At 63.7% G+C, this 113,929-nt stretch carries 106 protein-coding genes, 1 other RNA gene and 1 pseudogene (1 of these 108 cut by a window edge); 61 read left to right on the forward strand and 47 right to left on the reverse strand.

Going from position 1 to position 113,929, the window contains the following annotated elements; all coding sequences use genetic code 11:
* Positions 1–1,282, forward strand: a 1,282-nt coding sequence (locus tag ASF84_RS22675) for a YifB family Mg chelatase-like AAA ATPase (protein ID WP_056841119.1), incomplete at its 5' end; no start/stop codon positions are given.
* A gap of 198 nt (positions 1,283–1,480) precedes the next feature.
* On the opposite strand, the gene ASF84_RS30325 is transcribed toward ASF84_RS22675, so the two are convergent.
* On the reverse strand, positions 1,481–2,341 hold the full coding sequence (locus ASF84_RS30325; RefSeq protein ID WP_442963086.1) for a methyl-accepting chemotaxis protein: 861 nt from the start codon (positions 2,339–2,341) through the stop codon (positions 1,481–1,483).
* Positions 2,336–3,457, reverse strand: a pseudogene (locus ASF84_RS30330) (Cache 3/Cache 2 fusion domain-containing protein); the annotation flags it as partial. The pseudogene ASF84_RS30330 and the gene ASF84_RS30325, both read right to left, overlap by 6 nt.
* Before the next feature lie 263 nt (positions 3,458–3,720).
* Between ASF84_RS30330 and ASF84_RS22685 the strand changes: the two are divergent.
* The gene (locus tag ASF84_RS22685; RefSeq protein WP_056841121.1) at positions 3,721–5,103 is read left to right on the forward strand and encodes a NorM family multidrug efflux MATE transporter; all 1,383 of its coding nucleotides are present in this window, start codon (positions 3,721–3,723) and stop codon (positions 5,101–5,103) included.
* On the opposite strand, the gene ASF84_RS22690 is transcribed toward ASF84_RS22685, so the two are convergent.
* Positions 5,104–6,777, reverse strand: a complete 1,674-nt coding sequence (locus ASF84_RS22690; protein ID WP_056841122.1) for a putative bifunctional diguanylate cyclase/phosphodiesterase — start codon at positions 6,775–6,777, stop codon at positions 5,104–5,106.
* 206 nt (positions 6,778–6,983) lie between these two features.
* On the opposite strand from ASF84_RS22690, the gene rep reads away from it, so the two are divergent.
* A complete protein-coding gene (gene rep, locus ASF84_RS22695) occupies positions 6,984–8,993 on the forward strand; it encodes a DNA helicase Rep (protein WP_056841123.1) in 2,010 nt (669 codons plus the stop codon).
* Positions 8,994–9,422: 429 nt separating this feature from the next.
* Here rep and ASF84_RS22700 read toward each other — a convergent pair whose 3' ends face one another.
* The 5 genes from ASF84_RS22700 to dadA all read right to left on the reverse strand — a co-directional run bounded on the left by ASF84_RS22700 (position 9,423) and on the right by dadA (position 15,434).
* The gene (locus tag ASF84_RS22700; RefSeq protein ID WP_056841124.1) at positions 9,423–11,363 is read right to left on the reverse strand and encodes an acetyl-CoA hydrolase/transferase C-terminal domain-containing protein; all 1,941 of its coding nucleotides are present in this window, start codon (positions 11,361–11,363) and stop codon (positions 9,423–9,425) included.
* 224 nt (positions 11,364–11,587) lie between these two features.
* On the reverse strand, positions 11,588–11,992 hold the full coding sequence (locus ASF84_RS22705) for a c-type cytochrome (protein WP_056841125.1): 405 nt from the start codon (positions 11,990–11,992) through the stop codon (positions 11,588–11,590).
* A 99-nt stretch (positions 11,993–12,091) separates the two neighbouring features.
* Positions 12,092–12,640: a cupin domain-containing protein gene (locus ASF84_RS22710; protein ID WP_056841126.1), complete on the reverse strand. Its 549-nt coding sequence runs from the start codon at positions 12,638–12,640 to the stop codon at positions 12,092–12,094.
* 281 nt (positions 12,641–12,921) lie between these two features.
* On the reverse strand, positions 12,922–13,995 hold the full coding sequence (gene alr / locus ASF84_RS22715) for an alanine racemase (RefSeq protein ID WP_056841127.1): 1,074 nt from the start codon (positions 13,993–13,995) through the stop codon (positions 12,922–12,924).
* A gap of 137 nt (positions 13,996–14,132) precedes the next feature.
* On the reverse strand, positions 14,133–15,434 hold the full coding sequence (gene dadA, locus ASF84_RS22720; protein ID WP_056841128.1) for a D-amino acid dehydrogenase: 1,302 nt from the start codon (positions 15,432–15,434) through the stop codon (positions 14,133–14,135).
* Between the two features lie 155 nt (positions 15,435–15,589).
* Between dadA and ASF84_RS22725 the strand changes: the two genes are divergently transcribed.
* A complete protein-coding gene (locus tag ASF84_RS22725) occupies positions 15,590–16,078 on the forward strand; it encodes an Lrp/AsnC ligand binding domain-containing protein (protein ID WP_056841129.1) in 489 nt (162 codons plus the stop codon).
* Positions 16,079–16,134: 56 nt separating this feature from the next.
* Here ASF84_RS22725 and ASF84_RS22730 read toward each other — a convergent pair whose 3' ends face one another.
* On the reverse strand, positions 16,135–16,488 hold the full coding sequence (locus ASF84_RS22730) for a YkgJ family cysteine cluster protein (protein WP_056841130.1): 354 nt from the start codon (positions 16,486–16,488) through the stop codon (positions 16,135–16,137).
* A gap of 102 nt (positions 16,489–16,590) precedes the next feature.
* On the opposite strand from ASF84_RS22730, the gene ASF84_RS22735 reads away from it, so the two are divergent.
* Positions 16,591–17,874, forward strand: coding sequence for an NAD(P)/FAD-dependent oxidoreductase (locus ASF84_RS22735; protein ID WP_056841131.1), 1,284 nt, complete (start codon positions 16,591–16,593; stop codon positions 17,872–17,874).
* A gap of 145 nt (positions 17,875–18,019) precedes the next feature.
* On the opposite strand, the gene ASF84_RS22740 is transcribed toward ASF84_RS22735, so the two are convergent.
* On the reverse strand, positions 18,020–18,274 hold the full coding sequence (locus ASF84_RS22740; protein ID WP_056841132.1) for a DUF1127 domain-containing protein: 255 nt from the start codon (positions 18,272–18,274) through the stop codon (positions 18,020–18,022).
* 174 nt (positions 18,275–18,448) lie between these two features.
* On the opposite strand from ASF84_RS22740, the gene ASF84_RS22745 reads away from it, so the two are divergent.
* Both ASF84_RS22745 and ASF84_RS22750 read left to right on the forward strand, forming a co-directional pair.
* Entirely contained in the window at positions 18,449–19,870 is a 1,422-nt protein-coding gene (locus ASF84_RS22745; protein WP_056841133.1) for an aminotransferase-like domain-containing protein, read from the forward strand.
* 227 nt (positions 19,871–20,097) lie between these two features.
* Positions 20,098–21,681: a phospholipase D family protein gene (locus ASF84_RS22750; RefSeq protein ID WP_056841134.1), complete on the forward strand. Its 1,584-nt coding sequence runs from the start codon at positions 20,098–20,100 to the stop codon at positions 21,679–21,681.
* A gap of 106 nt (positions 21,682–21,787) precedes the next feature.
* Here the strand turns inward: ASF84_RS22750 and ASF84_RS22755 are convergent, their stop codons facing one another.
* Both ASF84_RS22755 and ASF84_RS22760 read right to left on the reverse strand, forming a co-directional pair.
* A complete protein-coding gene (locus ASF84_RS22755; protein WP_056841135.1) occupies positions 21,788–22,933 on the reverse strand; it encodes an MFS transporter in 1,146 nt (381 codons plus the stop codon).
* A gap of 80 nt (positions 22,934–23,013) precedes the next feature.
* Positions 23,014–24,507: an aldehyde dehydrogenase gene (locus ASF84_RS22760; protein WP_056841136.1), complete on the reverse strand. Its 1,494-nt coding sequence runs from the start codon at positions 24,505–24,507 to the stop codon at positions 23,014–23,016.
* Between the two features lie 230 nt (positions 24,508–24,737).
* Between ASF84_RS22760 and ASF84_RS22765 the strand changes: the two genes are divergently transcribed.
* The 4 genes from ASF84_RS22765 (at position 24,738) to ASF84_RS22780 (ending at position 26,632) form a co-directional block, all read left to right on the forward strand.
* On the forward strand, positions 24,738–25,109 hold the full coding sequence (locus ASF84_RS22765; RefSeq protein WP_056841137.1) for a cupin domain-containing protein: 372 nt from the start codon (positions 24,738–24,740) through the stop codon (positions 25,107–25,109).
* Positions 25,110–25,187: 78 nt separating this feature from the next.
* Positions 25,188–25,409 carry a hypothetical protein gene (locus tag ASF84_RS22770; RefSeq protein ID WP_056841138.1) on the forward strand — a complete coding sequence of 74 codons (222 nt, stop codon included), beginning with the start codon at positions 25,188–25,190 and terminating at the stop codon, positions 25,407–25,409.
* Between the two features lie 208 nt (positions 25,410–25,617).
* Entirely contained in the window at positions 25,618–26,211 is a 594-nt protein-coding gene (locus ASF84_RS22775) for a hypothetical protein (RefSeq protein ID WP_056841139.1), read from the forward strand.
* Positions 26,212–26,428: 217 nt separating this feature from the next.
* A complete protein-coding gene (locus ASF84_RS22780) occupies positions 26,429–26,632 on the forward strand; it encodes a hypothetical protein (protein ID WP_056841140.1) in 204 nt (67 codons plus the stop codon).
* A gap of 72 nt (positions 26,633–26,704) precedes the next feature.
* Here ASF84_RS22780 and rpmG read toward each other — a convergent pair whose 3' ends face one another.
* Positions 26,705–26,860 (reverse strand): 50S ribosomal protein L33, encoded by a 156-nt coding sequence (gene rpmG, locus ASF84_RS22785; protein WP_007894709.1) that lies wholly within the window; start codon positions 26,858–26,860, stop codon positions 26,705–26,707.
* 11 nt (positions 26,861–26,871) lie between these two features.
* Positions 26,872–27,105: a 50S ribosomal protein L28 gene (rpmB, locus tag ASF84_RS22790; protein WP_056841141.1), complete on the reverse strand. Its 234-nt coding sequence runs from the start codon at positions 27,103–27,105 to the stop codon at positions 26,872–26,874.
* Positions 27,106–27,461: 356 nt separating this feature from the next.
* Here rpmB and ASF84_RS22795 point away from each other — a divergent pair, with 356 nt between their 5' ends.
* On the forward strand, positions 27,462–29,048 hold the full coding sequence (locus ASF84_RS22795; protein ID WP_056841142.1) for an ABC transporter substrate-binding protein: 1,587 nt from the start codon (positions 27,462–27,464) through the stop codon (positions 29,046–29,048).
* Between the two features lie 72 nt (positions 29,049–29,120).
* Here ASF84_RS22795 and radC read toward each other — a convergent pair whose 3' ends face one another.
* The gene (gene radC, locus ASF84_RS22800; protein WP_056841143.1) at positions 29,121–29,795 is read right to left on the reverse strand and encodes a RadC family protein; all 675 of its coding nucleotides are present in this window, start codon (positions 29,793–29,795) and stop codon (positions 29,121–29,123) included.
* Positions 29,796–29,943: 148 nt separating this feature from the next.
* Here radC and coaBC point away from each other — a divergent pair, with 148 nt between their 5' ends.
* Genes coaBC through argB form a run of 4 tightly spaced genes read left to right on the forward strand, consistent with a single transcriptional unit; the run spans position 29,944 to position 35,205 of the window.
* On the forward strand, positions 29,944–31,152 hold the full coding sequence (gene coaBC, locus ASF84_RS22805) for a bifunctional phosphopantothenoylcysteine decarboxylase/phosphopantothenate--cysteine ligase CoaBC (protein WP_056841144.1): 1,209 nt from the start codon (positions 29,944–29,946) through the stop codon (positions 31,150–31,152).
* 6 nt (positions 31,153–31,158) lie between these two features.
* A complete protein-coding gene (gene dut, locus ASF84_RS22810; RefSeq protein WP_056841145.1) occupies positions 31,159–31,614 on the forward strand; it encodes a dUTP diphosphatase in 456 nt (151 codons plus the stop codon).
* A 56-nt stretch (positions 31,615–31,670) separates the two neighbouring features.
* Positions 31,671–34,268 carry a phosphomannomutase/phosphoglucomutase gene (locus ASF84_RS30015; RefSeq protein ID WP_056841146.1) on the forward strand — a complete coding sequence of 866 codons (2,598 nt, stop codon included), beginning with the start codon at positions 31,671–31,673 and terminating at the stop codon, positions 34,266–34,268.
* 28 nt (positions 34,269–34,296) lie between these two features.
* On the forward strand, positions 34,297–35,205 hold the full coding sequence (gene argB, locus ASF84_RS22820; protein ID WP_056841147.1) for an acetylglutamate kinase: 909 nt from the start codon (positions 34,297–34,299) through the stop codon (positions 35,203–35,205).
* 207 nt (positions 35,206–35,412) lie between these two features.
* Here the strand turns inward: argB and ASF84_RS22825 are convergent, their stop codons facing one another.
* Together ASF84_RS22825 and pyrE are read right to left on the reverse strand one after the other, a co-directional pair.
* Complete coding sequence (locus tag ASF84_RS22825) at positions 35,413–36,018, reverse strand: hypothetical protein (RefSeq protein ID WP_056841506.1); 606 nt, start codon at positions 36,016–36,018, stop codon at positions 35,413–35,415.
* A 41-nt stretch (positions 36,019–36,059) separates the two neighbouring features.
* Positions 36,060–36,701 (reverse strand): orotate phosphoribosyltransferase, encoded by a 642-nt coding sequence (gene pyrE / locus ASF84_RS22830; RefSeq protein WP_056841148.1) that lies wholly within the window; start codon positions 36,699–36,701, stop codon positions 36,060–36,062.
* An 80-nt stretch (positions 36,702–36,781) separates the two neighbouring features.
* Between pyrE and ASF84_RS22835 the strand changes: the two genes are divergently transcribed.
* Complete coding sequence (locus ASF84_RS22835) at positions 36,782–37,561, forward strand: exodeoxyribonuclease III (RefSeq protein ID WP_056841149.1); 780 nt, start codon at positions 36,782–36,784, stop codon at positions 37,559–37,561.
* An 83-nt stretch (positions 37,562–37,644) separates the two neighbouring features.
* On the opposite strand, the gene rph is transcribed toward ASF84_RS22835, so the two are convergent.
* Positions 37,645–38,367 carry a ribonuclease PH gene (gene rph, locus ASF84_RS22840; RefSeq protein ID WP_056841150.1) on the reverse strand — a complete coding sequence of 241 codons (723 nt, stop codon included), beginning with the start codon at positions 38,365–38,367 and terminating at the stop codon, positions 37,645–37,647.
* 276 nt (positions 38,368–38,643) lie between these two features.
* Between rph and ASF84_RS22845 the strand changes: the two genes are divergently transcribed.
* The 6 genes from ASF84_RS22845 to ASF84_RS22870 all read left to right on the forward strand — a co-directional run bounded on the left by ASF84_RS22845 (position 38,644) and on the right by ASF84_RS22870 (position 43,896).
* Entirely contained in the window at positions 38,644–39,507 is an 864-nt protein-coding gene (locus ASF84_RS22845; RefSeq protein ID WP_056841151.1) for a YicC/YloC family endoribonuclease, read from the forward strand.
* A gap of 13 nt (positions 39,508–39,520) precedes the next feature.
* Positions 39,521–40,141, forward strand: a complete 621-nt coding sequence (gmk, locus tag ASF84_RS22850) for a guanylate kinase (RefSeq protein ID WP_056841152.1) — start codon at positions 39,521–39,523, stop codon at positions 40,139–40,141.
* Positions 40,142–40,266: 125 nt separating this feature from the next.
* Complete coding sequence (rpoZ, locus tag ASF84_RS22855) at positions 40,267–40,530, forward strand: DNA-directed RNA polymerase subunit omega (protein ID WP_045485028.1); 264 nt, start codon at positions 40,267–40,269, stop codon at positions 40,528–40,530.
* A gap of 60 nt (positions 40,531–40,590) precedes the next feature.
* Entirely contained in the window at positions 40,591–42,696 is a 2,106-nt protein-coding gene (spoT, locus tag ASF84_RS22860; protein WP_056841153.1) for a bifunctional GTP diphosphokinase/guanosine-3',5'-bis pyrophosphate 3'-pyrophosphohydrolase, read from the forward strand.
* A 24-nt stretch (positions 42,697–42,720) separates the two neighbouring features.
* The gene (locus tag ASF84_RS22865; protein WP_056841154.1) at positions 42,721–43,101 is read left to right on the forward strand and encodes a RidA family protein; all 381 of its coding nucleotides are present in this window, start codon (positions 42,721–42,723) and stop codon (positions 43,099–43,101) included.
* Positions 43,102–43,158: 57 nt separating this feature from the next.
* Positions 43,159–43,896 (forward strand): hypothetical protein, encoded by a 738-nt coding sequence (locus tag ASF84_RS22870; RefSeq protein ID WP_056841155.1) that lies wholly within the window; start codon positions 43,159–43,161, stop codon positions 43,894–43,896.
* A 133-nt stretch (positions 43,897–44,029) separates the two neighbouring features.
* Here ASF84_RS22870 and ASF84_RS22875 read toward each other — a convergent pair whose 3' ends face one another.
* Entirely contained in the window at positions 44,030–44,881 is an 852-nt protein-coding gene (locus tag ASF84_RS22875; RefSeq protein ID WP_056841156.1) for an SDR family oxidoreductase, read from the reverse strand.
* 208 nt (positions 44,882–45,089) lie between these two features.
* On the opposite strand from ASF84_RS22875, the gene exbB reads away from it, so the two are divergent.
* From exbB to ASF84_RS22905, 6 genes are all read left to right on the forward strand, one after another.
* Complete coding sequence (exbB, locus tag ASF84_RS22880) at positions 45,090–46,076, forward strand: tonB-system energizer ExbB (RefSeq protein WP_056841507.1); 987 nt, start codon at positions 45,090–45,092, stop codon at positions 46,074–46,076.
* Between the two features lie 3 nt (positions 46,077–46,079).
* Entirely contained in the window at positions 46,080–46,505 is a 426-nt protein-coding gene (exbD, locus tag ASF84_RS22885) for a TonB system transport protein ExbD (protein ID WP_056841157.1), read from the forward strand.
* Positions 46,502–47,248 carry an energy transducer TonB gene (locus tag ASF84_RS22890; RefSeq protein WP_056841158.1) on the forward strand — a complete coding sequence of 249 codons (747 nt, stop codon included), beginning with the start codon at positions 46,502–46,504 and terminating at the stop codon, positions 47,246–47,248. Before exbD ends, ASF84_RS22890 begins: the two co-directional genes overlap by 4 nt.
* 91 nt (positions 47,249–47,339) lie before the next feature.
* Positions 47,340–48,263, forward strand: a complete 924-nt coding sequence (locus ASF84_RS22895) for a hydrogen peroxide-inducible genes activator (RefSeq protein WP_056841159.1) — start codon at positions 47,340–47,342, stop codon at positions 48,261–48,263.
* Positions 48,264–48,283: 20 nt separating this feature from the next.
* Positions 48,284–50,359 (forward strand): ATP-dependent DNA helicase RecG, encoded by a 2,076-nt coding sequence (gene recG / locus ASF84_RS22900; RefSeq protein ID WP_056841160.1) that lies wholly within the window; start codon positions 48,284–48,286, stop codon positions 50,357–50,359.
* 85 nt (positions 50,360–50,444) lie between these two features.
* Entirely contained in the window at positions 50,445–51,842 is a 1,398-nt protein-coding gene (locus tag ASF84_RS22905; protein ID WP_056841161.1) for an aminoacyl-tRNA deacylase and HDOD domain-containing protein, read from the forward strand.
* Between the two features lie 159 nt (positions 51,843–52,001).
* Here ASF84_RS22905 and mhpT read toward each other — a convergent pair whose 3' ends face one another.
* Positions 52,002–53,198, reverse strand: coding sequence for a 3-(3-hydroxy-phenyl)propionate transporter MhpT (gene mhpT, locus ASF84_RS22910; RefSeq protein WP_056841162.1), 1,197 nt, complete (start codon positions 53,196–53,198; stop codon positions 52,002–52,004).
* Positions 53,199–53,525: 327 nt separating this feature from the next.
* On the opposite strand from mhpT, the gene ASF84_RS22915 reads away from it, so the two are divergent.
* On the forward strand, positions 53,526–54,833 hold the full coding sequence (locus ASF84_RS22915) for an OprD family porin (protein WP_056841163.1): 1,308 nt from the start codon (positions 53,526–53,528) through the stop codon (positions 54,831–54,833).
* A gap of 202 nt (positions 54,834–55,035) precedes the next feature.
* On the opposite strand, the gene ASF84_RS22920 is transcribed toward ASF84_RS22915, so the two are convergent.
* A complete protein-coding gene (locus ASF84_RS22920) occupies positions 55,036–55,527 on the reverse strand; it encodes a MarR family winged helix-turn-helix transcriptional regulator (protein ID WP_056841164.1) in 492 nt (163 codons plus the stop codon).
* 228 nt (positions 55,528–55,755) lie between these two features.
* Between ASF84_RS22920 and ASF84_RS22925 the strand changes: the two genes are divergently transcribed.
* From ASF84_RS22925 to ASF84_RS22950, 6 genes are all read left to right on the forward strand, one after another.
* Complete coding sequence (locus tag ASF84_RS22925; RefSeq protein ID WP_056841165.1) at positions 55,756–56,586, forward strand: p-hydroxycinnamoyl CoA hydratase/lyase; 831 nt, start codon at positions 55,756–55,758, stop codon at positions 56,584–56,586.
* Positions 56,587–56,674: 88 nt separating this feature from the next.
* Entirely contained in the window at positions 56,675–58,123 is a 1,449-nt protein-coding gene (locus ASF84_RS22930) for an aldehyde dehydrogenase (protein WP_056841166.1), read from the forward strand.
* A gap of 106 nt (positions 58,124–58,229) precedes the next feature.
* The gene (locus ASF84_RS22935; RefSeq protein ID WP_236709467.1) at positions 58,230–60,116 is read left to right on the forward strand and encodes a feruloyl-CoA synthase; all 1,887 of its coding nucleotides are present in this window, start codon (positions 58,230–58,232) and stop codon (positions 60,114–60,116) included.
* Complete coding sequence (locus ASF84_RS22940) at positions 60,113–61,354, forward strand: thiolase family protein (protein WP_056841168.1); 1,242 nt, start codon at positions 60,113–60,115, stop codon at positions 61,352–61,354. The genes ASF84_RS22935 and ASF84_RS22940 overlap by 4 nt, the downstream gene beginning before the upstream one ends.
* A 201-nt stretch (positions 61,355–61,555) precedes the next feature.
* Positions 61,556–63,313: an acyl-CoA dehydrogenase family protein gene (locus ASF84_RS22945; protein WP_056841169.1), complete on the forward strand. Its 1,758-nt coding sequence runs from the start codon at positions 61,556–61,558 to the stop codon at positions 63,311–63,313.
* A 67-nt stretch (positions 63,314–63,380) separates the two neighbouring features.
* Positions 63,381–64,085 (forward strand): GntR family transcriptional regulator, encoded by a 705-nt coding sequence (locus ASF84_RS22950; RefSeq protein ID WP_056841170.1) that lies wholly within the window; start codon positions 63,381–63,383, stop codon positions 64,083–64,085.
* A 281-nt stretch (positions 64,086–64,366) separates the two neighbouring features.
* On the opposite strand, the gene ASF84_RS22955 is transcribed toward ASF84_RS22950, so the two are convergent.
* From ASF84_RS22955 to ASF84_RS22980, 6 genes are all read right to left on the reverse strand, one after another.
* On the reverse strand, positions 64,367–65,119 hold the full coding sequence (locus ASF84_RS22955; RefSeq protein ID WP_056841171.1) for a hypothetical protein: 753 nt from the start codon (positions 65,117–65,119) through the stop codon (positions 64,367–64,369).
* Between the two features lie 3 nt (positions 65,120–65,122).
* A complete protein-coding gene (gene lpoB / locus ASF84_RS22960) occupies positions 65,123–65,713 on the reverse strand; it encodes a penicillin-binding protein activator LpoB (protein WP_056841172.1) in 591 nt (196 codons plus the stop codon).
* A gap of 38 nt (positions 65,714–65,751) precedes the next feature.
* The gene (locus ASF84_RS22965; RefSeq protein ID WP_056841173.1) at positions 65,752–66,123 is read right to left on the reverse strand and encodes a YcfL family protein; all 372 of its coding nucleotides are present in this window, start codon (positions 66,121–66,123) and stop codon (positions 65,752–65,754) included.
* Between the two features lie 18 nt (positions 66,124–66,141).
* A complete protein-coding gene (locus ASF84_RS22970; RefSeq protein WP_056841174.1) occupies positions 66,142–67,539 on the reverse strand; it encodes a COG3014 family protein in 1,398 nt (465 codons plus the stop codon).
* A 302-nt stretch (positions 67,540–67,841) separates the two neighbouring features.
* On the reverse strand, positions 67,842–68,513 hold the full coding sequence (gene elbB, locus ASF84_RS22975) for an isoprenoid biosynthesis glyoxalase ElbB (protein ID WP_056841175.1): 672 nt from the start codon (positions 68,511–68,513) through the stop codon (positions 67,842–67,844).
* Positions 68,514–68,632: 119 nt separating this feature from the next.
* On the reverse strand, positions 68,633–69,289 hold the full coding sequence (locus ASF84_RS22980) for a DedA family protein (protein ID WP_056841176.1): 657 nt from the start codon (positions 69,287–69,289) through the stop codon (positions 68,633–68,635).
* A gap of 281 nt (positions 69,290–69,570) precedes the next feature.
* On the opposite strand from ASF84_RS22980, the gene hemB reads away from it, so the two are divergent.
* Both hemB and ppk1 read left to right on the forward strand, forming a co-directional pair.
* Positions 69,571–70,581, forward strand: coding sequence for a porphobilinogen synthase (gene hemB, locus ASF84_RS22985; protein ID WP_056841177.1), 1,011 nt, complete (start codon positions 69,571–69,573; stop codon positions 70,579–70,581).
* A 19-nt stretch (positions 70,582–70,600) separates the two neighbouring features.
* Positions 70,601–72,856, forward strand: a complete 2,256-nt coding sequence (gene ppk1, locus ASF84_RS22990) for a polyphosphate kinase 1 (RefSeq protein WP_056841178.1) — start codon at positions 70,601–70,603, stop codon at positions 72,854–72,856.
* Here the strand turns inward: ppk1 and ppx are convergent.
* The 5 genes from ppx to ASF84_RS23015 all read right to left on the reverse strand — a co-directional run bounded on the left by ppx (position 72,843) and on the right by ASF84_RS23015 (position 77,280).
* On the reverse strand, positions 72,843–74,345 hold the full coding sequence (gene ppx / locus ASF84_RS22995; RefSeq protein ID WP_056841508.1) for an exopolyphosphatase: 1,503 nt from the start codon (positions 74,343–74,345) through the stop codon (positions 72,843–72,845). The genes ppk1 and ppx overlap by 14 nt on opposite strands.
* A gap of 82 nt (positions 74,346–74,427) precedes the next feature.
* The gene (locus ASF84_RS23000) at positions 74,428–75,165 is read right to left on the reverse strand and encodes an amino acid ABC transporter ATP-binding protein (protein ID WP_056841179.1); all 738 of its coding nucleotides are present in this window, start codon (positions 75,163–75,165) and stop codon (positions 74,428–74,430) included.
* Positions 75,149–75,802 carry an amino acid ABC transporter permease gene (locus ASF84_RS23005; RefSeq protein ID WP_082481818.1) on the reverse strand — a complete coding sequence of 218 codons (654 nt, stop codon included), beginning with the start codon at positions 75,800–75,802 and terminating at the stop codon, positions 75,149–75,151. The genes ASF84_RS23000 and ASF84_RS23005 overlap by 17 nt, the downstream gene beginning before the upstream one ends.
* A complete protein-coding gene (locus ASF84_RS23010) occupies positions 75,799–76,464 on the reverse strand; it encodes an amino acid ABC transporter permease (RefSeq protein WP_056841181.1) in 666 nt (221 codons plus the stop codon). Before ASF84_RS23010 ends, ASF84_RS23005 begins: the two co-directional genes overlap by 4 nt.
* Positions 76,465–76,494: 30 nt before the next feature.
* Positions 76,495–77,280 (reverse strand): transporter substrate-binding domain-containing protein, encoded by a 786-nt coding sequence (locus tag ASF84_RS23015; protein ID WP_056841182.1) that lies wholly within the window; start codon positions 77,278–77,280, stop codon positions 76,495–76,497.
* A gap of 256 nt (positions 77,281–77,536) precedes the next feature.
* On the opposite strand from ASF84_RS23015, the gene ASF84_RS23020 reads away from it, so the two are divergent.
* The 9 genes from ASF84_RS23020 to ASF84_RS23060 all read left to right on the forward strand — a co-directional run bounded on the left by ASF84_RS23020 (position 77,537) and on the right by ASF84_RS23060 (position 85,390).
* On the forward strand, positions 77,537–78,241 hold the full coding sequence (locus tag ASF84_RS23020) for a FadR/GntR family transcriptional regulator (protein WP_056841183.1): 705 nt from the start codon (positions 77,537–77,539) through the stop codon (positions 78,239–78,241).
* A gap of 123 nt (positions 78,242–78,364) precedes the next feature.
* Positions 78,365–78,694, forward strand: a complete 330-nt coding sequence (gene trxA, locus ASF84_RS23025) for a thioredoxin TrxA (RefSeq protein ID WP_056841184.1) — start codon at positions 78,365–78,367, stop codon at positions 78,692–78,694.
* A 237-nt stretch (positions 78,695–78,931) separates the two neighbouring features.
* Entirely contained in the window at positions 78,932–80,191 is a 1,260-nt protein-coding gene (rho, locus tag ASF84_RS23030; protein WP_056841185.1) for a transcription termination factor Rho, read from the forward strand.
* Positions 80,192–80,502: 311 nt separating this feature from the next.
* Positions 80,503–81,969 carry a 4-hydroxy-3-polyprenylbenzoate decarboxylase gene (ubiD, locus tag ASF84_RS23035; protein ID WP_056841186.1) on the forward strand — a complete coding sequence of 489 codons (1,467 nt, stop codon included), beginning with the start codon at positions 80,503–80,505 and terminating at the stop codon, positions 81,967–81,969.
* Entirely contained in the window at positions 81,969–82,934 is a 966-nt protein-coding gene (locus tag ASF84_RS23040) for a CDP-6-deoxy-delta-3,4-glucoseen reductase (RefSeq protein WP_056841187.1), read from the forward strand. The genes ubiD and ASF84_RS23040 overlap by 1 nt, the downstream gene beginning before the upstream one ends.
* 245 nt (positions 82,935–83,179) lie before the next feature.
* Entirely contained in the window at positions 83,180–83,845 is a 666-nt protein-coding gene (locus ASF84_RS23045) for a gamma-glutamylcyclotransferase (protein ID WP_056841188.1), read from the forward strand.
* Between the two features lie 159 nt (positions 83,846–84,004).
* Complete coding sequence (locus ASF84_RS29290) at positions 84,005–84,151, forward strand: hypothetical protein (protein WP_156684349.1); 147 nt, start codon at positions 84,005–84,007, stop codon at positions 84,149–84,151.
* A gap of 208 nt (positions 84,152–84,359) precedes the next feature.
* Positions 84,360–84,836, forward strand: a complete 477-nt coding sequence (locus tag ASF84_RS23055) for a hypothetical protein (protein WP_056841190.1) — start codon at positions 84,360–84,362, stop codon at positions 84,834–84,836.
* 143 nt (positions 84,837–84,979) lie between these two features.
* Complete coding sequence (locus tag ASF84_RS23060) at positions 84,980–85,390, forward strand: flagellar basal body-associated protein FliL (protein WP_056841191.1); 411 nt, start codon at positions 84,980–84,982, stop codon at positions 85,388–85,390.
* On the opposite strand, the gene ASF84_RS23065 is transcribed toward ASF84_RS23060, so the two are convergent.
* Positions 85,368–85,844, reverse strand: coding sequence for an EVE domain-containing protein (locus ASF84_RS23065; protein WP_056841192.1), 477 nt, complete (start codon positions 85,842–85,844; stop codon positions 85,368–85,370). The genes ASF84_RS23060 and ASF84_RS23065 overlap by 23 nt on opposite strands.
* Positions 85,845–86,031: 187 nt before the next feature.
* Here ASF84_RS23065 and ASF84_RS29505 point away from each other — a divergent pair, with 187 nt between their 5' ends.
* Entirely contained in the window at positions 86,032–86,184 is a 153-nt protein-coding gene (locus ASF84_RS29505) for a hypothetical protein (protein ID WP_109512186.1), read from the forward strand.
* A gap of 28 nt (positions 86,185–86,212) precedes the next feature.
* On the opposite strand, the gene ASF84_RS23070 is transcribed toward ASF84_RS29505, so the two are convergent.
* The 4 genes from ASF84_RS23070 to ASF84_RS23080 form a co-directional block, all read right to left on the reverse strand.
* Entirely contained in the window at positions 86,213–86,815 is a 603-nt protein-coding gene (locus tag ASF84_RS23070; protein ID WP_056841193.1) for a 5-formyltetrahydrofolate cyclo-ligase, read from the reverse strand.
* Positions 86,816–86,900: 85 nt separating this feature from the next.
* Positions 86,901–87,078, reverse strand: a non-coding RNA gene (gene ssrS, locus ASF84_RS28730) — 6S RNA.
* Between the two features lie 30 nt (positions 87,079–87,108).
* Positions 87,109–87,438 carry a cell division protein ZapA gene (locus ASF84_RS23075; RefSeq protein WP_056841194.1) on the reverse strand — a complete coding sequence of 110 codons (330 nt, stop codon included), beginning with the start codon at positions 87,436–87,438 and terminating at the stop codon, positions 87,109–87,111.
* On the reverse strand, positions 87,435–87,644 hold the full coding sequence (locus ASF84_RS23080; protein WP_056841195.1) for a TIGR02449 family protein: 210 nt from the start codon (positions 87,642–87,644) through the stop codon (positions 87,435–87,437). Before ASF84_RS23080 ends, ASF84_RS23075 begins: the two co-directional genes overlap by 4 nt.
* 187 nt (positions 87,645–87,831) lie before the next feature.
* Here ASF84_RS23080 and ASF84_RS23085 point away from each other — a divergent pair, with 187 nt between their 5' ends.
* From ASF84_RS23085 to gcvH, 8 genes are all read left to right on the forward strand, one after another.
* On the forward strand, positions 87,832–88,392 hold the full coding sequence (locus ASF84_RS23085; RefSeq protein WP_056841196.1) for a YecA/YgfB family protein: 561 nt from the start codon (positions 87,832–87,834) through the stop codon (positions 88,390–88,392).
* Between the two features lie 155 nt (positions 88,393–88,547).
* Complete coding sequence (gene pepP / locus ASF84_RS23090) at positions 88,548–89,882, forward strand: Xaa-Pro aminopeptidase (protein WP_056841197.1); 1,335 nt, start codon at positions 88,548–88,550, stop codon at positions 89,880–89,882.
* A complete protein-coding gene (gene ubiH / locus ASF84_RS23095; RefSeq protein ID WP_056841198.1) occupies positions 89,879–91,066 on the forward strand; it encodes a 2-octaprenyl-6-methoxyphenyl hydroxylase in 1,188 nt (395 codons plus the stop codon). Before pepP ends, ubiH begins: the two co-directional genes overlap by 4 nt.
* Positions 91,067–91,114: 48 nt before the next feature.
* On the forward strand, positions 91,115–92,371 hold the full coding sequence (locus ASF84_RS23100) for a 2-octaprenyl-3-methyl-6-methoxy-1,4-benzoquinol hydroxylase (RefSeq protein ID WP_056841199.1): 1,257 nt from the start codon (positions 91,115–91,117) through the stop codon (positions 92,369–92,371).
* Between the two features lie 255 nt (positions 92,372–92,626).
* Complete coding sequence (locus tag ASF84_RS23105) at positions 92,627–93,628, forward strand: extracellular solute-binding protein (RefSeq protein ID WP_056841200.1); 1,002 nt, start codon at positions 92,627–92,629, stop codon at positions 93,626–93,628.
* Between the two features lie 77 nt (positions 93,629–93,705).
* Positions 93,706–95,322, forward strand: coding sequence for an ABC transporter permease (locus tag ASF84_RS23110; protein WP_056841201.1), 1,617 nt, complete (start codon positions 93,706–93,708; stop codon positions 95,320–95,322).
* Positions 95,323–95,525: 203 nt separating this feature from the next.
* The gene (gene gcvT / locus ASF84_RS23115) at positions 95,526–96,608 is read left to right on the forward strand and encodes a glycine cleavage system aminomethyltransferase GcvT (protein WP_056841202.1); all 1,083 of its coding nucleotides are present in this window, start codon (positions 95,526–95,528) and stop codon (positions 96,606–96,608) included.
* A 42-nt stretch (positions 96,609–96,650) separates the two neighbouring features.
* On the forward strand, positions 96,651–97,037 hold the full coding sequence (gene gcvH / locus ASF84_RS23120) for a glycine cleavage system protein GcvH (RefSeq protein WP_056841203.1): 387 nt from the start codon (positions 96,651–96,653) through the stop codon (positions 97,035–97,037).
* Positions 97,038–97,273: 236 nt separating this feature from the next.
* Here gcvH and ASF84_RS23125 read toward each other — a convergent pair whose 3' ends face one another.
* The 5 genes from ASF84_RS23125 to ASF84_RS23145 form a co-directional block, all read right to left on the reverse strand.
* Positions 97,274–97,585 carry a DUF2388 domain-containing protein gene (locus tag ASF84_RS23125; RefSeq protein ID WP_056841509.1) on the reverse strand — a complete coding sequence of 104 codons (312 nt, stop codon included), beginning with the start codon at positions 97,583–97,585 and terminating at the stop codon, positions 97,274–97,276.
* Positions 97,586–97,663: 78 nt separating this feature from the next.
* Complete coding sequence (locus tag ASF84_RS23130) at positions 97,664–98,107, reverse strand: NfeD family protein (protein ID WP_056841204.1); 444 nt, start codon at positions 98,105–98,107, stop codon at positions 97,664–97,666.
* Between the two features lie 10 nt (positions 98,108–98,117).
* Positions 98,118–99,038 (reverse strand): SPFH domain-containing protein, encoded by a 921-nt coding sequence (locus tag ASF84_RS23135; RefSeq protein ID WP_056841205.1) that lies wholly within the window; start codon positions 99,036–99,038, stop codon positions 98,118–98,120.
* A 75-nt stretch (positions 99,039–99,113) separates the two neighbouring features.
* Positions 99,114–100,898 carry a GspE/PulE family protein gene (locus ASF84_RS23140; RefSeq protein ID WP_056841206.1) on the reverse strand — a complete coding sequence of 595 codons (1,785 nt, stop codon included), beginning with the start codon at positions 100,896–100,898 and terminating at the stop codon, positions 99,114–99,116.
* A 112-nt stretch (positions 100,899–101,010) separates the two neighbouring features.
* Positions 101,011–101,358: a hypothetical protein gene (locus ASF84_RS23145; protein ID WP_056841207.1), complete on the reverse strand. Its 348-nt coding sequence runs from the start codon at positions 101,356–101,358 to the stop codon at positions 101,011–101,013.
* A gap of 126 nt (positions 101,359–101,484) precedes the next feature.
* Between ASF84_RS23145 and ASF84_RS23150 the strand changes: the two genes are divergently transcribed.
* On the forward strand, positions 101,485–101,955 hold the full coding sequence (locus ASF84_RS23150) for an Lrp/AsnC family transcriptional regulator (RefSeq protein WP_056841208.1): 471 nt from the start codon (positions 101,485–101,487) through the stop codon (positions 101,953–101,955).
* A gap of 84 nt (positions 101,956–102,039) precedes the next feature.
* On the opposite strand, the gene ASF84_RS23155 is transcribed toward ASF84_RS23150, so the two are convergent.
* A complete protein-coding gene (locus ASF84_RS23155) occupies positions 102,040–103,407 on the reverse strand; it encodes a CYTH domain-containing protein (RefSeq protein ID WP_056841209.1) in 1,368 nt (455 codons plus the stop codon).
* 131 nt (positions 103,408–103,538) lie between these two features.
* Between ASF84_RS23155 and argE the strand changes: the two genes are divergently transcribed.
* Positions 103,539–104,687, forward strand: a complete 1,149-nt coding sequence (argE, locus tag ASF84_RS23160) for an acetylornithine deacetylase (RefSeq protein ID WP_056841210.1) — start codon at positions 103,539–103,541, stop codon at positions 104,685–104,687.
* A 136-nt stretch (positions 104,688–104,823) separates the two neighbouring features.
* Positions 104,824–106,122, forward strand: coding sequence for an amino-acid N-acetyltransferase (argA, locus tag ASF84_RS23165; protein ID WP_056841211.1), 1,299 nt, complete (start codon positions 104,824–104,826; stop codon positions 106,120–106,122).
* Between the two features lie 200 nt (positions 106,123–106,322).
* Here the strand turns inward: argA and gshA are convergent, their stop codons facing one another.
* From gshA to ASF84_RS23180, 3 genes are all read right to left on the reverse strand, one after another.
* Positions 106,323–107,912 (reverse strand): glutamate--cysteine ligase, encoded by a 1,590-nt coding sequence (gene gshA / locus ASF84_RS23170; protein ID WP_056841212.1) that lies wholly within the window; start codon positions 107,910–107,912, stop codon positions 106,323–106,325.
* Positions 107,913–108,228: 316 nt separating this feature from the next.
* On the reverse strand, positions 108,229–108,612 hold the full coding sequence (locus ASF84_RS23175) for a PaaI family thioesterase (protein ID WP_056841213.1): 384 nt from the start codon (positions 108,610–108,612) through the stop codon (positions 108,229–108,231).
* A complete protein-coding gene (locus tag ASF84_RS23180; protein ID WP_056841214.1) occupies positions 108,612–110,933 on the reverse strand; it encodes a Tex family protein in 2,322 nt (773 codons plus the stop codon). Before ASF84_RS23180 ends, ASF84_RS23175 begins: the two co-directional genes overlap by 1 nt.
* A 427-nt stretch (positions 110,934–111,360) precedes the next feature.
* On the opposite strand from ASF84_RS23180, the gene ompR reads away from it, so the two are divergent.
* Both ompR and ASF84_RS23190 read left to right on the forward strand, forming a co-directional pair.
* Positions 111,361–112,101, forward strand: a complete 741-nt coding sequence (gene ompR / locus ASF84_RS23185; RefSeq protein WP_056841215.1) for an osmolarity response regulator transcription factor OmpR — start codon at positions 111,361–111,363, stop codon at positions 112,099–112,101.
* Between the two features lie 169 nt (positions 112,102–112,270).
* On the forward strand, positions 112,271–113,584 hold the full coding sequence (locus ASF84_RS23190; protein WP_056841216.1) for an ATP-binding protein: 1,314 nt from the start codon (positions 112,271–112,273) through the stop codon (positions 113,582–113,584).
* Between the two features lie 87 nt (positions 113,585–113,671).
* Here ASF84_RS23190 and rimK read toward each other — a convergent pair whose 3' ends face one another.
* Positions 113,672–113,929, reverse strand: the 3' end of a protein-coding gene (rimK, locus tag ASF84_RS23195; protein WP_056841217.1) for a 30S ribosomal protein S6--L-glutamate ligase. Its footprint extends 648 nt past the window's final position; only the last 258 of its 906 coding nucleotides appear in the window; the start codon falls outside the window, past its right edge; it ends in the stop codon at positions 113,672–113,674.

Below are 113,929 nucleotides of genomic sequence, written 5' to 3' on the forward strand. Positions count from 1 at the left end.
CCCGGCCGACCTGCCCAAGGACGGCGGGCGCTTCGACCTGGCCATTGCGCTGGGCCTGCTGGGGGCCAACGGACAGATTCCGCTGGCCGCGCTGCAAGACATCGAATGCCTGGGCGAACTGGCGTTGTCCGGGGCGCTGCGGCCGGTGCAGGGGGTGTTGCCGGCGGCGCTGGAGGCGCGCAAGGCGCAGCGCACGCTGATCGTGCCGGCCGCCAATGCCGAAGAAGCCTGCCTGGCCGCCGGCCTGACGGTGATCGCGGCCCATCATCTGCGCGAGCTGGTGGCGCATTTCAACGGCCAGACACCGATGACGGCGTACCGCGCCAACGGCTTGCTGCCCCAGGCCCAGCCTTATCCCGACCTCAGCGAGGTGCAAGGCCAGAGCGCGGCCAAGCGCGCGTTGATCGTGGCGGCGGCCGGTGGTCATAACCTGTTGTTCAGCGGCCCGCCGGGCACGGGCAAGACCTTGCTCGCCAGTCGTCTGCCCGGGCTGTTGCCGCCGCTGGACGAGTACGAGGCGCTGGAAGTGGCGGCCATCCAGTCGGTGGCCAGCCAGGTGCCGTTGAACCACTGGCCGCAACGGCCGTTTCGCCAGCCGCACCATTCGGCGTCGGGGCCGGCGCTGGTGGGCGGTGGCAGCCGTCCGCAACCAGGCGAGATTACCCTGGCCCATCATGGTGTTTTGTTTCTGGATGAGTTGCCGGAATTTGACCGGCGTGTGCTGGAGGTGCTGCGCGAGCCGATGGAGTCAGGGCATATCGTCATCGCCCGGGCCCGCGACCGGGTACGTTTTCCGGCGCGCTTCCAGCTGGTAGCGGCCATGAACCCGTGCCCGTGCGGCTATCTGGGTGAGCCCAGCGGGCGTTGCCGCTGTTCCACCGACCAGATCCAGCGCTACCGCAACAAACTGTCCGGTCCGCTGCTGGACCGCATTGACCTGCACCTGACCGTGGCGCGTGAGGCCACCTCGCTCATGGTGCCGGCTTCGGTGGGGGAAACCACCGCCAGTGCCGCCGCCAAGGTCGCCCAGGCCCGGGAGCGCCAGCAACGGCGCCAGGGGTGTGCCAATGCCGTGCTCGACCTGCCGGGCCTGCGCGCCCACTGCCCGTTATCGACCGCCGACGAACAATGGCTGGAAACCGCTTGCGAGCGCCTGACCCTGTCGCTGCGCGCCGCCCACCGGTTATTGAAAGTGGCGCGCACCCTGGCGGACCTGGAAGACAAGGACCGGATCGAGCGCGGCCATGTGGCGGAGGCATTGCAGTATCGGCCGGCGACGTAGCACGGGCACGGCGCAACCCTCGTAGGAGCGCGCTCTGCCCGCGACCGGCTGCGTAGCAGTCGTAAATTTGCAGCGTTTCATAGATTTTGAATACGTTCACAATCATAAATTTGTGGCGTTTCGCAGATTTTGCGAGCGCTACGCACTCGGTCGCGGGCAAGCGCGCTCCTACCACATCCGCAGGCGCGCGGCAGCGGCTTACCTGAACCGGTCCACCTCGGCCAGCAACTCGGCCGCCAGGGCATTCAACTCGCGGGCGGTGACGGCGAGGTTGGCCACCACTTCGCGCTGCTCGCTATTGGTCATGGCGATGCTTTGCAGGTTGCCGCTCAGGGTCGTGGCGGTGCTGCTCTGTTCCTGGGCGGCGGTGGTGATGACGGTGAACTGCTGGCCGGCCTCACGGCTTTGTTCGTCGATCTGGGCCAGGGCCTGGGCCACCTTGCTGTTGAGCGACAGGCCTTCCTGCATCAGGGTGTTGCCCTGCTGCATGGTGTTGATGGCATTGCCGGTTTCCTGCTGGATGCTGGCAATCATCGTCGAGATTTCATCGGTGGCCTGGCGGGTGCGCGAAGCCAGGCTGCGCACTTCATCGGCGACCACGGCAAAGCCGCGGCCCTGCTCGCCGGCGCGGGCCGCTTCGATGGCGGCGTTGAGGGCCAGCAGGTTGGTCTGGTCGGCAATCGAGGTGATGACGCCGACGATGCTGCCGATTTCCTGCGAGCGCTGCCCCAGCGTGTCGACCACCGTGGCGGTGCTGCTCAGCGACGCGGCGATCTGCTGCAGCGAGCCGGACGCTTCGTCCATCGAGGTGCGGCCAATGCGGGTCTGGCGCGCGTTTTCCTGGGCCAGACGCTCGGTGTCCTGCATGTTGTCGGCGATGTTCATCGAGGTGGCGCTGAACTCTTCTACCGCACCGGCCATGCTGGTGATTTCGCCGGACTGCTGCTCCATGCCGGCATGCGCGCCGCTGGACAACCCCGACAAGGCATGGGCGCGGTCGCTGACCTGGCGCGAGGCGGTGCGGATATGCTCGACCATGGTCGACAAGGCTTCGCTCATGGCGTTGAAGCTGCCGGCCAGTTGGCCGATTTCGTCGTGACTGGTGACCGGCAGGCGCACGCTGAGGTTGCCGGCGCCCAAGGCCTCGGCCTGTTGCACCAGTTCCGACAGGGGCCGCAGCTTGGTGCGCAACAGCCAGATCGACCCGCCGACCGCGATCAGCATGGCCAGCAGGCTGCCGATCGCCAGTTGTGTACCGACGCTCCAGGTCACTGAACCGATTTCCTGCTGCGGCATGCTCGCCACGACGTTCCATGGGCCGCCTTCGAACGGCATGCTTACGCTGTAGAAGGTCTCGTCGCCATCCTGCCAGAACTGCCCCTTGCCCGACTGTGCGACGGCGGCGGTCACCGCCGTGGCGGCCTGGTCGGCATTCTTGACCCCGGCCGGTGCCACCAGCCATTTGTTCTGCTCATCAAGCAGTGCCAGCGAACCGGTCTTGCCGATGCGGAAGCTCTTCAGGTTTTCGAACTGGGCATTCTGCGCATCGGTGTAGTCGAACCCCACGAACAGAGCGGCGATGATCTGGCCACTGGCATTGCGCACCGGGCTGTACTGGGTCATGTAGTTGCGCTCGAACAACAGCGCCTTGCCGACGTAGGGCTGGCCCGCCATCAGCTTTGCATAGGCTTGGCCCTTGCGGTCCAGCACGGTGCCGATGGCCCGCGTTCCGTCCTGCTTGGTCAGCGATGTGCTGATCCGAATGAAATCGTCGCCACTGCGCACGAAGACCGTAGCGACCCCGGCGGTGAGCTTGCGAAATTCATCCACCTCGCTGAACTCGTTGTTCAGCGCCTGGCCTTCCAGGAACAGGCCCGGCGTCACGGTGCCGGCCACCGTATAGGTGGTGCCGGACTGGACGCTCAGGCCCGTGGCAAAGCGCTGTTCGAACAGGTTGGCCAGGCGCTGGGTGCTGTCGCGCAGCGTGGTATGGAAAGTATTGAGCTGATCGGCCAGCAGGCGTGCCTCGCTGGCCATGTGTTCTTCGCGGATGACCAGGTTGGCCGCATCGAGCGAGCGCAAGGCAAAGAGGGTACTGCTGCCAATGACGACCGCCAGAATGACGGCCAGGGCAATACCAAGCTGGGAAGCAATCCGGGCACGGGGCTTGGACATGACGGCTCCAGGCTGGGTGGTTCGAAGCCCCGCAAAAGGGACTCGCCAGCCAGCAACATTAATAGTGAAGGTTCGAAGCGCAGCGCGGCGCACCCCATGGGTCGGCACAGGCGGCTCATACTTGAGCGTCTTGCAAGGATATTAATGGCTCATTACCTGGAAACTGCCACTACGCCCACTGTCTTATTTATAGCTTTGTATCCAGCCTTGTGAATCGCCAGAATAGGCAGTTCCATTTCTTTCTTTCATCGAGCCCCACGAACATGCAGCCCGCCGCCCTCAAGGAACTCTGGATCATCCTGCGCCTGGCAGGGCCGCTGATCGCCTCGCAACTGGCGCACATGCTGATGGTCTTCACCGATACGGTGATGATGGGCCGGCTGGGCCCCGAGTCACTGGCCGGCGGCGGGCTGGGCGCCGCCACTTATGGCTTTGTGTCGTTCTTCTGCATCGGGGTGATGGCGGCGGTCGGTACGCTGGTGTCGATTCGTCAGGGCGCGGGCGATATCGAAGGCGCCACCCGTCTGACCCAGGCCGGGTTATGGCTGGCCTGGGGCATGGCCATCCTGGCTGCCACATTGCTCTGGAGCCTGGAGCCTTTGCTGCTGCACCTGGGCCAGGACCCGCGCAATGTGCACATGGCCATGCAGTTTCTCACCACCCTGCCGCTGGCCCTGCCGGGCCTGCTGACCTTCATGGCGCTGCGGGGCTTTACCAGCGCCCTGGGGCGGGCGGGCCCGGTGATGGTCATCAGCCTGGTGGGGGCGCTGGCCAACTTCATCCTCAACTACGCCTTGATCGAAGGCTGGCTGGGCCTGCCTGCGCTGGGCCTGTACGGCATCGGTCTGGTCACTGCGGTGGTCACCAACTGCATGGCCCTGGCCCTGGCCCTGCACATTCGTCGTCATCCGGCGTATGCGGCCTACCCGATCCGCGAGGGGCTGGGGCAACTGTCGCGCAGTCATCTGGGTGAGCTGTGGCGCCTGGGCCTGCCCATTGGTGGCACCTACGCTGTGGAGGTCGGGCTGTTCACCTTTGCCGCGTTCTGCATGGGCGCGCTGGGCACCGCGCAAATGGCCGCGCACCAGATCTCGCTGCAGACGGTGTCGATGGCCTTCATGATTCCGGTGGGCATTTCCTATGCGGTGACCATGCGCATCGGCCAGCACTACGGGGCCGGCAACCTGCACATGGCGCGTTTGGCCGGACGGCTGGGCATTGGCTTCGGGGGCGCGCTGATGCTGCTGTTTGCCCTGTTGTTCTGGCTGGCGCCACGGCAGATCATCAACCTGTTCCTGGACATCGACGACCCGGCGCTCAACGACATCGTGGTGCTGGCGGTCAAGCTGCTGGCCATCGCCGCCTGGTTCGAACTGTTCGACGGCGTGCAGACCATCGCCATGGGTGCGATTCGCGGACTCAAGGATGCCAAGATCACCTTTCTGATCGGCCTGGCCTGCTACTGGCTGGTGGCGGCACCCGCCGCCTGGTTGCTGGCCTTCCAGACGCCCGCTGCCGCGCAAGGTGTCTGGTGGGGGCTGGCGCTGGGGCTGTTGTGCGCGGCAGTGACCCTGACCTGGGCGTTCGAGCGGCGCATGGCGCGCCTGCTGCGCAAGGCCGCCCGGCCGGTAACCCTGCAGGCCTGATCAGCCGTCCTGGTTCGACGACTGCACGGGCACGCCGCCCTGGGTCAGGTACTCGACCAGCTCGGCCATCGGCAGCGGGCGGCGAATCAGGTAACCCTGGGCCTGGTCGCAGCCGTACTCTTGCAGCAAGGCCAACTGGCCTTCGGTCTCGATGCCTTCGGCCACCACTTCCAGGCCCAGGTTATGGGCCAGGTTGATCATCGCGTGGACCAGTTGGCGGTTCTCCGGGCGCTGTTCCATTTCACCGACGAAACTCTTGTCGATTTTCAGCAGGGCAATCGGCAGGCTGTTGAGGTGCACGAACGATGAGAAACCGGTGCCGAAGTCGTCCAGCGAGAAGCGCACGCCCAAGGCACGCAAGGCATCCATGGTCTTGCTCACCAGGTCGCTGCGGCGCATCACCGCGGTTTCGGTCAGCTCGAATTCCAGCCAGTGGGCATCCACGCCCTGCTCGTTGATCAGGCGGCTCAGGGTGGTGAGCAACTGATTGTCCTGGAACTGGCGGAACGACAGGTTGATCGCCATGTGCAACGGCGCGATACCCTGTTCGCGCAAGGCGCGCATGTCACGCAGTGCCCGGAAGATGACCCAGTAGCCCAGGGGCACGATCAGACCGCTCTGTTCGGCCAGCGGTACGAACTCGCTGGGCGGTAACAGGCCGCGCTCCTGATGACGCCAGCGCACCAGGGCTTCAAGCCCGACAATGGTGCCGCTGTTCATGCACAGGCGTGGCTGGTAGTGCAGTTCCAGTTCATCACGGCGCAAGGCCCGGCGCAGTTCACCTTCAAGGTCGGCCAGGCTGCGGGCATTGCGGTTGATGCGCTCGTCGAACAGGTGCCAGGTGCAGCCCTGGATGCTCTTGGCCTGGCGCATGGCAATGTGCGCGTGCCACATCAGCGGGTCGGCCCCGGCCCGTGCGCGGGCATGGGCCACGCCCAGGCTGCAGCCGAGCAGCAGGCTCTCGCCGTCGATCCAGTAGGCTTCGGACAGCGCCTCGATGATGCGTTCGGCCACCAGGGCGGCCCGCTGCGGTGCGTCGCGGGTGTCGATCAACAGCGCAAATTCATCGCTGCCCAGGCGGGCGATCTGGTCGTTGACATCCAGCTGGCGCTTGAGCCGCGCCACTACTTGCAGGATCAGCCGGTCGCCGCCCTGGTGGCCCAGCGCATCGTTGGCCCGGCGAAAGTTGTCCAGGTCCAGATGCCCCAGCGCCAGGCCCGTACCGTCGTGCTCGGCCAGGCGCGCCGCCAGCAGGGTCTGGAACCCCTGGCGGTTGGCGATGCCCGTCAACGGGTCTTGCTCGGCCAGGCCTTGCAGGGTGCGCTCCAGATGCCCGCGTTCGCGCACATGGCGCAGGCAGCGGCGCAGGGTGTCGCCGGTGAGGCTGCCACGTACCAGCCAGTCGCTGACACCGGCAAGGCCCGCCTCGGGTTCGGCCTCCAGCAGCATCACGATCGGCAGGCTGCAGCTGCCGGCCGGTGGCTGCAGCTCGGGGCTTACCAGCAGTACCGTGTCGCGCTCGCCAGCGTAGCGCCTGCCGTCGGCGTTCCAGTCCTGGATCCAATCCAGCGTGATTGACGCAGAGAGGGTGGCCAGGCAGCTTTGCAGTTGCTCCAGCCATTCAGGCTCACAGGCCAGCAGCAATAACCGCGAGGGTTCGACACGCGTTGGCAAGCTGACTCCCTAAATCCAGAGGAAAAATGCAAGGGGGCGGAAACCTCAAAACGAGGTATCGAAAAAAATGTAAATGAGTACGGTGTGCAAATGTAACAAAATCAAGAAATTTAGATAGCGGTTACTGAGAAAGGGACGAAGGTCACTGCACAGCGCCATGACCCTGTTAAAATGCCTGCCCTTTCGTACACGACGCCTAATCTCCCATGTCCCGACTCAATCCCCGGCAGCAGGAAGCCGTGAACTACGTCGGCGGCCCGCTGCTGGTGCTCGCCGGCGCCGGCTCCGGCAAGACCAGTGTGATCACCCGCAAGATCGCGCACCTGATCCAGAACTGCGGCATCCGCGCCCAGCACATCGTGGCCATGACCTTCACCAACAAGGCCGCCCGGGAGATGAAGGAGCGTGTCGGCACCCTGTTGCGTGGCGCCGAAGGTCGCGGCCTGACCGTCTCGACCTTCCACAACCTGGGCCTGAACATCATCCGCAAGGAACATGTGCGCCTGGGCTACAAGCCGGGGTTCTCGATCTTCGACGAAGGCGACATCAAGTCCCTGCTGACCGACATCATGCAGAAGGAGTACGCCGGCGACGATGGCGTCGACGAGATCAAAGGTATCATCGGCTCCTGGAAGAATGACCTGATCCTCCCCGAAGAGGCGCTGGCCAATGCCCGCGGCCCCAAGGAGCAGACCGCCGCCATCGTCTACATGCACTACCAGCGCACGCTCAAGGCCTACAACGCGCTGGACTTCGACGACCTGATCCTGCTGCCGGTCAAGCTGTTCCTGGAACACGCCGACATCCTGGAAAAGTGGCAGAACCGCGTGCGCTACCTGCTCGTGGACGAATACCAGGACACCAACGCCAGCCAGTACCTGCTGGTCAAGCTGCTGATCGGCAGCCGCAACCAGTTCACGGTGGTGGGCGACGACGATCAGTCGATCTACGCCTGGCGCGGGGCGCGGCCGGAAAACCTGATGCTGCTCAAGGATGACTACCCGTCGCTGAAGATCGTGATGCTGGAGCAGAACTACCGCTCCACCAGCCGCATCCTGCGCTGCGCCAACGTGCTGATCGCCAATAACCCGCATGATTTCGAAAAGCAGCTGTGGTCGGAAATGGGCCACGGTGATGAAATCCGCGTGATCCGCTGCCGCAACGAAGAAGCCGAGGCCGAGCGGGTGGCGATGGAAATCCTCACCCTGCACCTGCGCACCGACCGGCCCTACAGCGACTTTGCCATCCTGTACCGTGGCAACTACCAGGCCAAGCTGATCGAGCTCAAGCTGCAGCACCACCAGATTCCGTATCGGCTCTCGGGCGGCACCAGCTTCTTCAGCCGCCAGGAAGTGAAGGACCTGATGTCCTACTTCCGCCTGCTGGTCAACCCGGACGACGACAACGCCTTCTTGCGGGTGATCAACGTGCCGCGCCGCGAGATCGGCTCCACGACCCTGGAAAAGCTCGGCAACTACGCCTCCGAGCGCAAGGTGTCGATGTACGCCGCCAGCGAGGAACTCGGCCTGGGCGAGCACCTCGACAGCCGCTACACCGACCGCTTGCAGCGTTTCAAGCGCTGGATGGACGGCGTGCGCCAGCAATGTGCGCAGAGCGACCCGATCGCCGCCTTGCGCAGCATGGTCATGGACATCGACTACGAGAACTGGATCCGCACCAACAGCTCCAGCGACAAGGCTGCCGACTACCGCATGAGCAACGTGTGGTTTCTGATCGAGGCCTTGAAGAACACCCTCGAAAAAGATGAAGAAGGCGGCATGACCATCGAGGAGGCGATCGGCAAGCTGGTCCTGCGCGACATGCTCGAACGCCAGCAGGAAGAGGAAGAGGGTGCCGAAGGCGTGCAGATGATGACCCTGCATGCCTCCAAGGGCCTGGAGTTTCCGTACGTGTTCATCATGGGCATGGAAGAGGAAATCCTCCCGCACCGCTCCAGCATCGAGGCCGACACCATCGAGGAAGAGCGACGCCTGGCCTACGTTGGCATCACCCGTGCGCGCCAGACCCTGGCCTTCACCTTTGCCGCCAAGCGCAAGCAGTACGGCGAGATCATCGACTGCGCACCCAGCCGCTTTCTCGATGAACTGCCGCCCGGCGACCTGGCCTGGGAAGGCAACGACGACGCCCCGGTCGAGGTCAAGGCCGCCCGCGGCAACAACGCCCTGGCCGATATCCGGGCGATGCTCAAGCGCTAGGCCGCAGGACTGGCGGTGTTGAGCGCCTCACACTGTGGGAGGCAGCAACTGTCTGGCAATGACGGGTTTACAAGCGCTGCCTGTCTGCCGGCTGGCCTGGCCTCATCGTCGGATCGCCGCCCGCAGCAAGCCGCCTCCCACCCGTTGGATGTGACCCTGAATGTCGTGTCTGGCACCGGACTGTGGGAGGTGGCTTGCCGGCGATGGCGATGGGACAGGCGCAGCAGGTGCATGGGCCTTGCTGGCCTCATCGCCGGATCGCCGCCCGCAGCAAGCCGCCTCCCACAGGTTTGATGTGACCCTGAATTTCGTGTCTGGCACCAGACTGTGGGAGGCGGCTTGCCGGCGATAGCGGTCGTGAACCTGACGTACTTTCAGCGTCTGTTACGGCCAGTCGCGAGCAGAGCTGGTCAGGATTGGGCTAACCCGTCATTCGGCGCGACCTGTTGTGGGCGCTGTCGCCTGCAGTCCGGCCAGCAGCAGGCGTTGGTACAGTTCTTCACGCAGGCCATCGGGTCTGTCCAGGCCCATCCGCGCAAGGTGCGCCGGATAGGCCGCGGGGTCCGGCGCATCGAAGGTGGCCTTGCCCAGTTCCAGCATTTCGGTGAGTTTGAGCTTGCTCTTGAGCCAGTTCAGTGCACGCAGCAGGTCACGCTCTTCACTGCTGAAATCCGAGCCCAGCGGGTATTCGGCAAACAGTTGCGGATAACGTGCCGCCAGCGCCTTCAGGCGTTCGGGCGTATTGTCGGTAAAGCGCGGGTCGAGCTGGAAGTCGCGTGACAGCTTGCCGGCCTTTTGCGCCTGCTCGATCAGGCCGGGCTGGAAGCGTGAGTCGCTGATATTGAGCAGGCGCTCGATCACCGTGGCGTCGGTCTGGCCGCGCAGGTCGGCGATGCCGTACTCGGTGACCACGATGTCGCGCAAATGCCGCGGGATGGTGGTGTGCGCGTAGGACCAGACGATGTTGGAGCTGACCTCGCCACCGGACTCGCGCCAGCTGCGCAGGATCAGAATCGACCGGGCATCCTCCAGCGCATGGGCCTGGGCCACGAAGTTGTACTGACCGCCCACGCCGCTGACCACCCGTCCATCGGCCAACTGATCGGAGACCGCCGCACCCAGCAGGGTGACGGTGAACGCACTGTTGATAAAGCGCGCATCGCGACGCTGCAAGCGCTTGAGTGCTTCGTCGCCGTACAGCTCGTTGATGAAGCTGATGGCGGTCATGTTGAACTGCGCCAAACGTTCGGCCGGCAGCTCACGCAGGCGTTCATAGAAGCTGCGCGGTCCCAGGAAAAAGCCGCCGTGCACCACCACGCCGCCGCCCTGCTGGCTTTCGTCCAGCGCACCCTGGTTGGCCAGCAACTGCAACCCGGCGTCGGCGTACACCTTGCGCCGTACGATACCGGCGTCGGCCAGCGCCAGCAGGCCATTGACGAACATTTCGCTGCAACCGTACAGGCCGCTGCCGAAGGGCTCGGTGCCGCCTTCGCGGTCGATCAATGTCTGCCAGTTGCTCATGTTCAACTCACCGAGCAGGCCAAGGTAGGTGGCGTTGTCGGCCTGGCGCGCCAGCAGGGCAGCGGTCAGAGCGTCGCCCATCGAGCCGATGCCGATCTGCAGGGTGCCGCCATCGCGCACCAGGGTGCTGGCGTGCAGCCCGATCAGATGATCCTGCAAGCCCACTGGCATGTTGGGGGTCGAAAACAGGGTGGTGTGCTCGGGCTCATCGATCAGCAGGTCGAAGGCCACGGCATCGAGTTCGGCGTCGCCGGGCATATACGGCAGTCCGGCATGCACCTGCCCCAATACCAGAATGGTCTCGCCGGCCGTACGGCGTTTGGCAATCATTGGCAGCAGGTCGAGGGTGACGTCCGGGTTGCAGCTCAGGCTCAGCCGGCCAGGATATTGCGGGTCGCTGGCCACCAGTTGCGCGACCAGGTTCAGGCCCTTGGCATTGATGTCGCGGGCGGCATGGCTGTAGTTGCTGCTGACGTAGTCCTGCTGGGCCGGGGCGCTGTCGAGCAGGCTGCCGGGCTGCATGAAGAACTGCTCGACACGGATATTGGCCGGCAAGCGGTTGCGGCGCAGGTCGCCCAGGTAATCCAGCTCCTGATAGTCGCCGAACACCCGCTCCAGGAACGGTTCCAGAAACCGCGCCTGCAAGCCCTCGCCCGGCGTTGGACGACCCAGGCTCAGCGCGGTGTAGATCGTCAGCCGGCGCTCGGGCAGCTCGCGAATACGGGCATACAGCGCGTTGACGAAGCGGTTGGGCTTGCCCAGCCCCAGCGGCATGCCCAGATGGATATGCGCGGGCAACTGCGCCAGCACCTGGTCGACGGCGTGTTCGATGGAGCAGGTCTGCGGCATCCGGGCGTTCCTGAAACAGGCTTGAGATGCAGCTTGGACCGTTATCGCACAACAATTGCTGCACAAGCCGGTACGTGGGCATGGCACTCGACATTCGCGACCGCTGGTCGCTCCAACAGATCGGTTTGGCATACATTCCGTAGGAGCGACCAACGGTCGCGAAAGAATTGGTCCAGGTGCCGCCTTTCCAGCGTCTGGCACTCGGCATTCGCGACCGCTGGTCGCTACAGGCCGGACATTTTCTGGATGGCGGCTTTCAGCTCGGCGTCGCTGCAGTCGGCGCAGGTGCCCTTGGCTGGCATGGCCTCTATCCCGGTAATGGCCTTGGCCAGCAGGCCGTCGAGGCCGCCTTCCTTGTCGGCGCGGGTTTTCCAGGCGGCCTTGTCGCCGCTCTTGGGCGCATTCAGCAGGCCGGGACCGTGGCAGGCATTACAGTGCTTATTGATGATGTCATCGGCACTGCGGGCGGCTCCGCCTCCAGCCGCAATGGTCACCATGACACCCGGACACGCCTGCCCCTGGATGCACACCTTGCCGACCGGTTCGAGCCTTCGGGCGATTTCTTCGCTGGAGGCGGCCATCAGGCTCATGGGGGGCAGCAGTGCCAGCACCGCCACGCACAGGGTCATCGGATTCACAGGTTCGCCCTCATGAAGGCTGCGCCTGTTACCTTGCCATGGATCGATACACCGGCCAGCCCCCGGTGGTCGGGGGGCTGGCGCATTCCATCAGAAATTGGCCGGGGTGGCGGCGCTGATCAACCGGGCCGGCGCATCGAACGGGTTGCGAAAGCGATGCGGGCGGGTGCTTTCGAAATAATAGCTGTCGCCGGCTTCGAGCAGGTAAGTGTCGGGACCGACGATCAGTTCGAGCCGGCCTTCGATCAGGATGCCGGTTTCCTCGCCTTCATGAACCAGCATTTCTTCGCCGGTGTCGGCGCCTGGCGGGTAGGTCTCGGTCAGGAAGGCAATGGCCCGGCCCGGGTGCGACTTGCCCACCAGCTTCATGGTCATCGCGCCGTCGGAGATGTCCAGCAGCTCGTTGGCCTTGTACACCACCTGGGTGGTGTTGACCGGCTCCAGCTCTTCGGAAAAGAACTCGACCATGGACATGGGAATGCCACCCAGCACCTTGCGCAGCGAGCTGATCGACGGGCTGACGCTGTTTTTCTCGATCATGGAGATGGTGCTGTTGGTCACGCCGGCCCGCTTGGCCAGTTCGCGCTGGGACAGCCCCTTGAACTTACGGATGTATTGCAGTCGCTCACCGACGTCCAATGCGGCAGTCCTCCAGGTTCGGCGACCTTGTACGCACGCGCGTTGTAAGGCAGGACAAGGCACAGGCAGGCCTGTCACTGCCGGGCATCGGGCAGGTTGGGCCGGATGCCTGCCGGCGGCACGATCTCTTCGGATCGTCTTCAATCGCCGCACGATCAACGCGCAGGCATGCATGTACAAGGCCTGGGGTTAAAGTCGAGACCGGGGCATGATGGCAACAGTGTTCGATATTTACAACAGCTGCACCGACAGAGGCCCGACCATGCGGCGGGCCGTCAACGTCAGCTGTCGCGATACAGGCGTGGCACGCGCTTGAGGTTGCAGAACAACTGGTAAGGGATGGTGCCGGCCTGGGCGGCAATTTCGCTGGCGGCAACCTGTTGTCCCCAGAATTCGACCCGGCTGCCGAGCCCGGCCTGGGGCAGGTCGGTCAAATCGATACAAAGCATGTCCATCGACACCCGCCCGACCAGGCGGCCCGGCTGGCCGTCGACGCTGACCGGCGTGCCGGTAGGGGCATGGCGCGGGTAGCCGTCGGCGTAGCCCATGGCGACGACCCCGATGCGGCTGGGCCGCTCGGTGATGAAAGTCGCGCCATAGCCCACCGGTTCGCCGGCCGGCAGCTCGCGCACGCTGATGACCTTGGACTCCAGGGTCATCACCGCTTGCAGGCGGTCTGCCAGTGGATGCGCCTGTTCAAACGGCGTGGCGCCGTAGAGCATGATCCCCGGGCGTACCCAGTCGCTGGTGATCTGCGGCCAGCCCAGCAGGGCGGGCGAATTGTTCAGGCTGGTCTGGGCCACCAGCCCTTCGCGGGCGGCATTGAACACCGCCAGTTGCTCCTCGCTGCGCGGGCAGTCCAGCTCGTCGGCGCGGGCGAAGTGGGTCATCAGTACGATGTCGGCGACCTTGCCGCTGGCCTTGAGGCGTTGGTAAGCCGCGGCGTAGTCGGCGGGAAACAGCCCGACCCGGTGCATGCCACTGTCGAGCTTGAGCCAGACCGTCAGTGGCTTGCCGACGGCGGTGCGTTCGATAGCCTCCAGTTGCCAGAATGAATGGACCACTACCCACAGATCATGCTCGACGATCAGGTCCAGTTCCCGGGCTTCGAAAAAGCCTTCCAGCAACAGGATCGGACCCTTGATGCCGGCGGCCCGCAGCTCCAGCGCCTCTTCGATGCAGGCCACGGCAAAACCGTCGGCCTCGGGTTGCAACGCCTGTGCTACCCGCACCGCACCGTGACCGTAGGCATCGGCCTTGACCACGGCCAGCGCCCTGGCACCGGCGTGTTCGCGGGCCAGGCGGTAGTTGTGGCGCAAGGCTTGAAGGTCAATCAGGGCACGGGCTGGGCGCATGGTCAGTCATTCTTTTTCATGGGTACGGGTTGTGGGTTTGTAGAGGCCGGACAGTGATCCGCTACGTGGTGACCCTTTTCCCGGCTGAAGCGGATCGCCGTCCGACGGATCGCCGCGCGGCCGTCCTTCTGCCGGTCCTACGAGTGAGCGGGCGCCGGATTGTTGTGGCCGGCGGCCTCACGGCTGTTGCCGTAACGGGATATATCCAGGCCGGCGGCGCTGATCTGCGGGGTCTTGCGCGCGATCAGGTCAGCCAGCAGGCGGCCCGAGCCACACGCCATCGTCCAGCCCAGCGTGCCGTGGCCGGTGTTCAGAAACAGGTTGTTGTACGCCGTGGCGCCCACGATCGGCGTACCGTCCGGGGTGGTCGGGCGCAGGCCGGTCCAGAAACCGGCCTGGCTCAGGTCGCCGCCATGAGGATAGAGATCGTTGACGATCATCTCCAGCGTTTCGCGTCGACGCGGGTTGAGCGACAGGTCAAAACCGGCAATCTCGGCCATACCCCCGACCCGGATACGGTTGTCGAAGCGGGTGATGGCAACCTTGTAGGTCTCGTCGAGGATGGTCGAGGTCGGTGCCATGTCGCCACGGGTAATCGGCACGGTCAGCGAGTAGCCCTTGAGCGGGTAGACCGGGGCCTTGATGCCCAGCGGCTTGAGCAGTTGCGGCGAATAGCTGCCCAGCGCCAGCACGTAGCGGTCGGCGGTTTCCAGCTTGCCGTCGATCCAGACACCGTCGATGCGGTCACCGGCGAAGTCGAGGCGCTCGATGTTTTGCCCATGGCGAAACTCGACCCCCAGGTCGACGGCCATCTGCGCCAGGCGCGTGGTGAACAGTTGGCAGTCGCCGGTCTGGTCGTTGGGCAAGCGCAGCGCGCCGCTGAGGATACCGGTGACGCCGGCCAGGGCAGGTTCGACGCGGGCGATGCCGGCGCGGTCGAGCAACTCATAAGGCACGCCGGATTGCTCCAGCACCGAGATGTCCTTGGCGGCGTTGTCCAGTTGTTCCTGGGTGCGGAACAACTGGGTGGTGCCCAGTTGCCGCGCTTCGTAGGCAATGCCGGTTTCGGCGCGCAGTTCGTCGAGGCAGTCGCGGCTGTACTCGGACAGGCGCACCATGCGTTCCTTGTTCACCGCATAGCGGCTGGCAGTGCAATTGCGCAGCATCTGCGCCATCCACAGGTACTGGTCCAGGCTGGTGGTGGCCTTGATCGCCAGCGGGGCATGGCGCTGCAGCAGCCATTTCATGGCCTTGAGCGGCACGCCAGGCGCGGCCCACGGCGAGGCATAGCCGGGCGAGACCTGGCCGGCGTTGGCGAAACTGGTTTCCATGGCCACGGCTGGCTGACGGTCGACCACCGTGACCTGAAAGCCTTCACGCGCCAGATAGTAGGCCGTCGTCGTACCGATGACACCACTGCCGAGAACCAGAACGCGCATCTTGAGCACCTCATCGCGGAGATCCGCTGACGTTTGCAGAATGAGTAAGGAATGAGCGCAGTATAAAAAGGTTTAAGCAGTGCTTTTCACTATATAAAAAGCTATATTCGAGGCGTTTTCTCGGTAAACAGCGCTTAGACAGAGGGAGATTACCCATGCGTACCCAGCATCAGTCCCGGCGTGAACTGGACAAGATCGATCGCAATATCCTGCGCATCCTGCAGACTGACGGGCGCATCTCGTTCACCGAGCTGGGCGAGCGCGTCGGTTTGTCGACCACGCCCTGCACCGAGCGGGTCCGGCGCCTGGAGCGCGAAGGCATCATCATGGGCTACAACGCCCGGCTCAACCCGCAGAACCTCAAGGCCAGCCTGCTGGTGTTCGTCGAGATCAGCCTGGACTACAAGTCCGGCGACACCTTCGACGAATTCCGCCGCGCCATTCTCAAGCTGCCGCATGTGCTGGAATGCCACCTGGTGTCGGGCGACTTCGATTACCTGGTCAAGGCGCGCATCTCGGAGATGGCTTCATACCGCAAGTTGCTGGGCGACATCCTGCTCAAGCTGCCGCACGTGCGCGAGTCGAAGAGCTACATCGTGATGGAAGAGGTCAAGGAAAGCCTGAGCCTGCCGATTGCGGATTGAGCGGCTGCCCTTGAGGCCTCTTCCCGGCTGAAGCCGATCCTGCACGAGAGCCGGTCCTATACGAGCACCTGTCGGGTGCTTGCCATGTAGTCGTGAATCTGCTTTTCGACCCGAGGATGGATCAGCTGCTCGGGACGCCGGCCGTTGGGGCATGGCAGGGTCGCGGTGGTGCCGAACAACCGGCAGATCAGCGGGCGCTCTTCATACACCGTGCAGCCCTGGGGGCCCAGGTGCACGCAGTTGAGCGCCTCGAGCGCAGCCTCTTGCTCGGCCACGCTCTTGCGCGGCAGGCGTGACATTTCTTCGGTTGACGTGGTCACCGGCCCACAACAGTCATGACAACCCGGTACACATTCGAACGAAGGAATCTGGCGCCGCAGGGTGCGGACTTTTTCTCGGTTGCAACTCATCGACCTTTCCATCTTGGACAACGCGGCGATTGTGCCGCAGTTGGCAGGCCTGCGACAGCGGCTTATCCTCGCCTGCTGTTTGCGAATGACCAAGGACACCCCATGACCGCCCATGCCGCTTCCTATTACGCCGCCACCCGCCATCCGCAGCCTGATCATCCGCAGCTGCAAGGCGAGCTGAAGGTCGATGTGTGCGTGGTGGGCGGTGGCTTTTCCGGGCTGAACACCGCCATCGAACTGGCCGAGCGCGGCCTGAGCGTGGCGCTGCTGGAAGCGCGGCGCATCGGCTGGGGCGCCAGTGGGCGCAATGGCGGGCAACTGATTCGCGGCGTCGGCCATGGTGTGGAGCAGTTTGCTCCGGTAATCGGCGAGGATGGGGTGCGCCAGCTCAAGCTGATGGGCTTCGAGGCGGTGGACATCGTGCGCCAGCGTATCGAGCGCCACGGCATTGCCTGCGACCTGAAGTGGGGCTATTGCGACCTGGCCAACAAGCCCGCCGACCTGCAGGGCTTTGCCGAAGACCTCGAAGAGCTGCGCAGCCTGGGTTATGGTCATGAACTGCGCTTGCTGCAGCCAGGGCAGATGCACGAAGTGGTGGGTTCGGACCGTTATGTGGGTGGCCTGATCGACATGGGCTCCGGGCACCTGCACCCGCTCAACCTGGCCCTGGGCGAAGCGGCCGTGGCCCGCACGCTGGGTGTGCAGGTGTTCGAGCAATCGGCAGTCACGCGCATCGAATACGGCCCGCAGGTCAAGGTGCACACCGCCCAGGGCAGCGTGCAGGCCGGCTTCCTGGTGCTGGGCTGCAATGCCTACCTGAACGACCTGAATCCGGAGCTGGGCGGCAAGGTACTGCCGGCCGGCAGCTACGTCATCGCCACCGAGCCGCTGAGCGCCGAGCAGGCCAGCCAGTTGCTGCCGCGTGACATGGCGGTGTGTGACCAGCGCGTGGCCCTGGATTACTACCGGTTGTCCGCCGACCGCCGCCTGCTGTTCGGCGGCGCCTGCCATTACTCGGGCCGCGACCCGCAGGACATTGCGGCCTACATGCAGCCCAAGATGCTCAAGGTGTTCCCGCAGCTGGCCGGGGTGCGCATCGATTACCAGTGGGGCGGCATGATCGGCATCGGCGCCAACCGCCTGCCGCAGATCGGCCGGCTCAAGCAGCACCCCAATGTGTTCTACGCCCAGGCCTATTCGGGGCACGGCCTCAACGCCACGCACCTGGCCGGCAAGCTGCTGGGCGAAGCCATCGCCGGCCAGCACAGCGCCGGTTTCGAGCTGTTCGCCAAGGTGCCGCACATGACCTTCCCCGGCGGCAAGCACCTGCGCTCACCGCTGCTGGCGCTGGGCATGCTCTGGCACCGCCTCAAGGAACTGGCCTAGCTCTTTGCATCGACCGGTTGTAGGAGCCCGCTTGCCGGCGACTGGGCGCGAAGCGGCCACAAAAATTGATGAAACGCCACAAATTTACGACTGCTGACGCAGCCGGTCGCGGGTAAACGCGCTCCTACCAGCCAGCAGCGATGTATCACTCACGCCAGAACGGCTTGGTAGCCTCGGCCCGTGCCTGGCTGTAGTCCAGGCCGATGTCGCGCAGTTCGTCATCGGTCAGGTTGAGCAAGGCGCGGCGTGATACCCAGCGATGACGATACAGTGCCCAGCGGCCCGTGGCGGGCAGGCATACAGTTGGCGCCGGCTGTGTACGTTTCTGGCGGGCAACCGGTTGGTGTGTATCCCGTTCACTGCCTTGCAGCACCGATTGCACATCAATAACCCCGTTCATGATCGTCTCCTGCGTATGGCGTGGTGTTGGAACGATGATGAAGAAAACGGCAAGCGCAATACAGATTCAAAAAGGTTTTATATTTTTCGTACAGATAGCGTGTTCAAAAGGCTGAATGCTATATTTTCGCGACATCTGTATTGCAACGTGCGCGCAAGCCGCCGGGAGTATGCTGTGACCCTGTACGTCAATCTGGCCGAACTGTTGGGTTCGCGTATCGAGAACGGCTTCTACCGGCCGGGTGACCGGTTGCCATCGGTGCGTGCCCTGAGCCTGGAGCACGGCGTGAGCCTGAGCACCGTGCAGCAGGCGTATCGAGTGCTGGAAGACAATGGCCTGGCGACTCCACGGCCCAAGTCGGGCTATTTCGTGCCGGCCAGTCGCAAGGCGCCGGCATTGCCAGGGGTCGGGCGCCCGGTGCAGCGGCCCGTGGAGATTTCCCAGTGGGAGCAGGTGCTGGACCTGATCCGCTTCTCGCCGGCCAAAGACTTCACCCAGCTGGGGCGTGGCATGCCGGATGTCAGCAGCCCGACGCTCAGGCCGCTGCTGCGCTCGCTGAGCCAGCTCAGTCGCCATCAGGACATGCCCGGCCTGTATTACGGCGACATCCATGGCGTGGATGCGCTGCGTGAACAGATTGCTCGCTTGCTGCTGGACTCCGGCTGCAACCTCAGTGCTGGCGATGTGATCATCACCACCGGCTGCCATGAAGCGATGTCGGCGAGCATTCGGGCGCTGTGCTCGCCTGGCGATGTAGTTGCGGTCGACTCGCCAAGCTTTTTCGGTGCCATGCAGACCCTCAAGGGGCTGGGCATGAAAGCCCTGGAAATTCCCACCGACCCGCTGACCGGCATCAGCCTGGAAGCCTTGGAGCTGGCGCTGGAACAATGGCCGATCAAGGTCATCCAGCTGACGCCGAGCTGCAACAACCCGCTGGGCTACATCATGCCCGAGGAGCGCAAACGCGCCCTGCTGCGCCTGGCACAGCGTTTCGACGTGGCGATCATTGAAGATGATGTGTATGGCGACCTGGCCTACAGTTACCCGCGCCCGCGCACCATCAAGTCGTTCGACGAGGATGGCCGCGTATTGCTGTGCAGTTCGTTTTCCAAGTCCCTGGCACCGGGCTTGCGCGTCGGCTGGGTGGCACCGGGACGCTATCTGGAACAGGTGCTGCACATGAAGTACATCAGCACCGGCTCCACCGCGCCGCAGCCGCAGCTGGCTGCCGCCGAGTTCTTGCAGGGCGGGCATTACGAGCCGCACCTGCGGCGCATGCGCAGCCAGTACCAGCGCGGCCGTGACCAGATGATCGACTGGGTGATGCGCTACTTTCCCGAAGGCACCCGCGCCAGCCGGCCGCAAGGCGGCTTCATGCTGTGGGTCGAGCTGGACGAGAATTTCGACACCCTGCGCCTGAACCGCGCCCTGCTCGAGCACAAGGTGCAGGTGGCGGTGGGCAGCATCTTTTCCGCCTCCGGCAAATACCGTAACTGCCTGCGCATGAACTACTCGGGCCGCCCGACCCCCGAGATCGAAGCGGCCGTGCGCACCGTGGGCGAGACCATCAAGCACCTGCTGGCCCAGCCCCTGTAGGAGCGCGCTTGCCCGCGACCGGCTGCGTTAGCAGTCGTAAATTTTCAGCGTTTCATAGATTTTGAATGCGTCCACAGTTCAGTATTTGTGGCGTCTGGCAAATTTTGCGAGCGCTACGCACTCGGTCGCGGGCAAGCGCGCTCCTACGTGCCGTGTCGGTAGCTGTCGCGTAACTTTTACACCCCTGTGACTGTCATATCGCCAAATCAAGCATGCAGGGACACCCCTTGAACAGACGATGGCTGGTGCCGTTCTACCTGTGGGCCACGCTGGGCCTGGCCGGCTGTGCACAGCGCAGTGTGCACGACGAGCCCAGCCAGGCCCTGCCGGCGGCGCAGTCGAGCTTCGGCCGTTCGATCCAGGCGTTGGCGCAGGCCCATGAGGGGCGTTCGGGCTTTCGTCTGCTGGCCAACAGCGGCGAGGCGTTCAGCGCCCGCGCCGAGCTGATCCGCATGGCCCGCACCAGCCTGGACCTGCAGTACTACATCGTGCATGACGGTCTGAGCACCCGCACCCTGGTGGAAGAACTGCTCAAGGCCGCCGACCGTGGCGTGCGCGTGCGCATTCTGCTGGATGACACCACCACCGATGGCCAGGACCAGACCATTGCCACTCTGGCGGCGCATCCACAGATCCAGATCCGCCTGTTCAACCCACAGGAGCTGGGTCGCGAAACCGGTGTGACGCGCAGTGTCGGGCGCTTGCTGAACCTGTCGCGCCAACACCGGCGCATGCACAACAAGCTGTGGCTGGCCGACAACAGTGTCGGCATCGTCGGTGGGCGCAACCTGGGCGATGAGTATTTCGACGCCGAGCCCAATCTCAACTTCACCGATGTCGACCTGCTCGGCGCGGGCCCGGTGGCCGAGCAGCTCGGACACAGTTTCGATCAGTACTGGAACAGCCGGCTGAGCAAGCCCATCGACGGCTTCATGTATTTCTTGCCCAGCCACCACGATTTGAGCAAGGCGCGCCGCAAGCTGGCCAGGTCACTGGAGCAGTCGCACAAGCAGCACAGGCAGCTGTACGAGCGGCTGATGACCTACCAGACCGAACCGCGCCTGCAGACCTGGCTGCAGCAATTGACCTGGGCGCACAGCCAGGTGCTGTGGGATGCACCGACCAAAGTGTTGTCGCAGGGCGAACCGGACCCGCACTTGCTGTTGACCACCCAGCTCGGCCCGGAACTGGCCAGTGTCAAACAGGAACTGATGCTGGTCTCGGCCTATTTTGTGCCGGGCGAGCAAGGCCAGGCCTACCTGACCGGGCGCGCCGATGCCGGCGTGGCGGTCAGCCTGCTGACCAACTCGTTGGAGGCCACCGATGTGCCGGCCGTGCATGGCGGCTATGCGCCCTATCGCCAGGGCCTGCTGGAGCATGGCGTGAAACTGTTCGAAATGCGCCGCCAGCCCGGTGACCCGTCGGCCATGGGGCGTCGCCAGTCATCGTTGTTCGCCAGCCCGTCGCTGGTCAGCAGCGGCTCGGACTCCAGCCTGCACAGCAAGGCGATGATTTTCGACCGACAGAAAATGTTTGTCGGCTCGTTCAATTTCGACCCGCGCTCGGTGCTGTGGAACACCGAGATCGGCATTCTGGTCGACAGTCCGCCGCTGGCCGAGCAACTGCGGGGCCTGACCCTGGAAGGCATGTCGCCGGAGCGCAGTTACCAGGTGCGTCTGGAAAACGGCCAGCTTGTCTGGGTCACCGAAGACAATGGCCACCTGCACACCTTGCGCAAGGAGCCGGGCGACTGGTGGCGGCGTTTCAATGCCTGGATGAGCCAGGCCATCGGCCTGGAGCGCATGCTGTAGCCGCGGTAGGCTTTAGCCGCGAAGGGCTTCCCGGCTAAAGCCGGTCCTACAGGCTAAAGCCGGTTCACAGGCTAAAGCGGATCGCCGTCCGACCGGTCCTGCGGGCTCAAACCGGCGCCGGCTTGTCGCCAAACGCCCCCTGGCGCAGCAACAGCACCACCAGGCCAAAAGCGCCGGCGGCCATCAGCCACGGCAGGGTGTGGCCGCTGACCCACTGGCTGCCCGCGCCGGCCACCAAGGGGCCGAGCAGACAACCGATGCCCCATAGCTGCGCGACATGGGCGTTGGCACGCACCAGCGCATCATCGCGGAAACGCTCGCCGATCAGGATCAGCGACAGGGTGAACAGCCCGCCGGCGCTGGCGCCGAACAGCACCCACACCGGCCAGATCAATACCGTGTGCATGAACACCGGCACCAGCAGGCTGGAGATCAACAGCATCACTGCACAGCCAGTAAACAGGGTGCGCCGCGACATGCGGTCGGCCAGCAGGCCGATGGGCAACTGCAACAGCGCATCGCCCACCACCACCGTACTGACCATCAGTAGCGCGATGTCGGCCGTGAACCCCTGGCGCAGGCAGTACACCGGCAACAGGGTCAGAATCATCGCTTCGAAGGCTGCGAACAGCGACACGGCCCAGGCGATTGCCGGAATGTTGCGGCAGAAGGCGAACAGGTCATTGAAGCTCACATGGCAAGCTTCGGTGCTGGGTGCGCCGCTGCGGCCCAGGAGCAGAAACGGTGAAACGATCAACAGCCCCACGCCGATCCAGAAGCCGTAGTCGGCTTCGGTGCCGATCCAGCCCAGAAACAACGGGCCGCTGAGCTGGCTCAGGGCATAGGTGCTGCCATACAGGGCCACCAGGCGTCCGCGCAAACGCTCGATCACCAACTGGTTGATCCAGCTTTCGCCCAGTACAAAGACGATGGTCAGGATCAGCCCGAGCATCAGGCGCAGCACCAGCCACACCGGGTAATACGGCAGCAGTGCCAGCAGCCCGACCGACAGCGCGCCGCTCCACAGGCACAGGCGCATCAGGTGTGCCGTGCCGAAGCGCGCCGCCAGCCGGCTGGCCAGCCCGGCGCCCAGCAGTACACCAATGGCCGGCATGGCCGCCATGACACCGATGGCAAAGCTGCCATAGCCCCAGCCTTCAAGGCGCAGCGACACCAGCGGCATGCTCACGCCAATCGCCAGACCGACGCTCAGGACCGAGGCCAGTACGGCAAAATAGGTACCCCACGGCATTGACCGCTCCAACAGATAAAAAGGATGCCCAAAAAAATCGCCCGGCCCGTGCACGATGCACAGGCCGGGCGACAGGGGGATTACAACTTGATCCAGGTCGCTTTCAGCTCGGTGTACTTGTCGAAGGCGTGCAGCGACTTGTCGCGGCCGTTGCCCGACTGCTTGAAGCCACCGAACGGCGCGGTCATGTCGCCGCCGTCGTACTGGTTGACCCACACGCTGCCGGCGCGCAGGGCCTTGGCGGTCAGGTGCGCCTTGGACAGGTCCGAGGTCCAGACCGCAGCCGCCAGCCCGTACTGGGTGTCGTTGGCGATGCGGATGGCTTCTTCGGCGCTGTCGAAGGTGATGACCGAGAGCACCGGGCCGAAGATTTCTTCCTGGGCGATCTTCATGGCGTTGTTGACGCCGTCGAAGATGGTCGGCTCGACATACGTGCCGCCACTCTCTTCCAGGATACGCTTGCCACCGGCGACCAGTTTGGCGCCATCGGCGTGCCCGGCCTCGATGTAGCCCAGCACGGTGTTCATCTGCTGGGTGTCGACCAGTGCGCCGACCGTGGTCGCAGGGTCCAGCGGATTGCCCGGCTTCCAGGCCTTGAGGGCCTCGATCACCAGCGGCAGGAACTGGTCCTTGATCGAGCGCTCGACCAGCAGGCGCGAGCCTGCGGTGCACACCTCGCCCTGGTTGAAGGCGATGGCGCTGGCGGCGGCTTCGGCGGCGGCCTGCAGGTCCGGGGCATCGGCGAACACGATGTTGGGGCTCTTGCCGCCGGCTTCCAGCCAGACGCGCTTCATGTTCGACTCGCCGGCGTAGACCATCAGTTGCTTGGCGATCCTGGTCGAGCCGGTGAACACCACGGTGTCGACGTCATTGTGCAGGGCCAGCGCCTTGCCCACGGTGTGGCCATGACCCGGCAGCACGTTGAGCACGCCGGCCGGAATGCCGGCCTCGATGGCCAGTTGCGCGATGCGAAGGGCGGTCAGCGGCGACTTCTCCGAAGGCTTGAGGATCACCGAGTTACCGGTCGACAGCGCAGGGCCCAGTTTCCAGCACGCCATCAGCAGCGGGAAGTTCCACGGCACGATGGCGGCGACGACACCGACCGGCTCGCGGGTCACCAGGCCCAACTGGTTGTGTGGGGTGGCGGCGACTTCGTCATACAGCTTGTCAATGGCCTCGCCGCACCAGCTCAGGGCCTGGGCAGCGCCTGGAATGTCGATGCCGGACGAGTCGCCGATCGGCTTGCCCATGTCGAGGGTTTCCAGCAGGGCGAGCTCTTCGACATGCTGGCGGATCAGGCCGGCAAAGCGGATCATGGTCGACTTGCGCTTGGTCGGCGCCAGTCGCGACCAACTGCCGGCGTCGAACACCTTGCGGGCACTTTCGACCGCCTGTTGGGCGTCGGCGCTGTCGCAACTGGCCACCTTGGCCAGCAGCCGGCCGTCGACCGGGCTGATGCAGTCGAAGGTGGCACCGGAGGCGGCATCGGTGTACTGGCCCTGGATGAAGGCGCGGCCTTCGATCTTCAGGTCGCGGGCGCGTTGTTCCCAGTCAGCAAGCGTCAAGGTGGTCATACGCATGTCCTCTTAGTGTTCGATGATGGTCTGGCTGCAGGAGTCTAAAACAGCCATGAGCGTTCGCCACCCTAAACCAGCGACCGGCAAAAAATCCAATATATTTGACAGAAATGGTTACAAAAGCAGCCTTTGTTTAATTTATTGAACGGCCGATCAGAGGCATCATCGGCCTTTCGCCTGACTCAATTACAACCACCGCGCACCACACGCTTGCCAAGGGGATCTGCATGACCATTCAAACCATCGTCGATTTCAGCGAAGCCGGCACGCCTGCCGAACGTTATCGTCCCGCCCCGGAAAAAATCCTCAAGGGCGACCCGCAGCAGACCGTCTACAACCACTACAACAGCCCGTGCGAGCAATTCAATGCCGGGGTGTGGGAAGGCGAGCCCGGCCAGTGGCAGGTCAGCTACACCGAGCACGAATACTGCGAGATCGTCCACGGTGTCTCGGTGCTGCGCGATGAAAACGGCCAGGCCAAGACCTTGCGCGCCGGTGACCGCTTCGTGATTCCGGCGGGTTTCAAGGGCACTTGGGAGGTGCTGGAAACATGCCGCAAGATCTACGTGATTTTTGAAACAATGGATATAAATAAGTAACGCATACCCGGTGCTGCACAGAAGGATGATGCTCACGTATCCGAATCAACGGACCCTCCCTCAACAAGGAAGATGAGCATGAGCGACGAATTCACCGAAGCCAATGAAAAGGTCAACCAGCAGCTGCAATATCTGGTTGGCAGCTGGTACGTCACTTCTGTCAAAGCCTATGTCATGCAATTGACCGGCTTTGAGCAGGTGTGGGCCCCTGATGATTACCCGACCGGCGAACCTGACATTCGCCGTCTGGGCATCCTGCTCGACTGGCGAGGCAGGATTGCCGGCTTCAAGGTTGGCTGATTCGGCAACCGGCCACACAAGAGATGCGCATCGCAAGATGCGCATCTTTTTTTTGGCTGAGCAATCCGGCAACCCACCAGGAAACATATCGCAAGATTTGCGCATTTTCTGAAACAACACATATAGATAAGTAACGCCTTTACAGGGTCATGAAGGAGGACTCTGAAGGTGTCCTGACTGATGGACGTACCTTTCAAGGAAGATAGAAATGAACAACAACAATGATTTGGCTCAGACCCTTCAACACCTGATTGGCAGTCGCTATGTACCTTCGCTCAAGGCCTATATCAGCGAACTGACCGGTGTCCCGGATGTAGCCGGTCCCGGTGAAACTGACACAAAAGGCCGCCCTGACCTCAATGCAGACGGTCGCCCTGACGGTGTACCGGGCGAAATCGACGGCAAGGGTCGTCCTGACCTCAACGCAGACGGTCGTCCTGACGGTGTACCGGGCGAAATCGACGGCAAGGGCCGTCCTGACCTCAACGCAGACGGTCGCCCTGACGGTGTGCCGGGCGAAGCCGACGCAAAAGGTCGTCCCGATCTCAGCGCAGACGGTCGCCCTGACGGTGTGCCGGGCGAAGCCGACGCAAAAGGTCGTCCCGATCTCGGCGCAGACGGTCGCCCTGACGGTGTGCCGGGCGAAGCCGACGCCAAGGGTCGTCCCGATCTCGGCGCAGACGGTCGCCCTGACGGTGTGCCGGGCGAAGCCGACGCCAAGGGTCGCCCAGGAGGTGATGTCAGCCGCATTACCGTAGAGATCGACGCAGCAAGGCGTGTTACCCGCTTTGGTTTTGCCTGATCGTCCTGGCTGAACAGCATGAAAAAGGCCTGTATATGTCTATACGGGCCTTCCTCTGTAAACGAAACCAATGACCGGGCTTTCTTTGCGTCAGGCCTTGGGTACGATGAGCCTGCGGCAGCAAATATAAATAAATAACGCACCCACAGGGCGCTAAAAGAGGAATCTGAGAATGCCCGAATGGATGGGCACCTATCTCTTTTCAAGGAAGATCAAAATGACTAACGAAGAAATCACCCAAACCCTGAGCTATCTGGTTGGCAGCCGTTATGTGCCGGCGGCAAGGGCCTACATCAGCGAGCTGACCGGTCGCGATCGGGTCCACGGTCCTCGTGATATCACCACCAGGGAATACGACGTGAATCGTATTACCGTGCAGGCCGATGCCGATGAAGCCATCACCGGCTTCAGCTTTGGCTGATCACGTTTCTGCCTGAACCAAAAAAGGCCCGTATCTCGCGATACGGGCCTTTTTTGTGAAAGCCAAAATCAATTACTTGATTTTGCCTTCCTTGTAGATCACGTGCTTGCGAACAACCGGATCAAATTTCTTGATCTCGATTTTGTCCGGAGTAGTACGCTTGTTCTTGTCGGTCGTGTAGAAGTGACCGGTGCCGGCGCTCGAAATCAAACGAATCAATTCACGCATGATCAGTCTCCTTAAATCTTGCCGTCGCGACGCAGGTCAACCAGGACCGCCTCGATACCGCGTTTGTCGATGATACGCATGCCCTTGGCAGAAACGCGCAGGCGAACGAAACGTTTTTCACTCTCAACCCAGAAGCGGTGATGCTGCAGGTTTGGCAGGAAACGACGACGGGTTTTGTTGTTTGCGTGGGAAATGTTATTCCCGGTTACCGGACCCTTACCGGTAACTTGACAGACTCTCGACATGCCTCAGCCCTCTAAAACCACATGCCCAACCCGGCATGGGTTGGCCGCTTAATCTCTCAGTCATTCGGCGCATGGTGCGCCGCGTTTCTTCAAGGGTCTTACCGACCTCACCTGATGGGTAAGGAGCCGGGCCCTAGAAAAGAGCGCTGCTTTATACCAGAAACCCCCGCAGTCAACAACAAGCAAAGTAGTTTGCGCTGCTGGAACAGGTGCCATGTCCATGCCAGCGGGCATCCACGAACAAAGTGCCATTCGTCGCATTGCATTGATTGTCGTGTGCCATGACATCGTCTAGGGTAGGTCCCCTCACCAGACTGCACCGGCAGATGGGGCCCTATCTGAACAGGAATATAGCCATGCGCCTAGCTGCACTCCCTCTTTTGCTCGCCCCATTGCTGCTGCCGGCCATGACCCAGGCCGCCAACCTGATCGTATGCACCGAAGCGAGCCCCGAGGGGTTCGATGTCGTGCAGTACAACTCGCTGACCACCACCAACGCCTCGGCCGATGTGCTGATGAACCGCCTGGTGGACTTCGATGCACAAGGCGCCAGGCTGGTGCCAAGCCTGGCCGAAAGCTGGACGGTGTCGGCCGATGGCCTGACGTACGACTTCAAGCTGCGCAGCGGGGTCAAATTCCACAGCACCGAATACTTCAAGCCGACCCGCGACCTGAATGCCGACGACGTGCTGTTCAGCTTCAATCGTATGCTCGACGCCAGCAACCCCTGGCACAAGATCGCCCAGAGCGGCTTTCCGCATGCGCAGTCGATGCAGTTGCCGGCGCTGATCAAGGCCATCGAGGCCCCTGACCCGCACACTGTGCGCTTTGTCCTCAACCGTGCCGACGCCACCTTCCTGGCGACCCTGAGCATGGGCTTTGCCTCGATCTACTCGGCCGAATACACCGCGCAACTGCTCAAGGCCGGCACGCCGGAAAAACTCAACACCCAGCCGATCGGCACCGGTCCCTTCGTGTTCAAGCGCTTCCAGAAGGATGCCGTGGTGCGCTACAGCGGCAACCCGGACTACTTTGCCGGCAAGCCGGCCATCGACACGCTGGTGTACGCCATCACCCCGGACGCCAACGTGCGCCTGCAGAAGGTACGACGTAACGAATGCCAGGTTGCCCTGTCGCCCAAGCCGCTGGACATCCAGGCCGCCAGTGAAGACCCGAACCTCAAGGTCGAGAAGACCGAAGCGTTCATGACCGCCTTCGTGGCGATCAATACCCAGCACCCGCCGTTCGACAAGCCCGAGGTGCGCCAGGCCGTGAACCTGGCCTTCGACAAGGCCAATTACCTCAAGGCGGTGTTCGAAGGCACGGCCGAAAGCGCCGCCGGCCCTTTCCCGGCCACCACCTGGAGTTACGCCAAAGACTTGCCGGGCTACGCCCACGATGTGGCCAAGGCCAAGGCCCTGGTGGCCAAGGCCGGGCTGAAGGACGGCACCAAAACCACGATCTGGACCCGCCCGTCGAGCAGTCTGCTCAACCCCAATCCCGGGTTGGGCGCGCAACTGCTGCAGGCGGATCTCAAGCAGATCGGCATCGACGCCGAGATCCGCGTCATTGAATGGGGCGAACTGATTCGCCGTGCCAAGGCGGGCGAGCATGACTTGTTGTTCATGGGCTGGGCCGGCGACAACGGCGACCCGGACAACTTCCTGACCCCGCAGTTTTCCTGCGCGGCCGTGCAGTCGGGCACCAACTTCGCCCGGTACTGCGACAAGGGTCTGGACACGCTGATCACCGATGGCAAGGCCACCAGTGACCAGGCCGCCCGCAGCAAGCTCTACCAGCAGGCCCAGGCGCAGATCCAGCAGCAAGCCCTGTGGCTGCCACTGGCCCACCCCACCGCCGCCGTGCTGACCCGCAAGGAGGTCAGCGGCTACCAGGTCAGCCCGTTCGGCCGCCAGGATTTCTACAAGGTGACGGTAAAATAACCCGGCCGCCTCGCACCACGCCAATCCTGTTGGAGCGACCAACGGTCGCGAAAGGCGTCAGCCGCAGGAGTACTACATCAGGCCGCGCTCGACCAGTGACAACGGTTCGCCATCGCCGATGATCACATGGTCCAGCACCTCGACATCGATCAGCGCCAGCGTCTCCATGAGCCGCTTGGTCAGCTCGATGTCGGCCCGGCTGGGCTCGCTGACGCCCGAGGGGTGGTTGTGGCACAGGATCAGGCTGGCGGCGTTGTGCGCCAGGGCGCGCTTGACCACCTGGCGAGGGTGAACGTACGCGGCATTGATCGAGCCATGAAACAGCACTTCGAAGGCCAGCACCCGGTGCTTGCTGTCCAGGAACAGGCAGCCGAACACTTCATGGGGTTCGTGGCGCAACAGGGACTTGAGGTAGCGGCGCACCTGATCGGGGTTTTCCAGGGCCGAATCACGGCGCAGGGTTTCGGCCATGTGCCGGCGCGCCATTTCCAGCACCGCCTGCAACTGGGCGAACTTGGCCGGCCCCAGCCCCAGGTGCGCGCTGAACGCTGCCAGGTCCGATTCCAGCAGGGTGCGCAGGCTGCCGAACTGGCCCAGCAAGTGGCGGGCCAGGTCGACCGCGCTGTGCCCGGCCACCCCGGTGCGCAGAAAGATCGCCAGCAGTTCGGCATCGGAGAGGCTGGTCGCCCCCATGCTCAGCAATCGCTCGCGGGGACGCTCCGCCGCGGGCCAGTCGCGAATACTCATAACACCTCCTTGTGTTGTGCGAACACCGCCATGGACGTCGCTGTTCCATGGCAGACGCTGTGCTATCTTAGCCCATCTTTTTTGCGCGGCGACCCGGCCTGGGGAGGCGTCATCGCCATCGCGCCATTGACCAAGACAAGGCAAGCCTATGCAGCGGCTGTATCGAAAACGCATCGTTCTGGGCGTCGGCGGCGGCATCGCGGCCTACAAGAGCGCCGAACTGGTTCGCCGCCTGCGCGACCAGGGTGCCGAAGTGCGTGTCGTCATGACCCGTGGCGGGGCGGAATTCATTACCCCGCTTACCATGCAGGCGCTCTCGGGGCACCCGGTGCACCTGGACCTGCTGGACCCGGCGGCCGAAGCGGCCATGGGGCATATCGAGCTGGCCAGGTGGGCCGACCTGATCCTCATCGCCCCGGCCACCGCCGACCTGATCGCCCGCCTGGCCCAGGGCATCGCCAATGACCTGCTGACCACCATCGTGCTGGCCACTGACGCCACCGTCGCCATTGCCCCGGCGATGAACCAGGCCATGTGGCGCGACGACACGGTGCAGGCCAACACCCGACAGCTCGCCGAGCGCGGCTGGAAGGTGTTCGGCCCGGCCTCCGGCGTGCAGGCCTGCGGTGACGTGGGCTTCGGGCGCATGCTTGAGCCCGACGACCTGGCCCTGTGCGCGGCGCAGTGTTTCCAGCGCCTGAGCCTGACCGGCAAGCATGTGCTGATCACCGCCGGTCCCACCCAGGAAAACATCGATCCGGTGCGCTACATCACTAACCACAGCTCCGGCAAGATGGGCTTTGCCCTGGCCGAGGCAGCCGTTGAGGCCGGCGCCCGGGTCACGCTGATCACCGGCCCCGTGAGCCTGCCGACCCCGGACCGGGTGACGCGCATCGATGTGGTCAGCGCCCGCGACATGCTCGCGGCGTGCGAGGCAGCGATTCCGTGTGACCTGTTCATCGCCTCGGCAGCGGTCGCGGACTACCGACCTGAAGTCATCGCCCCGCATAAACTCAAGAAAGATCCTACGAACGGCGACGGCTTGCTGCTGCAGATGGTCCGCAACCCGGACATTCTGGCCACCATTGCCACCCGTCCCGATCGTCCGTTCAGTGTCGGTTTTGCCGCCGAGACTGAACACTTGCTCGACTATGCTGCACGCAAGCTCAAGGACAAGAATCTCGACCTGATCGTCGCCAACGATGTGGCCAACCCCAGCATCGGCTTCAACAGCGAGGAAAATGCCTGCAGCGTGATCGACCGGGCGTTGCACGCAACGCTCTTTGCCCAGACCAGCAAGGGCAAGATTGCCCGCCAGCTGATCACCTTTATCGCAGAACGCATGAATCAGGCCTGACTACGAATGCACGCTCTACAAGCCAAGATCCTCGACCCTCGCATCGGCAGCGAATTTCCTCTTCCGGCCTACGCCACCGGCGGCTCGGCAGGCCTCGACCTGCGCGCCATGCTCAAGCAGGACACGGTCCTGGAGCCGGGCCAGACCCTGTTGATTCCTACCGGGCTTTCGATCTACATCCAGGACCCGGGCCTGGCGGCCATGATCCTGCCGCGCTCGGGACTGGGCCACAAGCACGGCATCGTGCTGGGCAACCTGGTCGGGTTGATCGACTCCGACTACCAGGGCGAACTGATGGTCTCGTGCTGGAACCGCGGCCAGACGCCGTTCACCATCGCCATCGGCGAGCGCATTGCGCAACTGGTGCTGGTGCCGGTGGTGCAGGCGCATTTCGAACTGGTCGATGAATTCCAGCAGACCGAGCGCGGCGCTGGCGGCTTCGGTCACTCCGGCAGCCACTGAGTCTCGATCGCGGCAACAATGCCCGGCATCAGTACCCATGAATGGAGAGCAGTCGGGTGAAAGGCAGTCAGCTCAGCACCGCCACGCAGTCAGCAGCACACCGCCCGGCGCCGGCTTCGACGGGTCTGCACGCCCTGCTGCCCGGCCTGGTTCCGGCGCTGATCGGCCTGGGTGCCGCTGCACTGCTGGTGGGCATCGGTCTGTCCGGCAACCCGCAGCACTATCAGCAACAGGTGCAGGCCTGGGGCAACAGCCAGGCCGCAGCGATCAACCTGGCGTTGCGCCAGATCGATGCCGACACCCGCGCGGCGGCCAGTAATCCGGCGATTGCCCGGCTGGTACAGGGCAGCGATCCGCTGGCCCTGAAAGCGGCGCAGGCACAGTTTCTCTACTGGGACGGCCTGGTCGGTGCACGGATCAACCCCAGGGGGCTGGCCGATACCGATGAGCAAGCACCGGTGCCGGTGAGCTTTTCCACCCTGGACATGCTCAACAAGACCATTCAGGGCCAGCCACCGGCGCCCGAGGCGCGCCAGGTCGGCGAGCGCTGGGTGATCTACAGCGCCGCTGTCGTACGTGATGCCCCAGGCAATCCGCCCGGCGGCACGCTGCTGCTGGCCTTTGATATCCAGCGCCTGCTCGGTGCCTTGCCGCCGATACCCGCCGAGGCCGGCCAGGTCACGCTCAGCCAGCAGTTCGGCAACGGGCCGCGTCAGGTCTTTGTCCAGCGCGGCCAGGCCAATGGCGATCAGGCCGCAAGCTTTGACACCGGCTACCCCGGCTGGCAATTGCAGTTCGCCCCGGGTCCGGCCCTGCAAGGCTCGCCGCCCTGGCTGCTGCTGGCGCTGGCGGCCCTGCTGGCGCTGGTTGGCATCGTGCTGGGCCTGTACCTCAATGAGCGCGCCCTGCAACGCCGCATCAGCGCCGATGCCCGGCAGCTCGATCAACTGCTGCAAGAACTCTCTGGCGGAAAAACCGTCAAATCATTCGGTCTGAGCCTGCCTGCCCTTGAAGGCCTGGCTCAGGCCCTCGCCCGTTTTTCGCTGCGCGGCCCGCATACCGGCGTGCCCGGCACGGTGCGCAGCGACAAGACCGGCCCCGCACCCGGCATCACTGAAGGCAGCGTTGCAGTATCGCCACCGCCCACCGTCCCTGACGATGACCTGCGCGATCCGCTGTTCCAGGATACCGATATTCTCGATATCGACATTCTCGACGACAACCAGAACTTCCTGAGATCGGAGCTCTCCCCCCCAATGAACAGCCCAGCATCCGTGGCACCCCAGCTACCTGACACCATTTTTCGCGCCTATGACATCCGCGGCGTGGTCGGTGATACTCTTCACGCTGAAACCGCCTACTGGATCGGCCGCGCCATCGGCGCCCAGAGCCTGGCCGAGAACGAACCCAACGTCAGCGTCGGCCGCGACGGTCGCCTGTCGGGGCCTGAGCTTGCGCAGCAACTGATCAAGGGCCTGTACGACAGCGGCTGCCACGTCAGCGACGTTGGCCTGGTGCCGACGCCGGCCCTGTATTACGCCGCCAACGTGCTGGCCGGCAAGACCGGTGTGATGCTGACCGGCAGCCACAACCCCAAGGACTACAACGGCTTCAAGATCGTGATCGCCGGCGACACCCTGGCCAACGAGCAGATCCAGGCCCTGTTGCAGCGCATTCGCAGCAATGACCTGCCGACCGGGCAAGGCAGCATCACCCAGGTCGACATCCTCGACGGCTATTTCAAGTACATCAAGAACGACATCAAGCTGGCCCGCAAGCTCAAGGTCGTGGTCGACTGCGGCAACGGTGCGGCCGGTGTGATCGCTCCGCAATTGATCGAGGCGCTGGGCTGCGAGGTGATCTCGCTGTTCGCCGAAGTCGACGGCAATTTCCCCAACCACCACCCGGACCCGGGCAAGCTTGAAAACCTGCAGGACCTGATCGCCAAGGTCAAGGAAACCGGTGCCGACCTGGGCCTGGCCTTTGACGGTGACGGCGACCGCGTGGGTGTGGTGACCAACGAGGGCAACGTGGTCTATCCCGACCGCTTGTTGATGCTGTTTGCGCTGGACGTGCTGGAGCGCAATCCGGGCGCTGAAATCATCTTCGACGTCAAATGCACCCGTCGCCTGACCCCGCTGATCGAAGCGCATGGTGGTCGCCCGGTGATGTGGAAGACCGGTCACTCGCTGATCAAGAAGCAGATGAAAAAGAGCGGTGCCCTGCTGGCTGGCGAAATGAGCGGGCACATCTTCTTCAAGGAGCGCTGGTTCGGCTTCGACGACGGTATCTACAGTGCCGCGCGCCTGCTGGAAATTCTCAGCCAGAAGGCCGAAGACGCCGAAACGCTGTTCGCCTCGTTCCCCGAGGACATTTCCACCCCGGAAATCAATATCAAGGTGACCGACGTCACCAAGTTCAGCATCATTGAAGCCCTTGAAAAGGACGCTCAATGGGGCGATGCACAGCTGACCAGCATCGATGGCGTGCGGGTCGACTACCCGCAAGGCTGGGGCCTGGTGCGTGCGTCCAACACCACGCCGGTGCTGGTGCTGCGCTTCGAAGCCGAGACCGAAGCTGAATTGCAGCGCATCCAGGGCGTCTTCCACACCGAGCTCAAGAAAGTTGCGCCGGACCTCGAACTGCCGTTCTGATTGTTTTGACCTTTGACAGGAGCCCCGAATGACCCTCGATCGTGATGCCGCCACCAACGTTGCCAAGGTATTGTCCGAAGCACTGCCGTACATCCGCCGCTTCGTCGGCAAGACACTGGTCATCAAGTACGGCGGCAACGCCATGGAGAGTGAAGAGCTCAAGACCGGCTTTGCCCGCGACATCGTGTTGATGAAGGCGGTTGGCATCAACCCGGTTGTGGTGCACGGCGGCGGGCCGCAGATCGGTGACCTGCTCAAGCGCCTGTCCATCGAAAGCCACTTCATCGATGGCATGCGCGTCACCGACGCCCAGACCATGGATGTGGTGGAAATGGTGCTGGGCGGCCAGGTCAACAAGGACATCGTCAACCTGATCAACCGTCATGGCGGCAGCGCCATCGGCCTGACCGGCAAGGACGCCGAGCTGATTCGTGCGAAAAAGCTCACCGTGACCCGCCAGACCCCGGAAATGACCAAGCCCGAGATCATCGACATCGGTCATGTGGGTGAGGTGGTCGGGGTCAACACCGACCTGCTCAACATGCTGGTCAAGGGTGACTTCATTCCGGTGATCGCACCGATCGGCGTCGGTCCTGAAGGTGAGTCGTACAACATCAATGCCGACCTGGTGGCCGGCAAGGTGGCCGAGGCGCTCAAGGCCGAGAAACTGATGCTGCTGACCAACATTGCCGGCCTGATGGACAAGCAGGGTCACGTGCTGACCGGCCTGACCACCGAACAGGTCGACAGCCTGATCGCCGACGGCACCATCTACGGCGGCATGCTGCCCAAGATCCGTTGCGCACTCGAAGCGGTGCAAGGCGGGGTGCACAGCTCGCACATCATCGACGGCCGTGTGCCTAATGCGGTGCTGCTGGAGATCTTCACCGACAGCGGCGTCGGCACCCTGATCACCAACCGCAAGCCTCGCGGCTGACGGTCGAGGGTCTGAAAGCCCCGCCTGCGCAAGCCGGCGGGGCTTTTTTGTGGGTGCGCCACCTTGGCGCCGCGCCAAGCAGGGGACCTGTGGGAGGCGGCTTGCCGGCGATCGAGTGCGTAGCGCTCGCAGAAATCCTGGAAACGCTGAAATTTTACGACTGCTAAGGCACTCGGTCGCGGTGGTTCGGCATTCGGGCAAGCGCGCCTACTGCAGCAGCTTCTGCACCCGCGCCCGGTCCACGGCAAACGTGGCTTCGGCCTCTTGCCGGCTCTGCTGGTAGCGCAGGATGCCGGCCTGCAGTGCCTGTTGCCGGGTGCGCAGGTCCTTGAGTTGGTCGAGTAGCGTTTGTGGCACCGGGCGCCCGGCGCGCTCGTGGTCGGCCGCCTGGCCCTGCAAACTGGCCTGCTGGGCAGACAGCCCCTGGATATTGCCCTGGGCCACGCCGATCAGTGCATCGAGCTCGGCCAGCCGGCGTGCCCTGGCGCGGTCTACATCATCCAGGCTGCTGTATTGCTGCAACAGCTGCGCATCGGCACTGGCCTGGGCCCTGGTGGCTTCGGCCTGGCGGATTTCCTGGGCGGTGGGGGCCGGCGGCACGATCTGCACCACGCGGCCACGGGCATTGAGAACCTGATAGCCCTTGCCGATGTACTCGGACGGGACGCCCTGGCGGTCCATCACGATGACGCCACGGCTGTCGACGTAGCGGTAGAGCAGGATTTCGGGCGGCTCGGCGGCCAGGGCAGGCCCCTGGAGCGAAGCGCCAAGCCATAGCAGCAGGCCTGCCGCACCCAGACGAGCCTGGCGCATCGGTCGCACTTGCAGTTGCCAGGCCCCGGCCATAGGCCTCCTTAAATCCCGAACTGCGCCCGGTAGTCCTCGACGGCCGGCAGGTACTGCTTGAGCTGCGGATCGTCGGCCAGAAACTCCAGGACCTGGTTCAACGAGACGATGCTGACCACCGGGATGCCGAAGTCACGCTCCACTTCCTGGATTGCCGACAGCTCGCCGTTGCCGCGCTCCTGGCGGTTGAGGGCGATCAATACACCGGCCGCCGTGGCCTGCTGGGCCTGGATGATCTGCATGACTTCACGGATGGCGGTGCCAGCGGTGATCACGTCGTCGATGATCAGCACATTGCCGGCCAGGGGCGCGCCTACCAGGCTGCCACCTTCGCCGTGATCCTTGGCTTCCTTGCGGTTGAAGCACCACGGCAGGTCGCGGTCATGGTGCTCGGCCAGTGCCACGGCCGTAGCGGCGGCCAGCGGAATGCCCTTGTAGGCCGGGCCGAACAGCACGTCGAAGGCCAGGCCGCTGTCGACCACGGCAGCCGCGTAGTAACGCCCGAGCCGCGACAGGGCCGAGCCGCTGTTGAACAGGCCGGCATTGAAGAAGTAAGGGCTGGTACGCCCGGACTTGAGGGTGAACTCACCGAAGCGCAATACGCCGCGATCAATGGCAAAACGAATGAAATCGCGTTGGTACGCCTGCATGAAAAAGCCTCGAAAGCATGGATTTAGCTAATTGACTTGACCTCGGGTATCATACACGCACGTGATTTTTGGGGCCATTTATGCGGATCATCAGTGTGAACGTAAATGGCATTCAGGCTGCAGTCGAGCGTGGTTTGCTCAGCTGGCTGCAAGCCCAGAATGCCGACGTCATCTGTCTACAGGACACCCGCGCCTCCACCTTTGAACTGGATGATCCAGCCTACCAGCTGGATGGCTACTTCCTTTACGCGTGCGAAGCCGAAGTACCCGCCCAGGGCGGTGTGGCGCTTTACTCGCGTTTGCAACCAAAGGCGGTAATCAGCGGCCTGGGCTTCGAAACAGCCGACCGCTACGGGCGTTACCTGCAGGCCGATTTCGACAAAGTCAGTATTGCCAGCCTGTTGATGCCTTCGGGCATGAACGGCGACGAAGACCTGAACCAGAAGTTCAAGCTCATGGACGACTTCGGCAAGTACCTGGACAAGCAACGCCGCAAGCGTCGCGAATACATCTATTGCGGTTCGCTGTATGTCGCGCAGCAGAAGCTCGACATCAAGAACTGGCGCGACAGCCAGCAGTCGCCGGGCTTCCTGGCGCCTGAGCGTGCCTGGATGGACGAGATCGTCGGCAACATGGGGTACGTGGACGCCCTGCGCGAAGTCAATCGCGAAGGCGACCAGTACAGCTGGTGGCCGGACAGCGAACAGGCCGAGATGCTCAACCTGGGCTGGCGCTTCGACTACCAGATCCTGACGCCGGGCCTGCGCCGCTTCGTGCGCAGCGCACGCCTGCCGCGCCAGCCGCGTTTCTCGCAGCACGCGCCGCTGATCGTGGACTACGACTGGACACTGACCATCTGACCACGGGTCAATGTCCATTCGACAAAAAGCCGACATGATGTCGGCTTTTTATTACCCGCAGATTGTAGGTCTCACGCGGGCAATCAGTCCGCCAGCGCCGCGCGCTGCAGCTCGAAGATCTCGTCCATGCCCTTGCGGCCCAGTTCCAGCATGGCGGTGAGCTCTTCAGGCTGGAACGGCGCGCCTTCGGCGGTGCCCTGGATCTCGATGAAACCGCCGGCGCTGGTCATGACCAGGTTCAGGTCGGTCTCGGCCGCAGAGTCCTCGAGGTAGTCCAGGTCCAGGACCGGCTCGCCCTTGTAGATACCCACGGACACGGCGCCGACCATCTGCTTGAGCGGATCGCCGGCTTTCAGGCCACCGCGCTTCTTGATCAGTTTCAGGGCATCGATCAGCGCCACCATGGAACCGGTGATCGAGGCGGTGCGGGTGCCGCCATCGGCCTGGATCACGTCGCAATCGACGTACAGGGTGATGTCGCCCAGCTTGGACATGTCCAGTGCCGCGCGCAGCGAGCGGCCGATCAGGCGCTGGATTTCCAGGGTGCGGCCGCCCTGCTTGCCACGGCTGGCCTCACGCTGGTTACGCTCGCCGGTCGAGCGCGGCAGCATGCCGTACTCGGCGGTCAACCAGCCCTGGCCCTGACCCTTGAGAAAGCGCGGGACGCCGTTTTCGACGCTGACCGTGCAGATGACCTTGGTGTCACCGAACTCGACCAGCACAGAGCCTTCGGCATGTTTGGTGTAGTTGCGGGTGATACGGATCGGGCGCAGCTGATCGGCAGCGCGACCACTTGGACGTTTCATCTGGCAATACCTGTACAGGGACGGAAAACTGCCGGGAGTATAAAGCCCATGGCTGGCGCTGGGCACATCTAAAAGTCCGCCGGGCCGTTTCAGCCGACACAAGGGCTCTGCCGCAGGCCTTGCCGGACGGTGTCGACAGCCGGGCAGGGGCCGGCGCATCAGCGGTTTGGGAGCCGGCCACGCACTGGGTTACAATCCTGCGCCTTTGCAGCCTGTCGCACGGCGTCCGCCCGGACCCACCCTTGCCCAGGACTCACGAATCAGGAGGTACACCCCATGGTGCACAGCATGACCGCCTTTGCCCGCGTCGAACGGGCCGGTGCCCAGGGCACCCTGAGCTGGGAACTGCGCTCGGTCAACCACCGTTACCTTGAGCCGCACCTGCGCCTGCCCGATGCCTTCCGTGACCTGGAAGGCGCCATTCGTGAAGCCCTGCGCCAGGGCCTGTCACGCGGCAAGGTCGAGTGCACCCTGCGCTTCGCCGAGGAAAGCGCCGGCAAGCCGTTGCAGGTCGACCGCGAGCGCGCCGCGCAACTGGTCGCTGCCGCCGAACAGGTCGCCAGCCTGATCCAGCAGCCTGCGCCGCTCAACCCGCTTGAGGTGCTCGCCTGGCCGGGCGTGCTGGTAGCCGATGCCAGCGACCCGCAGGCGCTGAACAACGAAGCCCTGGCGCTGTTCACCCAGGGCCTGGACGAACTCAAGACCGGTCGCGGCCGCGAAGGTGCAGGCCTGGCAGCGTTGCTCAACGAGCGGCTGGACGCCATTGCCCTGGAAGTCACCACACTGCGCGCCCTGGTGCCGCACATGCTGGCCGCCCAGCGCCAGAAGATTCTTGACCGCTTCACCGACATGAAGGCCGAGCTGGACCCGCAGCGCCTGGAACAGGAACTGGTCCTGCTGGCACAAAAGAGCGATGTCGCCGAAGAGCTCGATCGCCTGAGCACCCACGTCACCGAGGTGCGCCGGGTGCTCAAGGCCGGCGGCCAGGCCGGGCGACGCCTGGATTTCCTGATGCAGGAACTCAACCGCGAGGCCAATACCCTGGGCTCCAAGGCTTTCGATCCACGCAGTACCCAGGCGGCGGTCAACCTCAAAGTGTTGATCGAACAGATGCGCGAACAAGTGCAGAACATTGAGTAAGGCCCAAGCCCCCATGACCCATAGCACCGGCACCCTTTACATCGTTTCCGCGCCTTCCGGCGCCGGCAAGACCAGCCTGGTTTCGGCCCTGATCAAGGATCAGCCACAGATTCGTCTGTCCGTCTCGCACACCACCCGCGCCATGCGCCCGGGCGAAGTGAACGGGGTGAACTATCACTTCGTCGAGCGCGCCGACTTTCTGGCCATGATCGAGCAGGGCGACTTTCTCGAGCAGGCCGAAGTGTTCGGCAACCTGTACGGCACCTCGCAGAGCAGCCTGCAACAGATTCTCGACGAGGGTCACGACCTGATCCTGGAAATCGACTGGCAAGGGGCCGAGCAGGTGCGCAACCTGATGCCCGATGCGCGCTCGATCTTCATCCTGCCGCCCAGCCAGGAGGCGCTGCGCCAGCGCTTGAACAATCGTGGCCAGGACAGCGACGAGATCATCGAGGGCCGGATGCGCGAGGCGGTCAGCGAAATGAGTCATTTTGCCGCCTACGATTACCTGATCATCAACGATCACTTCGCCCAGGCCCTGGAAGACCTCAAGGCCATCTTCCGTGCCAATCGCCTGACCCAGACACATCAACAGCAGCAACACCGAGCCCTGCTGAGCCAGTTGCTGAGCTGAACCGAGCGCCGGGATGGGCACCGCCGATGGCTTGGCGCTTGAAGCTTGCCACTCCCCGCTAGTACACTACCAAGTCCGCTCGCCCATCCGGGCAACGCGCATACGCATTTGCTACGAGGAATACCATGGCCCGCGTGACTGTTGAAGACTGCCTGGAACACGTCGATAACCGCTTCGAGCTGGTCATGCTCGCCACCAAGCGTTCGCGTCAGCTCGCCACCGGCGGCAAGGAACCCAAGCTGGCCTGGGAAAATGACAAGCCTACCGTTCTGGCCCTGCGTGAAATCGCCGCCGGCCTGATCGACAACGCCGTGATCGCCGAAGCTGAAATCGTCGAAGACGAACCGTTGTTTGCCGCGTTCGAGGACGAGTCCAGCGAGGCCGTATAAGCCTATGCCGGGTCGACGTAGTGCGGCGCAGCGCAGGGGCCATCGGCAGGAGGTAGCGCTTTGCCGAGCATAGACGCCCTCGCCGAACGCCTCTCAGCCTACCTCGGCAAGGATCAGGTCAACCTGGTCCGCCGGGCGTATTTCTACGCCGAGCAAGCCCACGACGGCCAGCGCCGGCGCAGTGGCGAAGCCTACGTCACCCATCCCCTGGCGGTTGCCAGTATTCTCGCTGACATGCACATGGACCATCAGAGCCTGATGGCCGCGATGCTGCATGACGTGATCGAGGACACCGGCATCGCCAAGGAAGCCCTCAGCGCGCAGTTCGGCGAAACCGTGGCCGACCTGGTCGACGGGGTCAGCAAGCTGACCCAGATGAACTTCGAGACCAAGGCCGAAGCGCAGGCTGAAAACTTCCAGAAAATGGCCATGGCCATGGCCCGCGACATTCGCGTGATCCTGGTCAAGCTGGCCGACCGCCTGCACAACATGCGCACCCTTGAAGTGCTGTCCGGTGAAAAACGCCGGCGCATCGCCAAGGAAACCCTCGAAATCTACGCCCCCATTGCCAATCGCCTGGGGATGCACAGTGTGCGGATCGAATTCGAGGACCTGGGTTTCAAGGCCATGTACCCCATGCGCTCCTCGCGCATCGGCCAGGCCGTCAAGCGTGCCCGTGGCAACCGCAAGGAACTGGTCAACAAGATCGAAGAATCGCTGAGCCACTGCCTGGCGGTGGACGGCATCGCCGGCGATGTCAGCGGGCGGCAGAAGCACCTCTATGGCATCTACAAGAAGATGCGCGGCAAGCGCCGCGCCTTCAACGAGATCATGGACGTGTACGCGTTCCGCATCATCGTCGACAAGGTTGACACCTGCTACCGGGTGCTGGGCGCGGTGCACAACCTGTACAAGCCGCTGCCGGGGCGCTTCAAGGACTACATCGCCATCCCCAAGGCCAACGGCTACCAGTCGCTGCACACCACGCTGTTCGGCATGCACGGGGTGCCCATCGAAATCCAGATTCGTACCCATGAAATGGAAGAGATGGCCAACAACGGCATCGCCGCGCACTGGCTGTACAAGTCCAGCGACGACGAGCAGCCCAAGGGCTCGCATGCCCGCGCCCGGCAATGGGTCAAGGGCGTGCTGGAAATGCAGCAGCGCGCCGGCAACTCGCTGGAGTTCATCGAAAGCGTCAAGATCGACCTGTTTCCGGACGAGGTCTACGTCTTCACGCCCAAGGGCCGGATCATGGAGCTGCCCAAGGGCTCCACGGCCGTGGACTTCGCTTATGCCGTGCATACCGATGTGGGCAACAGCTGCATCGCCTGCCGCATCAACCGCCGCCTGGCGCCGCTGTCCGAGCCGCTGCAAAGCGGTTCGACCGTCGAGATCGTCAGTGCGCCGGGCGCACGACCGAACCCTGCCTGGCTCAACTTTGTCGTCACCGGCAAGGCGCGCACGCACATTCGCCACGCCCTGAAGCTGCAGCGCCGCTCCGAATCCATCAGCCTGGGCGAGCGCCTGCTCAACAAGGTGCTCAACGGCTTCGAGACCAGCCTGGACAAGATCGCCACCGAGCGCATCCAGGCCGCGCTGACCGAATACCGGGCACAGGTGCTCGAAGACCTGCTCGAAGACATCGGCCTGGGCAACCGCATGGCCTATGTCGTGGCACGCCGCCTGCTGGGCGACGGCGAGCAGTTGCCCAACGCCGAAGGTCCGCTGGCCATTCGCGGCACCGAGGGCCTGGTGCTCAGTTATGCCAAGTGCTGCACGCCGATTCCGGGCGACCCGATCGTCGGCCACCTGTCGGCCGGCAAGGGCATGGTCGTGCACCTGGAGAACTGCCGTAACATCAGTGAAATCCGCCACAATCCGGAAAAGTGCCTGCAATTGTCCTGGGCCAAGGATGTGACGGGCGAATTCAATGTCGAGCTGCGCGTCGAGCTCGAGCACCAGCGCGGCCTGATCGCGCTGCTGGCCAGCAGCGTCAACGCCGCCGATGGCAATATCGAGAAAATCAGCATGGACGAACGCGATGGTCGTATCAGCGTGGTCCAACTGGTGGTCAGTGTCCACGACCGCGTGCACCTGGCCCGCGTCATCAAGAAGCTGCGTGCATTGCCGGGCGTGACCCGTATCACGCGCATGCGTGCCTAGCCAAAGCCCCCTCAAGGAGTTCTCATGACCAAGACCGTCATCACCAGCGACAAGGCCCCTGCCGCCATCGGCACCTATTCCCAGGCCATCAAGGCAGGCAACACTGTCTACATGTCCGGGCAGATCCCGCTGGATCCCAAGACCATGGAACTGGTCGACGGTATCGAGGCGCAGATCACCCAGGTGTTCGAAAACCTCAAGTCGGTGGCCGAAGCGGCAGGCGGTTCGTTCAAGGACATCGTCAAGCTGAACATCTTCCTCACCGATCTTGGCCACTTCGCCAAGGTCAACGAGATCATGGGCACCTACTTCCAGCAGCCTTACCCGGCCCGTGCCGCCATCGGCGTGGCCGCGTTGCCGCGTGGCTCGCAGGTCGAGATGGACGCTATCCTGGTCATCGAATAAACCTCCCCGGGCGCAGCCCCTGATGCTGCGCCCACCCCGTTAAGGAAGGATTCTGCTATGCGCCGTGCGCTCGCCCTCTCGCTGTTGGCCGCACTCGTTACCGGTTGTGCCAGCCACGTCGATCGTAACCCCGACGGGACCTGGATCAACCAGACCGCCATCGATGCCGCCGTCAGGGATGGCAATCTGCGCCAGGCCCTGCTGGCCAACGGTCCCAACCTGGAATGGCAAGTCAACACCAAGGCCGGCCAGGCCTCTTACTCCAATGGTTTCGAGCTGGGTGAAGGCAAGATCACCAGCGCCGCCGACGGCAAGCTGCGCATCGACTTCTATGGCAATTTCGTCGAAGACCTGCGCGTGGACGACGGCGAACTGATCCAGGCCGCCAACGAGTCGGGCCCCGAGCAGCACTTCGTCAAGCCCAAGGCGGCGATGCCTGCCGATGCACCTCCAGGCAGCAGCTTCGAAAATGCGTTGTACGGCGCCTTCATGGGCGGCAAGTGGACCATTGTCAGTGGCGAAGGCCAGGGATCGACCGTGCAGTTCATGCCTGACGGCGCCGTGCAGGGCCTGGGTGACAACGACCGCTACGCGCTGTGCCTGGCAGGCGATTGTGCGGCCATGAGCGGCGAATACGACAGCATGTGGCTGGAGCGGGCCGAGCAGGGCGCGCCGTGGATCTTCGTGCGCAATGGCAAACGACTGGAAATCTTCCAGGCGCTCAACACCGCCGGCGCCGACGAAATGCCCCAGCTGCGTCCGGGCCAGAGCCGCTGGGTGCTCGAAAAGCAGTAACCCACGCCGCCTTTGTAGGAGCGCGCTTGCCGGAATGCCGGACCACCGCGACCGAGTGCGTAGCGCTCGCAAAATCTGCGAAACGCCACAAATTTACGACTGCTGACGCAGCCGGTCGCGGGCAAGCGCGCTCCTACGGGCGCAGCAGCGCTGCATACCCCGCCTTGTAGTCCGCGTAACGCGGTACCCAGCCCAGGGCGCGGGCGCGGGCGTTGCTGCAGCGCTTGCTGCCGGCGCGGCGCAGGGTCGCCTGCTCGGCCCACTCGGTCACCCCCAGGTATTCGCGCATCCAGGCCACCACCTCCGCCAGCGGCACCGGCGCGTCATCGACCCCCAGATAGCAGTCCTGCAGTTTTACGCCTTCGGCATCGGCCTTGAGCAGATAGGCCAGCAGGCCGGCGGCATCGTCGGCATGAATGCGATTGCCGTACACCGGCGGGTCGATCGCCACGCTATAGCCCTGGCGTACCCGGTTCGACAGGTCGCTGCGGCCCGGACCATAGATCCCGGTCAGGCGCACCACGCTGGCCGGCCAGCCACTGTCGAGCGCTACCCGTTCAGCCTCCAGCAGCACCTGGCCGGAAAAGCCGGTGGCCTCGGTGGCCGAGGTTTCATCGACCCATTCGCCCTGCTGCTGACCATAGACACTGCTGCTGGAGACGAAAATGACCCGGCGCGGCGACTGTCCGGACGCGCGCAACCAGCCGAGCGCGTGTTCAAGCCCCTCGACATAGGCGCGCCGATAGCCTGCTTCATCGCGTTCGGTGGGGGTGGCGCAGTACACCAGGTAATCGATGCCGCCGGTCGGCCAATTCATTGGCCGTTGCGGGTCGAACAGATCGCCGGCGATGCCGGTGACGCCTGCCGGCAAGGCAGCAATATCGCGTCGCAAGCCGTGCACCTGCCAACCCGAAGGGAGCAGTTGCAGGGCCAGGCGCGAGCCGATGTCACCGCAACCGGCGATCAGTAGCGAAGGGGCGGGCATTGCGTCTCTCCTCATGGAACGAAATCAAAAGCCATCATCTTTACCGGGACTTTACCGTTTAAACGCAATTTCTTCGCAGAAAGATACATTATTACTTTAGTTAACAAGAACGATTTGCAATAATGGCAGCCGTTTGTTCAAGCACCTGCGTCCGGCGCCCATGCGGCGACGCAAATGTCCTTACATCTACACTTCAGGTCCGGCCAGCATGACTCGCAATCCAACACCCGCCTCGCCAACCACGCTTCCCAGCCTGACACGCGCCTGGCGCGCTGTTGCCGCCATCGTGCTGAGCCTGATGCTCGCCCCGGCGTTCGCCGACCAGGCACCACCGGCCTCGACCAATGCCGCCGCTCCGGCTGCTGCCTCCGCTGCAACGGCCCCGGCCCCTGCTGTTGCCGCACCGACTGCGCCAGCCGCGCCGGTCAATGCCGACGCCGCCGATGCCGATGCACTGGCCGGCGAGAACAGCCTGGGCATGTCGTCCCATGACCTGTCGCCCTGGGGCATGTACCAGAACGCCGACATCGTGGTCAAAGCGGTCATGATCGGCCTGGCGATTGCTTCGATCATTACCTGGACCATCTGGATCGCCAAGGGTTTCGAGCTGCTGGGCGCCAAGCGCCGTCTGCGCACTGAAATCGCCAGCCTGAAAAAGGCCCGCACCCTGAACGAAGCCAGTGCCAGCAACGGCAAGGAAGGCACCCTGGCGCACCTGCTGGTGCACGATGCGCTGGAAGAAATGCGCCTGTCGGCCAACAGCCGTGAGCGCGAAGGCATCAAGGAGCGTGTCAGCTTCCGCCTGGAGCGCCTGGTCGCCAATTGCGGCAGGACCATGAGCATCGGCACCGGCGTGCTGGCCACCATCGGTTCCACCGCCCCCTTCGTCGGCCTGTTCGGCACCGTGTGGGGCATCATGAACAGCTTCATCGGCATCGCCAAGACCCAGACCACCAACCTGGCCGTGGTCGCCCCCGGCATCGCCGAAGCCCTGCTGGCCACGGCCCTGGGCCTGGTTGCCGCGATTCCGGCGGTGGTGATCTACAACGTGTTCGCCCGCTCCATCGCCGGCTACAAGGCCCAGGTGTCGGACGCCTCGGCGCAGGTCCTGCTGCTGGTCAGCCGCGACCTGGACCACCTGCCAGAGCCGACCGAGCGCAGCCAACAACATCCGCATCTGGGCAAGGTGGGCTAAAACGTGGGCCTGCATCTTAACGAAGGCGGCGACGATCTCGCCGAGAACCACGAAATCAACGTCACGCCGTTCATCGACGTCATGTTGGTCCTGTTGATCATCTTCATGGTGGCCGCTCCCCTGGCCACCGTGGACATCAAGGTCGACCTGCCGGCGTCCACGGCGCAACCACAGCCCAGGCCCGAGAAGCCGATCTTCCTTAGCGTCAAGGCCGACAAGAACCTGTACCTGGGCAACGACATGGTCGCCCGCGAACAGATCGGCCAGGTGCTCGATACCCGCACCCATGGCAAGAAGGACACCACGATCTTCTTCCAGGCCGACAAGGGCGTGGACTACGGCGACCTGATGGAAGTCATGAACACCCTGCGCGCCGCCGGCTATCTCAAGGTCGGACTGGTGGGCCTCGAGACGGTTGGGAAAAAATGATCACCATGCGCCAAACACTGACGCGCTATAGCGGTAGTCTGTTGTTGGTGCTGGCCGTGCATGCCATCGCGGTGCTTCTGGCCCTGCGCTGGCCGGCATCCCAGGCAATCGAATTGCCGCCGCCCGCCATGATGATCGAACTGCCGCCTCTGCCCGAGCCTCTGCCGCCACCGCCTGCGGTCGTGCAGCCGCCGACCCCGCCTGCGCCTGAGGAAGAGATTCCCATGCCAGAGGTTGTCGAGGCGCCGAAGCCGGAAATCGTCGTACCCAAGAAGGTCGAAAAGCCCAAGCCGAAACCTCAGCCGAAGAAACCGATCGAGAAGAAGCCTGAGCCGCCCAAGGAACAGCCTGTCGACGAGAAGCCGGTAGAAGCACCGCCTGCGCCGAAGATCGAGAAGGCCGCCGCGCCTGCGGCACCGCCAAGCCCGCCATCGCCACCGAGCACGGCGTTGCCAAGCTGGCAGGGTGATCTGCTGCGTCACCTGGCCAAGTACAAGAAATACCCGGAGGACGCCCGTCGTCGAGGCATGCAAGGGGTGGCGCGCTTGCGCTTTGTAGTCGACGCCGAAGGCAATGTGCTTTCGTATTCGATTGCCAGCAGTTCGGGCAGCCCGTCACTGGACCGCGCCACCATGGAGATGATCCGTCGTGCGCAACCGGTGCCCAAGCCGCCGGCAGAAGTGTTGAACAACGGATCGATCGAAATCCTGGCGCCGTTCGTGTATTCGCTGGATAAACGGTAAATCGGTTTTTTGATACACCGATGCGCCTCTGATAACGTGCGTCTATCGATTGCAGCCGCTATGCTGGGGCGCAACTACATGGACGCACGTTATGACTCTCACCGAATTGCGCTATATCGTCACGCTCGCCCAGGAACAGCACTTCGGCCATGCCGCCGAGCGCTGCCATGTCAGCCAGCCCACCCTGTCGGTCGGCGTCAAGAAACTTGAAGACGAACTGGGCGTGCTGATCTTCGAGCGCAGCAAGAGCGCCGTACGCCTGACCCCCGTCGGCGAGGGCATCGTCGCCCAGGCCCAGAAGGTTCTGGAGCAGGCCCAGGGTATTCGCGAACTGGCCCAGGCCGGCAAGAACCAGCTGACCGCCCCCTTGAAAGTCGGAGCCATCTACACCGTCGGCCCCTACCTGTTCCCGCACCTGATTCCACAACTGCACCGGGTAGCCCCGCAGATGCCGTTGTACATCGAAGAAAACTTCACCCATGTGCTGCGCGACAAGCTGCGCAACGGCGAGCTGGACGCGATCATCATCGCGCTGCCGTTTAACGAAGCCGATGTCCTGACCCTGCCGCTGTACGACGAGCCCTTCTATGTGCTGATGCCGGCCGACCACCCCTGGACACGCAAGCAGACCATCGACGCCTCGGCATTGAATGACAAAAGCCTGCTGTTGCTCGGCGAAGGCCACTGTTTCCGCGATCAGGTTCTTGAAGCGTGCCCTACACTGACTAAAGGCAGCGAGGCCGCCAGGCACACCACGGTGGAATCCAGTTCGCTGGAAACCATCCGCCATATGGTCGCCTCGGGGCTGGGCGTGTCGATCCTGCCGTTCTCGGCAGTCGACAGCCACCACTACGCCCCCGGCGTGATCGAGGTGCGGTCCCTGACGCCGCCGGCGCCGTTCCGTACCGTGGCCATCGCCTGGCGCGCCAGTTTCCCGCGGCCCAAGGCAATCGAGATCCTCGCTGATTCCGTGCGCCTGTGTTCGGTGGCCCGTCCCAAGGCACAAGCGAGCTAGGCAGGAGCGGCAAGAGCAACATGAGCGAGCTTTCCCACGTTTCGGTCACTGCCCTCAAGGGCGTCGGCGAAGCCCTGGCCGAAAAACTGGCCAAGGTCGGCCTGGAGAATATCCAGGACGTGCTGTTTCACTTGCCGCTGCGCTACCAGGACCGCACCCGCGTAGTGCCCATCGGCCAGTTGCGGCCCGGTCAGGATGCGGTGATCGAAGGCGTGGTCAGCGGCCAGGACGTGGTCATGGGCAAGCGGCGCAGCCTGCTGGTGCGCCTGGGCGACGGCAGCGGCGTGGTCAGCCTGCGTTTCTACCACTTCAGCAATGCCCAGAAAGACGGCCTCAAGCGCGGCACGCACTTGCGCTGCTTTGGCGAAGCGCGGCCCGGTGCCTCGGGCCTGGAAATCTATCACCCCGAATACCGCGCCCTGACCGGCGACGAGCCGCCGCCGGTCGAGCAGACCCTGACGCCGATCTATCCGACCACCGAGGGCCTGACCCAGCAGCGCCTGCGCCAGCTGTGCCAGCAGAGCCTGGCCATGCTCGGCCCCAAAAGCCTGCCCGACTGGCTGCCTGACGAACTGGCCCGCGACTATCAACTGGCGCCGCTCGACGAGGCCATTCATTACTTGCATCACCCGCCGGCCGATGCCGATGTCGACGAACTGGCACTGGGTCACCACTGGGCCCAGCATCGCCTGGCGTTCGAAGAACTGCTGACCCACCAGTTGTCCCAGCAACGCTTGCGTGAAAGCCAGCGTGCCCTGCGTGCCCCGGCCTTGCCGCCGGCCAGGCAATTACCCGGGCTTTTTCTGGCCAACCTGGGCTTTACTCCCACCGGCGCCCAACAGCGCGTCGGCAAGGAAGTGGCCCATGACCTCAGCCAGCACGCGCCCATGTTGCGCCTGGTGCAGGGCGACGTTGGCGCCGGCAAGACCGTGGTTGCTGCCCTGGCCGCCCTGCAAGCCATCGAAGCCGGTTATCAGGTGGCGCTGATGGCGCCCACCGAGATTCTCGCCGAGCAGCATTACATCAACTTCCAGCGCTGGCTGGAGCCGCTGGGCGTGGAAGTCGCCTGGCTGGCCGGCAAGCTCAAGGGCAAGGCACGGGTCAGTGCCATGCAGCAGATTGCCGAAGGTGCGCGGATGGTGGTCGGCACTCACGCGCTGTTTCAGGAAGAGGTGAAATTCAAGAACCTCGCCCTGGCGATCATCGACGAGCAGCACCGTTTCGGCGTGCAGCAGCGCCTGGCGCTGCGCAGCAAAGGTGTGGGCGGGGTCATGAGCCCGCACCAGTTGATCATGACCGCCACGCCCATCCCGCGCACGCTGGCCATGAGCGCCTATGCCGACCTGGACACTTCGATCCTCGACGAACTGCCGCCGGGGCGCACGCCGGTCAATACCGTGCTGGTGGCCGACAGCCGGCGCATGGAAGTCATCGAACGGGTTCGCGCCGCCTGCGCCGAAGGGCGCCAGGCCTACTGGGTCTGCACCCTGATCGAAGAGTCCGAAGAGCTGACCTGCAAGGCCGCCGAGACCTCGTTCGAAGAACTGAGCATGGCGCTGGGCGAACTGCGCGTCGGGCTGATCCACGGGCGCATGAAACCGGTGGAAAAAGCCGCGATCATGGCCGAGTTCAAGCAGGGCGCCCTGCAGCTGCTGGTGGCGACCACGGTCATCGAAGTGGGGGTGGATGTGCCCAACGCCAGCCTGATGATCATCGAGAACCCCGAGCGCCTGGGCCTGGCGCAACTGCATCAGTTGCGCGGTCGGGTCGGGCGCGGCAGTGCGGTCAGCCATTGCGTGCTGCTCTACCATCCGCCGCTGTCGCAGATCGGCCGGCAGCGGCTGGGCATCATGCGTGAGACCAACGACGGCTTCGTGATCGCCGAAAGAGACCTCGAGCTGCGCGGCCCCGGCGAAATGCTCGGTACCCGGCAAACGGGCTTGTTGCAATTCAAGGTCGCCGACCTGATGCGCGACGCCGACCTGCTGCCGGCGGTGCGTGACGCCGCCCAGGCCTTGCTCGAACGCTGGCCGCATCATGTCAGTCCATTGTTGGAACGATGGTTGCGTCATGGTCAGCAGTATGGTCAGGTGTGATCCAGGCAACGCTTTGCGAAGCTGACGAAACCCAATTTGCAGAAGCTGGTTATACTGCGCAGATTGTAGGAAATGGACACAGACCATGACAGAAGTAGCCCACGTCAATGATGCTCACCATGCCCCTTCCGTGATCCGGCAGTTGTTGGAAAAGCTGGCCATCAGCTATCGGGAAGTCTCGGATGACGCGACGCTGCCGGTGGCGCGCAAGGTCCAGGCCGTCCTGGTCGAAGACGCTGTCGGTGCTCTGTTGATCCTGTTCCCGCAAAGTCAGTTGCTGGACCTGAACCGGATCGCCGAACTGACCGGTCGCGAGCTCAAGGCCGTCTCCTTCGAGCGCCTCTCGCGCATGCTGCTCAAGCACAACCTGCAGAGCCTGCCCGGCTTGCCGGCGCTGACCAGCTCGCCGTGCCTGTACGATGACCGCTTGCTGCAAGAGCCGACCCTGCTGGTCGGTTCGGGCGAGCCGGGCCTGTTGCTGGAAATTGCCAGCGACGATTTCAAGAGCATGCTCAGCAAAGCCAGCGCCGCGCACTTCGGCCAGGTGCTCACGCAGATCAAGCCCAACCTTGATCGTCCGCACGATGACCGCGAGGAAATCACCCAGGCCGTGCACGCGTTCACCGCACGGCGCATCCAGCAGCGCCTGGAAGCGACCCTGGAAATTCCGCCGCTGGCCAGCACCGCGCAGAAAATCATCAAGCTGCGGGTCGACCCGGACGCGACCATCGACGATATCACCGGCGTGGTCGAGACCGATCCGGCTTTGGCCGCCCAGGTGGTCAGCTGGGCAGCCTCGCCGTATTACGCCTCGACCGGCAAGATCCGCTCGGTAGAGGATGCCATCGTGCGCGTGCTGGGCTTCGACCTGGTGATCAACCTGGCCCTGGGCCTGGCGCTGGGCAAGACCCTGAGCCTGCCCAAGGATCACCCGCAACAGACCACACCTTACTGGCAGCAGTCGATCTACACCGCAGCGGTCATCGAAGGCCTGACCCGCGCCATGCCGCGTGCCAAGCGTCCCGAGGGCGGGCTGACCTACCTGGCCGGTCTGCTGCACAACTTTGGCTATCTGTTGCTGGCGCACGTGTTCCCGCCGCACTTCTCGCTGATCTGCCGCCAACTGGAGGTCAATCCGCACCTGCACCACAGCTTTGTCGAGCAGCACTTGCTGGGCATCAGCCGTGAGCAGATCGGCGCCTGGCTGATGCGCTCCTGGGACATGCCGGATGAACTGGCCACGGCCCTGCGCTTCCAGCACGACCCGTACTACACCGGCGAGTATTGCGAGTACGCCAACCTGGTGTACCTGGCCGTGCAACTGCTGCGTCAGAACGGCATTGGCTCGGGTCCCGCCCAGGCCATTCCGGACGAGCTTTACGAGCGCCTGAACCTGAGTCGTGAAAAAGCCCATGAAGCCGTGAGAAAAGTGCTGGACGCCGAAGTCATGCTGCGCGAACTGGCTTCGCAGTTCGCGCACTGATCGTTTCATTCGCGCGTCTGCATTGTTGGGGCACGGGCCCATCTCGTAGGAGCGACCATCGGTCGCGAAGGCTGACGGTCAGGCACGAAAGGTGAGGTGGCTGGCCCTTCGCGACCGGTGGTCGCTCCAACAGGTTGATGGCGGTCCGGGTCACCGGTCCTACGCGGTACGCACCACCAGCCCCGGACGTGACACCACGGTGATGATCGCCAGCGCGGCGATCACCAGCCCGGGCGAGGTCGCCAGCAATACGCCCGTGGTGCCGGCACCCGCTGCCAGGATCTGCCCGGCAGCCAGAGGGCCGGCCACCGAGCCAAGGCGGCCGATCGCCACGGCGGCGCCCACACCGGTGGCGCGCACCGAGGTGGGGTAGGACGGCGGGGCCATTGCGTACAGCACCAGTTGCGCGGCCATCACGAACACGCCTGCCGAGAAACCGGCCACTGCCATCGGCACGATACCCACCGACAACCCCACACCCACCAGCGACGCCAGCAGCCCCAGGTACACGCCGATCACCACCTTCACGCCGTTGAAGCGATCCAGCAGCAATCCGCCCGACAACGAACCCAGTGCGCCGCCAATGTTGAACAGCATCTGCACCAGGCCGGCTTCAGGTTTGGTGAAGCCCTGGCCAATCAGCAACGACGGCAGCCAGTTGAGCAGCATGTACATCACCGTCAGGGTGAAGAAGTAACTGACCCACAAGGCCAGGGTGATCGGCGCACGGCTTTCACCGAACAAGGCTTTGGACGTCGAGACCCGCGCCGTGGCGTCGGCCTGCTGACGGAACACGGTCGACTCGGGCAGCAACACCAGCATCAGCGGCACCACCAGCAAGGGGGCCAGGCCGCCAATGATGAACGTCAGTTGCCAATGGTCGCCGCCCAGCATCGCCACCACCGCGGCCAGGGCGCCGCCCAGTGGCACGCCGGCGTACATGATGCTGATCGCCGTGCCACGGCGCTGCTCGCCCACCGCTTCGGCGCACAGGGCGATCAGGTTGGGCAGGGCGGCGCCCAGGCCCAGGCCGGTCATGAAGCGCACCAGCAACAGCACCGCGTAGCTCTCGACGTAGGCGGTGGCCAGGGAAAACACGCCGAACAACAGCACGGCGGCGATCAGGATTTTCTTGCGGCCGATGCGGTCGGCGATCCAGCCGCCGAAAAACGCCCCTGGCAACAGGCCGATGATCCCGGCGCTGAACACCCAGCCGAGCATCTTCGGGTCCAGCGTAAAGGTGTGGCGCAACCCGGCGGCGGCGGTGCCGGCCGCCTGCAGGTCAAACCCTTCGATAAGCGCCACGATAAAGCACAACGCGATGGTAAGCGCCGGACGGCGCAGTGAACTGTCCATGGATAAACCTCATTTGTTGTTTTTGTTGTGATCGCCAGCCTGACGTCCGCACGGTAGCAGGGTCCTGGCAGGTCTGAAAATAAGATTAACAAAGATAACTAAAAAGCAAAGTGCAAGCTGAAGGCAAGCACACGCCACAGGCCCCTGTAAAAACAGACACTTAACAGGAACGCTACAAATCAGAAAAAATAGATAACAAAATTAATGTTCGATTATCGGATATTTTCCGTTGACGACTGGACATTGCCTTCCCATTCTTGCCCGGCAGGCGACCTCGGAGCACCCACGCTTGCGCTCAAGAACAACAACAATAAGTGGACAACGGACATGCCAGACACACCTTCGAACACCGCAGGGATTCGCCCCGTTTTTCAGTTGCACCCAGGCTGCTGCCTGACCTTGCTGGGCCTGTGCAGCCCGGCGCTACAGGCCGAGGGGCTGCTGGACGACAGCCACGGCACCCTGACACTGCGCAACTACTACATGGACCGCGACTACAAGGACAATGGCGCCAAGACCGCCGCCCGGGAGTGGGCCCAGGCGTTCATCCTCAATGTCGAGTCGGGTTATACCGCGGGCGCGCTGGGCTTCGGCCTGGATGCGCGGGCGCTGGTGGGGGTCAAGCTGGATTCGTCGCCGGACCGCAGCGGCACCGAGCTGCTGCCGGTGTCTGCCAGCGACAAGCGGGCCCCGGACGATTACTCGCGCCTGGCCCTGACCGGCAAGTTGCGCTGGGCCAAGACCACGGTAAAGACCGGCGACGTGTCGATCTTTCTGCCGTTTGCGTTTGCCAGCCCGTCACGCCTGCTGCCGCAGACCTTTCGTGGCACCACGCTCAGCTCCAGGGACATTGACGGGCTGACGCTCAATGCCGGCTATATCGATCGCATCAACCGCCGCGATTCGACCTCGTACCAGAACATGACCATCGCTTCACCCAACGGGCGTTTCAACGGCGCGGCCACTACGTCGCACATGAGCTACCTGGGCGGCGATTACCAGGTCAGCAAGGACCTGAGCCTGCGTATCTACCACGCCGAGGTGGACGATCTGTACCGGCAGAGCACCCTGGCGATGCTGCATAACCTGCCAGTGGGCGAGGGCGTGCTGACCAGCGACCTGCGCAGCTTCTTCAGTGAAGAGGCGGGCAGCGCCAAGGCCGGCAAGGTCGACAACATCAATGTTTCTGGGCTGTTTTCCTACCGTTGGGGCGGGCACAAACTGGGCGTGGGCTACATGCACTCCAGTGGCGACACGGCCACGCCGTATGTGTCCGGCACCGAATTGATGGGCATGAGCGAGCTGACCATGGCTTCGGATTTTCTCAACGCCAAGGAGCGCACCTGGCAGGCCATCTACGATTACGATTTTGCCGCCCTGGGCGTGCCCGGCCTCAAGAGCCGCCTGCGTTATGTGCGTGGCGACAATATCGAACTGACCTCGCTCAAGGCCGATGACCGCAAGGAGCGCGAGTTCCAGATGGAGCTGGGCTATGTGATCCAGAGCGGTCCGCTCAAGCAGCTGGGCTTTGTGGTGCGCAAGGCCATCTACCGCAATGACTTCCCGACCGGGGCGGCGTTCCGGGATGAAAACCAGACACGTTTCCTGGCGACCTACACCTTGCCGATCTGGTGAGGTGCAGCATGAATCGCAAGGCATGACGTAAATCCCGTAGGAGCGCGCTCTGCCCGCGACCGGCTGCGCAGCAGTCGTAAATTTGTGGCGTTTAATCAATTTTTATGGCCGCTTCGCGCCCAGTCGCGGGCAAGCGCGCTCCTACACAGAATTCAATAATCAATAAAATCAATAAGTTATTTTTTTTGAGGGGCTGCGCGCATCAAGCGTTCTGATAAACCTTGCGCAGCAGCCCCAGCAGTTGCTCGCGCTCGGTGTCGTTCAGTGCGGCGGTGGAGTCCAGGTCGCTCTGCACGGCGATCTGCTTCAATTCCTTGAGCAGGGCCTCACCGGTCTTGCTCAGGAAGATCCCGTATGAACGCTTGTCTGGCTTGCAGCGCACCCGTACGGCCAGCGCCCGGCCTTCGAGCTTGTTGAGCAGCGGCACCACCTGCGGCGGCTCGATGGCCAGTGCCCGGGCCAGGTCGGCCTGCATCAGGCCGGGGTTGCGGTCAATGATCGCCAGCGCCGAGAACTGCGCCGGACGCAAGTCATGCACCGCCAGTTGCGCAATCAGGTTCTGGAACAGCTTGAGCTGCGCCCGGCGCAGGGCATAGCCGATCAGGTCGTCCAGCGCTGCATCCAGCGGCAGCGGAGCGTCGGCATCGCCTGGCACGGCATCGCGGGGAAGAGCAGCAGTGGAAAGCTTGGCCATGAGGCAAGTCCTGATTAAGTCAGTTAACAAGGCTATGCAGTTTGCCGGGATTGCCGCGTCATGGCTATCTCCACTCACCCACGAATTTTTCCCGACCTGCGCCGGGCACGAAGATGTCTGGTTAATTTGATTAATAGTTAATTGACATAACTATTTTCTCAGGCTAATTTTTGTTCAACGGCCCAAAGGCCATCCGCACAAGCCCCCACACAGAACAAGAGAGCCACCATGAGCAACTACGAAGGCCGCTGGAGCACCGTCAAGGTCGAGATCGAAGAAGGCATTGCCTGGGTCATCCTCAATCGCCCGGAAAAACGCAACGCCATGAGCCCGACCCTGAACCGGGAAATGATCGACGTGCTGGAAACCCTGGAGCAGGACGCCGACGCGGGTGTGCTGGTGCTGACCGGTGCCGGCGAGTCGTGGACCGCGGGCATGGACCTCAAGGAATACTTCCGCGAGACCGACTCCGGCCCTGAGATCCTGCAAGAGAAGATCCGCCGCGAAGCGTCGCAATGGCAATGGAAACTGCTGCGCATGTACAGCAAGCCGACCATCGCCATGGTCAACGGCTGGTGCTTCGGTGGCGGCTTCAGCCCGCTGGTGGCCTGCGACCTGGCGATCTGCGCCGACGAAGCCACCTTCGGCCTGTCGGAAATCAACTGGGGCATCCCGCCGGGCAACCTGGTCAGCAAGGCCATGGCTGACACCGTGGGCCACCGCCAGTCGCTGTACTACATCATGACCGGCAAGACCTTCGGCGGAAAAAAGGCCGCCGAAATGGGCCTGGTCAACGAAAGCGTGCCGCTGGCGCAACTGCGCGAGACCACTGTCGAGCTGGCGCGTAACCTGCTGGAGAAGAACCCGGTCGTGCTGCGTGCTGCCAAGCATGGCTTCAAGCGCTGCCGTGAACTGACCTGGGAGCAGAGCGAAGACTACCTGTACGCCAAGCTCGACCAGTCGCGCCTGCTGGACACCGAAGGCGGCCGCGAGCAGGGCATGAAGCAGTTCCTGGACGACAAGAGCATCAAGCCGGGCCTGCAGACCTACAAGCGCTGAACCTGGCGGGCGAGGGGCTGCGTGCCCTTCGCCAGACCCGCCTGTGCATTACCCGTATTCCCGATAAAGACAATAAAGAGGAATCATCATGCTCGACGTGCCCTTGCTGATCGGCGGGCAATCGCGCCCTGCCGGCGACGGTCGAACCTTCGAACGCCGCAATCCTGTGACCGGCGAAGTCGTCTCGACGGTGGCCGCCGCCACCCTCGAAGATGCTGATGCCGCCGTGGCGGCGGCCCAGGCGGCCTTTCCGGCCTGGTCGGCGCTGGCCCCCAACGAGCGGCGCACGCGCCTGCTCAAGGCCGCCGAACAATTGCAGGCCAACAGTGCGCGCTTCATTGCCGCTGCCGGTGAAACCGGGGCGATGGCCAACTGGTATGGCTTCAACGTCAAGCTCGCCGCCAATATCCTGCGCGAAGCTGCCTCCATGACCACCCAGATCACCGGGCAGGTCATCCCCTCCGACGTGCCCGGCAGCTTCGCCATGGCGCTGCGCCAGCCGTGCGGCGTGGTGCTGGGCATCGCGCCCTGGAACGCCCCGGTGATTCTTGCCACCCGTGCCATCGCCATGCCGCTGGCGTGCGGCAACACCGTGGTGCTCAAGGCCTCGGAGCTGAGTCCCGCCGTGCACCGCCTGATCGGCCAGATCCTGCATGAAGCCGGCCTGGGCGACGGCGTGGTCAATGTCATCAGCAATGCCCCGGCCGACGCCCCGGCCATTGTCGAGCGGCTGATCGCCAACCCGGCCGTGCGTCGGGTCAACTTCACCGGTTCCACCCATGTCGGGCGCATTGTCGGCGAGCTGTCGGCGCGCCACCTGAAGCCGGCATTACTGGAGCTGGGCGGCAAGGCGCCGTTCATCGTGCTCGACGATGCCGACCTGGATGCCGCCGTCGAAGCCGCTGCCTTCGGCGCGTACTTCAACCAGGGCCAGATCTGCATGTCCACCGAGCGGCTGATCGTCGACGACAAGGTCGCCGATGACTTCGTCGCCAGGCTCACCGCCAAGATCGCCACCCTGCACGCCGGTCACCCGGACGATCCGGCCTCGGTGCTCGGCTCGCTGGTCGACGTGCGTGCCGGCGAGCGCATTCTGGGCCTGATCGACGATGCCGTCAGCCACGGCGCCACCCTGGTGGCAGGCGGGCAGTGTGAAGGCAGCATTCTGCAACCGACCCTGCTTGATCACGTGACCGACCGGATGCGCCTGTACCGCGAGGAATCCTTCGGCCCGGTGGCCGTGGTGGTGCGTGCCAGCGGCGATGAAGCCCTGCTGCGCCTGGCCAACGATTCGGAATTCGGCCTGTCGTCGGCCATCTTCAGCCGCGACACCGGCCGCGCCCTGGCGCTGGCCCAGCGGGTCGAATCGGGCATCTGCCACATCAATGGCCCGACCGTGCACGACGAGGCGCAAATGCCTTTCGGCGGGGTCAAGTCCAGCGGCTACGGCAGCTTTGGCGCCAGCGCCTCAATCGACTTCTTCACCCAGTTGCGCTGGGTCACGCTGCAGAACGGCCCGCGCCACTACCCCATTTAAGCGGTCGATCCGAGCCCGGGCGGCCTTCGGTAAAGGCTACCCCTGACAACAATAAGGCGACAGCCAGAGACCGCCCGCAGGGCCGGTCTCGATGGAGGAACAGCACGTGAACCAACCCGCAATCGCCCGGACGAACCCGGCGCGTTACCGCCAGGTGTCCATCGGCCATCCCGCCGTGCAGGTGACCGAAGCAGATGGCGTGCTGCACATGCGCGCCTTGGAACCGCTGGCCGAGCGGCCGGACCGCCTGCTCGACCGCCTGCTGCACTGGGCCGAGGTGCGCCCCGACCAGACCTTTATCGCCGCCCGCGACCCGCAGGGCGGCTGGCGCGAAGTCAGCTACGCGCGGATGCTCGATGACGTGCGGGCCATTGCCCAGCACCTGCTCGGCTATGGCCTGTCGGCCGAGCGGCCGCTGGCGCTGTTGTCGGGCAATGACATCGAACACCTGCAGATCGCCCTGGGCGCGATGTACGCCGGGATCCCCTATTGCCCGGTGTCGCCGGCCTACTCGCTGCTGTCACAGGATTTCGCCAAGCTGCGCCATGTGTGCGAGGTGCTGCAACCGGGCCTGGTGTTCGTCAGCGACACCAGCCACTACCAGAAAGCCATTGATGCCGTGCTGCCGGCCGACGTGGCCGTGATCAGCGTGCGCGGCGAGCTGCCCGGCCGAACCGTGACGTCCTTTGCCCGTTTGCTCGAACAGCCCGGCGGTGCCGAGGCCGAGGCTGCCTTTGCCGCCACCGGTCCTGACACCATTGCCAAGTTCCTGTTTACCTCCGGCTCCACCAAGCTGCCCAAGGCGGTGGTCACCACCCAGCGCATGCTCTGCGCCAATCAGCAGATGCTGTTGCAGACCTTCCCGGTGTTCGGCGAGGAGCCGCCGGTGCTGGTCGACTGGCTGCCGTGGAACCACACCTTCGGTGGCAGTCATAACCTGGGCATCGTGCTGTACAACGGCGGCACCTTTTATCTGGATAACGGCAAGCCGACGCCGCAGGGCTTTGCCGAGACCCTGCGCAACCTCAAGGAGATTTCGCCCACCGCCTACCTGACCGTGCCCAAGGGCTGGGAAGAGCTGGTCAACGCGCTGGAGCAGGACGCCGAGTTGCGCGAGCGGTTCTTTGCGCGCATGAAGCTGTTTTTCTTTGCCGCCGCCGGCCTGTCGCAAAGCATCTGGGACCGCCTCGACCGGGTTGCCGAACAGCATTGCGGCGAGCGCATCCGCATGATGGCCGGGCTGGGCATGACCGAAGCTTCGCCGTCGTGCACTTTTACCACCGGCCCCCTGTCGCAGGCCGGCTACATCGGTCTGCCGGCGCCGGGCTGCGAAGTGCGCCTGGTACCGGTGGACGGCAAGCTGGAAGGGCGCTTTCGCGGGCCACATATCATGCCTGGCTACTGGCGCTCGGCGCAGCAGACTGCAGAGGCGTTCGACAGCGAGGGTTACTACTGCTCGGGCGATGCCCTGAAGCTGGCCGACCCGGCCGATCCGCAACTGGGACTGATGTTCGACGGGCGCATTGCCGAGGACTTCAAGTTGTCGTCCGGGGTGTTCGTCAGTGTCGGCCCGCTGCGCAACCGGGCGGTGCTCGAAGGCTCGCCGTATGTGCAGGACATCGTGGTCACCGCACCGGACCGCGAATGCCTCGGCGCGCTGGTGTTCCCGCGCCTGCATGACTGCCGTCGACTGGCCGGGCTCGGCGCCGAGGCCCGCGATGCCGAGGTGCTGGCCAGTGCCCCGGTACGCCAGTGGTTCGCCGCCTGGCTGCAGCGCCTGAATGCCGACGCCACCGGCAACGCCAGCCGCCTGGAATGGATCGCGCTGTTGGTCGAGCCGCCGTCCATCGACCGTGGCGAGATCACCGACAAGGGCTCGATCAATCAGCGCGCCGTGTTGCAGTGGCGTGCCGCCCAGGTCGAGGCGCTGTATCGCGGCCAGGATGACACCCTTCTGCGTGCCGGTACGCTGGCCGTCGGGGCACCGGCATGAGCCGCGCCGGCCAGTACTCGACGTTCAGCGATGTCGCGCTGTTCGACGCGGTGCGCACGCCGTGGGTCGACCTGAGCGGCGCGCTGGCGCAGGTCTCGCCCATCGACCTGGGAATCAAGGCCGGTCGCGGGGTGTTGGCCCGCGCCGGGCTCGACGGCGCCCAGGTCGACAGCGTACTGGCCGGCGCCATGGCTCAGGCCAGCTTCGATGCTTATCTGCTGCCCCGGCACATCGGCCTGTACAGCGGTGTGCCGCTGAATGTACCGGCGCTGGGTGTACAGCGCATCTGCGCCACCGGTTTCGAACTGCTGCGCCAGGCCGCGCTGCAAGTGGGCGAGGGCACGCAACTGGCGCTGTGTGTGGCGGCCGAATCCATGTCGCGCAACCCCATTGCTGCCTACACCCACCGCGACGGCTTCAAGCTTGGCGCGGGAGTGCAGTTCAAGGATTTTCTCTGGGAGGCGCTGCACGATCCGGCGCCCGGCATTGACATGATCGCCACCGCCGACCGCCTGGCCCGGCATTACGACCTGCCGCGCGATGCCGTGGACCGCTATGCCCTGCGCAGCCACCAGTTGACCCTGCAAGCCCAGGCCAGCGGTTGGCTGGCTGACGAAATCCTCAGTGTGACCCGCGAGCGCTTCGAACTGGACGGCTATCAGCCGCGCGGTATTGATCTGCCGCGTGGCGTCGACAGCGTCGAGCAGGACAGCCATCCGCGTGCCAGCAGCCTGGAGTCGCTGGCGCGGTTGCGCGCCGTGCACGAGGGCGGTGTGCAGACGGCCGGCAACAGTTGCGCGGTGGTCGATGGCGCAGCGGCGGCGCTGGTCGGGCCGGTTTCGGCCTTCGGCCGCCCGGTGCTGGCGCATCTGCGCGCCAGTGCGGTGGTCGGCGTGGCCCCGGAGCACATGGGCATCGGTCCGGCGCCGGCCATCAGCCTGTTGCTGCAACGCAGCGGGCTGCACCTGGACGACATCGGCCTGCTGGAAATCAACGAAGCCCAGGCCGCCCAGGTCTTGGCTGTGGCGCGTGCACTGGAGCTCGACAGCGAGCGGCTCAACCGCCGTGGTGGTTCGATTGGCCTGGGGCATCCGCTGGCTGCCAGCGGCCTGCGCCTGGTCCTGACCCTGGCCCGCCAGTTGCGCGACCACAATCTGCGCTATGGCATTGCCGCGGCCTGCGTGGGCGGCGGACAGGGCATGGCGATGCTCATCGAAAACCCCGACTGGCAGCGCTGACCCCCGCGCTCATCAAAAATAACTTATTGATTTTACCGGCTATTGAATTCACCGCCTGTAGGAGCGCGCTTGCCCGCGACCGGCTGCGTCAGCAGTCGTAAATTTTCAGCGTTTTCGAGATTTTGCGAGCGCTGCGCACTCGGTCGCGGGCAAGCGCGCTCCTACAGCAGCTTCAACCTTCATTGGGCAAAGGAGATTGCCATGTGGCACTACCAGCCACCGTTGCGTGACATGCAGTTCGTGATCGAGCACTGGCTCGACGCCCCGGCCACCTGGCAGCGCAGCGAGGCGTTCGGTTTTCTCGATGCGTCTCTGGCCAGTCAGGTGCTGGAACAGGCCGGGCTGTTCTGCCAGGACGTGCTGGCGCCGCTCAATGCCAGCGGTGATCGCCAGGGCTGTCGCTTCGAAGACGGCAACGTCAGCACTCCTGAAGGCTTCAAGGCCGCCTACCGCGCCTGGGTCGAGGGCGGCTGGCCGGCACTGGCATGCAGCGAGCAGCACGGTGGGCAGGGCCTGCCGCAGGTGCTCGACGCCGCCCTGCAGGAAATGCTCTACGCCAGCAACCACGCCTGGGCCATGTACACCGGCATCGTGCAGGGCGCCTGCCTGTGTTTGCAGGCGCACGCGCCGCAGTGGATTCAGGAGCGCTACCTGCCTGACCTGGTCAGCGGCCAGGCCCTGGCGACCATGTGCCTGACCGAACCGCAGGCCGGCAGCGACGTCGGCCTGTTGCGCAGCCGCGCTCAGCCGCAGGCCGACGGCAGTTACGCGCTGAGCGGCAACAAGCTGTTCATTTCCGGCGGCGAGCACGACCTGTGTGATGACATCCTGCACCTGGTGCTGGCGCGGCTGCCGGACGCGCCGGTCGGCAGCCGCGGCATTTCACTGTTTCTGGTGCCCAGGCGGCTGGACGACGGCCGCCTGAACGCCGTGCGCTGCGACGGCATCGAGCACAAGATGGGCATCAAGGGCAGCGCCACCTGTTCGCTGGTGTTCGAGCAGGCTCAGGGCTGGCTGATCGGCCAGCCGAACCAGGGGCTGGCGGCCATGTTCGTGATGATGAACTCGGCGCGCCTGCATGTCGGTCTGCAAGGTCTGGGACATGCCGAGGCGGCCTGGCAGAACGCCCGCCAGTACGCTGCCGAGCGCCGGCAGATGCGCGCACCGCGCCGGCCACCGGGCGTGGCCGCCAGCGCCGCCGACCCGCTGCACTATCACCCGGCCATGCGCCGCACCCTGCTGGAACTGCGCGCCAGCAGCGAAGGCCTGCGCGCCCTGGGTTACTGGGTCGGGCACCTGCTCGACCAGGCCGACCACGGCGCCACCCCGGCGGCCCGTGCCCAGGCCACCCAATTGACCGGCCTGCTGACGCCGATCATCAAGGCGTTCTTTACCGAGCGCGGCTTTTATCTGGCCAGCCAGGCGCTGCAAGTGTTCGGCGGCTATGGCTATGTCGGCGAGTTCGCCATCGAACAGACCCTGCGTGACAGCCGCATCGCCATGATCTACGAAGGCAGTAACGAAATTCAGGCCAACGACCTGCTGCTGCGCAAGGTGCTGGGCGACAACGGCGAGGCGCTGCAACAGCTGCTCGCGGTCCTGGACGACGAAGCCCGGCTGGCCGCCGGATCACCGACGTGCCAGGCACTGGGCGAGGGCTTGCAACAGCGTTGCCAGGCGCTGGAGCAGGCCTGGCAGCTGTGTGTCGAGCAAACGGCCCTGGACGCCGAATACCCCTATCGCGCCGCCGGCAGCTTTTTGCCGCTGTGCGGCCTGACCCTGCTGGCCTTTGCCTGGACCCGGGCGGCACGGGTTGCGCAAGGCCTGGCCGAGGACGATCCGCGGCGTCTGGAAAAGCTGCAAACCGCGCAGTTTTTCTTCACCTGGCTGCTGCCCGAAGCCGACCGGCACATGGCCGGGCTGCACAGTGCCCGATCGACGTTGCCGTTCCTGGGGTGACTGGCAGGTCTCAAGCACGTCAGGCTGCGCTACCATAGCGGCACTTTGACTACTGGAAGCTGCCTGGATGAACAAGCCCGGCCAGACCGTGCTGGTTGCGCTGCGCAAGATGATCGCCTCGGGCGAACTGGCGGCCGGCGAGCGACTGATGGAAGTGCCCACCGCCGAATTGTTCGGGGTGTCGCGCATGCCGGTGCGCATTGCGTTTCGCACCCTGGAGCAGGAAGGGCTGCTGGTGCGCCATGGGGGGCGTGGCTTTCAGGTGCGCTCGGTCAGCCCCCAGGACATCGCTGGGGCCGTGGAAGTGCGCGGTGTGCTGGAGGGCCTGGCCGCCCGGCAAAGCGCCGAGCGTGGCCTGAGCGCCGAGGCCTGTGCGCAACTGCACACCTGCCTCGCCGAGGGCGATGCGCTGTTCGACAAAGGGTATGTGACCGAGGACGACCTTGAGACCTATCACGACCTGAACATGCGCTTTCACCAGATCATCGTCGAAGGCAGTGGCAATCCGGCGATTGCCGACGCCCTGGCGCGCAACGACCATCTGCCGTTTGCCTCGGTCAGCGCCCTGGCCATCGACCGTCACGACATGGCCCGCGAATACCGCCGCTTCAACTACGCGCACATGCAGCATCACTCGATCGTCGACGCGCTGATCAATCGCCAGGGTGCCCGCGCCGAGGCAATCATGCGCGAGCACGCCAATGCGACCCTGCGCTACGCCGAGATCTTCAGCGCCTCATCGGCCGAGCGCATGAAGGTGATCCAGCGCTAGCACAGGGCGGAGCGCTATCGCGCAGCAAACATGGGAATGGTGTAGGAGCGCGCTTGCCCGCGACCGAGTGCGAAGCGCTCGCAAAATCTGCGCAACGCCAAAAATTTACGGTTGTGAACACATTCAAAATCTTTGAAACGCTGCAAATTTACGACTGCTAACGCAGCCGGTCGCGGGCAGAGCGCGCTCCTACAGGCGGTGAATTCAATAGCTAATAAAATCAAGAGGTTATTTTGATTTTTGATGAGAGCGGCCGTGCGGCCGCTCTTGGGGTGTGGCGCTCAGCGCAGGATGCGCGGGGCTTCGTCGCGGGGCAGGTTGTTCTGTGGCACGGGCTGGCCAACCCACTCCACTTCGCCACGCAGTTGCTCGCGCATCTGCCGGGCAACGTCCAGGCCGATGGTCTTGGACACTTCACGCACGACCCGGCCACGGTTGAGCGAGACCTTGATGTCGCGACTGTTGACCAGCTTGGTGTCCTGGCCTTCACCCATCGCCGTGAAGGCCGAGGTGATTTCGAAGGTGCGGGTATTGATCAGGCTGAAGTCGGCCACCAGGGTGATGCCCAGTACGGCGGAGTAGCTGTCGGTATTGGCCAGCTCATTGATGTCCTGACGGAAATCGATGTCCGACACGGTGCCGAACAGCACGTAGTCGGCGCCCTTGAAGTTACCGTTCTTGATCCGGCGGATGACGTCGTAGACGTCTTCCTTGGCGCCTGCGGTGTAGGGAGTGCCCTGCACCAGCTGGAACATGCCGGACTTGAGAATCTCGCCCTTGATGTCGCCGCTGAACTTGCGCAGTTCACCCTGCTCGATGTAGCTGGAGCGCGACTCGTACTCGTCGTAGCTGGCCGAACCGCTATAGCCTGCGCTGTAGTTGTTGGCATGGGCATTGACATTGGCGCGCGCCGAGACGGTACGGATGTACTGCTCCACGCGCTCCTGGAACGCCATGTCGGTCACGGCCACCTTGGGCGCGGCCTGGGCGCCGAAGGCGAACAGCAGGCCGAGGGTTGCGATCCATGCACGCATTGCTTAGCGCTCCGTGGTCTTGCGGATTTCTTTTTCGTCCATCCACTCGGCCAGACCGCTTTCGACGTCGATCAGTTGCAGGGTGAATTTGTAGAAGACGTCCTTGTAGTCGCTGCTGCGCTTGACGATCGAGCTGATCGACCCTTCAAGGCGGTATTTGGCGGCGATCATGTTGCCGGTCTTGGCCACGGTCGACTGCTTGTACAGGCCGCTCTGGTTTTGCAGCTTGAGCTGGTCGACCTGGCTTTGCATCTGGTTGTTGTCGCTGGAGAAGCGGGCAGTGCCGCTCTTCATCAACTGGGTCTTGATCGAGTTGGTGATTTCGCGGGTATCGATGTATTCGCTGGTCTTGTTCTTCACATCATAGACCTGGACCACCGGGCGCCCTTGCAGGATGCCGGACTGGGCCAGCGAGCGGGTCATGCTCTCGGCGATCATCTGCAGGTCGGTGGAGCCGAACTCGTTGGTTACGGTCTCGACGGCCTTGGTGTCGCCGTAGCTGATGTTCTTGCTGCCCAGGGTCGGGGAGTTGTTGGCGCAACCGGTGGCCAGCAGGGCGACGGCGGCGATGGAGCAAAGACGGATGAACGACATGTCGGGTCTCTCTTGAACTGAACGAAAAGGCAGGCGGATCAAGGCGTGTTGACTTCAATGCGGAAGTCGGTGGCACGCGGCACCGGTGCGATGCCCGGCAGGATGGTGCTTTGCGAGCCATACAGGCTCAGCGGCTTCCAGCTTTCTTCATCGGCCACCGGGAAACCGTCGTTGCCCAGCCAGGCAAAGCGGTAGTACAGGGTCCTGTTGCGGCTGCTGGTGTTGGTCAGTTGCGCCTTGACGGTCAGGAAGCCGTTTTCGCGTGCGACGCGAATGGCACCCACCTCGATGTTCTTGAAGTCGCCCATCGGCACGACCTTGCTGGCGGCACTGCCAGGCGCCGGTGGCGGCGGGGTGGCACAGCCGGCGAGCAGGGCCAGGGCCAGCACGCCGAGGATCTTGATACGCATGTGAAGCTCCTTGAAAGATTACTTGGCAGCGGCGGTGGCGATGGCCTGCGTTGCCGCCGATGGCACGACCTGGGCGATCTGACCGTCGGCGAACACCTGGTTGCCCACGGCGCGCAGGGAGACTACCTGGTAGGGACGATCAATCTTGACGTTCACCTGTGCACCGCCCAGCGCGGTGGGCAGGGTGACCTGATGCTGGCCTTGGGGCAGGCGGATGCGCGCCACCAGGGTGTTGTCCGGCAGGGTGCGCCAGGTGCGGGTGTCGGCGCCTTCGGTGACCGCCGAGGCGATACCGACGGCCAGGCCTGCCAGCGGGTTGACGTCGTTGAGCTGCTTCTGGGCCACGCCCCGGGTGATGGCGCGCACGGTGGTGCGCACGATGATGCCCGGCATGTCGTCACGCAGCGCGCGGCGCGACATGGCGGTGGTGCTGTTGAGCAGGGTCAGGTTCAGTGGCTTGCCGTTCAGGCTGACCTGGTTGAAGGTCGGGGTGCTGGTGTCTGCACGCACCACCGGGAACGACAGCGGGGTGATGACCAGGTTGCCGCTGATCGGCAGCGGCAGCGGGATGCGCACCGAGTCGCGGGCTGGCGCGAAGCCGCTTTGCACGATCAGCAGCACATCGCTTTCGCCGGCCTTGGTGGCGTTGCCATCGAGTTTTTTCAGGGCGTCTTCAAGCAGCGGGGTGTGCGGGCGCAGTTCTACCGCCTTGCGGTAACCGGGGGCGGCCAGGCCTTTCTCGCCCAGGGCTTCATAGACGAAACCGGACAGGTAATGGCTGAACGCACTCTGGTAGCTGTTTTTCAGGCTGACCACTTCAGGGGCGTCCAGCGAGGCGACCGGGTAGCCCTTGAGGTCCTGGAATTCGGTCCGTACACCTTGCTTCTCGGCTTCCTGCTCGCTTTTCAGGTATTCCTTGTCGCGCAGCTCGGCGATCACCGCTTCACGCTCGTGGGTCTTCTTGATTTCGGTGCGGGCACCGTCGAAATCGTTGCGCGCCAGCAGGTTCAGGGCCATCTGCGTGGTCAGCATGACCTTTTCATAGTCATAGCCTTCGTAGCGGCGCACCTTGTCGTTGACCAGGAAACTGCCGAACTGGGCCAGGTACTTGTCGGTGTCGAACTTGACCGACTCTTCCCATTTGTAGACAACCTGGTCGGCTGCACGCCAGGCGGTCTGGCTGCCGTCCAGGTCACCGCTGGCACGCAGCAGTTCGCCCTTCTCGAAGTAATAGAGCAGGTCCTTGTCGGCGCTGGTGTTGTTTTTTTCCAGCGTGGCCAGGGCGCCGACGATGTTGCCGGCGGTGAGTTGCTGGTTGGTTTCCTTGAGCTCGTCGTCGTAGCTGCGAAAGGCGGCGCAGCCGGCCAGTTGTACAGCAACGATCAGCGTAAGCGCGGTCAACGCACGAGAGGACATGCTTCTATTCCCTGAATTCGATGGCTAGGGCCATGGATGCCCGCAGTGCCAGTCCAATGGCCAGGCAGGGCGGGCTGCCTGAAAAAAACGCGTACCACCGCAGTGGGGATTGGATCCCGTGATGTGCCGTGGGCGCGGAATTATAAACTCAGGGTCGGCGATGACAATGGCTATTTAATTTTGTTCCCGGAGGTTCGTCACACTTTCGACGGTAAATATGCCCGATAACGGGCGTTTTCTCACTGCGTCGAGCGACCTCCGGGGCCTGCCTTGAAACATTTCCAATATTCAGAAACAGCTTTTCAGGCCGGGTCTTGCTCATGCGTCAGCTCAATGATGCGGTCGACCAGCTTGTTGATGCCGGCAGCGGCCTCGCTGATGTTTTGCGCCAGCATGTAGGCCGGGGTGGTCACCAGCTTGTGTTCGGTGTCTTCGATGATGTCTTCGACCGCGCACGCCTTGTGGACGCCGCCCATCTGCTCGATGGTCGCAGCGGTGTCTGCATCGTTACCAATGGTGCAGACCACGCCAGGGCCATAGATCTTCGCCGCCAGGGCCGGGGTGATGCAGATCAGGCCGACGGGTTTGCCTGCGGTGGCAAAGGCCTTGAGCAGGGCCAGCACATCGCCCTGCACTTCGCAGGCGGCGCCCTCGACGGCCAGGCTGGAAAGGTTCTTGGCCGAGCCGAAGCCACCGGGGACGAGCACGGCATCGAAGTCGCCCGCCTGGGCCTGGCGTATGTCCTGGATGGCACCACGCGCGATGCGCGCCGACTCCACCAGTACATTGCGTGACTCGTCGGCGACCTGGCCGGTCAGGTGATTGACGACATGCCGTTGCGCAATGTCGGGGGCGAAGCACTGCACCTCGACACCGCGCTGGCTCAGGCGCAGCAGCGTCAGTACGCTTTCGTGGATTTCGGCGCCGTCATAGACGCCACAGCCGGACAGGATTACGGCCACTTTCTTGTGCATGTCGAGGACTCTCCATCAGGGGAACTGGTAACAGAACCAGAAACGCGTGAAAGAGAGATCGTATCAGCCGGCGGGCGTTCAATGCGCACGGCCATGCCGGTCAGGCATGGCCGCAGGGTTCAGTCGTCTTTCTTGGCCAGGTCGGGCTTGGCCAGGTCGAGGGGGGCGTCGTCGCGGTCGACAACGACAGGTGCGGCAGCCGCCTGGAGCTTTTCTTCACGGGCGATGCGTGCATTCTTCAGGCGTCGGCGCAGCCACAGGCCCAGGCCCAGCACCAGCAGGCCACCCAGGACCCACAGCTCGTACTTCTTGATATTGCCCAGCAGGCCTTCCATTACCGCACCGAAGTGGTAGGCCGCCGAGGCCAGGGCAATGGCCCAGACCGCCGCACCAATGCCGTTGAGCAGCAGGTAGCGGGCAGGCGGGTAGCCGGACAGGCCGATGGCCACCGGCATGACCGTGCGCAGGCCATAGACGAAGCGGAAGCTCAGCACCCACAGGTCAGGGTGCTTGCGCACCAGGCGCAGCGCCTTGTCGCCCATGGCTTGCCAGCGCGGTTTACGCGCGAGCAGCTTGCGCCCGTGCTTGCGACCCATGAAGTACCACAACTGATCGCCGGCATAGCTGCCGCAGAAGGCAACGACCATGACAGTGTTGAGGTCCATGTAGCTGCGAGACGCCAGGAATCCGGCAAGAACCAGAATGGTTTCGCCTTCGAAAAAGGTGCCTATGAAAAGGGCGAGGTAGCCGTAATCATTAAGAAAATTCTGGAGCATTGTCTGGATGCTGGCGAAATGAGCACGCAGCCTAACCCGCTCACGACAAACTGGAAAGCACCCAGCCGTGTCTCGACGTTAAAGAATGTAACAAGCACACTGGCCTTAGGGTCTTTGCCGTTTCAGCACGAGCCGTGATGAAACGGCAACAGACCCTAGAAGGACCCAGGGCTCTATTGCGGCCTTGGGTCGCACGCCGCACTTAAAGTGTCACACATTGGTCATAATGGCGGCTTATAACTGTCGCGCTTGCCCGCGTATGCGGGCTCAGGAGTCTTGCCGTGAGTTTTACCCCCGCCAACCGCCTGTTCCCTCTCACTCGCCTGCGTCGTAACCGCCGCGACGATTTTTCCCGTCGTCTGGTGCGTGAAAACGTGCTGACGGTCGACGACCTGATTTTGCCGGTCTTCGTGCTCGATGGCGAAAACCGCCGCGAGTCGGTGGCGTCGATGCCGGGTGTCGAGCGCCTGTCGGTGGACCTGCTGCTCAAGGAAGCCGAGCAGTGGGTGCAACTGGGCATTCCGGCCCTCGCCCTGTTTCCGGTGACCCCGGTCGAAAAGAAATCCCTGGAGGGTGCCGAAGCCTGGAATCCGGACGGCATTGCCCAGCGCGCCACCCGCGCCTTGCGTGACCGCTTTCCCGAGCTGGGCGTCATTACCGATGTGGCCCTGGATCCGTTTACCACCCACGGCCAGGACGGCATCCTTGATGAAGAAGGCTACGTCCAGAACGACATTACCGTCGATGCGCTGGTCAAACAGGCCTTGTCCCATGCCGCCGCCGGTGCTCAGGTCGTGGCGCCGTCGGACATGATGGACGGCCGCATCCAGGCCATCCGTGAAGCGCTGGAGCTGGCCGGGCACGTCAATGTCCGGATCATGGCCTACTCGGCCAAGTACGCCAGTGCCTACTACGGCCCGTTCCGCGATGCGGTCGGCTCGGCGCTGAACCTGGGCAAGGCCAACAAGGCCTCCTACCAGATGGACCCGGCCAACAGCCACGAGGCGCTGCATGAAGTGGCGGCCGACCTGGCCGAAGGCGCTGACATGGTCATGGTCAAACCGGGCATGCCATACCTGGACATCCTTTACCGGGTCAAGGACGAATTCAAGGTCCCGACCTTTGTCTATCAGGTCAGCGGCGAGTACGCGATGCACATGGCCGCGATCGAGAATGGCTGGCTGAGCGAGGGGGTGATTCTCGAATCGCTCACCGCTTTCAAACGCGCTGGCGCAGACGGCATCCTGACTTACTTTGCCGTGCGCGCCGCTCAACTGTTAAAAGGGCAATAGCCTCCTCACAGGAACATTCATGAATACCGAAGGACTCACCCAAGCCACTGTAGAAGTCGATGTTCAGGAGGCTGCAACCGTGGTTGAGCCTGAAATCAAGCCGACCCCGCCTGTCGAGGCGCCGGTTGTCGAGGCTCAGCTCAATGAGGCCCCGGTGGTCGACGCTCCGGTCGTCGCCGCCGTGCCTGCGGTCGTGCCGAACCTGGACGACAGCAGCCTTTATATCCACCGCGAGCTGGCGCAGTTGCAGTTCAATATTCGCGTGCTGGAACAGGCGCTGGATGAGTCCTACCCGTTGCTGGAACGACTGAAGTTCCTGCTGATCTTTTCCAGCAACCTCGATGAATTCTTCGAGATCCGTGTGGCGGGTCTCAAGAAACAGATCAATTTCGCCCGCGAACAGGCCGGTGCCGACGGCCTGCAGCCGCATCAGGCGCTGAGCCGTATCAGCGACCTGGTACACGGTCATGTCGACCACCAGTACGCGATCCTCAACGACATCCTGCTGCCGGAGCTGGAAAAGCACCAGGTGCGCTTCATCCGTCGTCGTTACTGGACGGTGAAGCTCAAGACCTGGGTGCGCCGCTATTTCCGTGACGAGATCGCGCCGATCATCACCCCGATCGGCCTGGACCCGACCCACCCGTTCCCGTTGCTGGTCAACAAGAGCCTGAACTTCATCGTCGAGCTTGAAGGCGTCGATGCCTTCGGCCGTGACTCGGGCCTGGCGATCATCCCGGCACCGCGCCTGCTGCCGCGGGTCATCAAGGTGCCCGAGGACGTTGGTGGCCCGGGCGACAACTTCGTGTTCCTGTCGTCGATGATCCATGCGCATGCCGACGACCTGTTCCAGGGCATGAAGGTCAAGGGCTGCTACCAGTTCCGCCTGACCCGCAACGCCGACCTGGCGCTGGATTCCGAGGACGTCGAAGACCTGGCCCGCGCCCTGCGCGGCGAGCTGTTCTCGCGACGCTATGGCGATGCGGTGCGCCTGGAAGTGGCCGACACCTGTCCCAAACAGCTGTCGGACTATCTGCTCAAGCAGTTCAGCCTGAACGAGTCGGAGCTGTACCGGGTCAACGGGCCGGTCAACCTGACGCGTCTGTTCAGCATCACCGGCCTGGACAGCCACCCCGAGCTGCAATACCCGCCGTTCACGCCGGCGATTCCCAAGCTGCTGCAGAATAGCGATAACCTGTTCAGCGTGATCCGCAAGCAGGACATCCTGCTGCTGCACCCTTTCGAGTCGTTCACCCCGGTGGTCGACCTGATGCGCCAGGCCGCCAAGGACCCGCATGTGCTGGCGGTGCGCCAGACCCTGTACCGCAGCGGGGCCAACTCCGAGATCGTCGATGCGCTGGTGGATGCGGCGCGTAACGGCAAGGAAGTCACGGTGGTCATCGAGTTGCGCGCGCGCTTCGACGAAGAGTCCAACCTGCTGCTGGCCAGCCGCCTGCAAGCGGCCGGTGCCGTGGTGATCTATGGTGTGGTCGGCTTCAAGACCCACTCCAAGATGATGCTGATCCTGCGCCGCGAGGCCGGGGAAATCGTGCGTTATGCGCACATGGGCACCGGTAACTACCACGCCGGCAACGCCCGCCTGTACACCGACTACAGCATGCTGACCGCCGACGACGCCCTGTGCGAGGACGTCGGCAAGCTGTTCAGCCAGTTGATCGGCATGGGCAAGACGCTGCGCATGAAAAAGCTGCTGCATGCGCCGTTCACCCTGAAGAAGGGCATCCTCGACATGATCGCCCGCGAGGCGCAGGCCGCGCTCGAGGGCAAGCCGGCGCACATCATGGCCAAGTTCAACTCGCTGACCGACCCCAAGGTCATCCGCGCGCTGTACAAGGCCAGCCAGTCCGGGGTCAAGATCGACCTGGTGGTGCGTGGCATGTGCTGCCTGCGCCCAGGGATTGCCGGGGTGTCGCATAACATCCAGGTGCGCTCGATCATCGGCCGCTTCCTGGAGCACACCCGGGTCTATTACTTCCTCAATGGCGGTGACGAGCAGTTGTTCCTGTCCAGTGCCGACTGGATGGAACGCAACCTCGACAAGCGCGTCGAGACTTGCTTCCCGGTGGAGGGCAAGAAGCTGTTGCTACGGGTCAAGAAAGAGCTGGAGCTTTACCTGACCGATAACACCCACAGCTGGCTGCTGCAGCCGGACGGGCGCTATGTGCGCAGCACCCCGACCGGCAACCAGAACCCCCGCAGTGCCCAGGCGACCCTGCTGGAGCGCCTGAGCAATCCGGTGATCAGCGTGAACTGAAGACGATCCCGACCCGGGTCAGCCACTCCGCTTCCAGCGCGAAGTCGGCCTGGGTCAGCTGATTGTTTTCCAGCCAGCCGGCCGGGAACTGTGCGTCGAGGTTCGGACCATCGGCGCGCAGCACCACCTGCGGCATTTCCTGGGTGCCCCGGATGTGGTGGAACAGGATCGCAAAGCGCAGCAGCACGCACAGGCGGATCAGCTTGATGCCCTCGTCGCCGAACTCGGCAAACCGGTCCTTGGGAATATTGCGGCGATGGCCGCGCACCAGCAATGCCAGCTTCTGCTGGTCCTCGCGTGAAAAGCCGGCCAGGTCGGAGTGCTCGATCAGGTAGGCGCCGTGCTTGTGGTAATGGTAGTGGGCGATGTCCAGGCCCACTTCGTGCACCTTGGCGGCCCAGCTCAGCAGCTCGGCATAGTTCTCGTCCTGCAGGTCCCAGGCCTCGGCCACCTGCTCCAGCGCGTGCAGGGCCTTGCGCTCGACCCTGCCGGCCTGTTCCAGATCGACGTGATAGCGGTCCATCAGCGACTTGAGCGTACGCTCGCGCACGTCTTCATGGTGATGGCGGCCCAGCAGGTCGTAGAGCACGCCTTCGCGCAGCGCGCCTTCACAGTGGTCCATGCGCTGCAATTCCAGCGCATCAAAGATGGCTTCCAGAATCGCCAGGCCCGCCGGGAAGATCGCCAGGCGGTCGGGCTTGATGCCGTCGAAGTCGATTTTCTCGATGTCTCCCAGCTTGAACAGGCGGCGCTTGAGCCAGGCCAGGCCTTCGGCATTGACCTCGCCGGAGCCGTGGCCGTTGGCCTTGAGCACCGTACCAATGGCGCGGATGGTGCCGGACGAACCGATGGCCTCATCCCACTTCAGGCGGTGTAGGGCCTGCTCGATGCTCATCAGCTCCAGGCGGGCAGCGGTGTAGGCCTGGGCATAACGCGCCGGCGTGATCTTGCCGTCGCGGAAATAACGCTGGGTGAAGCTGACGCAGCCCATCTGCAGGCTTTCGCGCAGCAGGGGCTCGAAGCGCTGGCCGATGATGAATTCGGTACTGCCACCGCCGATGTCGGCCACCAGGCGCTTGCCAGGGGTGTCGGCCAGGGTATGCGACACGCCCAGGTAGATCAGGCGCGCCTCTTCACGGCCCGAGATGACCTCCACGGTATGACCGAGAATGGCCTCGGCACGGTGGATGAACTCATTGCGGTTGCGCGCCTCGCGCAGGGCGTTGGTGCCCACGATGCGCACCGCGCCCAGGGGCAGGCCGTTGATCAGTTGGGCAAAGCGCTTGAGGCAGTCCAGGCCGCGTTGCATGGACTCCTCTGTGAGCTGGCGCTCTTCGGTGATCCCGGCAGCCAGCTGAACCTTCTCGCCCAGCCGCTCAAGAATACGGATTTCACCCTCGTTGGCCTTGGCCACCACCATGTGGAAGCTGTTCGAGCCCAGGTCGATGGCGGCGATCAGGGAGAAATTCTTGATTTTGGTATGGGGCATGATCAGATGAGTCTCGGTCAGTGACCGCGCCATCGTGCCACGATCCATGCCTGTAGCCAACGCGAAGCTGCGGATGCTGGCATCAGGCCTGCTCGACCGACCCAATGAAGTTGGCCAGTTCCGGGGTCTGCGGGTGGGCCATCAGGTCTTTCGGGTGGCCGGTTTCATGCACCTTGCCCTGATGCATGAACACCAGTTTGTCGCCCACTTCGCGGGCAAAGCGCATTTCATGGGTGACCATGATCAGCGTCATGCCATCGGCGGCCAGCTGGCGCACCACGCTGAGCACTTCGTTGACCAGCTCGGGATCCAGCGCCGAAGTGATTTCGTCGCACAGCAAGACCTTGGGCGACATGGCCAGTGCCCGGGCAATGGCCACGCGTTGTTGCTGGCCGCCGGACAACCGGTCCGGGAAGGCATCGAACTTGTCGCCCAGGCCGACGCGGTCGAGCATCTGCCGGGCCAGGGTCGCGGCCTCGCTGCGCGAGGTCTTCTTCACCACCTGCGGGGCCAGCATGACGTTCTCGCCCACCGACAGGTGCGGGAACAGGTTGAACTGCTGGAACACCATGCCGACCTTCTGGCGCAGGCTGCGCAAGTCGGCGCGGGCGGCGTCCAGGTATTCGCCGTCGACCTCGATCACGCCGTCGTTGATCGACTCCAGGCCGTTGAGCGTGCGCAGCAGCGTGCTCTTGCCCGAGCCGCTGCGGCCGATGATGGCCACCACCTGGCCCTGTTCGACCGTCAGGTCGATGCCTTTGAGCACATGGTGGTCACCGTAGTACTTGTGCAGTGCGGAAACTCTAAGCAGTGGTGGCATGCAGCCTCCTTTCCAGCTGGCGCGCGCAAAGCGACAGGGGATAGCACAGGATGAAATAGCCCAGGGCCACAAACCCGTAGACCATGAAGGGTTCGAACGTGGCGTTGGCCAGCATGCTGCCGGTCTTGGTCAGTTCGGTGAAACCGATGATCGAGGTCACCGCCGTGCCCTTGACCACTTGCACCGAGAAGCCCACGGTGGGCGCCACGGCAATGCGCAAGGCCTGGGGCAGGATGACGTAGCGCATCTGCTCAAGCGGGTTCAGGGCCAGGCTGGCCGAGGCTTCCCACTGGCCCTTGCCGATCGACTCGACGCAACCGCGCCAGATCTCGGCCAGGAACGCACTGGTAAACAGGGTCAGCGCCACGGCCGCCGCCGCCCAGGGCGAAATGTCCAGGCCCAGCAAGGCGACGCCGAAAAATACCAGGAACAACTGCATCAGCAGCGGCGTGCCCTGAAACAGCTCTATATAGATGTGCGCCAGCCAGCGTGGGCCGGCCTTGCTCGACAGGCGCATGCCCATCACCAGCAGCCCGACCAGCCCGCCGCCGATGAACGCCACCAGCGACAGGGCCAGCGTCCATTGCAGGCCGGTCAGCAGGTTGCGCAGGATGTCCCAAAGCGTGAAATCCATCAGCCGTTCCTCGCGATGTAGCGTCGTCCGACCCAGGCCAGCAATTGCCGGATCAACAGGGCCATGCACAGGTAGATCAGGGTGGTGACGATGTAGGTTTCAAAGGCGCGGAAGTTGCGTGACTGGATGAAGTTGGCGAAGAAACTCAGCTCTTCGGTGGCGATCTGCGAACACACCGCCGAGCCCAGCATGACAATGATGATCTGGCTGCTCAGCGCCGGCCAGACCTTGCCCAGCGCCGGCACCAGCACCACATGCCGAAACGCCTCGAAGCGGGTCATGGCCAGCGCGGCGGCCGCTTCAAGCTGGCCCTTGGGAATGGCCTGGATACCCGCGCGGATGATTTCTGTCGAATAGGCGCCCAGGTTGATCACCATGGCCAGGATTGCCGCCTGCCATTCACTGATCTGCAGCCCCAGCGACGGCAGGCCGAAGAAGATGAAGAACAGCTGCACCAGAAACGGCGTGTTGCGGATCAGTTCGACATAGACGCCGAAGATCACCGAGAACGGTTTGATGTTCCACGCCCTGACCAGCGCCCCGATGATGCCCAGGCCAACCCCGAGCAACGTGCCGATGGCGGTCAGCTCCAGCGTGAACAGCGCACCGCGCAGCAACAGGTCGGTGTTTTGCACCACCGGTGTGAAGTCGAAGTCATAAGCCATGAGCGGGTCTCGTCAGTGCGACTCAAGCGATCAGAGGTCAGCCGGCAGCGGTTGCTTGAGCCATGTGGTCGAGGCTTTTTCCAGCGTGCCGTCGGCCTTGGCGGCATTGAGGATCTCATTAACCTTGCCCAGCAGTTCGGGCTGGCCCTTGTTCACACCGACATAGACCGGCGAGTCCTTGAGCTTCACTTTCAGGGCCGGAACGCGCTTGGGGTTGCGCTCGCTGATGGCGACCATGACCACGTTGCCGCTGGCAATCAGGTCGGTCTGCCCGGCCAGGTAGGCGGCGATGGTCGAGTTGTTGTCTTCGAAACGCTTGATGGTCGCGCCCTGTGGCGCGACGGCGCTGAGCTCGATGTCCTCGATGGCGCCACGGGTCACGCTGATGGTCTTGCCGTTGAGGTCGGCCATGTCCTTGATCGGTGCGTCAGGCGGGCCGAATACAGCCAGGTAGAACGGCGCATAGGCGCGCGAGAAGTCGATGACCTTTTCGCGGTCGGGGTTCTTGCCCAGGCTGGAAATGACCAGGTCGACCTTGCCGGTGGTCAGGTACGGGATGCGGTTGGTGCTGTTGACCGGGGTCAGCTCCAGCTTGACCTTCAACTGGTCGGCCAGCAGCTTGGCCGTGTCGATGTCCAGGCCGCGCGGTTTCATGTCCGGGCCGACCGAGCCGAAGGGCGGGAAGTCCTGGGGCACTGCCACCTTCAGGGTGCCGCGTGTCGTGATGTCGTCCAGGCCATTGGCGTGGGCCGGTGCCTGGCTGAGGGCCAGACTGGTAAACAAAGCCGCGAGCAGAGCACTGTAACGCTTGGTCATGAGGCATCTCCGGATGGCGCGATAAGGTGGGCACAAGCACAAGCACCAGTGCACAGGCCATGCCATACCTTTGCCGGCAACGGTAAATCAAGGCTTTCAGCGCTGATTTGGTCTTACTGGTCTGAACAGTTGCTCAGGGCTGCGCCCAATCCTGGAGCGCCGCCAGGCCTTGTCGCCCCAGCACTGGGCGTCGCTTGCCCGATGACGCTGATAAGGATAAAAGGGGTTTTTACCGGACCGACTGGCCTGAACAGTGATGCTCACCCCCTCCCTTGCCGTACCCGAATCGGCCCTCAGGGCCATCCGCAAACTGATTGTCGAGCAGGGCTACCAGCCTGGCGACAGCCTGCCCTCGCAGCGCGACCTGGCGGTGTTACTGGGCGTCAGCCGCGCTTCGCTGCGCGAAGCGCTGTCTTCGCTCAGCGCCATGGGCCTGGTCAGCGTACAGCCGGGCAAGGGTGTGTTTGTGCAGTCGCTGCATGAACCACAATCGCGCAGCCCGGGATTTTCCTGGCCGCAGGGCGCCCAGGCCTCGCCGGCCGATACGTTCCAGCTGCGTTATGCCCTGGAAGGCTTTGCGGCAGGCCTGGCGGCCGTGACGCTGACCGCCGACGAGCGTGATGTGCTGGAAGACAACGTCGAGGCCATGCGCCTGGAGTTGCGCAGCGGTGACTTCGAAGCCGCTGCCCGGCTGGACTTCGAGTTTCATCGGTTGATTCTGGTGGCCAGTGGCAATCAGGCGATCCTGGGCATCATGACCTCCGGGGCCGATATCTTTCTGGAAAGCCAGAAAATGCCATTCATCCGGGCTTCACGGGCCATGGAAACCTGGCAGGAACACCGCAAGATCCTGCGCTCGCTGGCACGCCATGCCAGCGGCCCGGCCCAGCGCGCCATGCAGGAGCATATTCGCGGCGCGGCCTTGCGCACCGGCATCGTATTTGTCTCGCCGGCCACCTGAGGAATGCGCTATAACCCGCCTCATGCACCCTCATAGACAGAGTCAATCAACCCTGACTTCCTGAATGCCGGCAGGCCCGCTATGATGGGTCACGTTTTTTAGCCTACCGATTCGGAGAATTCCATGAGTAGCGACCTGATCAAACACGTCACCGACGCCAGCTTTGAAACCGATGTCCTCAAGGCAGAAGGCCCTGTACTGGTTGACTACTGGGCCGAGTGGTGTGGCCCGTGCAAGATGATCGCCCCGGTGCTGGACGAAATTGCCAGCACCTATGAAGGCAAGCTGACCGTTGCCAAGCTGAACATCGACGAAAACCAGGAAACCCCGGCCAAGCACGGCGTGCGTGGCATTCCGACCCTGATGCTGTTCAAGGGCGGCGATGTTGCCGCCACCAAGGTGGGCGCCTTGTCCAAGTCGCAACTGGCGGCCTTTCTGGACGCGAACATCTAAGCTTTACAGGCTTGCCAAGACCCCGCGAATCGCGGGGTTTTTTTCAAGCCTCACACTAGACGCCTGCAAATCCAGGTGTTACATTCGGCCCCGCTATGGTGTCTTCCGTAGCCCCCTGCAAGCCGTCGCCGACGCTCTCCTTTCGATTCAGTACGCGATCCTTTCGCCATCTCTGCGGCGCGGTCTCATTAAGCAAAATGCTTAATTTCCCCTCATATACGATTACTTCATTCCCATATGAACCTGACTGAACTCAAGCAAAAGCCGATTACCGATCTGCTCGAAATGGCCGAACAGATGGGCATAGAAAATATGGCCCGTTCGCGCAAGCAGGATGTGATTTTCTCCCTGCTCAAGAAGCACGCGAAAAGCGGTGAGGAAATTTCTGGTGATGGCGTGCTGGAGATTCTCCAGGACGGCTTCGGTTTCCTGCGTTCCGCGGACGCGTCCTATCTGGCCGGCCCTGATGACATCTACGTCTCGCCCAGCCAGATCCGTCGCTTCAACCTGCGCACCGGCGACACCATCGTTGGCAAGATCCGCCCGCCCAAAGAAGGCGAGCGTTACTTCGCGCTGCTCAAGGTCGACACGATCAACTACGACCGTCCCGAGAACGCCAAGAACAAGATCCTGTTCGAGAACCTGACGCCCCTGTTCCCGACCATCCGCATGAAGATGGAAGCCGGCAACGGCTCCACCGAAGACCTGACCGGTCGGGTGATCGACCTGTGTGCGCCGATCGGCAAGGGCCAGCGTGGCCTGATCGTTGCGCCGCCCAAGGCCGGCAAGACCATCATGCTGCAGAACATCGCGTCGAACATCACGCGTAACAACCCTGAAGTGCACCTGATCGTCCTGTTGATCGACGAGCGTCCTGAAGAAGTAACCGAAATGCAGCGCACCGTGCGCGGCGAAGTGGTTGCCTCGACTTTCGACGAGCCGCCGACCCGTCACGTCCAGGTGGCCGAGATGGTCATCGAGAAGGCCAAGCGCCTGGTCGAGCACAAGAAGGACGTGGTCATCCTGCTCGACTCCATTACCCGTCTGGCGCGCGCCTACAACACCGTGATCCCGAGCTCCGGCAAGGTCCTGACCGGTGGTGTCGACGCCCATGCCCTGGAGAAGCCAAAGCGTTTCTTCGGTGCGGCGCGTAACATCGAAGAAGGCGGCTCGCTGACCATCATCGCCACCGCGTTGATCGAGACCGGCTCGAAGATGGATGAAGTGATCTACGAAGAGTTCAAGGGTACCGGTAACATGGAGCTGCCCCTGGACCGCAAGATCGCCGAAAAGCGCGTCTTCCCGGCCATCAACATCAACCGTTCCGGCACCCGCCGCGAAGAGTTGCTGACCGCCGACGACGAGCTGCAGCGCATGTGGATCCTGCGCAAGCTGCTGCACCCCATGGACGAAGTCGCCGCGATCGAGTTTCTGATCGACAAGCTCAAGACGACCAAGACCAACGATGAGTTCTTCCTGTCCATGAAACGCAAGTGACAGGCAGCCGCTCATGAAAATGGCGCCCTTCGGGGCGCCATTTTTTATTGAATACCAAATTCACCCCGGTAGGAGCGCGCTCTGCCGGAATGCCGGACCACCGCGACCGGCTGCGTAGCAGTCGTAAAATTGTGGCGCTTTCGAGATTTTTGCGAGCGCTGCGCACTCGGTCGCGGGCAAGCGCGCTCCTACGGGTCTGCGGTGTTCCAAGGCGGCAGCCAGGCTCCTGCGCGCCCTTTTTTTACCCGCATTCGCAAGCCAGGCATTGGAGCAGGTACGATGTGCACCTATTTCAGAAAGTGGCCGGGTCAATGAAATTCAAGGATCTTAGGGATTTCGTGCAGCAGCTTGAGCAGCGCGGAGAATTGAAACGCATCCAGATGCCCATTTCCCCTGTCCTGGAAATGACCGAGATCTGTGACCGCACCCTGCGGGCCAAGGGCCCGGCCCTGTTGTTCGAAAAGCCGGTCGGCTTCGACATCCCGGTGCTGGGCAACCTGTTCGGCACGCCTGAGCGGGTGGCCATGGGCATGGGTGCCGAAACCACCGCCGAGTTGCGTGAAATCGGCAAGCTGCTGGCCTTTCTCAAGGAGCCCGAGCCGCCCAAGGGCCTCAAGGACGCCTGGTCGAAGCTGCCGATCTTCAAGAAAGTCATCGCCATGGCGCCCAAGGTGGTCAAGGACGCGCCGTGCCAGGAAGTGGTCATCGAGGGCGACGACGTCGACCTGGGCCTGCTGCCGGTACAGACCTGCTGGCCGGGCGATGTCGCGCCGCTGATCACCTGGGGCCTGACCGTCACGCGCGGTCCGAACAAGGAGCGCCAGAACCTGGGCATCTATCGCCAGCAGGTGATCGGCCGCAACAAGGTCATCATGCGCTGGCTCAGCCACCGCGGTGGCGCGCTGGACTTCAAGGAATGGTGCGCCAAACACCCTGGCCAGCCGTTTCCGGTGGCCGTGGCCCTGGGCGCGGACCCGGCGACCATTCTCGGTGCGGTCACGCCCGTGCCCGACAGCCTTTCGGAATACGCCTTCGCCGGCCTGCTGCGCGACAGCCGCACCGAGCTGATCAAATGCCGTGGCAACGACCTGCAAGTGCCGGCCAGTGCCGAAATCGTCCTCGAAGGGGTTATTCACCCCGGCGAAATGGCCGATGAAGGCCCGTACGGCGACCACACCGGCTACTACAACGAAGTCGACAGCTTCCCGGTGTTCACCGTCGAGCGCATCACCCATCGCGTCAAGCCGATCTACCACAGCACCTACACCGGCCGTCCACCGGATGAGCCGGCGATCCTGGGCGTGGCGCTCAACGAAGTGTTCGTGCCCATCCTGCAGAAGCAGTTCCCGGAAATCGTCGACTTCTACCTGCCGCCCGAGGGCTGTTCGTACCGCATGGCGGTGGTGACCATCAAGAAGCAGTACCCAGGCCATGCCAAGCGCGTAATGCTGGGGGTGTGGTCGTTCCTGCGACAGTTCATGTACACCAAGTTCGTTATCGTGACCGACGACGATATCAATGCACGCGACTGGAACGACGTGATCTGGGCCATTACCACGCGCATGGACCCCAAGCGCGATACGGTGATGATCGAGAATACCCCCATCGACTACCTGGACTTCGCCTCGCCCGTGTCTGGCCTTGGCTCCAAGATGGGCCTGGACGCCACGCACAAGTGGCCCGGTGAAACCACGCGGGAATGGGGGCGTGCAATCGTCAAGGACGAAGCCACCACACGTCGTGTCGACGAGATCTGGAACCAGCTGGGAATCAATTGATGCGCGTAACCTTGCAGCCCTCCGGCGCGGTGCTGGAAACCTTGCCCGGCGAGGCCATCCTGGCCGCGGCGCAGCGTCTGGGCCATGAATGCCCCAGCAGCTGCCGCAACGGCAACTGCCATGTCTGCGCCGCCCTGCTGGTCGAAGGCCGGGTGATGCAGGCCGGGCAGGCGCATGACCATGGCGAGGTCTACACCTGCCTGGCCGAGCCACTGGAGGACTGTGTGCTGCTGTGGGACGGCGTGCTGGCCTTGGGCGAACTGCCGGTGCGCAAGCTGGCCTGCCAGGTCAGCGAGTGCACAGCGGTCGGCGGCGATGTCTGGCGCATCGGCCTGCGTGCGCCGGCCGGCAAGCCGCCGCGCTACCATGCCGGGCAATACCTGATGATCGAGCGCGAGAGCGGCGATAAGTCAGCGTTCTCGCTGGCCAGCGCCCCGCATCGGGGCCGTGACCTGGAGTTGCATGTGCTGGTGCGTGAAGCCGGCGCCCAGGCCTTGCTGGCGCAACTGCAGCGCGACGGCCTGGCGCGGGTCGAGCTGCCGTTTGGCGACACCCACCTGGCCGAGCTGCCCGACGGTCCGCTGGTGCTGATCGCCGCCGGCACCGGCATGGCGCAGATGCACAGCCTGATCGAACACTGCCGTGCCGAAGGCTTCAGGCATCCGGTGCACCTGTACTGGGGCGTGCGTCGCCCGGAAGATTTCTACGCCATCGACCACTGGGATCAATGGCAGCAATTGCCCAACCTGTACCTGCACAAGGTGGTCAGCGACCTCTGTGCCTGGGAAGGGCGCTGCGGCCTGCTGCATGAGGCCGTACGCGAAGACATTGCGGACCTGTCCGGTGTGCATGTCTACGCCAGCGGCTCGCCGGCGATGATCTATGCCACCCTCGACGCCCTGGTCGAGGCCGGCATGGACGCCCATCGCATGCGGGCCGATGTGTTCGCCTACGCCCCGCGCTGAGGCTTATGACGTTTACACAGCCGCTTAGCGGCAAACGGTCTTATCGCCCGCCGATCTGAACGCCGTTGCGGTTGGATTGGAAATTGCTTCATGCCAGTATTGGGTCTTGTTCGATAAGGGTTCATCGAACGCCCTTTTAATCGCGATCGGTTCCTTGCAGCATCGAAACACCACGGCTTCGGACGCTGCCCGTCTCTGGCAGGCCGTCCGGCCATGACTGGCAGTCACCCTGCCAGGGGAGGCAAATGGCTAATCCAATCAATGAGCTGGCCGCCGCCGTCCACGACGGCCTGGGGCTGGCTTACCCACCGACCATCGACCTGGGTCCGCAACTGACCCACGAACAACTGCTGGCGTCGATGCACGCTACCCTGCAAGACCATGAGGGCGGCCCGGTCTGGCTGTTCGCCTACGGCTCGCTCATCTGGCGGCCCGAATGCCCCGCCGTGGAGCGCCAGCGCGCCCGGGTGCACGGTTACCATCGCGGCCTGTACCTGTGGTCCCACGAACACCGTGGTACGCCCGACATTCCGGGCCTGGTGTTCGGCCTGGACCGTGGCGGCTCATGCACCGGCTTCGCCTATCGGCTGAGCGAGGAATGCCTCGAAGAATCACTGCTGGCCCTGTGGCAGCGCGAAATGCCGTACCCCTCGTATCGCCCGCACTGGCTCAGTTGCCGGCTGGGCGACGGTCGCAAGGTCCAGGCGCTGGGCTTTGTGCTGGAGCGTCACTTGCCCAGCTATGCCGGCAACCTGCCCGACAGCGTGCTGACCCAGGTGCTGGCCACCGCCACCGGGCGCTATGGCACCACCCGTGACTATGTGCACCAGACCGCCCAGGCCCTGCGCAGCCACGCGATGCCGGACCGGGTGCTGGAAGCACGGCTCAGGCGTTGTGGGTCACTGGGTTGAGTTGAGTTCTGTGATGGGTGTCCGCTTTTTAAAAGCTATACAAGGTATTTCAGAGTTCTCCTACAGCGTCCTCGGAAATCATGAACTTATAAACAACGCCCATCCCGCCTAGCATGACGGTCATGGCGCCACAGCGGCGCGTCTGTGCGAGAAGCGGAAATGAAATGGTGGGTGCTGATCCTGTGTCTGTTGCCCTATTCGGCGGCGTCGGCCCAAGGGTGGCGGGTGCCGGTCGAGGCGCCGGCGCCGGTGTATCCGGCACAATTGATCGAGGCCACTATGCCGGCAAGGTGCGAGCCAGGCTGACGGTTGAGCCCGACGGTTCAATTGCCGACTTCTACATCATTGAAAGCATGCACCCGGCGCTGCTCCGTCAACTGAACCCGGCCTTGCCAGCCATTGTGAAGCGCTGCGCGAAGCGTCCTGAATGATGAAACGGCAACAGACCCTACTATATTCTCGACTCACTCAAATGCGCTCTGCAGCAAACGGCCGGCAGGGCAGGAGAACGCTCATGAAACTTCGCCCCGAACTGATGCCGCCCACATTGGACGAGGCGTCAGTCGCCCGACTGGCTGTGTTGGCCGCAGAAATCGATGGCGGGGATCCTCTGCAAACCCGGGAACAACTGGCGACCTTCAACCGGGAAGCCATGACCGCTTACGAATTCATCGATTTCCAGGGTATTTATGGTGCGCAAGAGCACATCACCTGGGTTCGCCGTGTGCTGGCGGTTCCTCATCAGCGCCATGTGGCCGATGTCACACGCTCTGAGTTAATCGAGATGGCTCGCCGTGTCATGGACTCCGACGGGCCCGAGCATGACATCGGATTCTGGCTGGACATGCTGGCAATCAACATCCCGGACGAACGTATCTCGGACCTGATCTTCTGGCCGGATGACTATTTTGGCCATGAGACGGATGGGCAAGCGCTCACCCCGGAGCAACTCATCGATGTGGCGTTGGCAGGCCGGGCGATTGCGCCGTGATTGCGCCTGGGCCTATTTCTTTTGCCGCCCTGGCCGATAACCTCGAAACAACGCCGATTCGGCGGGCTGGCTCGTGCGCCAGCTGCCTGTTCAAACGCTGTAGACTGCGCAGCCCGGCGCTAATCGTATTGAAGGAGTGGACTGTGAAAGCGTGGATCCTGATGTTGCTGGCCCTGTCGCTGCCTGCCCTGGTGCAGGCCGAAGAAAAGAAGGAAGAAGATGCCGCGCCGAAGGCCGCCTATGTCAGCCTGACGCCACCGTTCGTGGGCAACTACGCGCTCGATGGCGGGCCCAAGGTGCGGGTGTACAAGGCCGACATCGCCGTGCGCGTCACCGGTGCCGATGCGGCCGCAGCGGTCAAACGCAACGACGCGCTGATCCGTAACCAGTTGGTGGCCTTGTTTGCCCAGCAGACAGTCGAGAGCATGGGCACTGCCGAGGCCAAGGAAAAACTGCGTCAGGAAGCGCTCAAGCAGGTTCAGCAGATCATGAACGACGAAGAAGGCAAGCCCGTCGTCGAAGACCTGCTGTTCAATAACCTGATTGCCCAGTAGCAGAGGCCGTCAGTGCCATGATCGCTGCCCATTGTTCGGCGGTCACCGGCATCACCGACAGCCTGCTGCCCTTTTGCACCAGGGGCAGTTGCTCCAGCGCCGTTTGCTGCTTGAGCCAGCCCAGCCCCAGCACCTTGGCAAACTGCTGGTCAAAGCCCACGTCGATGGCGCTCCAGGCATTTTTTTCAGGACTGGCCTTGGGGTCGAAGTAGTGGCTGTCCGGGTCCAGCGCCGTCGGGTCGGGGTAGGCGCTGCGCACAATGTGGCCTGTGCCGGCGATGCCGGGCTCGGGGCAACTGGAGTGGTAGAAAAGAAAACCGTCGCCTTCGGCCATGCTGCGCAGAAAGTTGCGCGCCTGATAGTTGCGCACGCCGTCCCAGCGCGCCTGGCCCAGGCGTTGCAGGTCACTGATCGAGAACTCGTCAGGCTCGGATTTCATCAGCCAGTAGGCCACGGCGGGGACTCCAGAAAGGGGATTGAGACAAGTTCATGACAAACCGACAGCCGGTTCGATTGATAATTTGCGTACTGCGTCACGTTACCGCAAAATGCCGCTCCTTTCGTACCACCCGCGCAGTTGGCAAGGCCCTTCACCTTACCCCGCTACTGACACGTATTTGATTTCCTTCAGGAGGCAATCAGTGAATCGCAAGCCGGATCTTCTCTGGATTCTCGTCATCTTGTTCGGCCTGGGCATTGTCACCACCGGCTATGCACAGAGCCTGTGGACCAACAAACCTGACGCACCTGTCGAGATCGTCCAGCAACAGCAGAAGGTTCCGGGTCGTCATTGATTGACCCCTCGGGCGCCACTCGTTGCGCCTACGCCAGATACCAGCGCTTGTCCGACACCGTGCCCTGCAAGGGAATATCCCAGGTGGCCAGGGCCAACTGATCGACTTTCTGACATTCATGGGCCAGCCCCAGCAGTGTCGGCTTGCGCCAGGTCTGCCGGCGGCTGCGATAGGCCAGGCTGCGATCATAGAAACCGCCGCCCATGCCCAGCCGCCCGCCCTGTTCGTCGAACCCCACCAATGGCATCAGGATCAGGTCCAGTGCCCAGATCGGTCGTTGTTTCGCGCGGCTGACCAAGGGTTCCGGGATGCCGAAGCGATTGGGCTTGAACGCCTCGCCACGCTGCACCCGCTGAAACACCATCCGCGTTCTGGGCCAGGCATTGAGCACCGGCAGATAGACCGCCTTGCCGCGTCGCTGCGCGGCCTGCACCAACAGGCGCGGGTCGATTTCCCCGTCATTGGCCAGGTACAGCGACACATGCCGGGCGCGGCGGAACAGGGGGTGTTGGGCCAGTTGGCGATACACGCCACGGGCGGCAGCCTGTTGCTGGCTGCGGCTCAGGGCGCGGCGGGCCTTGCGCAACTGGCGGCGCAGTTGCGGGCGCGACAGTGACATGGCGCTGATCATGAGCGAGGTGTCATGCAGGCGGGTCCTCACAGCTGAGGAAAGAAAAAAGCCATTGCCGCGCGTTGGCAGGCAATGGCTGGAATCAGGACTCCCCGACGAGCCGCTGTCGGTGTAGCCCTTGAACCCGAAAGTTCAAGGTGGAGATTGCAGGAAGTTTTAAGGCTTTCCGTCGGGCGGACATGCGCACCAACTCCACGTGCAACCCCCGTGGTTGTGCGTATCGGCTCAGGGACATGACCGACTGGCAAACACTCCAGGGAGTGGCGCAAGTATACAGAATCGTTACAGGATTATCAGCCTCGCGACGAATTGCCTGAGCCTGGGGCATCGCCGGTCAGCTCCAGGTCGACACGTTCGAGCAGGTCACGCACCTGTTCGCGCGTTGTCCCGCTGACCTGCACGTCAGGCAGGTTCTGTCGATGCAGCAGGTCGTGGGTGATGTTCAGGGCGGCCATCACGGCGATACGGTCGGCGCCGATGACTTTGCCGCTGGAACGGATTTCCCGCATCTTGCCATCGAGGTAGCGGGCAGCGCTGACCAGATTGGCGCGCTCTTCGGCCGGGCAGATGATGGAATATTCCTTGTCGAGAATTTGCACGGTAACGCTGTTGCCATTGCTCATGAGTCTTGCTCCAGGGCTTTGAGGCGCGAAATCAGTGACTCGACCTTCTGCCGGGCGATTTCGTTCTTTTCAATGAGATGGGCGCGTTCCTCGCGCCAGGTTTTTTCCTGAGTTAATAGGAACGCATTTTGGCCTTTTAGTTGCTCGACACGTTCAAGCAACAACTCCAGTCTGGCCATCAGCGCGTGCAGATCGGTGTCTGGCATGGAGCCTCACGGATGATTTCTGATGAATGGCACGATACCCGGTGCCGGCTGCCCGGATCGTGAAAGATCCTTGGACCCTCCTGCCGTGCAGATAGTTTGGGGGTTGCAGCTTGTGTTGCCATGCTATCAACCCCTACGATACAAGGCCTTCATTCTAGACATAGCGCCGTCAGGCGACCAGTTGCCCATGCCCATTCAGAACTCCCCCTACAAAGCCTTCGCCACCCTGCTTGCCAGCGGCGGCCATCCGGTTTCTCCCGCCGAGCTGCATGGCATGCTGCTTGGCCGCAGCTGTGCCGGCGCCGGTTTCGATGCCGAGAGCTGGTTTGCCGATGCCTCGATCCTGCTTGAGACCGAGCCACAGGATAACGTGCGCCAGGCCCTGGTCGGGCTGCAGGAGATGGTCAAGGGTGAACTGACCAGCGAAGACATGACCGTGGTGCTGCTGTTGCCCGGCGATGACGAGCCGCTGACCGAGCGCGCCGCCGCACTGGGTCAATGGTGCCAGGGCTTCCTGTCGGGCTTCGGCCTGGCGGCCGGCGACCGGGTGATCAGCCTGGAAGCCACCGAAGTGCTTCAGGACCTGGCCGCCATCGCCCAGGTGCAGGATGCGCTGGAAGAGTCCGAAGACGGCGAAAGCGACTACATGGAGGTCATGGAATACCTGCGCGTCGCGCCCTTGCTGCTGTTCACCGAATGCGGCAAATCAGACGCGGCACCGGCCGCCGCCAAGCCTTCGCTACACTGATCCCGTAACCGCATGCCGGGCCGGGGCACCGCATCCCGGCCTGCACGCTCCCGCGCCGATGGTGTGACGCGCTGCGAGTGTCGTGTCTTTACATATCGGCGGCACACCAGCGGCACACCGCCTGCACACTGCCTGAACGGGGACGCCCATTACCCATGATGCATATCCCGAAGTCCGAATACGCCCGGCGCCGCAAGGCCCTGATGGCGCAGATGGAACCCAACAGCATTGCCATCCTGCCGGCAGCGGCCGTGGCGATCCGCAACCGCGATGTCGAGCACGTCTATCGCCAGGACAGCGATTTCCAGTACCTGAGCGGCTTTCCCGAACCGGAAGCGGTGGTGGTGCTGATGCCGGGGCGTGAGCACGGCGAATACGTGCTGTTCTGCCGCGAGCGCAACCCGGAGCGTGAATTGTGGGACGGCCTGCGCGCCGGCCAGGAAGGGGCGGTGCGCGACTACGGCGCCGACGACGCCTTCCCGATCAACGACATCGACGACATCCTGCCGGGCCTGATCGAAGGCCGCGACCGGGTGTATTCGGCGATGGGCAGCAACCCTGAATTCGACCGGCACCTGATGGAGTGGATCAATACCATCCGCTCCAAGGCCCACCTGGGTGCACAGCCGCCGAACGAGTTCGTGGCCCTGGATCACCTGCTGCACGACATGCGCCTGTACAAGTCGGCTGCCGAGGTCAAGGTCATGCGCTACGCCGCGCAAGTCTCGGCTCGCGCCCATGTACGGGCCATGCAGGCCAGCCGCGCCGGCCTGTACGAGTACAGCCTGGAAGCCGAGCTGGAATACGAGTTTCGCAAGGGCGGCGCCCGCATGCCGGCCTATGGCTCGATTGTCGCCTCGGGCCGCAATGCCTGCATCCTGCACTACCAGGAAAACAACGCGCCGCTCAAGAACGGTGATCTGGTGCTGATCGATGCCGGCTGCGAGATCGACTGCTACGCCAGCGACATCACCCGCACTTTCCCCGTCAGCGGCACCTTTTCGCCCGAGCAGAAGGCGATCTACGAACTGGTCCTCAAGGCCCAGCAGGCCGCCTTCGAAGCCATCGGCCCGGGCCGGCACTGGAACGAAGCCCACGAGGCCACGGTGCGGGTCATTACCGCCGGGCTGGTGGAACTCGGCCTGCTCAAGGGCGAAGTCGACGCCTTGATCGCCAGCGACGCGCACAAGGCGTTCTACATGCACCGTGCCGGCCACTGGCTGGGCATGGACGTTCATGATGTCGGTGACTACAAGGTCGGCGGTCAGTGGCGGGTATTGGAAATCGGCATGGCACTGACCGTGGAACCCGGCATCTACATTGCGACAGACAACACGTCTGTGGCGAAGAAATGGCGAGGGATCGGTGTGCGAATCGAAGATGACGTGGTGGTGACCCGCCAGGGGTGCGACATCCTGACCGGCGACGTGCCCCGCACGGTGGCCGAGATCGAGGCCCTGATGGCCGCTGCCCGGGTGCAGGCCGCATGAGCCGCTTCAACCTGGCCATCGTCGGTGGCGGACTGGTCGGCGCCAGCCTGGCCCTGGCCCTGCAGGCCGGTGCCCGTGAGCGCGGCTGGAAGATCGTGCTGATCGAGCCCTTCGCACCGGGCGATGCCTACCAGCCCAGCTACGATGCGCGTTCTTCTGCGCTGTCGTTCGGCGCCCGACGCATCTATGAACGTCTGGGCCTGTGGCAGCAGATTGCCCGGCGCGCCGAGCCGATCCTGCAGATCCAGGTCTCTGATCGCGGACGTTTCGGTTCTGCACGCCTGTCGGCCCTCGAAGAAGGTGTGCCCGCCCTGGGGTATGTGGTCGAGAACGCCTGGCTGGGCCAATGCCTGTGGCAGGGCCTGGACCCCGAGGTGATCAGTTGGCGAGTGCCGGCCGAGGTGCGCAGCATGCAGGCCGTGGCCGGCGGCTATCGGCTGGGCCTGAGCGACGAGACCGAACTGGAGTGTGACCTGGCGGTACTGGCCGATGGCGGGCGCTCCAATCTGCGCGAGCAACTGGGCATCAGCGTGCACCAGCGGCCATATGGCCAGAGCGCGCTGATCGCCAATATCAGCCCGGCCGAAGCCCACTGCGGGCAAGCCTTCGAGCGCTTTACCGAACAGGGGCCGATGGCCCTGCTGCCATTGCCGGAAAATCGTTGTGCGCTGGTCTGGACCCGCACCGGCGATGATACCCAGCGCCTGGCCGCACTCGATGAACGCCGTTTTCTCAGCGAGCTGCAGGACGTGTTCGGCTACCGCCTGGGCCGTTTGTGCCAGGTCGGGGCACGGCATGTGTACCCGCTGACCCTGGTGGAGGCCGACGAGCAGGTGCGCTCGCACCTGGTGGTGCTGGGCAACGCCGCGCACAGCCTGCACCCGATTGCCGGGCAGGGCTTCAACCTGTCGCTGCGTGATGCCGATGCGCTGGCCCGCACGCTGCTTGAAAGTGACCGGGTGCCGGGTGACCTGGCGACCCTGCAGCGTTATCGCGCCCGCCAGCAACGCGACCAGCAACTGACCGTGGGCTTTTCCGACAAGGTCACGCGCCTGTTCGGCAGTACCGCCTCGGCCATCACCACCGGCCGTAACCTCGGCTTGCTTGGCCTGGACCTCTTGCCGCCGGCCAAGCGCTGGTTCGCCCGTCAGGCCATGGGCCTGGGAACCCGTCCCGATGCATGATCCTTTCAACCCCAACCGGCCTGCGCGCCCAACACGAGTGATCTGAACATGGAAACCCGCGCGGATGTGCTGATCGTGGGCGCCGGCATGGTCGGCAGTGCCCTGGCCCTGGCCCTGCAAGGCAGCGGCCTGGATGTGCTGGTGGTCGACGGCGGCTCGATGAGTGTCGAGCCGTTCGACCCGCAGGCGAAATTCGATCCGCGTGTCAGTGCGCTGTCGGCGGCCAGCCAGCGCATCCTGCAACGCCTGGGGGCCTGGGATGGCATGGCTGCCCGGCGTCTGAGCCCTTATGCACAGATGCAGGTCTGGGACGGCAGCGGCACCGGGCAGATTCATTTTTCTGCCGCCAGTGTGCAGGCCGATGTCCTCGGGCACATCGTCGAGAACCGGGTGGTTCAGGACGCCTTGCTCGAACGCCTGCACGACAGCGATATCGGCCTGCTGGAGCATGCGCGCCTGGAACAATTGCGCCATTCCGGCGATGACTGGCTGCTGACCCTGGCGGACGGCCGCCACCTGCGTGCACCGTTGGTGGTGGGTGCCGACGGCGCGCATTCGGCCATTCGCCGCCTGAGCGGCACGCCGACCCGTGAGTGGGATTACCTGCACCACGCTATCGTCACCAGCGTGCGTACCGCCCGCCCGCATGGGCGCACAGCCTGGCAGCGCTTCACCGACGACGGACCGCTGGCCTTTCTGCCGCTGGTGCGCGAGGGCGAGCACTGGTGCTCGATCGTCTGGTCGGTGACGCCGGCCGAGGCCGAGCGCTTGATGGCGCTGGACGGTGCGCGGTTCTGTGTCGAGCTGGAGCGCGCCTTCGAAGGGCAACTGGGCACCGTGCTGCACGCCGACCCCAGGTTGTGCGTGCCGCTGCGTCAGCGCCACGCCAAGCGCTACGTGGCCCCGGGCCTGGCGCTGATCGGTGATGCCGCACACACCATCCACCCGCTGGCCGGGCAGGGCGTGAACCTGGGCTTTCTGGACGCGGCCGTGCTGGCCGAAGTGTTGCTGCACGCCCACGCGCGTGGCGAACGCCTGGCCGATGAACGCGTGCTGGGCCGCTACGAACGTCGGCGCATGCCGCATAACCTGAGCCTGATGGCGGCCATGGAGGGCTTCAAGCGCCTGTTCCAGGCCGATCCGCTGCCTTTGCGCTGGCTGCGCAACACCGGCCTGAAGGCCGTCGACAGCCTGCCCGAGGTCAAGGCCCTGTTCGTGCGCCAGGCCTTGGGCCTGGCAGGCGAAATGCTAGAACTGGCACGCCTGTCGGACCGGCTCCCGGACGCGCACGTACCCGAACAGTAGGAGCGCGCTTGCCCGCGACCGAGTGCGTAGCGCTCGCAAAATCTCGGAAACCCTGAAAATTTATGATTGTTAACGTTCAAGCTGTATGAAACGCCACAAATTTACGACTGCTAACGCAGCCGGTCGCGGGCAGAGCGCGCTCCTACATAGGCCCCTCACGCAACATTAAGTTACGGCTCTTCACCTCCCCTCATTGAGGTCGTGAATGGTATTGACTACCATTTCGACCTCGTATTCGAACCTAGAGGCTTTCCCATGCAGGCAAGCAAGCGTCTTCTCGCTGCCCTGACACTGACCATGCTCGGCAGCACTGCCCAGGCCGCCGATGAGGTCGTGGTGTATTCGTCGCGTATCGACGAACTGATCAAGCCCGTTTTCGATGCCTATACCGCCAAGACCGGCGTCAAGATCAAGTTCATCACCGACAAGGAAGCGCCGCTGATGCAGCGCATCAAGGCCGAGGGCGAGAACGCCACCGCCGACCTGCTGCTGACCGTCGATGCCGGCAACCTCTGGCAGGCCGAGCAGATGGGCATCCTGCAGCCGTTCAGCACGCCGGTGATCGACAAGAACATCCCGGCCCAGTACCGCTCCTCGACCCACGCCTGGACCGGCCTGAGCCTGCGGGCGCGGACCATTGCCTACTCGACCGACCGGGTCAAACCCGAAGAGCTGAGCACCTACGAGGCCCTGGCCGACAAGAACTGGGAAGGGCGCCTGTGCCTGCGCACGGCCAAGAAAGTCTATAACCAGTCGCTGACCGCCACCCTGATCGAAACCCACGGTGCCGACAAGACCAGCGAAATCCTCAAGGGTTGGGTCAACAACCTGTCCACCGACGTCTTCTCCGACGACATCGCCGTGCTGGAGGCCATCAACGCCGGCCAGTGCGACGTGGGCATCGTCAACACTTACTACTACGGCCGCCTGCACAAACAGAACCCGCAACTGGCGGTCAAGCTGTTCTGGCCCAACCAGGCCGACCGTGGCGTGCACGTCAACCTGTCGGGCATCGGCCTGACCAAACATGCGCCGCACGCCGAGGCGGCCAAGGCGCTGGTGGAATGGATGACCGGTCCCGAAGCCCAGGCGATCTTTGCCGGCGTCAACCAGGAATTTCCGGCCAACCCGAGCGTACCGCCCAGTGCCGAAGTGGCGGGCTGGGGTTCGTTCAAGGCCGACACCATTGCGGTCGAAGTGGCCGGCAAGCGTCAGGCAGAAGCGATTCGCATGATGGATCGCGCGGGCTGGAATTGATTTAATACCCGCCCTTTTCGCGGGGGCCGCGGCTTCAGCCGCGAACCCCGCGAATCACCGTAAACCGAGAATTCCCTTTGGCCCACCCCGCCCAACGCCGCTGGTACCCCCTGGTCTTTGCCATCGCCGCGCTGGTGCTCTTGCCCCTCAGCGTCCTGCTGTTGTCCTGGCAAAGCGTCGACCGGGAAATCTGGTCGCACCTGCTCGACACCCAGATGAGCCGCCTGCTCGGCAATACCCTGACCCTGATCCTCGGGGTCGGCGTGGGCGTCACCGTGCTGGGTGTGAGCCTGGCCTGGCTGACCAGCCTGTGCGAATTCCCCGGCAGGCGCTGGCTGGACTGGGCCTTGATGCTGCCGTTTGCGATTCCCGCCTACGTACTGGCCTTTGTCTTTGTCGGCCTGCTGGATTTTGCCGGCCCCTTGCAGACCCTGCTGCGCGAGTGGTTCGGCAGCGGCCTGCGCCTGCCCCGTGTCCGTTCCACCGGCGGGGTGATCGTGGTGCTGGTGCTGGTGTTCTACCCCTATGTCTACCTGCTGGCGCGCACCGCGTTCCTGGCCCAGGGCCGTGGCCTGATGGAGGCGGCGCGGGTGCTGGGCCTGTCGCCGCTGCAAGCGTTCTGGCGCGTGGCGCTGCCCATGGCGCGCCCGGCCATCGGTGCCGGCGTGGCCCTGGCGCTGATGGAAACCCTGGCCGATTTCGGCGCGGTGTCGGTGTTCAACTTCGACACCTTCACCACGGCCATCTACAAGACCTGGTATGGCTTCTTCAGCCTCTCCAGCGCTGCACAGCTGGCCAGCCTGCTGCTGCTGGCGGTCATGGTCGTGCTCTATGGCGAACGTCGCGCACGCGGCGTCAGCCGGGCCGCCAACGAGCGTCCGCGCAGCAAGGCGCTGTATCACCTCACCGGTCTCAAGGCCGCAGCGGCCAGCAGTTGGTGCGCACTGGTGTTCATCTGTGCCTTCGCCATACCGATGCTGCAACTGGTGGTCTGGGTCTGGCAGCGCGGGCGTTTCGACCTGGACGAGCGCTACACCGGGCTGGTGCTGCACACCCTGTATCTGGGCAGCCTGGCGGCATTGATCACGGTCAGCGTGGCGCTGGTGCTGGTGTTCGCCCAGCGCCTGGCGCCGACCCGGGCGATTCGCTCGGGCGTGGGCCTGGCCAACCTGGGCTACGCCTTGCCGGGCTCGGTGCTGGCGGTGTCGATCATGCTGGCGTTCAGTTACCTCGACCGGGCGCTGGTGATCCCGCTGTCGTCGTGGCTGGGCGGCGCGGGCAAGCCCTTGCTGCTGGGCAGCCTGTCGGCGCTGTTGCTGGCGTATCTGGTGCGCTTCATCGCCGTAGCCTATGGCCCGCTGGAAAGCAGCCTGGCGCGGATCCGCCCGTCGTTGCCGGAAGCGGCGCGCAGCCTGGGCACCAGCGGCCCGCGACTGTTTTTCACCATCTACCTGCCGTTGCTGGTGCCGGGCGCCTTGAGTGCAGCCTTGCTGGTGTTTGTCGATGTACTCAAGGAGATGCCGGCCACCCTGCTGATGCGCCCGTTTGGCTGGGACACCCTGGCCGTGCGGATCTTTGAAATGACCAGTGAGGGCGAATGGGCCCGCGCCGCCTTGCCGGCCCTGACCCTGGTGCTGGTCGGCCTGCTGCCGGTGATCGGTCTGATCCGGCGTTCGGCACGTCAACATGGCTGAGTGCTGGCCCGATGAAATGACACTGCGTATTTCAGGAAACCGCACGTCGGGTGCGAGGTGCTCGCCATGCGGCTACAATGCGCCGCAATCGGTGCGGGCTGCGGCTTCGTCGGCAGGTTGTCAGTTGTAACAAACCCCGAACCACTGGGGGCTTGCCAGCAGGTCCCGGCCCGCATCTTCGCCACGCCCGGAAGGAGAAACCCATGGGACAGCGTACCCCCCTGTTTGACCTGCACCTCGCGCTGGGCGCGAAAATGGTCGATTTTGGTGGTTGGGACATGCCGTTGCACTACGGCTCGCAAGTCGAGGAACATCACGAAGTGCGTCGCGATTGCGGCGTCTTCGATGTTTCGCACATGCATGTGATCGATGTGCTCGGCAGCCAGGCCAAGGTCTGGCTGCGTTATCTGCTGGCCAACGACGTGGGCCGCCTGCAAGAGGTCGGGCGGGCGTTGTACAGCGCCATGCTCGATGAGCACGGCGGCATCATCGACGACATGGTCGTCTACCTCACGCCCGGCGGCTATCGCCTGGTGGCCAACGCCGCCACGGGTGCCAAGGACATGGCCTGGATGCGGGCCCACCTGGCCGGCTTCGATGTGCAACTGGTCGAGCGCCCGGAGCTGGCAATGCTGGCCATCCAGGGCCCACGTGCCCGCCAGCGGATTGCCGAATTGCTGTCCAGCCAGCGCGCGGAACTGATTCGGCGCCTCAAGCCCTTCGAAGGCCATCACGACCAGGACTGGTTCATCGCCCGCACCGGCTACACCGGTGAAGACGGCCTGGAAATCATCCTGCCCGCCGAGCAGGCCCCGGCCTTTTTCAACGACCTGGTCGGTGCCGGCATCTCGCCGATCGGCCTGGGCGCCCGCGATACGCTGCGCCTGGAGGCCGGCATGAACCTGTACGGCCAGGACATCGACGAACAGGTCTCGCCGCTGGTCGCCAACATGGCCTGGAGCATTGCCTGGGAGCCTGCCGGTCGCGACTTCATCGGCCGCCCGGCGCTGGAGCGTGAACGTGCGGCTGGCGCGGCGTCCAAACTGGTGGGTCTGGTGCTGGAAGAGCGCGGTGTGCTACGCGCCCATCAGGTGGTGCGTATCGCAGAAATTGGCGATGGAGAGATCACCAGTGGTAGCTTCTCTCCTACGCTGAGCAAGTCGATTGCCCTGGCACGCGTCCCGATGGCCACCGCTGATCGGGCCGAAGTGGAAATTCGCGGCAAGTGGTACCCCGTGCGCGTGGTGCGTCCAAGTTTCGTGCGCCACGGCAAAGTGCTTATCTAATCTGGCGAACCGCCGCTGACCTGATAATTCTGAGGATGACAAATGAGCAATATTCCCGCCGAACTGCGTTTTGCCGAAAGCCATGAATGGGCGCGCCTGGAGGCCGATGGCACGATCACCGTGGGCATCTCTGATCACGCGCAACAGGCGCTGGGCGATGTAGTGTTCGTCGAGTTGCCGGAAGTCGGCAAAGTCTTCGCTGCCGGCGATGCAGCCGGTGTGGTCGAGTCGGTCAAGGCCGCTTCGGACATCTACGCCCCGGTAGGCGGCGAGGTCACTGCTGTCAACGAAGCGCTGGGCGATGAACCCGAGCAGCTCAACAACGAGCCTTACAGCGCCTGGATCTTCAAGCTCAAGCCCGCCGATGCTGACGCTGACCTGGCCAGGCTGCTCGATGCGGCCGGTTATCAGGCCGCCATCGGCGAGTAACCGGTTCGCGACCGTTGGTCGCTCCTACGGATGGCCGGGTGGCTACCCATAGGAGATCATCCTGTGCCACTGGCACAGCGCCAAGGCGGCACGCTTTCGCGCAGCAAACATGGGCCCGCTAGGAGCGCGTTTGCCGGCATGCCGGACCGCCGCGACCGGCTGCGTAGCAGTCGTAAAATTTCAGCGTTTCATCAGTTTTGCGAGCGCTTCGCACTCGGTCGCCGGCAAGCGGGCTCCTACTGTGCGTTGCGGGTCAGGATGGCGTTGGCCAGTTCCATGTCGCTGGCTTGCAGCCCCGGGTTGTCCTGGCGTACCTGCGCCATGGCAGCTTCCAGGAACGGACCGCGGATCCCGCCGTCGCTGGCCACGAAGCTGCCGGCATCATCCTGGGCCGCCACGATCAGCTTGTGATCCCGGAAGGTCAGGTACGTCGAGCCGGTGGTGGCGCCCGACGAAATGACATCGCGCCAGAAACCGGCATCGGCCATCGCCGACCCGACCGGAAGAGAAAGCAGAGCACAAGTGGCGACAGCAAGTTTCAGACGCATGATGACGTACTCCAAATGGGAAGATTCCGGTTCATTGGAGAATGTTTCCCCCCGGTAGTTCCCTTGCCTGCCCCCCGCTCAGAGAGGCTCGACCTGCAGCACCGTACCTTCCTGGCTCACCACCCTGACCCGTCCACCCACCGGGGTATCGGGACCGGTGACGATCCATACGCTGTCGCCGACCTTGATCTTGCCACGCCGGTCCACGATGGCCTGTTGCACCACAAAACTGTGGCCGATCAGTTCCTGCCCACGCATGTTCAGCCCCGGCTGGTCCGATGGCCGCGCCGCCGTGCGTTGCCGGTACCACCAGTACACGGCGGTCAGTACGGCAAACACGGCAAACAGCAGAAACTGCACGGTCCAGGGCAGCTCCGGCAGCACGAAGCTCAAGAGGCCGACCGCGGCAGCGGCGATGCCGATCCACAGCAGGTAGCCGCCGGCACCGAACATCTCCAGGATCAACAGCACCGTGCCCAGTGCCAGCCAGTCCCAGAACGAAAGGTTATACAGCCAGCTCATGGTGTGTGCCTCAAGCCTTGCGGTCGAAGGTGGCTTTGACGATCTCGCCGATCCCGCCTACTGCACCGATGACCTGGCTGGCCTCCAGCGGCATCAGGATGACCTTGCTGTTGTCGGCCGAAGCCAGTTGGCCCAGGGCCTCGATGTATTTTTGCGCCACGAAGTAATTGATGGCCTGCACGTTGCCGGTGGCAATGGCGTCGGACACCACGCGGGTGGCCTGGGCTTCGGCTTCGGCCTGGCGCTCGCGGGCTTCGGATTCCAGGAAGGCGGCCTGCCGGCTGCCCTCGGCCTCGAGGATCTGCGCCTGCTTCTTGCCTTCGGCGGTCAGGATCGCCGCTGCGCGCAGGCCTTCGGCTTCAAGGATCTGGGCACGCTTGATGCGCTCGGCCTTCATCTGGCCGCTCATGGCCGCCATCAGGTCTTCGGGCGGGCTGATGTCCTTGATCTCGATGCGGGTGATCTTGATGCCCCACGGCGCGGTGGCTTCATCGACGATGCGCAGCAGCCGCTCGTTGATGCCGTCGCGCTGGCTGAGCATGGCGTCGAGCTCCATGGAGCCGAGCACGGTGCGGATATTGGTTTGCAGCAGGTTGCGGATGGCGTGCTGGAGGTCGTTGACCTCGTAGGCGGCCTGGGCGGTGTTGATCACCTGGTAGAAGCACACGGCATCGATCTCGACCGTGGCGTTGTCGGCGGTAATGACTTCCTGGGGCGGGATGTCCAGTACGCTTTCCATCACGTTGATCTTGCGCCCGATGCGATCCATCACCGGAATGATGATGTTCAGGCCGGGCTTGAGCGTGTTGGTATAGCGGCCGAAACGCTCCACTGTCCATTGGTAACCCTGCGGGACCACCTTGAAGCCCATGAACACGATGGCCAATGCCAGGCCGACGAATAAGAGGATTACGATACTACCGGTTTGCATGGTACTTCCTTGTCAGTACGGGAGGGGGCGGGGATTGTCGTCGATGCCCAGTGAAACCGCATCCGGGCTTGTATTTCAACGTTGTTCGCTCTGGGGTGTGACGCGTAACACTTCTTCAAGGGTTGTAAGCCCGGCCGAGACCTTCTGCGCACCCGACAGGCGCAGGCTGCGCATGCCCTCCTTGAAAGCCTGGCGGCGCATGGCGCTCAGGTCGAGGTCGGCGGCGATCAGGGCCTTGACGCCATCGGACATCAGCATGATTTCGTACACGCCGGCGCGCCCCCGGTAACCGGTGTCGCGGCATTCGGCGCAGCCCACGGCGCGGTGGGCGCCGGCTGGCACTGGCGCCTGCCAGGGGCGGGTCAGGGTCTGCCAGTCGACTTCATCCAGGGCGATGGGTGCCTTGCAGTGCGGGCACAAGGTGCGCACCAGGCGCTGGGCCATGACGCCCAGGATCGTGGCCTTGAGCAGGTAATGCGGCACGCCCAGCTCCAGCAGGCGACTGATGGCGCTGGGCGCGTCGTTGGTGTGCAGGGTCGAAAGCACCAGGTGCCCGGTCAGCGCCGCCTGGATGGCCATTTCGGCGGTCTCCAGGTCGCGGATCTCGCCGATCATGATGATGTCCGGGTCCTGGCGCATCAGGGCGCGCACGCCACTGGCAAAGGTCAGGTCGATATTGTGCTGCACCTGCATCTGGTTGAAGGCCGGCTCGATCATCTCGATCGGGTCTTCGATGGTGCACAGGTTGACCTCGCTGGTCGCCAGCTTCTTGAGCGTGGTGTACAGCGTGGTGGTCTTGCCTGAACCGGTAGGGCCCGTCACCAGGATGATGCCGTTGGGCTGGCAGGTCATGCCTTGCCAGCGGCGCAGGTCGTCGCTGGAAAAGCCCAATTGGTCGAAGTCCTTGAGCAGCACGTCCGGGTCGAAGATACGCATCACCAGCTTTTCGCCGAAGGCGGTCGGCAGCGTCGACAGGCGCAACTCGACCTCGCCGCCGGCCGGGGTGCTGGTCTTGACCCGGCCGTCCTGGGGTTTGCGTTTTTCCGCGACATTCATACGCCCCAGGCTCTTGAGCCGGCTGACCACGGCCATGATCACTTGCGGCGGAAACTGATAGACGTTGTGCAGCACCCCGTCGATGCGAAAGCGCACCGTGCCGTGCTCGCGGCGTGGCTCGATATGGATATCGCTGGCCCGTTGCTGGAAAGCGTACTGGAACAGCCAGTCGACGATATTGACGATGTGCGCGTCGTTGGCGTCGGGCTCCTGGTCGCTGGCGCCGAGTTTGAGCAGTTGCTCGAAATTGCCCAGGTTGCTGCTTTTCTGGTCGGTGGCGGTGGCGCCACTGACCGATTTGGCCAGGCGAAAGAATTCCACGGTCATGCGCTGGATATCGCTGGGGTTGGCCACCACGCGCTTGATCGGCAGCTTGAGCACATGCGACAGGTCCGCCTCCCAGCCCTGCACATACGGCTGGGCGCTGGCGATGGTCACCGACTCGCGGTCCACGGCCACGGCCAGGATGCGATGGCGCTGGGCGAAGGCATAGGACATCAGCGGCGTGACGGCGGCCACGTTGATCTTCAGCGGGTCGATGCGCAGGTACGGTTGGCCGCACTGGGCGGCCAGCCAGGCGGTGAGGGTCTCCAGGTCGAGCTTGCGCCCGGGGCGCTTGCCATCTTCAAACGCCTGGGCGGCGAGGAACTCCAGCGGGTGCATCTGCACGTTCGCCGCGCCGCGTCGCAGGGTGATGGCGGTTTCTGCGTCGCTTTGCTCAAGGTGGCCCTGGGCGACCAGGTCACGCAACAGGTCGTTCAGGTCAAGCCAGCGGTCCGTGGAAGAAGAAGCGTGAACGGCCATGCAGGTTCCTTGGGCGGGGGCGGGAAGGGATCACTCTGACAGCGAGCAGCGTAGACCCCAAGCGTGCCGGTGTTGCGCCCCTTGTGTGAACAGGCATTACCGCACTGATCGCTCAGGCCATGGCGCGGGCCGCCGGCTGCTCGATCGGCAGGGCAGACGTCAGGGTCTCAAGTGCCACTGTATCGACATCGATCAGGTTGCGCATTTTTTCACCGATGACCTCGGCACGGTGGGCGCTTACAGCGTCTACGTCCACCTCGATGTGCAGGTCATCGCCGTGGCGCACCATGTTGATCTGGCCGGGAATCAGGTACTGCAGGGCGAACAGGTTCAAGACCTGGCACATCAGTGCCGGCTGTGCCTGGGCCTGGATCCGATAGCGCACGGTCACCAGGGCATTGCTGGCATTCCATACATCCGCGCGACGCGGCAGGGCAGGTACGGCTTCGAGCATGGGCATGGGCGGATCTCCTGAGCAAGTACGGAAATTCTTGCATGAAGAGTGCGGCAAAACTGATCTATTATCTGGCCCTGGCTTCATATTGCGCATGAACAATCTGCCATTTGCCTTCCATGAGAAATAATTATGTCCATAGAGCTGGATGCCTACGACCGTAAGATCCTGACACTTCTTCAGGAAGACGCCTCGCTGTCCAGCGCGCAGATCGCCGAGCAGGTGGGCTTGTCACAATCGCCGTGCTGGCGGCGGATCCAGCGGCTCAAGGACGAAGGCGTGATCCGTCGCCAGGTCAGCCTGCTGGACCGCAAGAAGATCGGCTTGAATACGCAGATCTTCGCCGAAATCAAACTCAACGCCCACGGCCGCTCCAACTTCGCCGAATTCACCGACGCGATTCGCGAGTTTCCGGAGGTGCTGGAGTGTTATGTGCTGATGGGCGCGGTGGATTTTCTGTTGCGCATCGTCACGGCCGATATCGAGGCCTACGAGAAGTTCTTCTTCGACAAGCTGTCGATGGTGCCGGGAATCCAGGAAGTGAACTCGATCGTGGCCCTGTCGGAAATCAAGTCCACCACCACCCTGCCGCTGGGACGCTGACACAGCGCCATCGCGCAGCAAACACTGGGCCCGGTAGGAGCGCGCTCTGCCGGCGCGCCCCTACCCGATGTCTTGCCAGGTGGGTTACAGCTTCACCAGCACTTTCCAGGTCTTGGTCTGGGCCACGGTCAGGGCCTGCTGCACGCGGGCGTCCAGCACTTCGTCGCTGATGTCCTGATGGGCCAGTTGCTCCAGCTTGTTGAGTTCACCGTACAAGCGGTCCATCTCCGGCAGTTCCAGCACATGCCGTGCCCAGTGCAGCCAGGCTTGCAGGCGTTCGATGCGCGGCAATTGCTCGGCCAGGTCTTCGGGCTGTTGCTGGTAGCGGTTCAGCTGCAGGCTGCGGGCTTCTTCGGCCAGTTGGGTCGGCAGCCAGTTGCCCAGTGCCACGGCGCCCAGGCGATTGCCCCGGTTATTGCGCTCCACTGTCCAGCTGCGTGCCAGCAACCAGCGCGAGGTGTTCAGCGAGAACTCGCCCCAGCGCGTGTCCTGCAACTCTTCCAGGAACTGCTCATGAGCGGCGCCGCGCACGTCTTCGTCGTGCTGACCCGCCTGGACCAGCGGGCGCCAGTCTTCGAGCAGGGCATCCAGCGCGCTGCGCAGGCTGGCGGTGGTGGCGCGCGGAGCACACTGGCCCAGGCTGCCGGTCAGGGCCCGCAGTTCGGCCAATTGCTCGACCCAGTCCTGCAACAGGCGCCAGTGACCGTTGAAACGGTATTGCTCGGCCAGACGCTGGCTGCTGCCCAGCAGGTGCCAGGCCAGCGCGGTGTAGGCGTCGTCCAGTGGCAGTTCGGCGTGCAAGACCGGCGCCTTGAGGCTCAGCGAGTAGCTGGCCGGATCGAGCAGGCGGTAGCCGCGTTCGGCCTTGCTGATGTCGCACGGCATCAGCGGCAACGTGGCGGCCAGCTCGGCGGCCAGTTCCAGCAGCGCCTCGGGTTCGCCTTCGCGCAGTTCAAGCTCCAGCTCGCAGATTTCTTCCTTCTGCTTGCCGGCCACCACCTGGCCCAGGTCCAGGGCGGCTTCGATCACCACCTTGGCCTTGCCGCGGCCCCAGGCGATCTCGGCTTTTTCGCGCACGAAATCGGTGGTGAACAGCGGCTTGATGGTTTTCTTGTCCAGTTCGGCCAGTTGTGCCGGCCAGCATTGATCGTCGAGCTTCTTCAAATCGAGCTTGGCCTTGGCCAGGTCCCAGTTGAATTCATTGCGCTCGGACAGGCCCGCCACGCTCTGGCCACGGGTCTTGAGGGTCTGGATCAGTTGCTCGCCATCGCGGCGGATGCGCAGCGCCACCTTGGCCTGGGCCAGGTCGCGTTCGGGCGTGTCGAAATACTGATTGGTCAGTTCCAGGCGCTCCCAGCCGCTCTTGTTGCGCTTTTTCAGCAGGGGGTGCTCGCGCAGGGCGGCGAGGGTTTCGCGGCTGACGCGCAGTTTGATTTCGGTTTCTTTGTGCATGGCCGGGGGCAATCCAAACGCTGGTACTGATGAGGCCACCAGTGTACAGGACCTGAACCGCTACGGTTTATTCCTGACGCCTGATGGCCCTATGATGGACCGCATTGCGTTTCGCCATTCAGGAGCCGTTCATGCCCTTGCCATCCTTGAAGGACCAGTTCGCCGCGTTGATCGCCACGCCGTCGGTGAGCTGCACCCAGCCAGCGCTGGACCAGTCCAACCGGGCGGTCATCGACCTGCTGGCCGGCTGGCTGGGCGACCTGGGCTTTGCCTGCGAGATCCAGACAATCTCGCCGGGCAAGTTCAACCTGCTGGCCAGCTACGGCACAGGCCCGGGCGGGCTGGTGCTGGCCGGGCACAGCGACACGGTGCCCTACGACGACGCGCTGTGGCAGACCGACCCGTTGAAACTCACCGAGGTCGACGGGCGCTGGGTGGGCCTGGGCAGCTGCGACATGAAGGGCTTCTTTGCCTTGATCATCGAGGCGGTGCGCCCGCTGCTCGACCAGCCGTTCAGGCAGCCGCTGCTGATCCTGGCCACCTGCGACGAAGAAAGCTCCATGGCCGGCGCGCGCGCCCTGGCCGACGCGGGCCGTCCCCTGGGGCGGGCAGCGGTGATCGGTGAGCCGACCGGGCTCAAGCCGATCCGCCTGCACAAGGGCGTGATGATGGAGCGCATCGACATTCTCGGGCGCAGCGGGCATTCCTCCGACCCCAGCCTGGGCCACAGCGCGCTGGAGGCCATGCACGACGCGATCAGTGAACTCAAGGGCCTGCGCACGCAATGGCAGACGCAGTACCGCAACCCGCAGTTCAGCGTACCGCAGCCGACCCTCAACCTGGGCTGCATTCATGGCGGCGACAACCCCAACCGGATTTGCGGGCAGTGCTCGCTGGAGTTCGACCTGCGTCCGCTGCCGGGCATGGATCCGGAAATTCTGCGCGGGCTCATTCGTCAGAAGCTACAGCCCCTGGCCGAACGGCATCAGGTGCAGATCGACTACCAGCCGCTGTTTCCCGAGTGCCCGCCCTACGAGCAGGCCGCCGATGCGGAACTGGTGCGGGTGGCCGAGCGTCTGACAGGCCATACGGCCGCGGCGGTGGCATTTGGCACCGAAGCGCCTTATCTTCAACGCCTGGGCTGCGAGACCCTGGTGCTGGGCCCGGGTGACATCGCCTGTGCGCATCAGCCGGGCGAGTATCTTGAAATGTCACGTTTGCAGCCTACAGTGCGTCTGTTAAGCCAGTTGATCGAACATTACTGCCTGAGCCCCCAATAAGCGGCCCGGCCCAACCTGATAGAAGTCCGAGAGTAAGGAGAATGCGCGTGTTGCCAAGCCTGTTCCGACGATAACCGCCACCCCTGTTGTGCGTGTTTTGTGTCTTTCGTCCAACTTTCTACAGGCTTTTGCGGTTATGCCCGAATACGTCAATTGGCTTCGCCATGCTTCTCCTTACATCAACGCCCACCGCGACTGCACCTTTGTGGTCATGCTGCCCGGTGACGGTGTCGAACACCCCAACTTCGGCAATATCGTCCACGACCTGGTGCTGTTGCACAGCCTGGGTGTACGCCTGGTGCTGGTGCACGGCACGCGGCCACAGATCGAAAACCGCCTGGCCCAGCGCGGCCTGAGCCCGCGCTTTCACCGTGACCTGCGGGTGACCGACGCCGAAACCCTTGAGTGCGTGATTGATGCGGTAGGCGGCCTGCGCATTGCCATCGAGGCGCGGCTGTCGATGGACATCGCCGCCTCGCCGATGCAGGGCTCGCGCCTGCGTGTCACCGGCGGCAACCTGGTCACCGCCCGGCCGATCGGCGTGCTTGAAGGCGTCGATTACCAGCACACCGGCGAAGTACGCCGGGTCGACCGCAAGGGTATCAACCGCCTGCTCGATGAGCGGCACATCGTGTTGCTGTCGCCGCTGGGTTATTCACCGACCGGCGAGGTGTTCAACCTGGCCTGTGAAGACGTGGCCACCCGTGTGGCCATCGACCTGGGCGCCGACAAGCTGCTGCTGTTCGGCGAAGAGCAGGGCCTGCTGGACGAGCGTGGCCACCTGGTGCGCGAATTGCGCCCGCAACAGGTGCCGGCGCATCTGCAGCGCCTGGGCAGCAACTACCAGGCCGAACTGCTTGATGCCGCCGCCGAAGCCTGCCGCGGCGGCGTGGGCCGCAGCCATATCGTCAGCTACGCCGAGAACGGCGCCCTGCTGACCGAGCTGTTCACCCGCGACGGCGGCGGCACGCTGGTGGCGCAAGAGCAGTTCGAACGGGTGCGTGAAGCGGCCATCGAAGACGTGGGCGGGTTGATCGAGCTGATCACGCCGCTGGAAGAGCAGGGCATTCTGGTGCGCCGCTCACGTGAAGTGCTGGAGCGCGAGATCGAGCAGTTCAGTGTGGTCGAGCGTGAAGGCATGATCATCGCCTGTGCGGCGCTGTACCCGATTGCCGATTCCCAGACCGGCGAGCTGGCCTGCCTGGCTGTCAATCCGGAATACCGCCATGGCGGGCGTGGCGACGAATTGCTTGAACGCATCGAGAACCGTGCCCGGGCATTGGGGCTGACACGATTGTTCGTGCTCACCACCCGCACCGCCCACTGGTTCCGCGAGCGCGGCTTCGAACCCAGCAGCGTCGACCGCCTGCCCAGCGCCCGGGCCTCGCTGTACAACTACCAGCGCAATTCGAAAATCTTCGAAAAAGCCCTGTAATGCGCTTATCAAGCACGAAATAACGTACTGATTTACTGGATATTGAAGCTACCCCCGTAGGAGCGCGCTTGCCCGCGACCGAGTGCGCAGCGCTCGCAAAAATTTGTGAAACGCTGAAAATTTACGACTGCTAACGCAGCCGGTCGCGGTGGTCCGGCATTCCGGCAAGCGCGCTCCTACACCGGCCCCGTGCCTGTCGGTCAGTTGCTGATCGACAGGATACTGGCCTGGTAGGCACCGACGAAGGTGTCGAAATCCACCACCTCTTCACTGGCTTCAAGCTCGGCCTGTTCTTGCAGCGAAGTCTGGGCCAGGCCTTCGAAGTGCGCCTGTTCAGTGGCGTTCAGGGGGTTTTTGCGGAAGTATTCGGCATGGGTCTTGCTCTGGCGCAACGAGAACGCGGTGAAGCCTTCGTCGTGTTCACGCATGCGTGCCAGGATCTGCGCCGATGGCGTCAGTGACGGATCGTCGATGCGCGCCTGCTGCACCGCCAGCGAGCGAACATGCGCGTCGCTGCCGCTGGCTTCGTCGAGCAGGCGTGACAATGGCGCGATCTTTTCCAGCAGCTCGCTGGCCCACGTCTTGAGATCGACCGCCTGGCCGTTGTGCTGCAACTTCAGGCCGGGGCGACGGCCTTCCTTGACCACGCTCAGGAAGTTGCTGCCGGCATTGCCGCACTCTTGGTTGCTCAACTGCGGGCTTTCTTCGAGGGCGCAATACAGGATGAAGGCGTCGATGAAGCGTGCCTGTTCCAGATCGATACCGGTCGGCAGGAACGGGTTGATGTCCAGGCAACGCACCTCGACATACTGCACGCCGCGGGCCATCAGCGCCTGGATCGGCCGCTCGCCGGAGTAGGTCACGCGCTTGGGACGGATATTGGAGTAGTACTCGTTTTCGATCTGCAACACGTTGGTGTTGAGCTGTACCCATTCGCCGGCAGCGTTGTGGGTGCCGGTCTCGACGTACGGCGCGTAAGGCGTGGCCACGGCGCGGCGCAGGCTGTCGGTGTAGCTCTGCAGATCGTGGTAGCACGGTGTCAGGTCGGCCTGGGCCTTGCTCTGGTAGCCCAGGTCGCTCATGCGCAGGCTGGTGGCGTAGGGCAGGTACAGGGTATCGGCGTCGAACTGCTCCAGTTGATGGGCACGCCCGCGCAGGAAGCCGGCGTCCAGGGCCGGCGAGGCACCGAACAGGTACATCAGCAGCCAGCTGTAGCGTCGGAAGTTGCGGATCAGGGCGATGTAGGCCTGCGATTGGTAATCGCGGGCGTCGCCGTCAAAGTGCTCGGTCTGCTTGAGCAAGGCCCAGGCCGACTCGGGCAGCGAGAAGTTGTAATGAATGCCGGCGATGCACTGCATGGTCCGGCCATAGCGCAGGGCCAGGCCCTTGCGGTACACGTACTTGAGCTTGCCGATGTTGGAGGTGCCGTAGTAGGCCAGCGGAATGTCCTCTTCGGCGGGCAGCGGGCAGGGCATCGACGGGCTCCACAGCAGCTCGTTGTCCAGCTTGCTGTAGACAAAACGGTGAATCGTTTCCAGACGGGCCAGGGTGTCGGCCGGGTCTTTCAACGCCGGTGTGATGAACTCCAGGAGCGATTCGGAATAATCGGTGGTGATCTGCTCGTTGGTCAGTGCCGAGCCCAGCGCCTGCGGGTGAGGGGTCTGGGCCAACTGGGCGTGATCGGTCACGCGCAGGCATTCACGCTCGATTCCGTGCAGGCACTGTCCCAGCAGCGTTAGGTTGCTGCGCTCGCCGAACACGGCCAGGCGGCGGTTGAGTAATTCGCTCAAGGTGATTTCCTTCACACATCGGTCGCCCCGATATGGGGGTGGACATGACGGTCTACAAGGGTGAAGAAAGGAACTGGCGTTGTCGCCTGGTTGGGGTCTTTAACGCCGGCTCAAGATTCACGGTTGCTTACGGGGTGCCGAACACGCGGCTTTTTAACAGGATTAGCAGGAAAATACCGCACTCAGGGGGGCTACAGCTAGGTCGCCCACGCTCTTTATCTGCTAAAAAAACGCCATGTTCAAGCCATTCGGCAAGCGGCCCCGGGCATAGGTTCCATGCACGGGGCCGCGGTGAGCGATTGCGTTATAACGATGTTCAGAGCACGGCAAAGGTGCCCTGGGCCTTGGCCACCAGTTTGTCGTCCTGGACCACCTCGGCCTCGACCACCAGCGTACGACGTCCGGCGTGCAGCACACGGGCGATGCACAGCACCTCGCCGTCACTGACACCGCGCACGTAGTTGATCTTGCACTCGATGGTGACGCTGCGCTGGTCGAAGCCATGGGCGCTGGAGCAGGCCAGGCCCATGCCGATGTCCACCAGGCTGAAGATCGCCCCGCCGTGCATCACGTTGCCACGGTTGCGCAGGTGCGCCTCCAGCGGCAGCGCGACATGGGCAACGCCGTTGTCCAGGCTGCGAATCTCGCAGCCCAGCATCCGGAAGTAAGGGCTGTGGGTCAGCGCTTCAGGGACGTCCATCAACGCTTCTTCAACTGCTTGGCATTGGCGAACAGCGAGGCCATGGCGTTATTGGCCGGGGCCGGTGCTGCGGCTTCCTTGCGTGGCGCGCTGTGCTGCTGGCGCGGCGCCGCACCCGGCCGGGCGCCACGGGCACCGTCGACCTTCTCGCCGGGCGTGTCGCTCATGCGCATCGACAGGCCGACGCGCTTGCGCGGGATGTCGACTTCCATGACCTTGACCTTGACCACGTCACCGGCCTTGACCGCTTCGCGCGGGTCCTTGATGAATTTTTCGGACAGCGCCGAGATGTGCACCAGACCGTCCTGGTGAACGCCGATGTCGACGAAAGCCCCGAAGTTGGTCACGTTGGTGACCACGCCTTCGAGAATCATGCCCGGCTGCAGGTCCTTGAGGTCCTCGACGCCTTCCTGGAACTCGGCAGTCTTGAACTCCGGGCGCGGGTCGCGGCCGGGTTTTTCCAGTTCGCTCAGGATGTCGGTGACGGTCGGCAGGCCGAAGGTCTCGTCGGTGAATTTCTTCGGGTCCAGGCGCTTGAGAAAGCCGGCATCGCCGATCAGCGAGCGGATGTCACGGTCGGTCTGCGTCGCGATGCGCTTGACCAGCGGGTACGCCTCCGGGTGCACCGCCGAGGCGTCCAGCGGGTTGTCGCCGTTCATCACCCGCAGGAAGCCGGCGGCCTGCTCGTAGGTCTTCTCGCCCAGGCGGCTGACTTTTTTCAGCTCGTTGCGGGTCTTGAAGGCGCCGTTGGCATCGCGGTGGGCCACGATGTTCTGTGCCAGCGTGGTGTTCAGGCCCGAGATACGCGCCAGCAGCGCCACCGAGGCGGTGTTGACGTCGACGCCCACGGCGTTCACGCAGTCCTCGACCACCGCATCCAGGCCACGGGCCAGCTTGAGCTGCGACACGTCATGCTGGTACTGGCCGACACCGATGGATTTCGGGTCGATCTTGACCAGTTCGGCCAGCGGGTCCTGCAGGCGCCGGGCAATGGACACCGCACCGCGGATCGACACGTCCAGGTCCGGGAATTCGCGCGCGGCCAGTTCCGAGGCCGAGTACACCGAGGCGCCGGCTTCGGAAACCATGACCTTGGTCATTTTCAGCGCTGGATACTTTTTGATCAGCTCGATGGCCAGCTTGTCGGTCTCGCGGCTGGCGGTGCCGTTGCCGATGGCGATCAGGTCCACCGAGTGCTTGGTGCACAGGGCGGCGAGCACGGCGATGGTCTGGTCCCACTGGTTTTTCGGCACATGCGGGTAGACCGTGGCGTAGTCGAGCAGCTTGCCGGTGGCATCGACCACCGCGACCTTGCAACCGGTGCGCAGGCCCGGGTCCAGGCCCAGTGTGGCGCGGGGGCCGGCCGGTGCGGCCAGCAGCAGGTCGTGCAGGTTATGGGCAAAGACGTTGATTGCCTCGGCTTCGGCGGCTTCGCGCAGCTCGCCCAGCAGGTCGGTTTCCAGGTGGTTGTACAGCTTGACCTTCCAGGTCCAGCGCACCACTTCGCCCAGCCACTTGTCGGCAGGGCGGCCCTGGTTGCCCAGGCCGAAGCGCTCGCTGATCATCAGCTCACACGGGTGCAGGCTGCCGGGCAGTTCTTCACCGACCTTGAGTGCGCTGCTGAGGATACCTTCGTTGCGACCGCGGAAGATCGCCAAAGCACGGTGCGACGGCATGCTCTTGAGCGGCTCGTCATGCTCGAAATAGTCGCGAAACTTCGCGCCTTCCTCTTCCTTGCCGGGCACCACGCGGGCACTGATCACCGCCTCGTGCTTGAGGAAGCTGCGCAGCTTGTCGAGCAGGGAGGCGTCTTCGGCGAAGCGCTCCATGAGGATGTACTTGGCGCCCTCCAGCGCGGCCTTGGTGTCGGCCACGCCTTTGTCGGCGTCGACGAAGCGCGCTGCCTGTTCTTCAGGGTTCAGGGTCGGGTCGTTGAACAGGCCGTCGGCCAGTTCGCCCAGGCCGGCTTCCAGGGCGATCTGGCCCTTGGTGCGGCGCTTTTGCTTGTAGGGCAGGTACAAGTCTTCAAGACGGGTCTTGGTGTCGGCCAGCTTGATGTCGCGGGCCAGTTCCGGGGTCAGCTTGCCTTGTTCCTCGATGCTGGCCAGGATGCTGACCCGGCGCTCATCGAGTTCGCGCAGGTAGCGCAGGCGCTCTTCGAGATGACGCAACTGGGTGTCATCGAGGCTGCCGGTCACTTCCTTGCGGTAACGGGAGATGAAGGGCACGGTCGAGCCTTCATCCAGTAGTGCGACGGCCGCTTGGACCTGTTGCGGGCGGACACCGAGTTCTTCGGCGATGCGGCTGTTGATGCTGTCCATTGAGACCACCTGAGCAAAAAACTAGCGAATTGCCATCGTCTTGCCGAAACAAAACGTCATCCGGCGTTGGATGAGTGGCGAGTAACGCAGTCTCGCGGCAAAACAGGCCCGGCCCTTCGGGTTGCGTGCCCAATCTCGCCATGCGGTGTTGGAGGACTTGAAAAGGGAGCGACCCTTTTCTGCGTCCTCCGCCTGGCCTGGCGAGATTGGGCCCAGCAACGCGGCTCGTGCTGAAACGGCAACAGACCCTAGGGTCGCGCATTATAACCAGCCACTGCCGGTTAGGGGATTTGCGCGCCACAAGACGTCGGCTGCCGTGTTCTGTGACCGGTGCTCATGTCGTATCCGGTAAAATCTGCTAACAATGCGCACGGTGCGCATTACTTCACCTGCGCCATAATGCGCCCCGTGAATAAAGGAGCCTCTGATGAGCAGCACTGCACTTAATGCCGAAGGCGAGAAAATCCTGATCGTCGATGACGATCCGGGTTTGAGCAGCCTGCTTGAGCGTTTTTTCACCAGCAAGGGCTATCGCGCCCGCGCGGTGGCCAATGTCGAGCAAATGGATCGCCTGCTGTCCCGCGAAGTCTTCAACCTCGTGGTGCTGGACCTGATGCTGCCCGGCGAAGACGGCCTTTCGGCCTGCCGTCGCCTGCGTGCGGCCAACAATCAGGTGCCGATCATCATGCTCACCGCCAAGGGCGACGAACTGAGCCGCATCAAGGGCCTTGAGCTGGGCGCCGACGATTACCTGGCCAAGCCGTTCAACCCCGACGAACTGATGGCCCGGGTCAAGGCCGTGCTGCGTCGTCAGGCGCCTTCGGTGCCCGGCGCCCCTGGCAGCGAAGACGAGTCGGTCACCTTCGGTGACTACGAGCTGTCGCTGGCCACCCGCGAGCTCAAGCGCGGCGATGAAGTCCACATGCTGACTACCGGTGAATTCGCCGTGCTCAAGGCGCTGGTCATGCACGCCCGCGAGCCGCTGACCCGCGACAAGCTGATGAACCTGGCCCGTGGCCGCGAGTGGGACGCACTGGAGCGCTCCATCGACGTACAGATTTCCCGTCTGCGCCGCCTGATCGAGCCCGACCCGTCAAAGCCGCGTTATATCCAGACCGTCTGGGGCGTCGGCTATGTATTCGTTCCCGACGGTGCTGGCGGTCGCTGACGGCTTGCAGCCGGACCGCCATGACGCCTGTTACGTCGATAGCCCTGCAAAGGGGCTATCGGCGTTTTTGGTTTTATCGGTCCGGACGTGAAGTCGCCCAGTCCCTGGCAGCTTCGACCCTTACACACCGCGAGCCCGGCTCGCCCTGCAAAGCGTACAAGCTGCATTTATGAAGACTCCGCTCTGGTTCCCGCAAAGCTTTTTCTCGCGCACCCTGTGGCTGGTGCTGATCGTGGTGCTGTTCTCCAAGGCGCTGACGCTGGTCTATCTGCTGATGAACGAAGATGTGCTGGTCGACCGCCAGTACAGCCACGGTGTAGCCCTGACCCTGCGCGCCTACTGGGCGGCCGACGAGAGCGACCGCGAAACCATTGCCGAGGCCGCCGGGCTGATCCGCGTGGTCGGCGGCGGCGTGCCCGAGGGCGAACAGCACTGGCCCTACAGCGAGATCTACCAGCGCCAGATGCAGGCCGAGCTGGGCGCCGACACCGAAGTGCGCCTGCGCGTGCATGCGCCGCCCGCCTTGTGGGTGCGCGCCCCGAGCCTGGGTGACGGCTGGCTGAAAGTGCCGCTGTACCCGCACCCGCTGCGCGGGCAGAAAATCTGGAGCGTGCTGGGCTGGTTCCTGGCCATCGGGTTGTTGTCCACGGCCTCGGCCTGGATCTTCGTCAGCCAGCTCAACCAGCCGCTCAAGCGCCTGGTCTTCGCCGCACGCCAGCTGGGGCAAGGGCGCAGCGTGCGCCTGCCGGTCAGCGACACGCCGAGCGAAATGACCGAGGTGTACCGTGCCTTCAACCAGATGGCCGAGGACGTCGAGCAGGCCGGGCAGGAGCGCGAACTGATGCTCGCCGGCGTCTCCCACGATCTGCGCACACCGCTGACGCGCCTGCGCCTGTCGCTGGAACTGATGAGCGACAAGAACGAGTTCACCGAAGGCATGGTGCGCGACATCGAGGACATGGACGCGATCCTCGACCAGTTCCTGGCCTTCATCCGCGATGGCCGTGACGAACAGATCGAAGAGGTCGACCTGGGTGACCTGGTGCGTGAAGTCGTGGCGCCGTTCAACAGTGCCGAGAACAACATTCGCCTGTGCCTGGAGCCGATCCCGCCGTTTCCGTTGCGCCGGGTGTCGATGAAGCGCCTGCTGACCAACCTGATCGGCAATGCCACCTATCACGCCGGCACCGGCATCGAAGTGGCGGCCTATGTCTCGGGCGACACCAGCGCGCCGTATGTGGTGCTCAGCGTGCTTGACCGTGGCGCCGGCCTCGACCCCGGTGAACTGGAACTGATCTTCAACCCCTTCATCCGTGGCGACCGTGCCCGCAGCGGCAAGGGCACCGGCCTGGGCCTGGCCATCGTCAAGCGCATCGCCGCCATGCACGGCGGCAACGTCGAACTGCGCAACCGCTCCGGCGGCGGCCTGGAAGCCCGTGTACGCCTGCCACTGGGGCTGATGCTGCCGCGTGACGCTGTGTAGGACCGGCTTCAGCCGGGAACCGCCGTGTTGCCGTTCCTGGGACTGATGCTGCCGCGTGATGCTGTGCAGGACCGGCTGAAGCCGGTCCTACCCCTTGCCCTTGGTCCGGGTCATGTTCGGGCCGCCGTTCTTTTCCAGGTGCTCGATGATCATCCCGGCCACGTCCTTGCCGGTGGTGGTCTCGATGCCTTCCAGGCCGGGCGAGGAGTTGACCTCCATCACCAGCGGGCCGTGATTGGAGCGCAGGATGTCGACGCCGGCCACCGCCAGGCCCATGACCTTGGCCGCACGCAGGGCGGTCATGCGCTCTTCGGGCGTGATCTTGATCAGGCTGGCGGTGCCGCC

The sequence above is a fragment of the Pseudomonas sp. Leaf127 genome (assembly GCF_001423155.1).
GTDB lineage: Bacteria > Pseudomonadota > Gammaproteobacteria > Pseudomonadales > Pseudomonadaceae > Aquipseudomonas > Aquipseudomonas ovata.

Bases quoted from the DNA above. Each gene is read 5' to 3' on its own strand.
- ASF84_RS30325 (WP_442963086.1), bottom strand. From the start codon at position 2,341: ATGAGCGAAGCCTTGTCGACCATGGTCGAGCATATCCGCACCGCCTCG.
- ASF84_RS22685 (WP_056841121.1), top strand. From the start codon at position 3,721: ATGCAGCCCGCCGCCCTCAAGGAACTCTGGATCATCCTGCGCCTGGCA.
- rep (WP_056841123.1), top strand. From the start codon at position 6,984: ATGTCCCGACTCAATCCCCGGCAGCAGGAAGCCGTGAACTACGTCGGC.
- ASF84_RS22700 (WP_056841124.1), bottom strand. From the start codon at position 11,363: ATGCCGCAGACCTGCTCCATCGAACACGCCGTCGACCAGGTGCTGGCG.
- ASF84_RS22705 (WP_056841125.1), bottom strand. From the start codon at position 11,992: ATGACCCTGTGCGTGGCGGTGCTGGCACTGCTGCCCCCCATGAGCCTG.
- alr (WP_056841127.1), bottom strand. From the start codon at position 13,995: ATGCGCCCAGCCCGTGCCCTGATTGACCTTCAAGCCTTGCGCCACAAC.
- dadA (WP_056841128.1), bottom strand. From the start codon at position 15,434: ATGCGCGTTCTGGTTCTCGGCAGTGGTGTCATCGGTACGACGACGGCC.
- ASF84_RS22725 (WP_056841129.1), top strand. From the start codon at position 15,590: ATGCGTACCCAGCATCAGTCCCGGCGTGAACTGGACAAGATCGATCGC.
- ASF84_RS22730 (WP_056841130.1), bottom strand. From the start codon at position 16,488: ATGAGTTGCAACCGAGAAAAAGTCCGCACCCTGCGGCGCCAGATTCCT.
- ASF84_RS22735 (WP_056841131.1), top strand. From the start codon at position 16,591: ATGACCGCCCATGCCGCTTCCTATTACGCCGCCACCCGCCATCCGCAG.
- ASF84_RS22740 (WP_056841132.1), bottom strand. From the start codon at position 18,274: ATGAACGGGGTTATTGATGTGCAATCGGTGCTGCAAGGCAGTGAACGG.
- ASF84_RS22755 (WP_056841135.1), bottom strand. From the start codon at position 22,933: ATGCCGTGGGGTACCTATTTTGCCGTACTGGCCTCGGTCCTGAGCGTC.
- ASF84_RS22760 (WP_056841136.1), bottom strand. From the start codon at position 24,507: ATGACCACCTTGACGCTTGCTGACTGGGAACAACGCGCCCGCGACCTG.
- ASF84_RS22765 (WP_056841137.1), top strand. From the start codon at position 24,738: ATGACCATTCAAACCATCGTCGATTTCAGCGAAGCCGGCACGCCTGCC.
- ASF84_RS22770 (WP_056841138.1), top strand. From the start codon at position 25,188: ATGAGCGACGAATTCACCGAAGCCAATGAAAAGGTCAACCAGCAGCTG.
- ASF84_RS22775 (WP_056841139.1), top strand. From the start codon at position 25,618: ATGAACAACAACAATGATTTGGCTCAGACCCTTCAACACCTGATTGGC.
- ASF84_RS22780 (WP_056841140.1), top strand. From the start codon at position 26,429: ATGACTAACGAAGAAATCACCCAAACCCTGAGCTATCTGGTTGGCAGC.
- rpmG (WP_007894709.1), bottom strand. From the start codon at position 26,860: ATGCGTGAATTGATTCGTTTGATTTCGAGCGCCGGCACCGGTCACTTC.
- rpmB (WP_056841141.1), bottom strand. From the start codon at position 27,105: ATGTCGAGAGTCTGTCAAGTTACCGGTAAGGGTCCGGTAACCGGGAAT.
- ASF84_RS22795 (WP_056841142.1), top strand. From the start codon at position 27,462: ATGCGCCTAGCTGCACTCCCTCTTTTGCTCGCCCCATTGCTGCTGCCG.
- radC (WP_056841143.1), bottom strand. From the start codon at position 29,795: ATGAGTATTCGCGACTGGCCCGCGGCGGAGCGTCCCCGCGAGCGATTG.
- coaBC (WP_056841144.1), top strand. From the start codon at position 29,944: ATGCAGCGGCTGTATCGAAAACGCATCGTTCTGGGCGTCGGCGGCGGC.
- dut (WP_056841145.1), top strand. From the start codon at position 31,159: ATGCACGCTCTACAAGCCAAGATCCTCGACCCTCGCATCGGCAGCGAA.
- argB (WP_056841147.1), top strand. From the start codon at position 34,297: ATGACCCTCGATCGTGATGCCGCCACCAACGTTGCCAAGGTATTGTCC.
- ASF84_RS22825 (WP_056841506.1), bottom strand. From the start codon at position 36,018: ATGCGCCAGGCTCGTCTGGGTGCGGCAGGCCTGCTGCTATGGCTTGGC.
- pyrE (WP_056841148.1), bottom strand. From the start codon at position 36,701: ATGCAGGCGTACCAACGCGATTTCATTCGTTTTGCCATTGATCGCGGC.
- ASF84_RS22835 (WP_056841149.1), top strand. From the start codon at position 36,782: ATGCGGATCATCAGTGTGAACGTAAATGGCATTCAGGCTGCAGTCGAG.
- rph (WP_056841150.1), bottom strand. From the start codon at position 38,367: ATGAAACGTCCAAGTGGTCGCGCTGCCGATCAGCTGCGCCCGATCCGT.
- ASF84_RS22845 (WP_056841151.1), top strand. From the start codon at position 38,644: ATGGTGCACAGCATGACCGCCTTTGCCCGCGTCGAACGGGCCGGTGCC.
- gmk (WP_056841152.1), top strand. From the start codon at position 39,521: ATGACCCATAGCACCGGCACCCTTTACATCGTTTCCGCGCCTTCCGGC.
- rpoZ (WP_045485028.1), top strand. From the start codon at position 40,267: ATGGCCCGCGTGACTGTTGAAGACTGCCTGGAACACGTCGATAACCGC.
- ASF84_RS22865 (WP_056841154.1), top strand. From the start codon at position 42,721: ATGACCAAGACCGTCATCACCAGCGACAAGGCCCCTGCCGCCATCGGC.
- ASF84_RS22870 (WP_056841155.1), top strand. From the start codon at position 43,159: ATGCGCCGTGCGCTCGCCCTCTCGCTGTTGGCCGCACTCGTTACCGGT.
- ASF84_RS22875 (WP_056841156.1), bottom strand. From the start codon at position 44,881: ATGCCCGCCCCTTCGCTACTGATCGCCGGTTGCGGTGACATCGGCTCG.
- exbB (WP_056841507.1), top strand. From the start codon at position 45,090: ATGACTCGCAATCCAACACCCGCCTCGCCAACCACGCTTCCCAGCCTG.
- ASF84_RS22890 (WP_056841158.1), top strand. From the start codon at position 46,502: ATGATCACCATGCGCCAAACACTGACGCGCTATAGCGGTAGTCTGTTG.
- ASF84_RS22895 (WP_056841159.1), top strand. From the start codon at position 47,340: ATGACTCTCACCGAATTGCGCTATATCGTCACGCTCGCCCAGGAACAG.
- recG (WP_056841160.1), top strand. From the start codon at position 48,284: ATGAGCGAGCTTTCCCACGTTTCGGTCACTGCCCTCAAGGGCGTCGGC.
- ASF84_RS22905 (WP_056841161.1), top strand. From the start codon at position 50,445: ATGACAGAAGTAGCCCACGTCAATGATGCTCACCATGCCCCTTCCGTG.
- mhpT (WP_056841162.1), bottom strand. From the start codon at position 53,198: ATGGACAGTTCACTGCGCCGTCCGGCGCTTACCATCGCGTTGTGCTTT.
- ASF84_RS22915 (WP_056841163.1), top strand. From the start codon at position 53,526: ATGCCAGACACACCTTCGAACACCGCAGGGATTCGCCCCGTTTTTCAG.
- ASF84_RS22920 (WP_056841164.1), bottom strand. From the start codon at position 55,527: ATGGCCAAGCTTTCCACTGCTGCTCTTCCCCGCGATGCCGTGCCAGGC.
- ASF84_RS22925 (WP_056841165.1), top strand. From the start codon at position 55,756: ATGAGCAACTACGAAGGCCGCTGGAGCACCGTCAAGGTCGAGATCGAA.
- ASF84_RS22930 (WP_056841166.1), top strand. From the start codon at position 56,675: ATGCTCGACGTGCCCTTGCTGATCGGCGGGCAATCGCGCCCTGCCGGC.
- ASF84_RS22940 (WP_056841168.1), top strand. From the start codon at position 60,113: ATGAGCCGCGCCGGCCAGTACTCGACGTTCAGCGATGTCGCGCTGTTC.
- ASF84_RS22945 (WP_056841169.1), top strand. From the start codon at position 61,556: ATGTGGCACTACCAGCCACCGTTGCGTGACATGCAGTTCGTGATCGAG.
- ASF84_RS22950 (WP_056841170.1), top strand. From the start codon at position 63,381: ATGAACAAGCCCGGCCAGACCGTGCTGGTTGCGCTGCGCAAGATGATC.
- ASF84_RS22955 (WP_056841171.1), bottom strand. From the start codon at position 65,119: ATGCGTGCATGGATCGCAACCCTCGGCCTGCTGTTCGCCTTCGGCGCC.
- lpoB (WP_056841172.1), bottom strand. From the start codon at position 65,713: ATGTCGTTCATCCGTCTTTGCTCCATCGCCGCCGTCGCCCTGCTGGCC.
- ASF84_RS22965 (WP_056841173.1), bottom strand. From the start codon at position 66,123: ATGCGTATCAAGATCCTCGGCGTGCTGGCCCTGGCCCTGCTCGCCGGC.
- ASF84_RS22970 (WP_056841174.1), bottom strand. From the start codon at position 67,539: ATGTCCTCTCGTGCGTTGACCGCGCTTACGCTGATCGTTGCTGTACAA.
- elbB (WP_056841175.1), bottom strand. From the start codon at position 68,513: ATGCACAAGAAAGTGGCCGTAATCCTGTCCGGCTGTGGCGTCTATGAC.
- ASF84_RS22980 (WP_056841176.1), bottom strand. From the start codon at position 69,289: ATGCTCCAGAATTTTCTTAATGATTACGGCTACCTCGCCCTTTTCATA.
- ppk1 (WP_056841178.1), top strand. From the start codon at position 70,601: ATGAATACCGAAGGACTCACCCAAGCCACTGTAGAAGTCGATGTTCAG.
- ppx (WP_056841508.1), bottom strand. From the start codon at position 74,345: ATGCCCCATACCAAAATCAAGAATTTCTCCCTGATCGCCGCCATCGAC.
- ASF84_RS23000 (WP_056841179.1), bottom strand. From the start codon at position 75,165: ATGCCACCACTGCTTAGAGTTTCCGCACTGCACAAGTACTACGGTGAC.
- ASF84_RS23010 (WP_056841181.1), bottom strand. From the start codon at position 76,464: ATGGCTTATGACTTCGACTTCACACCGGTGGTGCAAAACACCGACCTG.
- ASF84_RS23015 (WP_056841182.1), bottom strand. From the start codon at position 77,280: ATGACCAAGCGTTACAGTGCTCTGCTCGCGGCTTTGTTTACCAGTCTG.
- ASF84_RS23020 (WP_056841183.1), top strand. From the start codon at position 77,537: ATGCTCACCCCCTCCCTTGCCGTACCCGAATCGGCCCTCAGGGCCATC.
- trxA (WP_056841184.1), top strand. From the start codon at position 78,365: ATGAGTAGCGACCTGATCAAACACGTCACCGACGCCAGCTTTGAAACC.
- rho (WP_056841185.1), top strand. From the start codon at position 78,932: ATGAACCTGACTGAACTCAAGCAAAAGCCGATTACCGATCTGCTCGAA.
- ubiD (WP_056841186.1), top strand. From the start codon at position 80,503: ATGAAATTCAAGGATCTTAGGGATTTCGTGCAGCAGCTTGAGCAGCGC.
- ASF84_RS23040 (WP_056841187.1), top strand. From the start codon at position 81,969: ATGCGCGTAACCTTGCAGCCCTCCGGCGCGGTGCTGGAAACCTTGCCC.
- ASF84_RS23045 (WP_056841188.1), top strand. From the start codon at position 83,180: ATGGCTAATCCAATCAATGAGCTGGCCGCCGCCGTCCACGACGGCCTG.
- ASF84_RS29290 (WP_156684349.1), top strand. From the start codon at position 84,005: ATGAAATGGTGGGTGCTGATCCTGTGTCTGTTGCCCTATTCGGCGGCG.
- ASF84_RS23055 (WP_056841190.1), top strand. From the start codon at position 84,360: ATGAAACTTCGCCCCGAACTGATGCCGCCCACATTGGACGAGGCGTCA.
- ASF84_RS23070 (WP_056841193.1), bottom strand. From the start codon at position 86,815: ATGATCAGCGCCATGTCACTGTCGCGCCCGCAACTGCGCCGCCAGTTG.
- ASF84_RS23075 (WP_056841194.1), bottom strand. From the start codon at position 87,438: ATGAGCAATGGCAACAGCGTTACCGTGCAAATTCTCGACAAGGAATAT.
- ASF84_RS23080 (WP_056841195.1), bottom strand. From the start codon at position 87,644: ATGCCAGACACCGATCTGCACGCGCTGATGGCCAGACTGGAGTTGTTG.
- ASF84_RS23085 (WP_056841196.1), top strand. From the start codon at position 87,832: ATGCCCATTCAGAACTCCCCCTACAAAGCCTTCGCCACCCTGCTTGCC.
- pepP (WP_056841197.1), top strand. From the start codon at position 88,548: ATGATGCATATCCCGAAGTCCGAATACGCCCGGCGCCGCAAGGCCCTG.
- ubiH (WP_056841198.1), top strand. From the start codon at position 89,879: ATGAGCCGCTTCAACCTGGCCATCGTCGGTGGCGGACTGGTCGGCGCC.
- ASF84_RS23100 (WP_056841199.1), top strand. From the start codon at position 91,115: ATGGAAACCCGCGCGGATGTGCTGATCGTGGGCGCCGGCATGGTCGGC.
- ASF84_RS23105 (WP_056841200.1), top strand. From the start codon at position 92,627: ATGCAGGCAAGCAAGCGTCTTCTCGCTGCCCTGACACTGACCATGCTC.
- gcvT (WP_056841202.1), top strand. From the start codon at position 95,526: ATGGGACAGCGTACCCCCCTGTTTGACCTGCACCTCGCGCTGGGCGCG.
- gcvH (WP_056841203.1), top strand. From the start codon at position 96,651: ATGAGCAATATTCCCGCCGAACTGCGTTTTGCCGAAAGCCATGAATGG.
- ASF84_RS23125 (WP_056841509.1), bottom strand. From the start codon at position 97,585: ATGCGTCTGAAACTTGCTGTCGCCACTTGTGCTCTGCTTTCTCTTCCG.
- ASF84_RS23130 (WP_056841204.1), bottom strand. From the start codon at position 98,107: ATGAGCTGGCTGTATAACCTTTCGTTCTGGGACTGGCTGGCACTGGGC.
- ASF84_RS23135 (WP_056841205.1), bottom strand. From the start codon at position 99,038: ATGCAAACCGGTAGTATCGTAATCCTCTTATTCGTCGGCCTGGCATTG.
- ASF84_RS23140 (WP_056841206.1), bottom strand. From the start codon at position 100,898: ATGGCCGTTCACGCTTCTTCTTCCACGGACCGCTGGCTTGACCTGAAC.
- ASF84_RS23145 (WP_056841207.1), bottom strand. From the start codon at position 101,358: ATGCCCATGCTCGAAGCCGTACCTGCCCTGCCGCGTCGCGCGGATGTA.
- ASF84_RS23150 (WP_056841208.1), top strand. From the start codon at position 101,485: ATGTCCATAGAGCTGGATGCCTACGACCGTAAGATCCTGACACTTCTT.
- ASF84_RS23155 (WP_056841209.1), bottom strand. From the start codon at position 103,407: ATGCACAAAGAAACCGAAATCAAACTGCGCGTCAGCCGCGAAACCCTC.
- argE (WP_056841210.1), top strand. From the start codon at position 103,539: ATGCCCTTGCCATCCTTGAAGGACCAGTTCGCCGCGTTGATCGCCACG.
- argA (WP_056841211.1), top strand. From the start codon at position 104,824: ATGCCCGAATACGTCAATTGGCTTCGCCATGCTTCTCCTTACATCAAC.
- ASF84_RS23175 (WP_056841213.1), bottom strand. From the start codon at position 108,612: ATGGACGTCCCTGAAGCGCTGACCCACAGCCCTTACTTCCGGATGCTG.
- ASF84_RS23180 (WP_056841214.1), bottom strand. From the start codon at position 110,933: ATGGACAGCATCAACAGCCGCATCGCCGAAGAACTCGGTGTCCGCCCG.
- ompR (WP_056841215.1), top strand. From the start codon at position 111,361: ATGAGCAGCACTGCACTTAATGCCGAAGGCGAGAAAATCCTGATCGTC.
- ASF84_RS23190 (WP_056841216.1), top strand. From the start codon at position 112,271: ATGAAGACTCCGCTCTGGTTCCCGCAAAGCTTTTTCTCGCGCACCCTG.